The 111859-nt window shown below is 70.9% G+C and carries 117 protein-coding genes, 2 tRNA genes, 1 rRNA gene, 4 pseudogenes and 1 riboswitch (2 of these 125 only partly in view); of the genes and pseudogenes, 71 read left to right on the top strand and 53 right to left on the bottom strand.

Annotation, left to right across the window (positions count from 1 at the left end; all coding sequences use genetic code 11):
- The 5 genes in view from OG344_RS00630 to OG344_RS00610 are tightly spaced (at most 4 nt apart) and all read right to left on the bottom strand, a layout consistent with a single transcriptional unit that may run on beyond the window.
- Positions 1–398: the 5' portion of an HAD family hydrolase gene (locus tag OG344_RS00630; protein WP_405086491.1), read on the bottom strand. 262 nt of this gene lie to the left of the window's left edge; the window shows 398 of its 660 coding nt (coding positions 1–398); it begins with the start codon at positions 396–398; its stop codon lies off the left edge, out of view.
- On the bottom strand, positions 385–1464 hold the full coding sequence (locus OG344_RS00625) for an ABC transporter ATP-binding protein (RefSeq protein ID WP_405086490.1): 1080 nt from the start codon (positions 1462–1464) through the stop codon (positions 385–387). The genes OG344_RS00630 and OG344_RS00625 overlap by 14 nt, the downstream gene beginning before the upstream one ends.
- Positions 1461–2336 (bottom strand): ABC transporter permease, encoded by an 876-nt coding sequence (locus OG344_RS00620; protein ID WP_405086489.1) that lies wholly within the window; start codon positions 2334–2336, stop codon positions 1461–1463. The genes OG344_RS00625 and OG344_RS00620 overlap by 4 nt, the downstream gene beginning before the upstream one ends.
- A complete protein-coding gene (locus OG344_RS00615) occupies positions 2324–3160 on the bottom strand; it encodes an ABC transporter permease (RefSeq protein ID WP_405086488.1) in 837 nt (278 codons plus the stop codon). The genes OG344_RS00620 and OG344_RS00615 overlap by 13 nt, the downstream gene beginning before the upstream one ends.
- A gap of 4 nt (positions 3161–3164) precedes the next feature.
- Entirely contained in the window at positions 3165–4319 is a 1155-nt protein-coding gene (locus tag OG344_RS00610; RefSeq protein WP_405086487.1) for an ABC transporter substrate-binding protein, read from the bottom strand.
- A gap of 111 nt (positions 4320–4430) precedes the next feature.
- Between OG344_RS00610 and OG344_RS00605 the strand changes: the two genes are divergently transcribed.
- Positions 4431–5168 (top strand): GntR family transcriptional regulator, encoded by a 738-nt coding sequence (locus OG344_RS00605; protein ID WP_405086486.1) that lies wholly within the window; start codon positions 4431–4433, stop codon positions 5166–5168.
- Positions 5169–5198: 30 nt separating this feature from the next.
- On the opposite strand, the gene OG344_RS00600 is transcribed toward OG344_RS00605, so the two are convergent.
- Both OG344_RS00600 and OG344_RS00595 read right to left on the bottom strand, forming a co-directional pair.
- Entirely contained in the window at positions 5199–6974 is a 1776-nt protein-coding gene (locus tag OG344_RS00600; protein ID WP_405086485.1) for a hypothetical protein, read from the bottom strand.
- A gap of 118 nt (positions 6975–7092) precedes the next feature.
- The gene (locus tag OG344_RS00595; RefSeq protein WP_405086484.1) at positions 7093–8343 is read right to left on the bottom strand and encodes an MFS transporter; all 1251 of its coding nucleotides are present in this window, start codon (positions 8341–8343) and stop codon (positions 7093–7095) included.
- An 86-nt stretch (positions 8344–8429) separates the two neighbouring features.
- Here OG344_RS00595 and OG344_RS00590 point away from each other — a divergent pair, with 86 nt between their 5' ends.
- The gene (locus OG344_RS00590; protein ID WP_405086483.1) at positions 8430–8771 is read left to right on the top strand and encodes an ArsR/SmtB family transcription factor; all 342 of its coding nucleotides are present in this window, start codon (positions 8430–8432) and stop codon (positions 8769–8771) included.
- A gap of 49 nt (positions 8772–8820) precedes the next feature.
- On the opposite strand, the gene OG344_RS00585 is transcribed toward OG344_RS00590, so the two are convergent.
- The 4 genes from OG344_RS00585 to OG344_RS00570 are packed head-to-tail and all read right to left on the bottom strand — an operon-like array spanning position 8821 to position 11335.
- Positions 8821–9252 (bottom strand): hypothetical protein, encoded by a 432-nt coding sequence (locus OG344_RS00585; protein WP_405086482.1) that lies wholly within the window; start codon positions 9250–9252, stop codon positions 8821–8823.
- 6 nt (positions 9253–9258) lie between these two features.
- The gene (locus tag OG344_RS00580; protein ID WP_150935162.1) at positions 9259–9528 is read right to left on the bottom strand and encodes a hypothetical protein; all 270 of its coding nucleotides are present in this window, start codon (positions 9526–9528) and stop codon (positions 9259–9261) included.
- A gap of 14 nt (positions 9529–9542) precedes the next feature.
- On the bottom strand, positions 9543–10421 hold the full coding sequence (locus OG344_RS00575; protein WP_405086481.1) for an alpha/beta hydrolase family esterase: 879 nt from the start codon (positions 10419–10421) through the stop codon (positions 9543–9545).
- A gap of 20 nt (positions 10422–10441) precedes the next feature.
- The gene (locus OG344_RS00570; protein WP_405086480.1) at positions 10442–11335 is read right to left on the bottom strand and encodes an alpha/beta fold hydrolase; all 894 of its coding nucleotides are present in this window, start codon (positions 11333–11335) and stop codon (positions 10442–10444) included.
- 95 nt (positions 11336–11430) lie between these two features.
- Here OG344_RS00570 and OG344_RS00565 point away from each other — a divergent pair, with 95 nt between their 5' ends.
- Entirely contained in the window at positions 11431–12006 is a 576-nt protein-coding gene (locus OG344_RS00565; protein ID WP_405086479.1) for a TetR/AcrR family transcriptional regulator, read from the top strand.
- A 57-nt stretch (positions 12007–12063) separates the two neighbouring features.
- On the top strand, positions 12064–12210 hold the full coding sequence (locus OG344_RS00560) for a hypothetical protein (protein ID WP_405086478.1): 147 nt from the start codon (positions 12064–12066) through the stop codon (positions 12208–12210).
- Between the two features lie 138 nt (positions 12211–12348).
- On the opposite strand, the gene OG344_RS00555 is transcribed toward OG344_RS00560, so the two are convergent.
- The 4 genes from OG344_RS00555 to OG344_RS00540 are packed head-to-tail and all read right to left on the bottom strand — an operon-like array spanning position 12349 to position 14525.
- Complete coding sequence (locus tag OG344_RS00555) at positions 12349–12891, bottom strand: hypothetical protein (protein WP_405086477.1); 543 nt, start codon at positions 12889–12891, stop codon at positions 12349–12351.
- 42 nt (positions 12892–12933) lie between these two features.
- Positions 12934–13596 (bottom strand): TetR/AcrR family transcriptional regulator, encoded by a 663-nt coding sequence (locus tag OG344_RS00550; RefSeq protein ID WP_405086476.1) that lies wholly within the window; start codon positions 13594–13596, stop codon positions 12934–12936.
- Positions 13597–13605: 9 nt separating this feature from the next.
- Positions 13606–13965, bottom strand: coding sequence for an alpha/beta fold hydrolase (locus OG344_RS00545; protein ID WP_405086475.1), 360 nt, complete (start codon positions 13963–13965; stop codon positions 13606–13608).
- Entirely contained in the window at positions 13911–14525 is a 615-nt protein-coding gene (locus OG344_RS00540) for an alpha/beta fold hydrolase (protein WP_405086474.1), read from the bottom strand. The genes OG344_RS00545 and OG344_RS00540 overlap by 55 nt, the downstream gene beginning before the upstream one ends.
- 109 nt (positions 14526–14634) lie before the next feature.
- Between OG344_RS00540 and OG344_RS00535 the strand changes: the two genes are divergently transcribed.
- The 3 genes from OG344_RS00535 to OG344_RS00525 all read left to right on the top strand — a co-directional run bounded on the left by OG344_RS00535 (position 14635) and on the right by OG344_RS00525 (position 19829).
- Positions 14635–15843: a hypothetical protein gene (locus OG344_RS00535; RefSeq protein WP_405086473.1), complete on the top strand. Its 1209-nt coding sequence runs from the start codon at positions 14635–14637 to the stop codon at positions 15841–15843.
- A 189-nt stretch (positions 15844–16032) separates the two neighbouring features.
- Positions 16033–16299 carry a DUF6504 family protein gene (locus OG344_RS00530; protein ID WP_138462006.1) on the top strand — a complete coding sequence of 89 codons (267 nt, stop codon included), beginning with the start codon at positions 16033–16035 and terminating at the stop codon, positions 16297–16299.
- A gap of 29 nt (positions 16300–16328) precedes the next feature.
- A complete protein-coding gene (locus OG344_RS00525) occupies positions 16329–19829 on the top strand; it encodes a DNA polymerase III subunit alpha (RefSeq protein ID WP_405086472.1) in 3501 nt (1166 codons plus the stop codon).
- A 1025-nt stretch (positions 19830–20854) separates the two neighbouring features.
- Here the strand turns inward: OG344_RS00525 and OG344_RS00520 are convergent.
- Positions 20855–21190 (bottom strand): hypothetical protein, encoded by a 336-nt coding sequence (locus OG344_RS00520; protein ID WP_405086471.1) that lies wholly within the window; start codon positions 21188–21190, stop codon positions 20855–20857.
- Between the two features lie 407 nt (positions 21191–21597).
- Positions 21598–22368 carry a hypothetical protein gene (locus tag OG344_RS00515; RefSeq protein WP_405086470.1) on the bottom strand — a complete coding sequence of 257 codons (771 nt, stop codon included), beginning with the start codon at positions 22366–22368 and terminating at the stop codon, positions 21598–21600.
- Between the two features lie 394 nt (positions 22369–22762).
- Between OG344_RS00515 and OG344_RS00510 the strand changes: the two genes are divergently transcribed.
- Genes OG344_RS00510 through OG344_RS00500 form a run of 3 tightly spaced genes read left to right on the top strand, consistent with a single transcriptional unit; the run spans position 22763 to position 25649 of the window.
- Positions 22763–23524, top strand: a complete 762-nt coding sequence (locus OG344_RS00510) for a (Fe-S)-binding protein (protein WP_405086469.1) — start codon at positions 22763–22765, stop codon at positions 23522–23524.
- A 35-nt stretch (positions 23525–23559) separates the two neighbouring features.
- Complete coding sequence (locus tag OG344_RS00505; protein WP_405089026.1) at positions 23560–24954, top strand: lactate utilization protein B; 1395 nt, start codon at positions 23560–23562, stop codon at positions 24952–24954.
- Positions 24951–25649, top strand: a complete 699-nt coding sequence (locus OG344_RS00500) for a lactate utilization protein C (RefSeq protein ID WP_405086468.1) — start codon at positions 24951–24953, stop codon at positions 25647–25649. The genes OG344_RS00505 and OG344_RS00500 overlap by 4 nt, the downstream gene beginning before the upstream one ends.
- 8 nt (positions 25650–25657) lie before the next feature.
- On the opposite strand, the gene OG344_RS00495 is transcribed toward OG344_RS00500, so the two are convergent.
- Together OG344_RS00495 and OG344_RS00490 are read right to left on the bottom strand one after the other, a co-directional pair.
- Positions 25658–26731 (bottom strand): Vms1/Ankzf1 family peptidyl-tRNA hydrolase, encoded by a 1074-nt coding sequence (locus OG344_RS00495; RefSeq protein ID WP_405086467.1) that lies wholly within the window; start codon positions 26729–26731, stop codon positions 25658–25660.
- Between the two features lie 9 nt (positions 26732–26740).
- Entirely contained in the window at positions 26741–27160 is a 420-nt protein-coding gene (locus tag OG344_RS00490) for a DUF2795 domain-containing protein (RefSeq protein ID WP_327047177.1), read from the bottom strand.
- Between the two features lie 134 nt (positions 27161–27294).
- Here OG344_RS00490 and OG344_RS00485 point away from each other — a divergent pair, with 134 nt between their 5' ends.
- From OG344_RS00485 to OG344_RS00440, 10 genes are all read left to right on the top strand, one after another.
- On the top strand, positions 27295–28383 hold the full coding sequence (locus OG344_RS00485; protein WP_327047176.1) for a GNAT family N-acetyltransferase: 1089 nt from the start codon (positions 27295–27297) through the stop codon (positions 28381–28383).
- 348 nt (positions 28384–28731) lie between these two features.
- Entirely contained in the window at positions 28732–29979 is a 1248-nt protein-coding gene (locus OG344_RS00480; protein WP_405086466.1) for a sirohydrochlorin chelatase, read from the top strand.
- Positions 29980–30080: 101 nt separating this feature from the next.
- A complete protein-coding gene (cobT, locus tag OG344_RS00475) occupies positions 30081–31166 on the top strand; it encodes a nicotinate-nucleotide--dimethylbenzimidazole phosphoribosyltransferase (RefSeq protein ID WP_405086465.1) in 1086 nt (361 codons plus the stop codon).
- 126 nt (positions 31167–31292) lie between these two features.
- The gene (gene cobA, locus OG344_RS00470; protein ID WP_327047173.1) at positions 31293–32525 is read left to right on the top strand and encodes a uroporphyrinogen-III C-methyltransferase; all 1233 of its coding nucleotides are present in this window, start codon (positions 31293–31295) and stop codon (positions 32523–32525) included.
- A complete protein-coding gene (locus OG344_RS00465) occupies positions 32522–34603 on the top strand; it encodes an AAA family ATPase (RefSeq protein WP_405086464.1) in 2082 nt (693 codons plus the stop codon). The genes cobA and OG344_RS00465 overlap by 4 nt, the downstream gene beginning before the upstream one ends.
- Positions 34604–34652: 49 nt before the next feature.
- Positions 34653–36284 carry a GTPase gene (locus tag OG344_RS00460; RefSeq protein ID WP_405086463.1) on the top strand — a complete coding sequence of 544 codons (1632 nt, stop codon included), beginning with the start codon at positions 34653–34655 and terminating at the stop codon, positions 36282–36284.
- Between the two features lie 139 nt (positions 36285–36423).
- Entirely contained in the window at positions 36424–37053 is a 630-nt protein-coding gene (locus OG344_RS00455; RefSeq protein WP_405086462.1) for a single-stranded DNA-binding protein, read from the top strand.
- Between the two features lie 219 nt (positions 37054–37272).
- Positions 37273–38574 carry a GGDEF domain-containing protein gene (locus tag OG344_RS00450; protein WP_405086461.1) on the top strand — a complete coding sequence of 434 codons (1302 nt, stop codon included), beginning with the start codon at positions 37273–37275 and terminating at the stop codon, positions 38572–38574.
- Positions 38575–38584: 10 nt separating this feature from the next.
- Positions 38585–40249, top strand: coding sequence for an energy-dependent translational throttle protein EttA (gene ettA / locus OG344_RS00445; protein ID WP_327047168.1), 1665 nt, complete (start codon positions 38585–38587; stop codon positions 40247–40249).
- Positions 40250–40252: 3 nt separating this feature from the next.
- Positions 40253–40684 carry an acyl-CoA thioesterase gene (locus OG344_RS00440; RefSeq protein WP_405086460.1) on the top strand — a complete coding sequence of 144 codons (432 nt, stop codon included), beginning with the start codon at positions 40253–40255 and terminating at the stop codon, positions 40682–40684.
- A 101-nt stretch (positions 40685–40785) separates the two neighbouring features.
- Here the strand turns inward: OG344_RS00440 and OG344_RS00435 are convergent, their stop codons facing one another.
- From OG344_RS00435 to OG344_RS00420, 4 genes are all read right to left on the bottom strand, one after another.
- Complete coding sequence (locus OG344_RS00435) at positions 40786–42336, bottom strand: glycoside hydrolase family 13 protein (protein WP_327047166.1); 1551 nt, start codon at positions 42334–42336, stop codon at positions 40786–40788.
- A 30-nt stretch (positions 42337–42366) separates the two neighbouring features.
- Positions 42367–42750: a globin gene (locus tag OG344_RS00430; RefSeq protein ID WP_405086458.1), complete on the bottom strand. Its 384-nt coding sequence runs from the start codon at positions 42748–42750 to the stop codon at positions 42367–42369.
- Positions 42751–42784: 34 nt separating this feature from the next.
- Positions 42785–43801 (bottom strand): mechanosensitive ion channel family protein, encoded by a 1017-nt coding sequence (locus OG344_RS00425; protein WP_405086457.1) that lies wholly within the window; start codon positions 43799–43801, stop codon positions 42785–42787.
- 247 nt (positions 43802–44048) lie between these two features.
- The gene (locus OG344_RS00420) at positions 44049–44309 is read right to left on the bottom strand and encodes a hypothetical protein (protein WP_327047163.1); all 261 of its coding nucleotides are present in this window, start codon (positions 44307–44309) and stop codon (positions 44049–44051) included.
- A 332-nt stretch (positions 44310–44641) separates the two neighbouring features.
- Between OG344_RS00420 and OG344_RS00415 the strand changes: the two genes are divergently transcribed.
- From OG344_RS00415 to OG344_RS00405, 3 genes are all read left to right on the top strand, one after another.
- The gene (locus tag OG344_RS00415; RefSeq protein WP_405086456.1) at positions 44642–46234 is read left to right on the top strand and encodes an XRE family transcriptional regulator; all 1593 of its coding nucleotides are present in this window, start codon (positions 44642–44644) and stop codon (positions 46232–46234) included.
- Positions 46235–46240: 6 nt separating this feature from the next.
- Complete coding sequence (locus OG344_RS00410; protein WP_405086455.1) at positions 46241–46807, top strand: GNAT family N-acetyltransferase; 567 nt, start codon at positions 46241–46243, stop codon at positions 46805–46807.
- Positions 46808–46958: 151 nt separating this feature from the next.
- Positions 46959–48962 (top strand): tetratricopeptide repeat protein, encoded by a 2004-nt coding sequence (locus OG344_RS00405; RefSeq protein WP_405086454.1) that lies wholly within the window; start codon positions 46959–46961, stop codon positions 48960–48962.
- A 16-nt stretch (positions 48963–48978) separates the two neighbouring features.
- Here the strand turns inward: OG344_RS00405 and OG344_RS00400 are convergent, their stop codons facing one another.
- On the bottom strand, positions 48979–49440 hold the full coding sequence (locus tag OG344_RS00400; protein WP_405086453.1) for an NUDIX hydrolase: 462 nt from the start codon (positions 49438–49440) through the stop codon (positions 48979–48981).
- A 74-nt stretch (positions 49441–49514) separates the two neighbouring features.
- Here OG344_RS00400 and purU point away from each other — a divergent pair, with 74 nt between their 5' ends.
- A complete protein-coding gene (gene purU / locus OG344_RS00395) occupies positions 49515–50363 on the top strand; it encodes a formyltetrahydrofolate deformylase (RefSeq protein WP_327047158.1) in 849 nt (282 codons plus the stop codon).
- Here the strand turns inward: purU and OG344_RS00390 are convergent.
- Positions 50360–52423 carry a prolyl oligopeptidase family protein gene (locus OG344_RS00390; protein ID WP_405086452.1) on the bottom strand — a complete coding sequence of 688 codons (2064 nt, stop codon included), beginning with the start codon at positions 52421–52423 and terminating at the stop codon, positions 50360–50362. The two genes, purU and OG344_RS00390, sit on opposite strands and share 4 nt — an antisense overlap.
- A 301-nt stretch (positions 52424–52724) precedes the next feature.
- Here OG344_RS00390 and OG344_RS00385 point away from each other — a divergent pair, with 301 nt between their 5' ends.
- The 4 genes from OG344_RS00385 to OG344_RS00370 all read left to right on the top strand — a co-directional run bounded on the left by OG344_RS00385 (position 52725) and on the right by OG344_RS00370 (position 56411).
- Entirely contained in the window at positions 52725–53234 is a 510-nt protein-coding gene (locus OG344_RS00385; RefSeq protein WP_327047156.1) for an HNH endonuclease, read from the top strand.
- A gap of 7 nt (positions 53235–53241) precedes the next feature.
- The gene (locus tag OG344_RS00380) at positions 53242–54060 is read left to right on the top strand and encodes a GNAT family N-acetyltransferase (protein WP_405086451.1); all 819 of its coding nucleotides are present in this window, start codon (positions 53242–53244) and stop codon (positions 54058–54060) included.
- A 37-nt stretch (positions 54061–54097) separates the two neighbouring features.
- Positions 54098–54313, top strand: a complete 216-nt coding sequence (locus tag OG344_RS00375; protein WP_405086450.1) for a zinc ribbon domain-containing protein — start codon at positions 54098–54100, stop codon at positions 54311–54313.
- 298 nt (positions 54314–54611) lie between these two features.
- Entirely contained in the window at positions 54612–56411 is a 1800-nt protein-coding gene (locus OG344_RS00370; protein WP_405086449.1) for an alpha/beta hydrolase domain-containing protein, read from the top strand.
- A gap of 85 nt (positions 56412–56496) precedes the next feature.
- Here OG344_RS00370 and OG344_RS00365 read toward each other — a convergent pair whose 3' ends face one another.
- Positions 56497–56991, bottom strand: coding sequence for a WYL domain-containing protein (locus tag OG344_RS00365; RefSeq protein ID WP_327047152.1), 495 nt, complete (start codon positions 56989–56991; stop codon positions 56497–56499).
- 154 nt (positions 56992–57145) lie between these two features.
- Between OG344_RS00365 and OG344_RS00360 the strand changes: the two genes are divergently transcribed.
- On the top strand, positions 57146–57277 hold the full coding sequence (locus OG344_RS00360; protein WP_405086448.1) for a hypothetical protein: 132 nt from the start codon (positions 57146–57148) through the stop codon (positions 57275–57277).
- A gap of 26 nt (positions 57278–57303) precedes the next feature.
- Here the strand turns inward: OG344_RS00360 and tnpA (OG344_RS00355) are convergent.
- Positions 57304–57730, bottom strand: a pseudogene (gene tnpA / locus OG344_RS00355) (IS200/IS605 family transposase).
- Between the two features lie 114 nt (positions 57731–57844).
- Between tnpA (OG344_RS00355) and OG344_RS00350 the strand changes: the two are divergent.
- Together OG344_RS00350 and pip are read left to right on the top strand one after the other, a co-directional pair.
- Positions 57845–58198 (top strand): annotated as a pseudogene (locus OG344_RS00350) (hypothetical protein); the annotation flags it as partial.
- 89 nt (positions 58199–58287) lie between these two features.
- Entirely contained in the window at positions 58288–59202 is a 915-nt protein-coding gene (pip, locus tag OG344_RS00345; RefSeq protein ID WP_405086447.1) for a prolyl aminopeptidase, read from the top strand.
- Between the two features lie 78 nt (positions 59203–59280).
- Here pip and ilvD read toward each other — a convergent pair whose 3' ends face one another.
- Both ilvD and OG344_RS00335 read right to left on the bottom strand, forming a co-directional pair.
- Positions 59281–61119: a dihydroxy-acid dehydratase gene (gene ilvD, locus OG344_RS00340; protein ID WP_405086446.1), complete on the bottom strand. Its 1839-nt coding sequence runs from the start codon at positions 61117–61119 to the stop codon at positions 59281–59283.
- 98 nt (positions 61120–61217) lie between these two features.
- A complete protein-coding gene (locus OG344_RS00335; RefSeq protein ID WP_327047149.1) occupies positions 61218–61919 on the bottom strand; it encodes a nuclease-related domain-containing protein in 702 nt (233 codons plus the stop codon).
- A 273-nt stretch (positions 61920–62192) separates the two neighbouring features.
- Here OG344_RS00335 and OG344_RS00330 point away from each other — a divergent pair, with 273 nt between their 5' ends.
- Positions 62193–63620 (top strand): amidase, encoded by a 1428-nt coding sequence (locus OG344_RS00330; RefSeq protein ID WP_405086445.1) that lies wholly within the window; start codon positions 62193–62195, stop codon positions 63618–63620.
- A 4-nt stretch (positions 63621–63624) separates the two neighbouring features.
- On the opposite strand, the gene OG344_RS00325 is transcribed toward OG344_RS00330, so the two are convergent.
- The 4 genes from OG344_RS00325 to pepN form a co-directional block, all read right to left on the bottom strand.
- A complete protein-coding gene (locus OG344_RS00325; RefSeq protein WP_405086444.1) occupies positions 63625–64593 on the bottom strand; it encodes a hypothetical protein in 969 nt (322 codons plus the stop codon).
- A 9-nt stretch (positions 64594–64602) separates the two neighbouring features.
- Complete coding sequence (locus OG344_RS00320) at positions 64603–66069, bottom strand: DUF2207 family protein (protein ID WP_405086443.1); 1467 nt, start codon at positions 66067–66069, stop codon at positions 64603–64605.
- Between the two features lie 2 nt (positions 66070–66071).
- Complete coding sequence (locus tag OG344_RS00315; RefSeq protein ID WP_405086442.1) at positions 66072–66623, bottom strand: LemA family protein; 552 nt, start codon at positions 66621–66623, stop codon at positions 66072–66074.
- A 268-nt stretch (positions 66624–66891) separates the two neighbouring features.
- Positions 66892–69456, bottom strand: coding sequence for an aminopeptidase N (gene pepN / locus OG344_RS00310; protein ID WP_405086441.1), 2565 nt, complete (start codon positions 69454–69456; stop codon positions 66892–66894).
- Positions 69457–69658: 202 nt separating this feature from the next.
- Between pepN and OG344_RS00305 the strand changes: the two genes are divergently transcribed.
- Positions 69659–71065, top strand: coding sequence for an aldehyde dehydrogenase family protein (locus OG344_RS00305; protein ID WP_405086440.1), 1407 nt, complete (start codon positions 69659–69661; stop codon positions 71063–71065).
- A gap of 8 nt (positions 71066–71073) precedes the next feature.
- On the opposite strand, the gene def is transcribed toward OG344_RS00305, so the two are convergent.
- Complete coding sequence (gene def / locus OG344_RS00300; RefSeq protein WP_405086439.1) at positions 71074–71562, bottom strand: peptide deformylase; 489 nt, start codon at positions 71560–71562, stop codon at positions 71074–71076.
- A 111-nt stretch (positions 71563–71673) separates the two neighbouring features.
- Here def and OG344_RS00295 point away from each other — a divergent pair, with 111 nt between their 5' ends.
- Positions 71674–72144, top strand: a complete 471-nt coding sequence (locus tag OG344_RS00295) for a ribose-5-phosphate isomerase (protein WP_327047142.1) — start codon at positions 71674–71676, stop codon at positions 72142–72144.
- 82 nt (positions 72145–72226) lie between these two features.
- On the opposite strand, the gene OG344_RS00290 is transcribed toward OG344_RS00295, so the two are convergent.
- Positions 72227–72391, bottom strand: a complete 165-nt coding sequence (locus OG344_RS00290; RefSeq protein WP_327047141.1) for a hypothetical protein — start codon at positions 72389–72391, stop codon at positions 72227–72229.
- Between the two features lie 219 nt (positions 72392–72610).
- Here OG344_RS00290 and OG344_RS00285 point away from each other — a divergent pair, with 219 nt between their 5' ends.
- On the top strand, positions 72611–73723 hold the full coding sequence (locus OG344_RS00285; protein WP_327047140.1) for a PP2C family protein-serine/threonine phosphatase: 1113 nt from the start codon (positions 72611–72613) through the stop codon (positions 73721–73723).
- A 19-nt stretch (positions 73724–73742) separates the two neighbouring features.
- Here OG344_RS00285 and OG344_RS00280 read toward each other — a convergent pair whose 3' ends face one another.
- Complete coding sequence (locus tag OG344_RS00280; protein WP_405086438.1) at positions 73743–74348, bottom strand: LuxR C-terminal-related transcriptional regulator; 606 nt, start codon at positions 74346–74348, stop codon at positions 73743–73745.
- A gap of 191 nt (positions 74349–74539) precedes the next feature.
- On the opposite strand from OG344_RS00280, the gene OG344_RS00275 reads away from it, so the two are divergent.
- Entirely contained in the window at positions 74540–75844 is a 1305-nt protein-coding gene (locus OG344_RS00275; RefSeq protein ID WP_327047138.1) for a site-2 protease family protein, read from the top strand.
- A gap of 55 nt (positions 75845–75899) precedes the next feature.
- Here OG344_RS00275 and OG344_RS00270 read toward each other — a convergent pair whose 3' ends face one another.
- Positions 75900–76409 carry a DinB family protein gene (locus OG344_RS00270; RefSeq protein WP_327047137.1) on the bottom strand — a complete coding sequence of 170 codons (510 nt, stop codon included), beginning with the start codon at positions 76407–76409 and terminating at the stop codon, positions 75900–75902.
- A gap of 217 nt (positions 76410–76626) precedes the next feature.
- Between OG344_RS00270 and OG344_RS00265 the strand changes: the two genes are divergently transcribed.
- Together OG344_RS00265 and OG344_RS00260 are read left to right on the top strand one after the other, a co-directional pair.
- Positions 76627–76860: a hypothetical protein gene (locus OG344_RS00265; RefSeq protein WP_405086437.1), complete on the top strand. Its 234-nt coding sequence runs from the start codon at positions 76627–76629 to the stop codon at positions 76858–76860.
- Positions 76861–76882: 22 nt separating this feature from the next.
- Positions 76883–77086: a hypothetical protein gene (locus OG344_RS00260; RefSeq protein ID WP_405086436.1), complete on the top strand. Its 204-nt coding sequence runs from the start codon at positions 76883–76885 to the stop codon at positions 77084–77086.
- 26 nt (positions 77087–77112) lie between these two features.
- Here OG344_RS00260 and tnpA (OG344_RS00255) read toward each other — a convergent pair.
- Positions 77113–77538 (bottom strand): annotated as a pseudogene (tnpA, locus tag OG344_RS00255) (IS200/IS605 family transposase).
- A gap of 48 nt (positions 77539–77586) precedes the next feature.
- Between tnpA (OG344_RS00255) and OG344_RS00250 the strand changes: the two are divergent.
- Together OG344_RS00250 and OG344_RS00245 are read left to right on the top strand one after the other, a co-directional pair.
- Entirely contained in the window at positions 77587–78150 is a 564-nt protein-coding gene (locus OG344_RS00250; protein WP_405089228.1) for a hypothetical protein, read from the top strand.
- Positions 78144–78380 carry a zinc ribbon domain-containing protein gene (locus OG344_RS00245; RefSeq protein WP_405086435.1) on the top strand — a complete coding sequence of 79 codons (237 nt, stop codon included), beginning with the start codon at positions 78144–78146 and terminating at the stop codon, positions 78378–78380. Before OG344_RS00250 ends, OG344_RS00245 begins: the two co-directional genes overlap by 7 nt.
- 131 nt (positions 78381–78511) lie before the next feature.
- Here OG344_RS00245 and OG344_RS00240 read toward each other — a convergent pair whose 3' ends face one another.
- From OG344_RS00240 to OG344_RS00215, 6 genes are all read right to left on the bottom strand, one after another.
- Positions 78512–79423: a hypothetical protein gene (locus tag OG344_RS00240; RefSeq protein WP_405086433.1), complete on the bottom strand. Its 912-nt coding sequence runs from the start codon at positions 79421–79423 to the stop codon at positions 78512–78514.
- Between the two features lie 34 nt (positions 79424–79457).
- Positions 79458–79594, bottom strand: a riboswitch (cyclic di-AMP (ydaO/yuaA leader).
- Positions 79595–79667: 73 nt separating this feature from the next.
- Positions 79668–80726, bottom strand: coding sequence for a galactose-1-phosphate uridylyltransferase (galT, locus tag OG344_RS00235; RefSeq protein ID WP_405086432.1), 1059 nt, complete (start codon positions 80724–80726; stop codon positions 79668–79670).
- 93 nt (positions 80727–80819) lie between these two features.
- Positions 80820–81626 (bottom strand): DeoR/GlpR family DNA-binding transcription regulator, encoded by an 807-nt coding sequence (locus OG344_RS00230; protein ID WP_405086431.1) that lies wholly within the window; start codon positions 81624–81626, stop codon positions 80820–80822.
- A gap of 247 nt (positions 81627–81873) precedes the next feature.
- A complete protein-coding gene (locus OG344_RS00225) occupies positions 81874–82440 on the bottom strand; it encodes a TIGR03086 family metal-binding protein (protein WP_327047132.1) in 567 nt (188 codons plus the stop codon).
- Positions 82441–82525: 85 nt separating this feature from the next.
- The gene (locus OG344_RS00220; RefSeq protein WP_405086430.1) at positions 82526–84259 is read right to left on the bottom strand and encodes a SpoIIE family protein phosphatase; all 1734 of its coding nucleotides are present in this window, start codon (positions 84257–84259) and stop codon (positions 82526–82528) included.
- Between the two features lie 176 nt (positions 84260–84435).
- The gene (locus tag OG344_RS00215; protein WP_327047130.1) at positions 84436–84558 is read right to left on the bottom strand and encodes a hypothetical protein; all 123 of its coding nucleotides are present in this window, start codon (positions 84556–84558) and stop codon (positions 84436–84438) included.
- Positions 84559–84578: 20 nt separating this feature from the next.
- Between OG344_RS00215 and OG344_RS00210 the strand changes: the two genes are divergently transcribed.
- Positions 84579–85001, top strand: coding sequence for a VOC family protein (locus OG344_RS00210; RefSeq protein ID WP_405086429.1), 423 nt, complete (start codon positions 84579–84581; stop codon positions 84999–85001).
- Positions 85002–85006: 5 nt separating this feature from the next.
- Here the strand turns inward: OG344_RS00210 and OG344_RS00205 are convergent, their stop codons facing one another.
- The 3 genes from OG344_RS00205 to OG344_RS00195 all read right to left on the bottom strand — a co-directional run bounded on the left by OG344_RS00205 (position 85007) and on the right by OG344_RS00195 (position 87577).
- Positions 85007–85420 (bottom strand): SRPBCC family protein, encoded by a 414-nt coding sequence (locus tag OG344_RS00205; protein WP_405086428.1) that lies wholly within the window; start codon positions 85418–85420, stop codon positions 85007–85009.
- Between the two features lie 332 nt (positions 85421–85752).
- Positions 85753–86727: a three-Cys-motif partner protein TcmP gene (gene tcmP, locus OG344_RS00200; protein WP_405086427.1), complete on the bottom strand. Its 975-nt coding sequence runs from the start codon at positions 86725–86727 to the stop codon at positions 85753–85755.
- Positions 86728–86821: 94 nt separating this feature from the next.
- Positions 86822–87577, bottom strand: a complete 756-nt coding sequence (locus tag OG344_RS00195) for a phage Gp37/Gp68 family protein (protein WP_327047126.1) — start codon at positions 87575–87577, stop codon at positions 86822–86824.
- Positions 87578–87681: 104 nt separating this feature from the next.
- On the opposite strand from OG344_RS00195, the gene OG344_RS00190 reads away from it, so the two are divergent.
- Entirely contained in the window at positions 87682–87975 is a 294-nt protein-coding gene (locus OG344_RS00190) for a helix-turn-helix transcriptional regulator (protein WP_327047125.1), read from the top strand.
- 658 nt (positions 87976–88633) lie between these two features.
- On the opposite strand, the gene OG344_RS00185 is transcribed toward OG344_RS00190, so the two are convergent.
- Entirely contained in the window at positions 88634–89059 is a 426-nt protein-coding gene (locus OG344_RS00185; protein ID WP_327047124.1) for an NUDIX domain-containing protein, read from the bottom strand.
- Positions 89060–89069: 10 nt separating this feature from the next.
- Positions 89070–89819 (bottom strand): GntR family transcriptional regulator, encoded by a 750-nt coding sequence (locus OG344_RS00180; RefSeq protein ID WP_405086426.1) that lies wholly within the window; start codon positions 89817–89819, stop codon positions 89070–89072.
- 151 nt (positions 89820–89970) lie between these two features.
- On the opposite strand from OG344_RS00180, the gene OG344_RS00175 reads away from it, so the two are divergent.
- The 20 genes from OG344_RS00175 (at position 89971) to OG344_RS00080 (ending at position 99086) form a co-directional block, all read left to right on the top strand.
- Positions 89971–90333 (top strand): hypothetical protein, encoded by a 363-nt coding sequence (locus OG344_RS00175; protein ID WP_182881649.1) that lies wholly within the window; start codon positions 89971–89973, stop codon positions 90331–90333.
- A 98-nt stretch (positions 90334–90431) separates the two neighbouring features.
- Entirely contained in the window at positions 90432–90659 is a 228-nt protein-coding gene (locus OG344_RS00170) for a hypothetical protein (RefSeq protein ID WP_327047122.1), read from the top strand.
- Between the two features lie 155 nt (positions 90660–90814).
- Positions 90815–91987: an FtsK/SpoIIIE domain-containing protein gene (locus OG344_RS00165; RefSeq protein ID WP_327047121.1), complete on the top strand. Its 1173-nt coding sequence runs from the start codon at positions 90815–90817 to the stop codon at positions 91985–91987.
- A 79-nt stretch (positions 91988–92066) separates the two neighbouring features.
- On the top strand, positions 92067–92840 hold the full coding sequence (locus OG344_RS00160; protein ID WP_405086425.1) for a DUF2637 domain-containing protein: 774 nt from the start codon (positions 92067–92069) through the stop codon (positions 92838–92840).
- Between the two features lie 14 nt (positions 92841–92854).
- Positions 92855–93172 (top strand): hypothetical protein, encoded by a 318-nt coding sequence (locus tag OG344_RS00155; RefSeq protein ID WP_327047119.1) that lies wholly within the window; start codon positions 92855–92857, stop codon positions 93170–93172.
- Positions 93173–93190: 18 nt separating this feature from the next.
- Positions 93191–93346, top strand: a complete 156-nt coding sequence (locus tag OG344_RS00150) for a hypothetical protein (RefSeq protein WP_327047118.1) — start codon at positions 93191–93193, stop codon at positions 93344–93346.
- A gap of 35 nt (positions 93347–93381) precedes the next feature.
- On the top strand, positions 93382–93561 hold the full coding sequence (locus OG344_RS00145) for a hypothetical protein (protein WP_327047117.1): 180 nt from the start codon (positions 93382–93384) through the stop codon (positions 93559–93561).
- A gap of 2 nt (positions 93562–93563) precedes the next feature.
- On the top strand, positions 93564–94250 hold the full coding sequence (locus tag OG344_RS00140; RefSeq protein WP_327047116.1) for an NUDIX domain-containing protein: 687 nt from the start codon (positions 93564–93566) through the stop codon (positions 94248–94250).
- A 40-nt stretch (positions 94251–94290) separates the two neighbouring features.
- Entirely contained in the window at positions 94291–94452 is a 162-nt protein-coding gene (locus OG344_RS00135) for a hypothetical protein (RefSeq protein WP_182881657.1), read from the top strand.
- Positions 94449–94844 carry a hypothetical protein gene (locus OG344_RS00130; RefSeq protein ID WP_405086424.1) on the top strand — a complete coding sequence of 132 codons (396 nt, stop codon included), beginning with the start codon at positions 94449–94451 and terminating at the stop codon, positions 94842–94844. Before OG344_RS00135 ends, OG344_RS00130 begins: the two co-directional genes overlap by 4 nt.
- Positions 94845–94898: 54 nt before the next feature.
- Positions 94899–95042, top strand: coding sequence for a hypothetical protein (locus tag OG344_RS00125; RefSeq protein ID WP_327047109.1), 144 nt, complete (start codon positions 94899–94901; stop codon positions 95040–95042).
- Positions 95039–95227: a hypothetical protein gene (locus OG344_RS00120; protein WP_327047108.1), complete on the top strand. Its 189-nt coding sequence runs from the start codon at positions 95039–95041 to the stop codon at positions 95225–95227. The genes OG344_RS00125 and OG344_RS00120 overlap by 4 nt, the downstream gene beginning before the upstream one ends.
- Positions 95224–95349, top strand: coding sequence for a hypothetical protein (locus tag OG344_RS00115; RefSeq protein WP_327047107.1), 126 nt, complete (start codon positions 95224–95226; stop codon positions 95347–95349). Before OG344_RS00120 ends, OG344_RS00115 begins: the two co-directional genes overlap by 4 nt.
- An 81-nt stretch (positions 95350–95430) precedes the next feature.
- Positions 95431–95586, top strand: coding sequence for a hypothetical protein (locus OG344_RS00110; protein WP_327047106.1), 156 nt, complete (start codon positions 95431–95433; stop codon positions 95584–95586).
- The gene (locus tag OG344_RS00105; RefSeq protein ID WP_327047105.1) at positions 95583–95726 is read left to right on the top strand and encodes a hypothetical protein; all 144 of its coding nucleotides are present in this window, start codon (positions 95583–95585) and stop codon (positions 95724–95726) included. Before OG344_RS00110 ends, OG344_RS00105 begins: the two co-directional genes overlap by 4 nt.
- 172 nt (positions 95727–95898) lie before the next feature.
- Positions 95899–96096, top strand: coding sequence for a hypothetical protein (locus OG344_RS00100; protein ID WP_405086423.1), 198 nt, complete (start codon positions 95899–95901; stop codon positions 96094–96096).
- Positions 96093–96329, top strand: a complete 237-nt coding sequence (locus OG344_RS00095) for a hypothetical protein (protein WP_327047103.1) — start codon at positions 96093–96095, stop codon at positions 96327–96329. Before OG344_RS00100 ends, OG344_RS00095 begins: the two co-directional genes overlap by 4 nt.
- Entirely contained in the window at positions 96326–97732 is a 1407-nt protein-coding gene (locus OG344_RS00090) for a replication initiator (RefSeq protein WP_327047102.1), read from the top strand. Before OG344_RS00095 ends, OG344_RS00090 begins: the two co-directional genes overlap by 4 nt.
- On the top strand, positions 97729–97932 hold the full coding sequence (locus tag OG344_RS00085; protein ID WP_327047101.1) for a helix-turn-helix domain-containing protein: 204 nt from the start codon (positions 97729–97731) through the stop codon (positions 97930–97932). The genes OG344_RS00090 and OG344_RS00085 overlap by 4 nt, the downstream gene beginning before the upstream one ends.
- On the top strand, positions 97932–99086 hold the full coding sequence (locus OG344_RS00080) for a site-specific integrase (protein ID WP_327047100.1): 1155 nt from the start codon (positions 97932–97934) through the stop codon (positions 99084–99086). Before OG344_RS00085 ends, OG344_RS00080 begins: the two co-directional genes overlap by 1 nt.
- A gap of 75 nt (positions 99087–99161) precedes the next feature.
- Here OG344_RS00080 and OG344_RS00075 read toward each other — a convergent pair.
- Positions 99162–99238: transfer RNA gene (locus tag OG344_RS00075), tRNA-Pro, on the bottom strand.
- Between the two features lie 90 nt (positions 99239–99328).
- On the opposite strand from OG344_RS00075, the gene OG344_RS00070 reads away from it, so the two are divergent.
- Both OG344_RS00070 and OG344_RS00065 read left to right on the top strand, forming a co-directional pair.
- Positions 99329–99399: transfer RNA gene (locus OG344_RS00070), tRNA-Gly, on the top strand.
- 123 nt (positions 99400–99522) lie between these two features.
- Positions 99523–99768 (top strand): annotated as a pseudogene (locus tag OG344_RS00065) (2-phosphosulfolactate phosphatase); the annotation flags it as partial.
- Between the two features lie 98 nt (positions 99769–99866).
- Here OG344_RS00065 and OG344_RS00060 read toward each other — a convergent pair.
- The 3 genes from OG344_RS00060 to OG344_RS00050 all read right to left on the bottom strand — a co-directional run bounded on the left by OG344_RS00060 (position 99867) and on the right by OG344_RS00050 (position 102425).
- Entirely contained in the window at positions 99867–101333 is a 1467-nt protein-coding gene (locus OG344_RS00060; RefSeq protein ID WP_405086422.1) for a serine hydrolase domain-containing protein, read from the bottom strand.
- A gap of 202 nt (positions 101334–101535) precedes the next feature.
- A complete protein-coding gene (locus OG344_RS00055; protein WP_405086421.1) occupies positions 101536–101916 on the bottom strand; it encodes a hypothetical protein in 381 nt (126 codons plus the stop codon).
- Between the two features lie 29 nt (positions 101917–101945).
- Positions 101946–102425 (bottom strand): ATP-binding protein, encoded by a 480-nt coding sequence (locus OG344_RS00050; protein ID WP_405086420.1) that lies wholly within the window; start codon positions 102423–102425, stop codon positions 101946–101948.
- Between the two features lie 275 nt (positions 102426–102700).
- On the opposite strand from OG344_RS00050, the gene OG344_RS00045 reads away from it, so the two are divergent.
- The 7 genes from OG344_RS00045 to OG344_RS00015 all read left to right on the top strand — a co-directional run.
- Complete coding sequence (locus tag OG344_RS00045) at positions 102701–103567, top strand: helix-turn-helix domain-containing protein (RefSeq protein ID WP_405086419.1); 867 nt, start codon at positions 102701–102703, stop codon at positions 103565–103567.
- Positions 103568–103770: 203 nt separating this feature from the next.
- The gene (gene tig, locus OG344_RS00040) at positions 103771–105174 is read left to right on the top strand and encodes a trigger factor (protein WP_405086418.1); all 1404 of its coding nucleotides are present in this window, start codon (positions 103771–103773) and stop codon (positions 105172–105174) included.
- A 399-nt stretch (positions 105175–105573) separates the two neighbouring features.
- Positions 105574–106218, top strand: coding sequence for a ClpP family protease (locus tag OG344_RS00035; RefSeq protein WP_405086417.1), 645 nt, complete (start codon positions 105574–105576; stop codon positions 106216–106218).
- Positions 106219–106232: 14 nt separating this feature from the next.
- A complete protein-coding gene (locus OG344_RS00030) occupies positions 106233–106880 on the top strand; it encodes an ATP-dependent Clp protease proteolytic subunit (protein ID WP_117410256.1) in 648 nt (215 codons plus the stop codon).
- Between the two features lie 194 nt (positions 106881–107074).
- Positions 107075–108358, top strand: a complete 1284-nt coding sequence (gene clpX, locus OG344_RS00025) for an ATP-dependent Clp protease ATP-binding subunit ClpX (RefSeq protein ID WP_327047092.1) — start codon at positions 107075–107077, stop codon at positions 108356–108358.
- 74 nt (positions 108359–108432) lie between these two features.
- Positions 108433–111021 (top strand): valine--tRNA ligase, encoded by a 2589-nt coding sequence (locus OG344_RS00020; RefSeq protein ID WP_405086416.1) that lies wholly within the window; start codon positions 108433–108435, stop codon positions 111019–111021.
- Between the two features lie 544 nt (positions 111022–111565).
- Positions 111566–111859 (top strand): 16S ribosomal RNA (locus OG344_RS00015); it runs 1227 nt beyond the window's last position.

Below are 111859 nucleotides of genomic sequence, written 5' to 3'. Positions count from 1 at the left end.
CGGAAGAGGTGCCCGCCGACGCTCTCCAGCACGATGTCCACCACGGTCCGGGGAGACGCGCTCACCAGTACGGCCGGGACTCCCGCCGCGCGCAGGGATTCCAGCAACGCGACCGCGCCCGGCAGCGGGGTGACTCCGCTCTCGATCCGCCGGACGAAGGCGCGGGTCAGCATGGCCTCGACGGAACTCCGCCCCGGGCCGTCGTTCACCCGGCCGAGGATGTGCGCCGCGGCGTCCTCGACCGGCAGGCCGAAGAGCGCCTCCCGGTCACCCGGCCCCAGCGGGGCGCCGAGGCCGCGCCCGACCTCGGCGCAGGCGTCCCACCACAGGTCCTCGGTGTCCACGAGCGTGCCGTCCATGTCGAACAGCACCGCCGCCGGGTGATCAGGCGACGGCATCGGGTTCGGGGACCGCCGCGACTCCAGGCGTACGGGCCGACACGAGCACGGGCCGCTCGACCAGGCGGACCCGTACGGCGGTGCCGGGCGAAAGGCGCGCGGAGTCGTGGCCGGGCACGTCGGCGAGCACCTCGGCGCCGTCGCCCAGCCGCACCCGCAGGCGGGCGGTGGAGCCGCGGAAGGATGACACCACGACCACTCCGTCCCCTTCGCCGTCCGGGGCGACCAGCACGGCCTCGGGCCGGACGAGCACGTCGGCCGCGGGCCCGGCGGGCCGTGGACCCTCCACCGGCAGCGTCTGCCCGAGCACCGTCACCTCGTCGCCCGACAGCAGGCCGGGCAGGTGGTTCATCGCGCCGACGAACTCGGCGACGAACGGGGTCGCCGGCCGGTCGTACAGGGTGGCGGGATCGGCGACCTGCTCCAGGCGGCCGTCGCGCAGCACGGCGACCCGGTCGGCCATCGAGAGCGCCTCCTCCTGGTCGTGCGTCACGAAGATCGTCGTGATGCCGAGGGAGAGCTGGAGGCGGCGGATCTCCTCGCGGAGCGTGACGCGCACCTTGGCGTCGAGCGCCGACAGCGGCTCGTCCAGCAGCAGCACCCGGGGTTCGAGCGCGAGCGCGCGGGCCAGCGCCACCCGCTGCTGCTGGCCGCCGGACAGCTGGTGGGGATACCGGCCGCCCACGTCGGGCAGGCCGACCAGCTCCAGCAGCTCCTGCGCGCGGGCGTGCCGCCGGGCGGCCGGCGCCTTGCGCACCCGCATGCCGAAGCCGACGTTGTCGCGGGCGTTGAGGTTGGGGAAGAGCGAGTAGGACTGGAAGACCATCCCGGCGTCGCGGCGGTTGGCCGGCACCCGCGTGATGTCGGCGCCGTCCACCAGCACCTCGCCCTCGTCGGGCTGCTCGAAGCCGGCGAGGCAGCGCAGCGCGGTGGTCTTGCCGCACCCGGACGGGCCGAGCAGCGCGATCAGCTCGCCGGGCTCCACGGTCAGGTCGAGCCCGTCCAGCGCCACCGTGTTCCCGAACCTCCGGCGCAGCCCGCGGAACTCCACCCGGGCGCCGTTCATGATCCGCTCCTTTGCCGTGCGCCGGCGGACGACAGGGCGAGCAGCAGCAGCCAGGTGATCAGCAGGCTGAACACCGAGACGGCCACCGACACCTGGGCGTGCGCGCCGGAGATCGTGTAGATCCAGACGGGGAAGGTCTGGAAGGAGAGCAGCCGGGCGATGGTGAACTCCCCGAGCACCAGCGCCAGCGTGAGGAAGGACGCGCCGGCCATGGCCGACCGCATGTTGGGAACGATCACCCGCAGCAGCACGTGGGGCCACGACGCGCCGAGGTTCCTGGCCGCCTCCGACAGCGTGCGCACGTCGATCGCCCCGAGGCCCGCGTCGAGCGAGCGGTAGGCGAACGGCAGAGCCAGCACGACGTAGGCGAGCACCAGGACGACCGGGAAGCCGGGGTCCTGCACCGCGATGATCGTCTGGTAGAAGGGCGTGCTCGCGAGGTAGTCGGGCCCCCACCGCAGCACCGTGCTGATCCCGGCCACGAACGTGATCGGGGGCACGACCAGCGGCAGCGTGCAGACCACCTCCAGCACCGGCCGCCACCGCGGCGCGCCGAGCCGTACGGCGACGACCGCGGGCAGCGTCAGCAGCAGCACGATCACGATCGTGGCGGCCCCGAGCCCGAGCGACAGCAGCAGGCTCCCGGCGAAGCCCTCGGCCGAGAAGATCTCGCCGTACGCGTCGAGCGAGAGGCCCTGGTCCGGCGCCTTCACCGTGAAGACGAACGACGCGATCAGCGGGACGAGGAAGTACACGGCGGCGAGGAGGAGGACCACGCCGCGCCAGACCCGGGGACGGCGCGGCCGTCCTGACCGGACGGGCGCCGTCCCGGGGACGGCCGGCGTGGTGACCTGGGGGGTCAGCGAAGCCATCGGGCGCTCCTTCGCCGCAGCGGGAGATAGACGGCCATCACCAGGCCCGCGACCACGATCATGTCGAGGCTGAGGGCCAGCGCGACGTTCTCGTGCCCGATGAGGACGTTGCCGGTCAGCGCGTCGGCGATCTTGAGGGTGACCAGCGGGACGCTGGACCCCACCATCGCCTGCGCCGTCGCGTAGGCCGCGAACGCGCCGCCGAACAGCAGGATCACCCCGCCGAGCAGCGCCGGGGTCAGCACCGGGACGCCGACGTACCGCCAGAACTGCCAGGTGCTCGCCCCGTTGTTCTGCGCGGCCTCGCGCCACTGCGGGCGCAGCCCGTCGAGGGCGGGCACGACCGTGAGCACCATGAGCGGGATGGAGAAGTAGAGGTAGACCAGGGTGAGGCCCCAGAAGTTGTACAGGCTCCACCCGTGGTCGCCGAGACCCAGGGTCGTGGTGACGACGCCCGAGTTGCCGAGCGTGGCGATCCAGGCGAACGCCAGCGGCACGCCGCCGAAGTTGGCCAGCACGCCGGAGGCGGTCAGCACCCCCTCCCGCAGGGCCCGGAACCGGGAGGTCACCACGGCCTGGGCGAGGAACGTGCCGAGCACCCCGCCCAGCACCGCCACCAGCGCCGAGATCTCCACGCTCCCGATCAGGGACGTGAGGTACGCCCCCTGGAGCGACTCGGTGAGGTTGGCGGCGCTGGGCGTGCCCTCCCTGGTGAACGTGCCGCCGAGGAGGACCAGCATCGGCACGCCGAAGACGATGGCGGCGAAGACCAGCAGCGGCACGGCCGCCCACCGGCTCCTCGATCCCGTACGGCTGTCGCCCACGACGTCAGCCGGAGACCGCCGCGCCCCACCCGCTCGCCAGGACCTCCTTGGCCTTGGTGACCTGGTCCGGCGTGGGGAAGGCAGGGGTGCCCTCGACCTTGGGGAGCTGGGCGACCAGGGTCGCGTCGGCGCTGCCGTCCTGCTGCATGGAGGGCAGCAGCACCGGCCGGGCGTAGCCCTTCAGCCACAGGTTCTGGCCCTCCGCGCTGTAGAGGAACTCCTGCCACAGGCGGGCGGCGGCGGGGTGCGGCGCCCACTTGTTGATCGCCTGGGAGTAGAAGTTCGCGTACTGGCCGTCGGAGGGGATGGCGATCTTCCAGTCCACGCCCTTGGACGAGAACTCCTTGGCGTAGCTCGCCTGCAGGTAGTCCCAGTCGATGGTGATCGGGGTCTCGCCCTTCTCGACCGTGGCGGGGGTGGCCTCGACGGGATTGAAGTTGCCGTTCTGCTTGAGCTTCTTGAAGAAGTCGATGCCGGGCTGGATGTCGTCGAAGGAGCCCTGGTTGGCGAGCGAGGCGGCGTACACGCCGGCGAAGGCCGCGCCGGCCTTGGTCGGGTCGCCGTTCAGCGCGACCTTGCCCTTGTACTCCGGCTTGAGCAGGTCGGCGAACGTCTCCGGGCAGGTCGTGACCCGCTTGGCGTCGCAGCCGATGGAGACGTAGCCGCCGTAGTCGTAGTACCAGGCGCCGCCGGGCTCCTTCTGCCCGTCGGGGATCTTGTCCCAGCTCTGCACCTTGTACGGCGCGAACAGGCCCTCCTGCGCGCCGCTCAGCGCGAAGGCGCTGCCGAGGTCGAGCACGTCGGGGGCGCGGCCCTGGCCCTTCAGCGTCTTGACCGCGTTGATCTCGTCCTGGCTGGAGCCGTCCGGGTTGTCGTTGACGACCTTGATGCCGTACTTCGCCTCGAAGGCCTTGATGATCTCGCCGTAGTTGGCCCAGTCGGGCGGCAGCGCGATGGTGTTGAGCTGCCCCTCCTTCTTGGCGGCGTCGACGAGCGTGTCCAGGCCGCCGAGGTCCTGGGCCGAGGTCGCGGAGGCGGCCTTGGAGTCACCGGACTCCGAACCGCCGCCGGCGGTGGTCGTGGGGGCGGCCCCGCAGGCCGCGATCACCGACGTGGTTATTGCGAGCGCGGCCACAAGACCGGCGGTGCGTGCGGACAAGAGTCCCTCCCATAGGGTTCGTGCAACGAACGTAGGCGAACTTGTACAAACAAGCCAGACTAAGTACGTCGCACATCGATGTCGGTCACGTGAACGGAAGGGCTCAGCACGATGGCCCGTTATGAACACATCGCCGGTGACCTGCGGGACGCCATCGTGCGGGGAGACTATCCGATCGGCGGCAGGCTTCCCTCGGAGGCCGACCTGGCCCTGCGTTACTCCGCCTCGCGGGGAACCGTACGCCAGGCGGCCGCCCTGCTGGCCGCCGAGGGGCTGGTCGGGTCCCGGCAGGGCGCGCGGCGCATCGTGCTGGGCAGCGAGCGCAGCCAGAGCTTCACCGAACTGCACAGCTTCGCCCAGTGGGCACGGTCCATGGGCTACCGCGCCAGCGGGAGCGTGCTGGTCTCCCGCCGCCGCCCCTGTGCGCCCTCCGAGGCCGTACGGCTGTCGGTGGAGCCGGGGGAGGAGGTGCTCTACGTGCGGCGGCTGCGCCGCCTCGACGGCGAGCCCGTGCTGGTCGAGCACACCGTCTACGCCGGCTGGATCGCCCCCGCCGTGGAGCGGCTCGACCCGGAGTGCGAGTCGGTGACCCAGGAGCTGTACGAGTCGGTCGGGCTGGTCTTCGCGTACGGCGAGCACCTGATCGACGCGGTGGCCGCCGGGGCCCGGGACGCCCGGCTGCTCGGCGTCCGCCGCGGCAGCCCCCTGCTGCGCCAGCGCCGCACCACCACCAGCCAGGAGGGCCGGCCCGTCGAATGCTCCGACGACCGCTACCGCGCCGGCAGCGTCACCTTCAGCATCCGCAACTCCACCGCCGCCAACCCCCTCGTCCGCCGCGCCGGCGACTGACCCGCTTCGCGGGTCGTGGGGCACGTCCGCTCACCGCTTCAGCCTGAGCCGCTTGCTCGACGCACCCGGGAACACGACGACCAGGTGCTCCTCGCCCGCGTCGCCGAACCGCACGTAGACGCGGAGCCGGTAGCGGCCCTTCCCCGCGATCGCCAGGTTCGGCATCGGGGCGCCCGCGCCCACCTCTCCGCCCTCGCCCATCTCCGGCACGGTGAGCGTGCCGCCGCGGCTGACGATCGGCACCTCGGTGACCTGGTCCCACCCGGCCGTCCGCCGCGGCGGCGCGGTGCGGAAGGCCTTCACGGTGAGGCACAGATCAGAGACGTCGTCGAGGTGCCCGACGAGCACCGCGCTGCCGGCCACCCCGAGGAGGGCGCTGTCGTGGTAGGCCTTGTCCGTCGCCCGCTCCGCCGCCTCGTGGGCCGCCTCGTCGTCGGGGTCGTGGACCAGATAGCCGGGATCCCCGTCGACGAACAGGAAGTAGGTGGCCGTGGCCTGGACGACACCCTTCGTCCGGGGCCACGGGTCGCGGCACTTCGCGTTCTGCTCGGCGACGTAGGAGGCTTCCGCCGCCTCCGTCTCCGCGGTCGACCGCAGCAGCTCGGGCTGGGTCACGCCGATGATCTCCGGGCAGACGTAGACGAGGTCCCACGGGTCCGGGCCCCAGGCGGACCGTGCGCTCCCGGCCCGGGTCAGAATCGCCTTCCGCTCGTCGCCGTCCCGCGTACGGCACAGCGCCCGCCCGTACGCGAGGATCTGCTGGTCCGACAGGCTGTCGGGGAACATGGGCGGGGCTCCGCCCGGTGTGCTCCGCGCCAGGCACAGGAAGGTGGCGTCGCGTTCGGCGGGTTTCAGGTCGCCGAAGCCGGGCCGGTCGTAGCAGTCGGTCGACCCGCCGGTGTAGGTGAGGTGCGGGGTCTGCTCCGGGTGGATCAGTGCGATGATCGGCAGCGTGACCACGGCCGCCACGGCGACGCGGATCGCGCGCCGCCGCGCGGGCGAAAGGTCCGCCGGGCGGCCGTCGGCGGGCATCTCACGGGCGGTCGCCGCCATCCACACGATGCTGACGAGCCCCACCGCGTCCATCATCACCGGCATCGCCGAAGTGCCGCCGGAGATCCCTCCGGAGACGAAGTTCAACGGGATCACCAGGGCGCAGACGCCCGCCGACAGCCATCCGGCGGCCTGCGTGCCGCGGCTCCACCGGCCGTCGCGCCGCTGCCCGGCGACCGTGACGACGGCCGCCGCCACGCCGCCCAGCATCAGGACCAGTCCGGCGACACCGCCCGGCCCGAGCCCTGGGAGGCCGAGTTCGCCGAGCAGGTCGTCGGCCATCCCGGCCAGCTCGACCGCGAAGACCGCTCCGGCCGCCGCCCGCAGCACGCGGGACCGCCAGCGGATGACCAGCAGGTAGAGGACGTCGATCGCGGCCCACAGCGCGAGCTGGAACGCCATGCCGGCCGCGCCGGGGAGCATCTCGATCGGATTCCACAGCACGAGGTCGTACGCCACCGCCAGATACAGCAGCCGGCGCAGCGCCTTCTCCCCGCGGTCCAGTGCTCCCGGCACGGGGGTGCGCAGGATCAACCACAGGAGCGCGGCCTTCACCAGGGCGGCCATGAGCAGGCCCGCGGTCGCCGCGGCGTCGAACCCGCCGATCGAGTAGAACCTCGCGTAGGCCGGCGGCGACCATTCGACGGCCACCCAGAGCCAGGACTCGCCGGCCACCAGGCCCGCGCCCACCGCCGCGACGAACAGACCTACTGTTCCGATCCTGATGATCCGCCACAGAATGTCCGAGGGCACGGAAGGTGATCTTAGTGCGCCGCCTGCGTACAGGCGGACGCGGCGGAACGAGCGGTCCCGCCCCGCCGTTCAGGCACTGATCTTCGACTGGGGCGGGACCGCTCCGGCGGGACGGCCGTCACACGGTGGCCGGGCGGCGCCGGCTTCGCGCCTCGTAGACGAGGGTGCCGGCGACCACGAGGGCGACCACGACGCCGTAGACCAGCGACGTCCCCCGCAGGCCCTGCGTGGTGATGGCCACCCCGGCGACCAGCGCCGGGACGCTGAAGGCCAGGTAGCTGACCACGTATATCGCCGAGATCAGCGCGGCCCGCTCGTGCGGCGCGGCGAGCTGGCTGACCATCCGGAAGGCGCCCAGGTAGGCAGGCCCCCATCCGACGCCGGCGACGACCGCCGCCGCGACGAAGACGCTCAACGAGGACGACGCCACGGCGGCGACCAGCAGGATCGTGCCGAGGAGGAGCAGCAGCGTGCCCTCCCGCTGCATGCGCTCCGGGGTGTGCCGCCTGAGCAGCACGGACGCGAGCGCCGAGGACGCGGCGAGCGCGCCGAGCACGAGGCCGGTCACCGCGTGGTCGCGCTCGCCGAACACCGTGGCGAGCAGCGAGCCCCCGACCGAGAGGATCAGCCCGCCGAGCATCCAGGTGGAGATCAGGACGGGCGCCACGCGCAGGAACGCGCTCCTGGCCTGTGCGGGGACGGACGCCTTCGGGCGCAGCGCGGCCACCGCGCCGGGCGTCCGCGTGACCGTCTCCGGCAGCACCGCCGTCGCGGCGGCGAGGACGGCGAACGCCGCGGTGAGGATCACGAAGATCAGCCGGGTCGGGTGCGGGGCGTACTGGATCAGGACGCCGCTCCCGATCGTGCCGAGGCCGAGACCTCCGGTGGCCGCCGCGCCGTTGACGAGCGAGCCCAGCCGCGAGCCGTCGTCCGGTTGCAGGTCGAGCAGGTACGCGCCGACCACCCCCACCGCGGCGCCGGTCGCCAGGCCCTGGACGACCCGGGCGGCGAAGAGGGCGGCGACGCCGTGCGCGCCGAGGAAGACGGCCATCGCGGCCGCTTCGACGACCAGCGAGGCGGCGAGGACCGGGCGGCGGCCGAGAAAGTCGGAGAGCCGTCCCACGGTCAGCAGGCTGACCAGCAACGCCAGCACGTAGACGGAGAAGATCGCCGTCAGTGTGAGGGCGTTGAAGCCGAACTCGGCCTGGTACACGGGGTAGAGGGGGCTCGGCGCGCTGGAGGCGGCCAGCAGGATCGCGGTGATGCCCGCGACCAGCCAGAAGGCCGCCGCGCGCGGCAGCACCGGAAGGCGGCGGCCTTCCGGCGCCGGGGTGCCGAGGGATGGTGATCCGTGCAGCAGACTTGTCATCGTGGGCTCCAACCTGCCTACTGTTCGATTTGTATCGAACCGTTGGAACCACACCGTCACGCCGATAGTTCCAAGAAGGTCGAACTGTGAGCAACGCCACAACGCGCCGGCTCCCGCATCCCGAGCTGACGGACGTCGAGCTTCCCGCCGTCCTGTTCGCGCTCAGCGACCCCGCCCGGCTCGACCTCGTACGGCAGCTCGCGGCGCAGGGGCCGCTGACGGTGGCGCAGTGCCAGGCGACGGAGCCCGGCGTACCCAAGTCGACCTTCTCCCATCACCTGAAGACGCTGCGCGAAGCCGGGCTGATCCGCAACGATCCGGCCGGTCGGCAGCGGATCGTCACCCTGCGCAAGGCGGAGGTCGACGAGCGCTTCCCCGCCCTGCTGGACGCCGTCCTCTCCTCGGCCCCCGCACACCGCCCCGCGTAGGACGGCCGCGTGTCAGGCCGGCCGATCACGCCCTCAGCAGGGTCCGGCACTACTCCTCGGGGTCGGCGATCTCGATCACATGCAGGGGGTTGTCCAGGGCGCGGGACGGCTGGTGCCATTTGTCGCCGTGCAGGGTGAGGATGGGGCAGACCGACACGTCGGCGATGGCGGCGGCGTGCGCGTCGTAGACGTCGAGCCCGGTGGCGGCGATCATGTCGACGAGCTTGGCGGATTGGGCGACGCCCTCCAGCGGAGCGACGAGGGCGTGCTCGAACGCGGCCAGGCCGGTGAGCAGCGCCGGGGCATCCGGCGATCCGCGGCCGTCGAGGAGCGCCCCGGCGGCGGCCAGAGCGGGGACGACGAGAGGCCGGCCCGCCCGGTCGAAGTCCTGCAGGAGGCCGATCAGGTCGGCGTCTCCGCGGACGACGGTGGAAAGGACACTTGTGTCGAGGATGTACGGCGTGGGGGCGAAGTCACTCACCCGAAGTCACTCACCCGGTGCCGCCGGGAATCCGTGCTCGGCGAGCTGGCGGTTCACGTGCCGCATCATGCGGGCCACCCGCGCCGGGTCGGCCTGCCGGGCGCGTTCGCGCAGCAGGGCGAGAGCACGCTGGTCGGCGATGCGCTTTTCCGCGATCACGTCGTTGAAGACGGCGGCCACGCTGGTGGCCTTGCCGGTGGCGACGAGGTGCTCGGCGTACTCCAGCACGTCGGGGTCCACGGTGATGGTGATCCGCGCTTTCCTGTCTCCGCTCATACCCGGGATCATACTCATCTCTTCGCAGGTCGGATCGGTATCTCGAAGAACTCCGCGACCAAATCGGCGGTGTTCACGTCCTGGTTCGTCCTGCCGACGATGGCGGGCGCCCTGCGGGGGCCGGGGATGGTGTGCCCGCCGCCGTGCACCGTGAGCAGCGTCACCGGCGGCCGGCCCTGCTGCCGGTAGTCGGTGCGCTCGGCGGACGTCCCGCCGGCCGAGCCCGCCCGCTTCGGCAGCGTCCTGCTGACCGGCCTGCCGGTGATGCCGTTGCGGGCCGCGAAGTAGGCCGCGGTCTCCGGCGCTGACAGGCTCCGCCCGCCGATCTTGAACAGCTTCCGCACCCACCAGCTCGGCTCGCCGCCCGCGTAGCCGACGATGGGGTCCTTCGTACCGTGGACCAGCAGCACCGGCATCGGCACGGACGGCGCGTCGGCCACCAGGAAGTTCTCCGGCGCCGGCATGGTCGCCGCGAGCACCGCTGCCCCCGCGATCAGTTCCGGCGCCTCGTGGGCCAGGCGCATCGCCATCTGCCCGCCGTTGGAGTAGCCGATCGCGAACACCCGTCCGGGGTCGATCCGGTGGCTCGCCACCAGCTTCCTGATCACCGCGCGGGTGAAGCCGACGTCGTCGACGTTCTCCCTGCGGGCCGGAAACCGGCTCGCCCGGCGCGCGTCGTTCCAGTTTCCCTTGTGGCCGTCCAGGTAGACGACCACCGCCGCGCCGCCGTCCGCCAGCGCGTCGAACGCCTTCCCGGTGAACCTCCGGTGCTTCGCTCCGGTCTGCCGCGACCCGTGGAAGACGAGAACCAGATCCCGCGAAGGCTTGCCGTCCGTCGGCCCCACCACGGTGTACGTACGCGGCCTGCCGCCCACCTCGACGCTGTCCCGCATCACTGTCCGTCCCTTTCCGTTCAGCCGAAGAAGTCGATGAGGGTGCGGGCGGTCCACTCCGGGGCCTCCTCCGGCAGGAAGTGGCCCGCCCCCGGCGCCACCACCCCGGTCACGTCGACGGCGACCTTCCGCATGACCTGCTCGACCGCCTCGCCCGAGGCCCGCTCGCCGCCGGCGGCCAGCACCGGGATGGTCAGCGGCCCCGCCGCCGCCAGGGCGGCGATCTGGGCCACTCCCTCTCCGGCCCGGTAGAACTCGAAGCTCGCGTGCAGCGCCGCCGGATCGCGCAGCGCCGCGACGTAGACCTCCACCGCGTGCGGCGGAATCGCGTCCGGGGCGGCCGCCTTCGAGGCGAACTGGTGCCCGAAATAGATCTCCTCCCGCCCGGCCACCATCCGCTCGTTGACGTCCCGCAGACGATTGAATGCGAAGTGCCAGAGGTACTCGTTCAGGGCCGGTTCCATCAGCAGCGGCGGCATCGGGGAGAGCCCCGGCAGGATCGCTTCCGCGACGGCGAGCCGGGTGACCCGGTCGCGATGGCCGGCGGCGAGCGCGTACCCGACGATCATGCCGAGGTCGTGGCCGGCGACGGCGAAGCGCTCGTGGCCGAGGCCGGTCATCAGGGCGGCCATGTCCCCCGCGAGGGTGGCCGTGTCGTAGCCGGTGGCGGGCTTGTCACTGGCTCCGACCCCGCGTACGTCGGCGGCGACGACCGTGAAGTGCTCGGCGAGGGCGGGCATCACCAGACGCCAGCCGTACCAGAACTGCGGCCACGCGGGGAGCAGCAGCAGTGCCGGGCCGTTCCCGCCGGTCACGGCGTGCAGGGTCAGCCCGTCAACGTCGACGGTGCGGCTGGTGAAGGTGTCGGTGAAGCCGTCCGGCAGGTGCGGAACGCCGGTCACGGTGAAAGGCACAGAGATCTCCCGGGGAGAATGGTCCATCAAAACGGATGACTCATCCGTTTCACTCTAGCACGAATCGGATGGGCTATCCGGTTATGCTTGGGAGCATGCCCACCGCCCCGCTCCGCAAGGACGCCGCCCGCAACTGGCAACGCATCGTCGAGGTGGGCCGCCGGCTCGTGGACGAGGGAACGCCGATCCAGCTCAACGACGTGGCGCGGGCCGCCTCGGTCGGGGTGGCCACGGTCTACCGGCACTTCCCCACGCCGGAGGCGCTGCTCGAAACCGTCGCCACCCCCGGGCTCGAAGCCCTCGTCGCGCACGCCGAGCGGGCGCTGTCCGGCGGCGATCCCTGGACGACGCTGCGCGACTTCCTGTTCGCGGCCGCCGACGCCCAGATCACCGACGCGTCGATCTCCCCGGTGTTCGCCGCCCCGGTGAACGCCCTTCCGCACGTCGGCGAGTTGAAGGAACGGCTCGCCGTGCTGTTCGGGAAGCTTCTCGACCAGGCTCGCGCGGCCGGTGTGATCGACCCGGGCGTGACCCAGGCCGACATGGTGCCGCTGATGTGCGGGGTGGCCTTCGCAGCGACCGTCCACCCGGCCGCGGACACCGAGAACCGCGCGGCGACCGCCCGCCGCTACCTCACCTTCCTCCTCGAAGGTCTCCGCACCCGCGCCTGATCTGCCCCGCCCCGAGCGACGGCGGGCACGAAGCACCGGGCTGGGGGACGCTCCCAGGTGGAGTTGTGGGTCGTCTGCGGCAACGACTCCGCTGAAAGGTTGTACCGGCGGCTCGGCTTCGAGCGCATGGGCGCGTACGAAGTCCACCCGTACGACCCGGGCCTGGGTAAGTACGTCATGACCAGAGGAAGCGGGAAAGAGTAACGCCTGATCCGACCCGTGGCACGCAGGGGGTAGTGACGCGGCCGATCTCTGCTCGGCAACAAGGAGCGGCGACAGCCGAGGCGATCATCATGAGCAAGCGGACCGCCGCAGTTGTCGAAGAGGCGTCACGAGGAACCGTCAGAAGAAGTCGTACAAGTGATCCGTCGAGCCGGTAAGGCTGGGTCGGGCGTACTGATTCCTGGAAAGGCCGACTCCGGTGGCTCGTGAAGCCAGGGCGAGGGCGCTGGGGACGAGGTCGCCGCTTGCATCGAGGAGATCGAGTTCGCGCACGTCGTCAATGAACCGGTCGGGGTCATCGCCCTCCCGGAAGCGGTAACTGAAAAGACTGAAAGTGGTGATCAGCCTGTTGTTCACCTCGAATGTGAACTCCGCGTCCTTGATGTCCACCTGCACGGTGGCCGCCTTCGTACGCGCCCACAGAGGGTCGTACTGCCTGCTGTTTCCGGTTGCCCACCCGGTTTCGGTGAGGACGGTGCCTCCCGTGGCCTCGTACGCCGCGATGGTGAACTCGCCAGATGCGCCAGGGGTCACATCGAACCGTCGCAGGGCCTCATCCGGAGAGAGGCCGGCGACGAAGTTGACACAGAGAACGGTGGTGCCGACTCCGTCGGTCCATCGGTCACGCAGCCAGGCGTAGTCGGCTGCGGTCGCACCGCCCATCTTCTCTCCCTTGATCCCACCGGTCGTCGTACTCTAACGGGATCATGCGCGGTGCGGCTGAGGAGCCGGGCTCCGGGCGGTTCGGTCCGGTGGCCGCAGGGTGGCTGCCGGTCCGAAGAGGCGGTCGAGGTGGTAGCCGACGATCGCGGCGGCGTCCTCGTGGCTGCGTTGTCGGCTGAGGACGCTGGAGGTCAGGCCGTTGGCGAGGGCCAGAAGGGCGGCGACCTCCGTGCGCGGGTCGCGGTCAGGGGTGATGTCCCCGGCCTGCTGCGCGGTGGTGAGCCGGGTGGTGAGGAAGTCTTCCAGCGCGTTGGGCAGCGTGAGCCCGGTCGCGGCGAGGGCCGGGTCGGTGAGGGCGGCGGTGTAGTAGGCGGTCCAGGCCAGGGAGTCCAGCCGGCTCTGCTCGTCGGAGGGAAGGATCGCGCCGAGCACGGCGGCGAAGAGATCTCGCGTGGACGGCCCGCCCGTGGTGGCCGCGGCCCGCTGCCGGACCCGGCGGTCCATGCGGGCGCCCAGCTCGGCGAGGCCGGAGTCGAGCAGGGCCTGCTTGTTCGTGAAGTAGTACTGGACGACGCGCAGCGAGACACCGGCCTCGGCGGCGATCTCACGCATCGACACGGCCCGCAGGCCGCGGGTGCCGGCGATGCGCAGCAGGGCCTCGGTCAACCGCCGCCGCCGCTCGTCGTGGTCCACCTGTTTCGGCATGCCGTTTTCCTAGCCCCCGTCCGTGCCGTGCTTCGGCGTCGCGTTCTCGGCCCGGACATGGCCGGGGAAGGCGAGGATCCGCTCGACGACCAGGTCCGGCGCCTCGACGGGCAGCGCGTGCCCGGTGCCGGGCACGATCTCCACCCGCCAGGACGGCGCGACGCCCGCCAGCCGCGCGGCCACCGCCTCCGCGTCGAGCAGCGCGCTGCGGGCGCCCAGAAGCACCTGCACGGGTACGGGCACCTCGCGTATCTGCTCGTCGGTGTAGGCGGGCGGGACGGGCATGCGACGGCGGAAGGACCAGCCGGCCCGCATCAGCTCCACCAGCCCATCCTCGCGCAGCACCCCGTTGTCCGCCACGCCGGCCATGCGGTGACGCAACGTGCGAGGAAGGACGGAGGCGACGCCCCGGCGAGGGCCCACCGGATGAACCGCCCGGGTAGCGGCGCGAAGCCGCCCGGGTCCACCAGTGTCAGCGCCGCGATCCGGCCGCCCCCGCCGCGCTGCTGTTCCACCGCGGTCCAGGCGCCGTACGAGGAGCCCACCACATGCGCGCGCTCGGCTCCGGCCGCGGCCAGGACGTCGGTGACCCAGCCGCCGACCTCGGCGCCGGTCGCGAGCGGCCGCGTCTGGACCGAGCGGCCGGGTTCGCCGAGCGGGTCGACGGCGAGGATCGGGCGCGTGCGCGCCAGCGGCTCGATGTAGCGGTACCAGGCCAGTGCGTTCCCGCCGGCGCCGGCCAGGAGGACCACGGGATCCCCCGTCGCGGGCCCGGCCCGGAGGATCCGCACACGGCCGGCGCGGGTCTCGATGTCGACGGCGTCCACCGGCACCGGCCACAGCTCGCCGAGCACCCGGTCATAGACGGCGTGGTACCTGTCACGCGCGGAGTCGCCGGTGAAGGCCGACGGCCGGTCGGGTGTACGCATCGTGCACCTCGTCCCCTCTGAATGGATACAGTCGTATCCTAACGCGGCTTTGGCAGAACCGGATGCCGGATGGGGGCGTCCTACGGGTGTGCGGACGTGGATTCGGGGCGTGACGGCGGCGCTGGCCGCGATGACGCTGGCGGCGTGCGGGTCGACTCTGCCCCGCGATCTCGAGACCTGGAACGAGGCCGACGCCATGGGTGGCGAACCCGCCGCGGAGGAGCGCCCGTCGCCCTCCTGCCTGGCGGGTTCGCCGACACCTCGGCCGGGCGGCGCGGAAGGCGGAGAGTGGCGGGGCGTGTACTACGACTACCGCGACCGTCTCACGGGCCTGGCCGTCACCCGAGAGAAGACCGTGTGGGCGGCCGGCACCCGGGTGCCCCACGCCTGCGGGCCCGAGGCGAGTGCGCCGCTGCTGCTGCGCGGGGACGGCGGGCGGTGGCGGGTGGTCGCGGCTCCACCGGTGACCGAGCCGCGTGCCGTGGCCGCCGCCTCCGACCGCGACGTGTGGCTGTTCGGGGACCGGACCGCCGCGCGCTGGAACGGGCGGAGGTGGACCACGGCACCCGGTCCGGGTGGGAAACCGGAGCGGGTGCACGCGGCGGCCCCCGGCGACGTCTGGGCAATCCTGAACGCCAACTTCCTGGACGGGGCCGGGGGAGCCGAGGAGCCCTGGAGCTCCCGGGCCGATCTGCGGCACTGGGACGGCGCCGCCTGGCGTACGGCACGGCCGCCGCTGGTCGCCAAGGACGTGGACGGCCTGCCCGGCGGCGAGGTCTGGGTGGCCGGTTCCAGCCGCGGCCGGGCGGCCGTCGCCCGGTGGAACGGCTGGTCCTGGAGCACGGTCCCGCTCCCCGCGGTTCCCGCGCTACACCGGAACCAGCTCTCCGAGCTCGTCGACCTCGCGGTGGACGAGTCGGGCCGGGTGGCGGCCGTCGGCTGGGTCGCGTGGGTCTGCGGCACCCAGGAAGAGGACGTGACTTTCTGCGGCCGCACGCTGCTTCTTCGGCGGGAGAACGGACGGTGGAGCTACACCCTGGCCCCCGAGCCCGAGCTCGACCCCCGCCTGCGGCTGGAGGCCGACGGCCGGGGCGGGTTCTGGCTGTTCTACGCGAAGAACGAGTGGAACACGGCGGTCGGTCACCTGTCGGGCGGCGAGTGGACACACAGGACGTTTCCGGCGGGCCCGCTCGGGCACACCCGGGTGGCGTCCGTCGTCAGGGAGCCGGGGACGGCGCGCGTCTGGGCGGTGGCGGCGGACGGTACCGAGCGTGAGGAGCCGCCCTACCGGGGGAGCGGGATCTGGATGGCCGGATGACCGGCCGGTGACCGCTGCTCGGGCGTGGAGCCTGGGTGTGGCGAACGCCTCCCGGAACGGACAGCCGAAGGCGTCGCGCCGACTTGCGTTCGGCCTCCTGTGAACGTATGTTCGAAGTAGCGGCGATTCTGCCCGAATCATCCGCCCGTCTTCCCCCGGGTGGCCACGAAGCCACAGGGAGAAGGAGTCTTGAGCAGACTTTACGGCGATCCGATCGAGGTGTGGGTGCGGGACGGGCAGCCTGTGCAGTTCGTCTGGCGTGACCGGCTCTACACCGTCCGCGAAATCCAGGATCACTGGGTGGTCGCCCGGGAATGGTGGAAGACCTCGGACGCCGATCCCGGGGAGCGGCGCTTCTGGCGGGTGGGGGCGGCGGCCGGCAGGGAGGTGGGGACCTATGAGCTGCGCTTTGACACCGCGAGCGACGGCTGGCTCCTCCTGAGGGCCTGGGATTGATGGGCCTGGGATCGATGAGCCAGGGGCCGATGGGAACGCTCCAGGGGCCGCCCTTCGCTCACCTGCACGTGGCGTCGGCCTTCTCGCTGCGGTACGGCACCGCGTTCCCCGGCGCCCTCGTCCGGCGGGCCGCCGAGCAGGGCGCGGACACGCTGGCGCTGACCGACCGCGACGGCCTCTACGGCGCGATCAAGCACGTCAGGGCGTGCCACGAGCGAGGCGTCCGCCCGATCGCCGGCGTGGACCTCGCTCTCGGCGCGGGCCCGCCGGCGCCGGGCCGGCGTGCCGTACGGAGGACGCCGGGCGAGCCGGCGCGGGTCGTCGTGCTCGCGCGCGCCGACGGCTGGGCCGCGCTGTGCCGTCTCGTCACCGCCGCGCACGCGGCGGGGGAGCGCGGCGAGCCGTACGTCACGCCCGGGATGATCGCCGAGCACGCGACCGGCCCGGACGGCGGGCCGTGCCTGACCGTGCTGCTCGGGCCCCGCTCCGGCTTCGGCCGCGCGGTGGCCGAGCGGCGCGACGACCAGGCCCGCGCCCTGCTGGCCGCCTGGCGCGCGGTGCTCCCCGATCTGGTCGTCGAGGTCTCCGACCTGTACGGCTACCGCGACGCGAACGTCGCCGCCCGCATGATCGGGCTGGCCGACTCGATGGGCGTGCCGGTCGTGCTGACCAACGCGGTCCGCTACCTGGACGCCGCCGACCACCAGGTGGGCAACGTGCTCGACGCGGCGCGCAAGCTCGTGCCCCTCGACGGGCGGCACCTCGACGACCCCACGGCCCACGCGTACCTGAAGGACGGCGCGGAGATGGCGCGGGTGGCCGCGCGGATCTGCGGCGGCGACCCCGGCCGGGCCGGGCGGCTGCTGTCCGAGACCCGCCGGGTGGCCGAGCGGTGCGTGCTCGACCCCGTCGAGATCGTGCCCATGCTCGAACCCGAACGGCCCCGGCTGCACCTGCCGGAGGTCGGCGAGGACCCGGTCCCCCTGCTGCGCCACCGGTGCGAGGAGGGGCTGGCCCGGCGGGGCCTGGACCGCTCGGCGGAGGCCCGCGACCGCCTGGCGGCCGAGCTTGGGATCATCGAGCGGAAGCGGCTGTCGGGATATTTCACCGCTGTCGTCGGCATCACCGACATGATCCGGGCGATGGGCGTGCGGTGCGCGATCCGCGGATCGGGAGCCGGCAGCCTGGTCAACTACCTGATCGGCGTCGGCGAGGTGAACCCGCTCGAACACGGCCTGCTGATGGAGCGCTTCCTGTCCGAGGGCCGTCCGGGCCTGCCCGACATCGACCTCGACGTGGAGTCCGCCCGCCGCCTCGACTGCTATCGCGCGATCCTCGGCCGGTACGGCGAAGACCGGGTGGCCTGCGTGTCGATGATGGAGACCTACCGCGCCCGCAGCGCGATCAGGGACGTCGGGGCCGCCATGGGCCTGCCGCCGCACGAGATCGACGTCATCGCCAAGGCGTTCCCGCAGGTGCGGGCGAGGCAGATCAGGGCCGCGCTGTCCGACCTGCCCGAGTTGCGGGACAGCGGGCTGAACGACCGGTCGCTCCAGGCGGTGTTCCGGCTGGCCGAGCGGCTCGACGGGCTGCCCCGGCACATCGCGCTGCACCCCTGCGGCGTGCTGATCGGCAACTCCACGCTGCGCGACCGCACCCCGGTCGAGCGCAGCCTGCTGGAGTTCCCGATGTCGCAGTTCGACAAGGACGACGTCGAGGACGCGGGCCTGCTCAAGCTCGACGTGCTCGGCGTGCGCATGCAGTCGGCCCTCGCCTACGCCCTCCAGGAGGTGGAGCGGGTCGAGGGCCGGCGGATCGACCTGGAGGCCGTGCCCCGCGACGACCGCGACACCTACGACATGATCCGCCTCAGCCGTACGATCGGCTGCTTCCAGATCGAGTCGCCGGGGCAGCGCGAGCTGGTCGCCAAGCTGGAGCCGCGCACGATGCACGACCTGATCGTGGACATCTCGCTGTTCCGCCCGGGACCGGTCAACTCCGACATGGTCACGCCGTACCTGGAGACCCGGCACGGCTTCAGGGAGGCGCGTTATCCGCACGAGTCGCTGCGCGAGGCGCTCCGCGAGACCAACGGAGTGGTCGTCTTCCACGAGCAGGTCATGAAGGTCGTCGACGTCATGACCGGGGCGGGGCTGGCGGAGGCGGACCGGGCCCGCCGCGCCCTCGGGACGCCGGAGGGCCGCGAGGCCGTGCGGGCGTGGTTCGTGCCGCTCGCCCGGGAGAAGGGGTATGCCCCCGACGTCGTCGAGCAGGCGTGGCGGGTGCTCGACGCGTTCGGCGGGTTCGGGTTCTGCAAGGCGCACGCGGCGGCGTTCGCGCTGCCCACCTACCAGTCGGCCTGGCTCAAGCGGCACCACACCGCCGCGTTCCTCGCGGGGGTGCTCACCCACGACCCCGGCATGTACCCGAGCCGGGTGATCCTCGACGAGGCCCGCCGGTGCGGCGTGGACGTCCTTCCCCTCGACGTCAACCATTCCGGGAAGACCTGGCTGGTCGAGCGTACGGAACCGGTGCGAGGCGGCGCCGGGGGGTTCGGCAGCGGGTTCGGCCTGCGGGTGCCGTTCTCGGCCGTGCGGGGGGTGAGCGAGGCCGAGGTGGACCGCATGGTCGCCGGCCGGCCGTACACCTCGCTCGCGGACTTCTGGGAGCGGGCCCGGCCCTCCCGTCCGGTCGCCGAGCGGATCGTGGAGGTCGGCGGGTTCGACGCGCTGCACGGCCTGCGCCCGGGGGAGCCGCGCTGGCGGCCCGGACGGCTGACCAGGCGCGACCTGATCGCCCAGGTCGGCGCGCTCGACCGCGGCGCCACCGGCGCGGCGGGGCAGCTGCCGATGGGGTTCACCGAGCGGGTCGCGCCCGGCGAGCTGCCGGAGATGACCGAGGCCGAGGCCGTCGAGGCGGAGCTGTCGATCCTCGGCATGGACGTCAGCCACCACGTCATGGACTTCTACCACGACCTGCTCGACGCGCTCGGCGTGACGAGGGCGGCCGACCTGCTGCGACAGCGCAACGGCGCGGAGATCCTGGTCGCGGGGGTAAAGGTCGCCACCCAGACGCCCGCCGTGCGCTCGGGCCAGCGGGTCATCTTCACCACCCTGGACGACTCCACCGGCCCGATCGACCTGACCTTCTTCGAGTCGGTGCAGGCGCACACGGCCGCGACGGTTTTCGGGTCGTGGCTGCTGGCCGCCAGGGGAGTGGTGCGGCGCACCGGGATCAGGGCCGTCTCGCTGCGTGCCGTGCACTGCTGGAACCTCGCCGACCTCGACCACGTGTGGCGCACCCGGGGGCTCGACGCCGTACGCGCCGTGCTCGGCGAGGTGCCCGTGCCGGGCGCCGGAGTGGGTGGGCGGCCCGTCGAGTACGGCAACGGCTTCCGGGTGTCGCCCTACTCCGACAACGGGGCCCCGCCCGCCGCGCGGGAGGGACGGCTCCCCGGCCCTCCGGGGGAGCCCCAGCGGCGGCTCTGGCACGCCAGTTCCGGCAGTTCGGGCCCCCCGCCCGGCCGCTGACGGGCCGCGCCGTCACCTCTGGCGCGCCGCGCGCCGGCGCCCTCCGCCGCGCTGTCCATCAGGCTGCCCATCAGGCCGGGCACCGGGCGGTCCGCCGTGGCGATCGTTCCGCCGGGGGCTCCGGTCTGCGTGAGGCGGACCGGGGAGCGGGTGGCGCCCTGCCTGTCGCGCCCGCGGTCGGCGACGCCCGCGTGCCGGTCGGTGACCTCGCGGACGGCGGCGGCGCAGAGGATCGCCGCGACGGTCACCGCGGCGACCTGCGGCAGGCCGAGGCCGGTCAGCCCGTCCCGCGCCGGGCCCGCGAACACCAGGCCGAGCGCGGCCAGCCAGCTGAGCCACCAGCAGGCGAGCGTCGCCCGCCACCGGAGACGGTCGTCCGGCCCGTCGCCGGTCAGCCCAGACACCCTGGTCGCCCCGGTCAGCCCAGACACCCCGGTGGTCCCGGCCACCCCCGTCGCGCCGGGCTGTGAGGCCGCGCGGCGCCCGTACGCGGGGTGGTCGTCGTCCCCGGTCGCGCGCCGCGCGCGTCCCGGACCCCCGCGCCCGGGCGCCGGTGTCTCACGCCACGCCAGGTCGGCGAGAATCGGCGGCATCACCAGGTTGATCCCGGGCACGAGACAGGCCGCCGCGAGCACCGCGGGCGGTGTGCCCGGCCGTACGAGCCGCAGCCAGGACAGGTAGGCGAACGCGGCCGCCACGGTGGCGGTCAGCAGCACCAGGACCAGCACAGCGAACGCCGTCGCCGCGCCGCTGACGGCCCGCGCGGCCGGAGATGCGGGGTCGCCGCCGAACGCCGCGATCTGGGCGGCCAGCCGCCTGCCCCTGGCCTGTTCGAACACCGCCAGCGCGGTCAGCGAGACGACCTGGGCGGCGAGGCACGCGTACACGCCGGCGGCCGCCCGGCTCACCGGTGACGACGTGGACCGCATCTGGTTCTCCCCTCGGCGCCGCTGTGACCTGCCTCACTCTTATCCCGTCCGCGGCGCCGTTAATCAGGCCCCGGCTCGTACGCCGATAGGAGAGGGTTATGTCGTTTGCGGCTCCGGGGGCGGAACATCCCGGGCCGGGGCCGGCGGGAGCGTTCTGAGGCGGAGGCCGTAGGCCTTCTCCAGCGACGAGTGCCGCCGGACCCGCCACACGAAGTCCTCGAAAACACTGGCATAGCGGTCGCTCGACTCCCGGATTTCCCGTTCCCTCCTGATGAACGGCTCCAGCGCGTCCCACGCCCGGCTCGCCCGATAACCGAGAAGCGGGACGACCAGCCCCTCGTCCGCCATCTTCCGCGCCATGAAGGCGCCGCATCCGCTGTAGAAGCCGACGACCTTGGTGACGGCGAGAAACGCCTCCTCGGGCAGCAGCATGCAGCCCGTTCCCGGATCGTGCTCGTCCCGCAGCCGCTGGACGACGTAACCGCTCGGCCAGCTGGAATTCCGACGACCGGAATTCTTGGAACAGCTCGACCAGAACGGGGAGCTGATTCGAGTTCCGCATCATCTTCGTCTGCCGCAGGGCGGTGATCACGGACACGACGAGCGCGAGCCCTGAGCCTGGATCCACCGCGTGATTTCTTTGATCGATTCTCGGTCCAATTCCTCTACGAGGGCCGTTTCCGCTGGTGAAGTGTTGTTTCCGGGCATGTGAGGGCGGCTGCGCGCGGGTCGCGGCTTGTCCACATGTCCGAGGGCTTGGGAGCGGGGTTCATGCGCCGATGGCGCGGGTGACCGTCGTGGTCGTGGTGGAGCCGGCGGTGACCGAGGGCTTCGGCGGGTCAGGCCACCAGCGTGGGCGGCGGGTCGTGGACGGCGTCGAAGACGTTCATCCACGCGCTCTGCCAGCGCCAATGCCGCGGCAGGTGCAGGGTGATGTGACCGCGTCCGTGGCGGGCGATCCGGGCGGGCACGCAGATCAGGTGACGGCGCAGGGTAGCGCCGCGGGCGGAGTTCGCCTTCCCGCCGCGTAGCCGGGTGCCGGTGATGACCGGGGCGGCCAGCGGCGTCGACAGCACCGAGGCCAGCACGTTCAACCCGCGCACCAGCACACTCTTGCCCTGGATTTTGGTGTGGCCGAACCCGGTGCCCTGCTTGGCGTATCCGTAGGTCCGTTTCTGTGTCGAGTCCACATCCAGGAACGCGACGGTGCCGGCTCCGGGAAGCAGCGGCGTATGCGCGGCGAGCCGGGCCGGCAGCATCCGGGAGACCTTGCCGAGCTGGCGGACGTTTCCCCAGTTCATGCAGCGCAGAAACGAGCCGAGGGTGGACGGGGCGCGGATACCGTCGAACAGCGTGCCCATGCCGCCGTGCCGCAGCGTGTCCAGATCGTCGATGGAGTCGGCTCCGGCGAGCATCCCGGCGACGATGGACCCGATTTTCAGCGGCGCGTTCACGCCGAGCCGGTCGGCGATCGCCACGTGCTCGCCCACCAGTGCGGCCAGGCCGCACCGCTCGGCCAGTCGCATCGCCGGCACCAGCCCCGCGTACGCGACCAGGTGCTCCTCATCGAAGCTCGCATGAGTGTTGGCCGGGGCGTGAGAAACTAGCACTTGAGAGGTGTCCTCTTGATCTGGTTGACGGAAGCCTGAAGAACTCCCATCATCCCAGGTCGGAGGGCACCTCCTCCTCATTTCAAGGCATTTTCCTCAGATTCGGCTCGGTGGATCCAGGCCTGAGACCGCCAATGTGGCGGCGTCGGACTGGTTCATCGATCTCCTCGGTGATATCTAAGGTCCTTTCACCGATGCCAACGCCGACTTTCGTCGGATAGTTCACGAATGGATTCCGCTCTTCGGCGAACCCGAGGATCCGCGACGGCCGGAGCGTGCTCCATCGGAGGACACCCCTCGGAGACGCTCTCGTCGAGCCCGGAAGGGGGCCAGGAGGTAGGGTCTGACCATATTCGGTCCCTATTCGGGCCGGCCGTACACGCCGGGAGGGCACGTGCGGGTCGCCCTGTTCGTCACCTGCGTCAACGACACGCTCTTCCCGGCCACCGGGCGGGCGGTCGTGACGCTGCTGCGCCGGCTCGGCGTCGACGTCGAGTTCCCGCGCGGCCAGACCTGCTGCGGCCAGATGCACGCCAACACCGGCTACCGGGACGAGGCCGTACGGCTGGCCCGGCGCAGCGTGGCGGTCCTGCGCGGCTACGACGCGGTGGTCGTGCCCTCCGGTTCGTGCGCGGCGATGATCCGCGAGCAGTACCCGAGGCTGGCCGGGGCGTCCGGGCCCTTCGCCGACGCGGTGGCGCGGGTCGTGCCGAGGACGTACGAGCTCACCGAGTTCGTCGTCGACGTGCTGGGCGTGACCGACGTCGGGGCGAGCTTCCCGCACCGGGTCACCTACCACCCGACCTGCCATTCGCTGCGCGGCGTCCACCTCGGCGACCGGCCGCTGGCCCTGTTGCGCCAGGTGAAGGGGATCGACCTGGTGCCGCTGCCGGGCGCGGAGGAGTGCTGCGGCTTCGGCGGCACCTTCGCGCTGAAGAACGCCGACGTGTCGGCGGCGATGTGCGCCGACAAGGTGCGCGCGGTCCTCGACACCGGCGCCGAGGTGCTGTGCGCGGCCGACAACTCCTGCCTCATGCACATCGGCGGAATGCTCGCCCGGCAGAAGTCGGGCGTACGGGTGATGCATCTGGCCGAGATCCTCGGCGCGGCCGAAACCGACGAGATCGTGGCCGGGCGCCCGGTGAGCGCCCGGTGAGCGCACAGCGTCCGGTGAGCGTCACCTTCCTCGGGATGCCGGCGACGCGGCCCTTCCCCCGGAACGCCGCGACGGCCGTACGGGACTCGCAGTTGCGGTTCAACCTCCGCAAGGCGACCCGGACGATCAGGGCCAGGCGGGCGAGCGTGGTCGCGGAGGTGCCCGACTGGGCCGCGCTGCGCGAGGCCGGGCGGGCGATCAAGGACCACACCCTCCGCAACCTCGACCGGTACCTGCTCCGGCTGGAGGAGGCCGTCACGGCGGCCGGGGGTCACGTGCACTGGGCCGCCGACGCGGCCGAGGCCAACGAGATCGTCGCCGGCCTGGTGAAGGCCACGGGCGAGACCGAGGTCGTGAAGGTCAAGTCGATGGCCACCCAGGAGATCGGCCTCAACGAGGCGCTGCTCGACCACGGCATCACGACATACGAGACCGACCTGGCCGAGCTCATCGTGCAACTGGGCGACGATCGGCCCTCGCACATCCTCGTCCCCGCGATCCACCGCAACCGCGCGGAGATCCGGGAGATCTTCGCCGGGCGCATGGCGAGCTGGGGCCGTCCCGCCCCGGAGGACCTGACCGACGACCCCGCGGCCCTGGCCGAGGCGGCCCGGCTGCACCTGCGCGAGCGCTTCCTGAAGACGAAGGTCGCGATCTCGGGGGCCAACTTCGCGATCGCGGAGACCGGCACCCTGGTCGTGCTGGAGTCGGAGGGCAACGGGCGGATGTGCCTCACGCTGCCGACCACCCTGATCAGCGTGGTCGGCATAGAGAAGGTGCTGCCGTCCTGGCGCGACCTGGAGGTCTTCCTGCAGCTCCTGCCCCGCAGCTCGACGGGCGAGCGGATGAACCCCTACACCTCGATGTGGACGGGCGCGACGGAGGGCCAGGAGTTCCATCTCGTGCTGCTCGACAACGGCCGCACCCGCGTCCTCGCCGACGAGGTGGGCCGCCAGGCGCTGCGCTGCATCCGCTGCTCGGCCTGCCTCAACGTCTGCCCGGTGTACGAGCGGACGGGCGGCCACGCCTACGGGTCGGTCTACCCGGGGCCGATCGGGGCGATCCTGACGCCGCAGCTACGCGGCATGAGCTCCGAGCTGGACCGCTCGCTGCCGTACGCCTCCTCGCTGTGCGGCGCCTGTTACGACGTCTGCCCGGTGGCCATCGACATCCCGTCGGTGCTGGTCGACCTGCGCGCCCGCGCACCGCATCCCTGGCCGGAACGCGCCGGGATGGCCGCCGCGGGCTGGGTGCTGCGGCGGTCGGGACGGCTGGCGCGGATGCAGCGGATCGGGGGACGGCTGCGGAGACTCGCGCCCCGGCGCCTGCCCGGGCCACTGGCGGCCTGGACGGACACCCGGGACCTGCCCGAGGTGCCCCGGGAGTCCTTCCGTGACTGGTGGGACCGCACGGACGGAGGCCGCCGATGAGCCGCTCCCGCGACCTGATCCTCGCCCGGGTCCGCCGGGCCGTCGCCGGCGTGCCCGACGTCGAGATCCCGCGTGCCTACCGCGGCCCATCCGGGACGCCGTCCGAGCCCCTGGGCGCGGCCTCGTCGGAAACCCCGCCCGAGAGCCCGCCCGAGAGCCCGCCTGAGACCCGCGGCGGGAGGCCGGACGAGATCAGGCTGTTCGAGGAACGGCTCCGGGACTATCGCGCGGTCGTCCACGTCGTGGACGAGGCGGGCGTGCCGGAGCGCGTCGCGCGGTCCCTCGCCGAGCGCGGGGCGCGGCGGGTCGCCGTGCCCGGAGGATTCCCCGCGGCGTGGACGGCCGCCGTCCGCGCCGAGCGGGTCGCCGACGAGCCGCCGCGGACCGCCGCCGATCTCGACGCCCTGGACGGCGTGCTCACCACCTGCGCCGTGGCCGTCGCGGAGACCGGGACGATCGTCCTCGACGCCGGGCCAGGTCAGGGGCGGCGGGCGCTGACGCTGGTGCCCGACTATCACCTGTGCGTGGTGCGGGCGGGCCAGATCGTCGCCGGCGTCCCGGACGCGGTCGCCCGGCTGGACCCCCTCCGGCCCCTGACCTGGATCAGCGGTCCCTCCGCCACCAGCGACATCGAGCTGAACCGGGTGGAGGGCGTGCACGGCCCCCGCACGCTCGAAGTGCTGATCGTCGCCTGACGCGGGCGTCAGAAGCGGAGCAGGGCGCCGATGCCGTCCGGCGAGTCGATGTGATCGACGAACCACAGCTCGGCGTCCGTCGCGGCCACCGCCCGCGCGATGGCCGCGTCGGCCCGTTCCCGCACCGGCTCCCCGACTCCCCACGCGGTCAGTTCGGCCGGATCGGTGGACAACTGGGTGGGCTCGGGCCCGATCCACATCGTCGCGGTGGAGGACGGGTCGTCGTGCATCAGCACCGCGCCCACCCGCCGGTCGCGCAGCGCGCGTGCCGTCTCCGCCAGGCCCGTCACGGCGTTGCCCGCCGCGTACGTGTTCAGCAGCTCCTCGCAGCGCCGCTCGGTCCAGGCCCGGCAGGCCCCTGCGACCTCCCGCCGAAAGTGGTCCAGGTCGGCGCCTGGGGCGCGGCTGCCGTGCTCCGCCACCGTCAGCCGCCGTAAGACGTCCTTGGCGAGGTAGTCGGTCACGAGCGCGCGGGCCTTGGGATCGCCCGCCAGCACCACGACCTCCGCGCCGATGCCGTGCGCCTCCTTTTCCACCACCTCGGCGAGGGCCACGGCGTTGCGGCGCCAGCCCTCCTCGACCTCCCGGTCGAAGTTGGCCTGCGACCAGCCGCCGTGGCCGGTCTTCTGGAGTGACCGGTCCGGGTCCGCCACCTCCACCGTCATCTCACGCCGCCGCCCGTCGGCCACGACGGCGACGTCGCCTCCGGCCCGGTCGGCCAGTACCTCGACGTGCGGGACGTGCTCGCCGCGCTGCGCGAGCAGCGGCACCACGTGGGGGAGCGGCGACCATCGTGCGGTCTGGCGGCGCGGCCGGGTGGCGAGCGGCTCGGTCAGGGCGATCTCGCCCTCCCTCGCGAAGACCGCGCGACCGGGCACCGCCCAGACGGGATCGAGCATCAGCTCCCCGATGGGATCGAGGGCCTCCGGCGGCGCTCCCTCCGCGGCGAGGAGCTCACGCAGGTGGGCCCACCGCCGCCGGACGACGTCGGCCGCTCCCTCGGACGACCGGTCGGTGTCCAGGTAGACCGAGGCGTACGGCCCGCCCGGCTCGTACAGTCCGCGAATGAAGTCGAGTCTCACCGGGTCTCCCTACCAGCGCTGGCGTTCCACTCCGAGCCCGAGGGCCTCCGCCACCTCCCCGATGTTGTGGAACCTCATCTCGGGCAGCCGCCGTACGGCGTCGATCACGGCGTCGGGGGCGTTTCTGCGCTCGGCGTGGTCGAGCAGCTTGGCGGGGTCGGCGGGGAAGCCCGCGTCACTGAGCCAGGTGGCGAGGTGGCTGCGGCGCTCCACGTCGGCGGGGGTGATGCCGAGCGGCGTCCCCGGCTCGCGGCCGGGCGGCTGACGGCGCGGTGGCGACATGTCCTGTTCGGGCTGCTGCGTCGGCTCGGTCTCGCGCCATTCCTCGGCCCGGCTGGTCCCGGAGCCCTGCACGAGGCCCTGCGTCTCGTGCTTCTGCTGTTCGTCAAGGCGGCGGCCGTGCTTGTCGCTGCCGCGTTGGATACTCATGACCTCACCTCCCGATTAGGGTCACTGTCGTGCCTCGTACCCGAACCGCCTGCCCCAAACATCGAAAGCGGTGAGGACGTGCCCTACTTAACCGTCGGCGGGCGAAAAATCCCCGTATGTGATGGAGCGATGCGTTGTTCGACGAACGGCTGACGATCAACACCGAGCGGCTGATCCTGCGGCCGTTCGGCCCGGGGGACGCGGGCCAGGTTCGGGCGATCATCGAGGACGGCGCCCACACCACCGCGCTGCCGCCCGGCGCGCCGGGGCACGCCACCGGGATCGGCCAGTGGCTGGCGCACGGCGTGCACGAGCTGTGGCGCTCGGGACAGGGCATCCACCTGGCGATCCACGCCAGGGACGGGGTGGTCGGATCGATCAGCATGTTCAAGGCCCAGTGGGGCGCGGGCATCGCCGAGGTGGGGTACGGCGTGCACCCCGCGTACCGCCGCCGGGGGTACGCGACCGAGGCGGTGCGGGGGCTCGCCGGCCGCCTGCTGGGAACCGCGGTGCTGCGCCGCGTCGAACTGCGGGCCAACGCCGGCAACCTGGCGTCGATCCGGGTCGCGGAGAAGGCCGGCTTCGTCCGCGAGGGCCTGCTGCGCGGCGCCGGGTTCGAGGACGACGGCCCGCACGACCTCGTGGTCTTCGGCAGGCTCCGCGGCGACGAGCGGCAGGCGCCGCGCCGCCGGATCGAGAGCGAGCGGCTGGTCCTGCGGCCGTTCGCCCGGCAGGACGCCTTCGACATGGTCGACGCGGTCAGGGGCGACGCGGAGATCGCCCGGTGGATGCCGTGGGCCGAGGGCTACACGCTGGAGCGCGCGCTGGAGTGGTGCACCCGCCTCGCGCACGCGCCGGGCCCCGGCTATGGTGGCAACTTCGCGATACAGCCGCGGGACGGGGGACGGCTCGCGGGCGCCGTCGGCGTGCAGCGGGAGGACCACGAGCGCGGCGACGCGGAGCTGGGGTACTGGATCGCGCCGTGGGCGAGGCGCCAGGGGTACGCCGTGGAGGCGGCCCGCATGGCCACCGCGCACCTGTTCGATCTCGGGTTCCACCGGGTCCACCTGCTGGTGGCGACGGGCAACCGGGCCAGCCAGGCGGTCGCGAGGAAGGCCGGGTTCATCGAGGAGGGCATCATGCGGCAGGCGCTGCCCGTGCCGGGAGGCTGGGCCGACGCCGTGATCTTCAGCATCCTCACCGGGGAAATTTCATGGCATTAGGTAAAGAATCGCCCTAGACCCTGGGCCCTCCGGTCAAGAGACCTCCATGATTGGGGCCGAAAGGTTATTCTCGCCTGCCAGAGCGTCCCGCCGGCCGGCGGGGGCGACGGCCCGGCCGGGCCGCCGGACGCCCGGAGCGGACCGGCAGTGAGCGGACCGGCACTGAGCGGAGGCGAGAACGAGCGACTCCATACGACGAGGAAGCGCCCGCCGTCACGCGTGCCCGGCACCCCGCCCACGGCACGCCCGGCGCGACCGGTGAGCGCGGGCGCCGTGGTGGGGGCGGGGAATCGGGGAGAGCGGGGGATCGTGAACGACACGCAGGTCAACGCAGGGGAGATCGATTAGATGAAACCGCCGCTGCTGCTCATCGGCCATGGCACCCACGATGAGACCGGCGTGGCCGAGTTCGGCAGGTTCGTCCACCGCCTCCGCTGCCGCCTCGACGGGCTTCCCGCCGAGGTGAGCGGCGGCTTCATCACGAACGCCCGCCCCCCGCTCGGCCAGTCCATCGCCTCCCTGGTGGCCCGGGGCCACCACCACCTGGTGGCCCTGCCGCTCAGCCTGACCGGCGACCGGCGCGCGCTCGGGGACATCCCCGGCACCATGGCCCTCGAACAGGAACGGCATCCGACGCTGGAGTACGACCTCGGCCGTCCGCTCGGGCCCGATCCCCGCGTGCTCAGGCTGCTCGCGGAGCGACTCGCCGACGCCCGCGCCGAGATGCCCCGGTTCGTCTCCGACGAGCCGCCCGCCGAGATCACGCCGGGCGAGACCGCGGTCGTCCTCGTCGGGCACGGCTCCGCCGATCCCGCCGTGAACGCCGAGGTCCACCGGGTCTCGCGGCTGTTCTGGGAGACCCACGCCGCCGACCTGCTGACCGTGGAGACCGCCTACGTCTCGCACACCCGCCCCGGCGTGCCCGGGGGCCTGGAGCGCTGCCGCAGGCTCGGCGCGAAGCGCGTGATCGTCCTTCCGTACGTCCTGTTCGCGGGCGCCGTCCTCGAACGCATCTGGGCGCAGGCGCTCGCCTACGGCGCCAACCACGAGGGGCTCGACATCCGCTGCGCCGAGGTGATCGGCGACTGCGAGGGCCTCGCCGACGTGGTCATCGACCGGTACGAGGAGGCGCTCGCGGGCGCCGGGCACTCCCCGGCGCCGGTCACGGTCCCCGCCGTGACGCGGGCACCCGCGGCCCCGGGCCGTCCGTCCGTCGTGGTGCCGGTCGCCGTGCCCGCGATCGGGACGGCGAGGCCGGACGTGGCCGTGATCGAGACGCTCGACGCCGACGCTCTCGACGTGGAGACGTTCGACGCGGAGTCGTTCGACGCGGAGTCGTTCGATGCGGAGGTGCTCTCCCCGGAGGCGTTCGGCGCGGAGGTCTTCGGCACGGAGTCGTTCGGCACGGAGTCGTTCGACGCCGAGGCGTTCGATGCCGAGTCTTTTGACGCCGAGCCGTTCGACGGGAGGACGGAGGCCGCCCCCGAGACCGATACCATGATCGGCGCGACCGGCCACGCCAAGGCCGTCACGGAGATCCGCGGCGGTTCACCGGACGGACCGCTCACCCAGCCCGGAGTGGCCAGCGCGGTGTAGCCCGGCCTTGCCCGGCGCGGTGGTCCCGCGCGGTGGTCCCGCGCGGTAGCCCGCGTGGTGGTCGGTCGCGGCGGTGCCGCGACGAAGCGAGGAGAGAGAGCATGACGTCCCTCGGCGAGACGCTCGGCGCCGTCCGGCCGGTGGAGCCCGGCCCGATGGCGGAGGCCCGGGCGCACCAGGACCGGCTCACCAAGCCGAGCGGCTCTCTGGGCGTCCTGGAGGACGTCGCGGTCCGGCTGGCCGGCATCGCGGGCGCCTGCCCGCCGCCGCTCCCCGCCCCGGCCGCCCTGGCGATCTTCGCGGCGGACCACGGCGTGCACGCGCAGGGGGTGACCCCCTGGCCGCAGGAGGTCACCGCGCAGATGGTGGCCAACTTCGCCGCCGGGGGAGCGGTCGCCAACGCCTTCGCCGCGCAGGTGGGCGCGTCGGTGACCGTGGTGGACGTGGGCGTCGCGGCCGACCTGACTCCCGCCGACGGACTGCTCGTCCGCAAGGTCGCGTACGGCACGGCCGACCTGTCCCAGGGCCCGGCGATGACGCGGGAACAGGCGACCGCGGCCCTGACAGCCGGCGCCGAGGTCGCCCGCGATCTCGTCGCCGCGGGTGCGCGGTGCCTGGTGACCGGCGACATGGGCATCGCGAACACCACCGCCTCGGCCGCCCTGATCTGCGCCTTCACGGGCAGGGAGGCCGCCGGGGTCACCGGGCGGGGCACCGGCGTGGACGACGCCACCTACCAGCACAAGATCGAGATCGTCCGGCGTGGCCTGCGGGTCAACGGGATCGCCGAGGCGGAGGCCGTACCCGGCGGCCCGGACGCCGCGCTGCGCGTGCTCGCGGCGGTCGGCGGGCTGGAGCACGCGGCGATCGCGGGTTTCGTGATCGGCGCCGCCGCGGCCCGGGTGCCGGTGATCCTCGACGGGGTGATCGCCGGAGCCGCGGCCCTGGCCGCGAGCGCGCTCGCCCCGGACACCGTCGGATACTGCCTGGCCGGGCACCGGTCGGCGGAGCCGGGGCACGCGGTGGCGCTGACGCACCTGGGCCTGGAGCCGCTGGTCGATCTGCGGCTCCGCCTCGGGGAGGGCACCGGCGGCCTGCTCGCCCACCCTCTTGTCAGCGCGGCGGCGCGGGTGATGCACGAGGTCGCGACCTTCGACTCCGCCGGCGTGGCGGACAAGGGCGATTGAGGGCGATTGAGGGGTGGACGGCCCGCCCGCGGCCCCGCCGGTCTCGTCCGGTGAATGCGGCCGGAGCCCAGCGGGTAGGTTTGCCTCCTAACCATGCACCCTTGACGCAACAGGGAGACTGAGGTCATGGCGCCCTACCTGCTCGGCCTCCGCCTCGACGGGCGGCGTGTGCTCGTGGTCGGCGGCGGACGCGTCGCCCAGAGGCGGATCCCCGCGCTGCTCGACGCGGGAGCCTCCGTCACCCTGATCTCGCCCGGTGTGACCCCCGCGCTGGACGATCTCATCGCCGCCGGGCGGGTGACCTGGGAACGGCGTCCGTACCAGGTCGGCGACTGCGACGGCGCGTGGCTCGTGCACGTCTGCACCGACCACCGCGAGGTCAACACCGCGGTCGCCGCCGAGGCCGAGGCCAAGCGCATCTGGTGCGTCCGGGCGGACGACAAGGACGCCTCCGCCGCCTGGACCCCCGCGCACGGCCGGGTGGACGAGATCGGCGTGGCGGTCACCGCGGGCGGCGACCCCCGGCGTGCGGCGGGAATCCGCGACGCCATCGTCGGCGCGCTCAGGGACGGCACCGTCGACGCCCGGCGGCACCGCACCAGGCCGGTCGGGGTGGCCCTGGTCGGCGGCGGCCCCGGCGACCCCGGCCTGATCACGGTGCGCGGCCGCCAGCTTCTGGCCCAGGCCGACGTTGTGGTGGCCGACCGCCTGGCGCCGCGGGCCCTCCTGGACGAGCTTTCCCCCGACGTCGAGCTGATCGACGCCGCCAAGGTCCCGTACGGCCGGTCGCTGTCCCAGGAGAAGATCAACGAACTGCTCGTCGAGCACGCCCGGATGGGCAGGTTCGTCGTACGGCTCAAGGGCGGCGATCCGTTCGTCTTCGGCCGGGGCGGCGAGGAGATGATCGCCTGCGCCCGTGCGGGGATTCCGGTGACCGTGGTGCCCGGGATCACCAGCGCGGTCGCGGTCCCCGGCGCGGCGGGGGTGCCGGTCACCCATCGCGGTGTGAGCCAGGAGTTCCGCGTCGTCTCGGTGCACGTCGCGCCCGGTGACCCGAGGTCCACCGTCGACTGGCCCGGCCTGGCGCGATCCGAGGGAACCCTGATACTTCTGATGGCGGTCGAAAGGATCAAGGAGATCGCCGAGGCGCTGCTTCGAGACGGACGTTCGCCGGAAACTCCCGTGATGGTGGTACAGGACGGTACTCTTCCGACCCAGCGAGCCGTTACCGCCACCTTGTCGACGGTGGCGGAACGGGTGACCGCGGCCGGAGTGCGGCCTCCGGCGATCGTGATCGTCGGTGAGGTCGTCAAGGTCGGCCAGGAGATCGAAATGGTGCGAGCGGAGCGGGTCCCGTGAGATCGGCAGCCAGGAAGACGCCCGACCACGGGACCGGTGCGGGTCCGGGCGAGACCGTGACCGACGAGCCGGGCGCCGGGGATCCGCCACCCGAGTCGCCCGGGGAGCGGACGGTCGCGTTTCCCCAGCTCCGCGATGACGGTCCCGTCCTGCGGCCCGGCGACCCGGAGCCCACGACCCACGACGCCCCGTCCGAGATCCCCGGCCCCGACGCCGAGGACGACACGGAGAACGGCGCCGCGGACGACACGGACCCGGCGGACGCGGTCGAAGAGACGGCAGCGACAGACGCCGCCGGCGCGGAGGAAGACGCCCGCGAGACCGGCGCGAAGGACCCGGCAGACGGCGAGAATCCGGAGGACGGGGAGGGCGCGCCGGGCGAGGACCGGGTCCGCGAGATCCCGATGCCGGAGCCGGTCTCCGCCGCGCTGACGGATGCGCTCAACCAGCTTCGCACGGCTGTCAAGGACCTGCACTTCGGCCTCGACGTGCCGGGGTCGGAGGACGCGCGCCAGGCGCAGGCGGCCGTGCTGGCCCAGCTCGACGACTATGTCATCCCGCGCGTCCACCTGAGCACCGCGCCCGCCCTGATCGTCGTGGCGGGGTCCACGGGGGCGGGCAAGTCCACCATCGTCAACTCGCTCGCGGGACGCCGGGTCACGGCCACGGGAGTGCGCCGCCCGACCACGGGCACGCCCGTGCTCGCCGCCCATCCCGGCGACCTCGAGTGGTACGCGCGGGGTGATCTCCTCGGCGGCCTGGAGAGGCTCGACGAGCCCCCGGCGGAGGCCGCGCCCGGCGGCGTCGTCCTGGTGCCGAGCCCGTCGATGCCCGCGGGGGTGGCCCTGCTCGACACGCCCGACATCGACTCGGTCGTGGAGGAGCACCACGAGATCGCGCACCGCATGCTGGACGCCGCCGACCTGTGGGTGTTCGTCACCACGGCGTCCCGCTACGCCGACGCGCCGTCGTGGGGCCTGCTGCGGCGGGCCAAGGAGCGCCGGGCGCGCCTGGTCATCGTGCTGTCCCGGGTGCCGGCCCGGTCCCGCGACGTCATCATGAAGCACTTCGGCCGGATGCTGAAGGAGTACGGCCTCGGCGACGTCGAGCGGTTCGTCATCAACGAGACGTCCGTCCAGGAAGGGCGGCTGCCCGAGATCGAGATCGCCGAGCTGCGGATGTGGCTGACCGGGCTGTCCGTCGACGACGACCGGCGGGAGGAGGCCGTACGGACGACGCTGAACGGCGTGCTCAACAGCTTCCGCACCCGCCTGCCCGCGCTCGCCCGGCACCTGGAGACCCAGGTCGCACTGCGCGCCGACCTGCGCTCCGACGTGGACGCGGCGTACATGGGGGCGCTCACGGAGATCGACGAGGCGACCCGGGACGGCTCGCTGCTGCGGGGGGAGGTGCTCGCGCGGTGGCAGGACTTCGCCGGTTCCGGCGACCTCATGCGCACGCTGCAGCTGCGCCGCGGCGCCAAGGGCCAGCAGCATCAGGGTCCCGAGCGGGTCCGCGGGCTGAAGGCCGCGATCCGCACCGGCCTCGAAGCCCTGGTCACCTCGGCCGTCGAGCGGGCCGCCGAGGAGGTCGTGACCCGGTGGCGGCAGCGCGCGGGCGCGGGCGACCGGCTCGCCGCCACTCCGGGGCTCGGCCGTCCGCCGGAGGACATCGCCCGCAGGACCGCGAGGACGGTCGCCGCCTGGCAGGAGCACGTCACCGAGCTGATCCGCACCGAGGGCGTGACCAAGCGCTCGGTGGCCAAGCTGGTCTCGTTCGACGTGGAGTCGCTCTCGCTGATCTTCATGATCAGCCTGCTCGGCTACGGCGCCACGGACCCGCAGGCCGCCACCGCCGCCGGGGCGCTGCCCCAGCGGCTGCTGCGCGGCCTGCTCGGGGCCGAGTCGCTGCGCAGCATCAGCGCCAAGGCCCGCAGCGACCTGCGGGCCAGAATCGGCCTGCTCTTCGACGAGGAGACCCTCAGGTACGTCGACGCCCTCGACAGCGCGGGCATACCGGACGAGGCCGCGGCGACGCGGCTCTACCAGGCGACGTACACCCTTGAGGTCGCACGATGACGGAGCCCATCCGGCCCGGGACGCCCCAGGCACCGACGGTGAGGGATCGATGACGACTGTCAGCACCGCCGAAACGCAGCACGGGCTTGGGTCCAGGCTCGCCGCCCTGGCCAAGATCGTCGAGTTGGGTCAGGGGCGGGTCGACCCGGCGCTGATCACCGAGGTGGCCCAGCTCCTGCTGCGCGCGGGTGACCGGCTCAAGCTGTCGTCCGACCACACCGTCGTCGCGCTCGCGGGGGGTACCGGGAGCGGCAAGTCCTCCCTGTTCAACGCCATCTCCGGGCTGGAGCTCTCCCCCACCGGGGCGCGCCGGCCGACCACGGCCCGCACCCACGCCTGCGTGTGGGGCATCGACGGCGCGGGCCCGCTGCTCGACTGGCTGCAGATCCAGTGGCGGCACCGGTTCGCCCGCGCCAGCGCCCTCGACAGGGGCGAGAGCCAGCTGCACGGGCTGATCCTGCTGGACCTGCCCGACCACGACTCGATCCGCGCGCTCACCGATCCCGAGGCCCATCGGCTCATCCAGCTCGCCGATCTCGTCGTGTGGGTGCTCGACCCGCAGAAGTACGCCGACGCCTCCGTCCACCGGCGGTACGTCGCCGAGTTGGCCGGGCACGACGCGGTGACGGTCTTCGTGCTGAACCAGGCCGACCGGCTCACTTCCGAGGAGCGGGGCGAGTGCGCGGGCGATCTGGAGGACCTCCTCCGGCGCGAGGGCGTCGCCCGCCCCCGCGTGGTCACCACCTCCGCCACCACCGGCGAGGGCGTCGAGGGCCTGAAGGCCGTCCTGGCCGAGTCCGTCACCGCCCGGCGCGCGGCCTACCAGCGGCTCGAAGCCGACCTCGACCGGCTGGTGGCGCGGCTGGTGAAGGACCTCCCCGAGATGCTGCGGGTCGAGCCGGCGGTGGACGGCGCGCGCCGTGCCGCGCTCGTCGACGCCCTCTGCGACGCGATCGGCGTCTCCGCGCTCGGCGAGGCGATGGAGAACGTCTACAGCGTCCGCTCGGTCTCCTGGGTCGGGTGGCCGTACGCGCGGTGGGCCTCCCGGGTGCGGCCCGATCCGCTCAAGAGCCTGCGCCTCGGGGCCGTGAAGGACGACATCCGCGGCCTGGTCGGCAGCTCGGTCACGGCCCAGCCCGCCGAGGTGGACAACGCCGTGACGGCGCTCTCCGACGGGCTCACCGCCGGCATGCCGGAACAGTGGTGCGACGGTGTGCGCCAGGCCGCCCGGTCCCGGTCCGGCGAGCTGCCCGGGGCGTTGAGCGCCGAACTGTCGGAGTTGGCCCCGCCGCTCGACCGGGTGCCCGGCTGGTGGTGGCTGCTGAAGATCTGGCAGTACCTCCTGGTGGTCATGTTCGCCGCGGGACTGGCCTGGGCCGGCGCGATCCTGGCGTACGGCGTGTTCGAGGCGGGCCGGCCGCCGGCCGAGGTCCTCGGTGACGTGGCCCTGCTGCCCTGGGTGGGGCTGATGATGATCAGCGTCCTCGGGCTCGGGCTCTTCTCCGCCATGGCGGGCCGGAACTTCGTGGTCCTGGGCGCGGGCAGGGAACGCGACCGCCTGGAACGCGACATGAGACGCCGCGTGGACCACCTCGCGCAGGACATGGTCGTCCAGCCGGTCGAACGCGAACTGAACCGCTACAACGACTTCTTCGGCGCGATGGCGGCCACCCGCCGCTGACCCCGCCGGCTGACCCGCGGCCGGTCGTCCACAGGCGCCCGCCCGTCCACAGAACGCGTTTCCGGCCCGTACGGGAACGGCCGTCCCGGCGAGGGTGTGATCCGAGCCCGGCGGGTGTCCGGGCCGGAGAGGCACTTCCATGAGCGACATCTACGTCACGCTGAGCGGGAACGTCACCGACGACCCTCGGCAGTACCGGTTCCGTGACGGCTCGCGCGTCACGTCGATGCGGATGGCCGTCAACCGGCGCGTGCTCGACCAGCAGACGAACACCTGGCAGACCAGGGACACCACCTACTACGTGGTCCGCTGCTACCGGGGCCTGGCCGACAACGTCCAGCAGTCGATCCGCAAGGGCCATCCGGTCGTGGTGTACGGCAAGCTGCGCATCAAGCAGTTCGAGCGGGAGGGCGAGCAGCGGTTCTGGGCCGAGATCGAGGCGAGTTCCGTGGGCCACGACCTGAGGTGGGGCATCACCACCTACGAGAAGCCGGTCCGCGCCTACTCGGCCGGAGCGGTCAGCGACGACGACCGCCAGGCGATGGAGGACGGCACGAGGGAGTGGGAGCTGACCGGCCGCACCGCCGACGGCGCCCGTTCCGCCGATGGCGGCGAGGCCGACGAGGCCTTCGACGCACTCGTCGGCGGCCGGAGCACGACCCCGGCGGCGCGGCGTGCCCTCGGCGCCGCCGATGGGGAGCACGCCGACGACACGGACGACACAGAAGACACGGACGACTCCCTGCTCCCACGCGTTCTGGCGGCCTGAACGCGCTGGTCACGGACGTTTCCGGCGGCGTGGGGCGAGGCGTCGGGCGCGGGAGGCCGCCGGCCTGGAGTCCCCGGGCAAACCGCCACAGACGCCCTCGCAGCCCATCGGATGCAGATGGCCCCGCGCCAAGGGAGCGGTTCCCGTCGCGCGTCGCACACTCCGCAACTATTGTGTTACACATCGTGAGATGCTGATTTGGCGTCGTTGGGGGGCGGGATGACGGCAACCGGTCAGACCTCGTCGAGGCCGCGCGGCGCGATCTGCTCCCGGAGCCGCTGGCCGTTGCTGACCCAGCCGCCCGCCCTCGTGTCCTATGTCTGCGCGATCCTGGCGTTCTACACCGTCCTGGTCGCGGTGCTGGCCAGGGCGACCGTCTTCCATGCCTGCGACCTCGCCATGTTCGGGGCGCTCACGCTGTGCGGCGCCGTCTGCATCGAGGCCACCCGCCGTCTCGGCATGCCCGCCGGCGTGTCCCGCGACCTGCTGTCGGCCTGGTGGCTCCCGGCGGCGTTCCTGCTTCCGCCGGTCTACGCCCTGCTGGCGCCCGTTCCGATGCAGATCCTGCTCCAGCTCAGGGTGCGGGCGACCGTGCTCTACCGGCGGGTGTTCAGCGCGGCGGCGATCGGGCTGGCGGCGGGCGCCGCGTCGACCGCCTTCCATCACTGGGTGGCCGTGCCGGCGCGGCTGTCCTCGGGGCAGGGCAGGCCGATCCTGGCCGCCGCGGCCTGCGCGGTGCTGTTCACCGTGCTCAACACGGCGCTGATCGCGGTCGCGGCGCACGCGTCCGATCCCGAGGGCCGCTGGGGCGAGGTCCTGTGGGACCGCGAGCGTGTCCTGCTCGACGCCGTCGAGCTGTGCCTCGGCGTGCTCGTCGCCGTCGTCTGCGGGATCAACCTCGCGCTGCTGCTGCTCGTGCTGCCGCCCGTCGTGCTGCTCCAGCGCAGCCTGTTGCACGCGCAGCTCCAGGCGGCGGCCCGGACGGACGCGAAGACCGGCCTGCTGAACGCGGCCGCCTGGCAGCGGGAGGCGGACACCGAGATCGTCAGGGCGCAGCGGACCGGGAACCCGCTCGCGCTGGTGCTGGTCGACATCGACCATTTCAAGAAGGTCAACGACACGTACGGCCACCTGGTCGGAGACCAGGTGCTCGCCGAGGTGGCCGCCACCCTCCGCACACAGCTGCGGGAGTACGACGTGGTGGGCCGGTTCGGCGGCGAGGAGTTCGTCGTGCTGCTCCCGGGCGCCGACGTGCACGAGGCGCGGCGGGTGGCCGAGCGTCTGCGCGTCCGGGTGAGCCGTATGGCGGTGCCCACCGAGCAGGCGGCGGTCACGGTCACGGTCTCCGCCGGGCTCGCCATCCTGAACATCCACGGCGAGGACCTGCTGGAGCTGCTCGCGGCGGCGGACCTCGCCCTCTACCGCGCCAAGGAGCTCGGCAGGGACAGGATCTGCCTCCCCGCCGCCCCACTCGCCCCTCCTTCCCGCAGCGCGGACGGCGCTGCCGGTGCGATCCCCTAGGCTTGAAGGCATGCCGGAGTACATCTATACGTTGCAGCGCGTGCGCAAGGCGCACGGCGACAAAGTGGTCCTCGACGACGTCACGCTGTCGTTCCTGCCAGGGGCCAAGATCGGCGTCCTGGGCCCGAACGGCACGGGCAAGTCCACGCTGCTCAAGATGATGGCGGGGCTGGAGCAGCCGTCCAACGGCGACGCCCGGCTGATGCCCGGCTTCACGGTCGGCATCCTCCAGCAGGAGCCGCCGCTCAACGACGCCAAGACGGTGCTCGGCAACGTCGAGGAGGGCGTGGCCGAGACCAAGGCGATGCTCGACCGGTTCAACGAGATCGCCGAGCAGATGGCCACCGACTACAGCGACGCGCTGCTGGAGGAGATGGGCCGCCTGCAGGACGCCCTCGACCACCGGAACGCATGGGACCTCGAAAGCCAGCTCGAACAGGCCATGGACGCGCTGCGCTGCCCGCCGCCCGACGCCGACGTCACCCAGCTCAGCGGTGGCGAGCGCCGCCGGGTCGCGCTGTGCAAGCTGCTGCTCGAACAGCCCGACCTGCTGCTGCTCGACGAGCCCACCAACCACCTCGACGCCGAGAGCGTGCAGTGGCTGGAGCAGCACCTGGAGAAGTACCCCGGCACCGTCCTGGCCGTCACCCACGACCGCTACTTCCTGGACAACGTCGCGAACTGGATCCTGGAGCTGGACCGCGGCCGCTGCTTCCCCTACGAGGGCAACTACTCCACCTACCTGGAGGCCAAGGCCGCGCGTCTGAAGGTCGAGGGGCAGAAGGACGTCAAGCGCAGGAGGCGCCTGGAGGAAGAACTGCAGTGGGTGCGGTCGAACGCCCGCGCCCGGCAGACCAAGAGCCGCGCCCGTCTCCAGCGCTACGAGGAGATGGCCGCCGAGGCCGACAAGTACCGCAAGCTCGACTTCGAGGAGATCCAGATCCCGCCGGGCCCGCGCCTCGGCACGACGGTCATCCGGTCCGAGAAGCTGAGCAAGGGCTTCGCCGACCGGCTGCTCATGGACGAGCTCTCCTTCGACCTGCCCCGCAACGGCATCGTCGGCATCATCGGCCCCAACGGCGTCGGCAAGACCACGCTGTTCCGGATGATCACCGGCGCCGAGACCCCCGACAGCGGGTCGATCACCATCGGCGACACCGTCAAGATCTCGTACGTGGACCAGAGCAGGGGCGGCATCGACCCCGCGAAGAACGTCTGGCAGGTCGTCTCCGACGGGCTCGACCACATCAAGGTCGGCAACGTCGAGATGCCCTCCCGGGCGTATGTCGCGGCGTTCGGGTTCAAGGGCCCCGACCAGCAGAAGCTCGCCGGCATCCTGTCCGGCGGCGAGCGCAACCGGCTCAACCTCGCGCTCACGCTCAAGCAGGGCGGCAACGTGCTGCTGCTGGACGAGCCCACCAACGACCTCGACACCGAGACCCTCTCCAGCCTGGAGAACGCGCTGCTCGACTTCCCCGGCTGCGCCGTGATCACCTCGCACGACCGGTGGTTCCTCGACCGGATCGCGACCCACATCCTCGCGTGGGAGGAGGGCTCGAACTGGTTCTGGTTCGAGGGCAACTACGCCGACTACGAGAAGAACAAGATCGAGCGCCTGGGCGCGGAGGCGGCCCGTCCGCACGCTGTCACCTACCGCAAGCTCACCCGCGACTGAGCGGTGACCGAGCCGATCCCTGCCGAGCATGCCCACCGTTACGTCTTCGAGCGCAAGGTGCGCTTCGCCGACATCGACAGCTACGGCCACGTCAACAACGTCCGGTTCTTCGACTACCTCGAAGACGCGCGGGTGTCCATGCTGTGGGAGCGCCCGCGTGACGGCGAGGGCAACCGGCTCGACCTGGTGGTCGCCCGTCAGGAGATCGACTACCGGCGGCCGCTGAACTTCCGTCCCGACCCGGTGCACGTCGAGGTGTGGGTGACCGAGATCTCCAGGTCGCGGTTCACCCTGGCGTACGAGATCCGCGACGACGCGACCCTCTACGCCGAGGCCCGCACGATCCTGGTCGCCTACGACTCCGCCGCGGCGTGGCCGCGCAGGCTGGGCGAGGACGAGGTCGCCTTCCTCCGCCGGTTCTCCGTCCCCGCCTGAGCTGTTTCCAAGCCCCCGCCCGGGACCGGCCGCGGCGGGAAACCGTCGGCCGGTCGCGACAGGCGGGGTAGCGGGGAATCGGAGAGCGGGGAGCGCTCAGGTCAGGTGGTGAGCAGCCAGGCCGCGGTGTCGGGCGGAAGGTCGGTGCCGGCGAGCGGGCTGCTGGTGATCAGCACCTGGTCGTGCCGCGGCAGCGGGACCGCGCCCTCGCCGCAGTTGACCACGCAGAGCAGCCGTCCCCGCTGGAAGAACAGCGTCTCCTCGGGCGAGTCCAGCCACGTGATCGGGTCCGGCAGCGTGCCGCGCAGTTCACGCCGCGTCCGCAGCGCCTGCCGGTAGAACCACAGCGTCGACGCCGGGTCGGCGGCCTGCCGTTCGGCCGTGAGGCCGGCCCAGTCCGCGGGCTGCGGCAGCCACGACCCGCCCGGCCCGAAGCCGTACGGCGGCTCGACACCCGACCACGGAATCGGCACCCGGCAGCCGTCCCGGCCCGGCACCTCGCCGTTCGAGCGCGCGAAGATCGGGTCCTGCCGCGACTCGGGCGGCAGGTCGGTCACCTCGGGAAGCCCGAGTTCCTCGCCCTGGTACAGGTATGCCGAGCCGGGAAGGGCGAGCATGGACAGCAGCGCCGCACGGCCCCGCGCGAGGCCGGCCCCGGGGTCGAGCGACCCCTGCCCATAGCGGGTGACGTGCCGTACGACGTCGTGGTTGGACAGCACCCAGGTCGGCGAGGCGACGGCGACGAGGGTGTCGTCGATGACCTTGCGGAACGCCGTGGCCGACCAGGGGGCCTCCAGCCAGGCGAAGTTGAAGCTCTGGTGCAGTTCGTCCGGCCGCACGTACAGCGCGAGGTCCTCGGCCGAGTCGGTCCAGACCTCGCCGACGGCGACGCGGGTGCCGGGGTAGGAGTCGAGCACCCGCCGCCAGTCGCGGTAGACGTCGTGCACCTCCGGCCGGCTCCAGATGGGCGACTTGGCGGTGAACCCCGGATCGGTGTCGGGCAGTCCCTCCGCCTTGATGAGCCCCATCGCCACGTCGATGCGGAAGCCGTCCACGCCGCGGTCCAGCCAGAACCGCAGGACGTCGAGGAACTCCTCGCGCACCTCGGGGTTGCGCCAGTTGAAGTCGGGCTGCTCCGGCGCGAAGAGGTGGAGGTACCACTGCCCGTCGGGCACCTGTGTCCAGGCCGGGCCGCCGAAGGTGGACATCCAGTTGTTGGGCTCGCCGTGGCCGCCGCCGGTGCCCTCGGGGCCGCCCTCCCGGAACATGTACCGCTCGCGCTCCTGCGAGCCTCTGGGGGCCGCCAGCGCCTTCTGGAACCACGGGTGGGCCGAGGAGCTGTGGTTGGGCACGATGTCCACCATCAGCCGCAGGCCGTGCGCGTGCGCGTCGGCGACCAGGTCGTCGAAGTCGGCCAGCGTCCCGAACAACGCGTCCACGTCGCGGTAGTCGGCCACGTCGTAGCCGCCGTCGGCCATGGGGGAGGGATAGAAGGGGGTCAGCCAGATCGCGTCGACGCCGAGTTCGGCGAGGTACGGCAGGCGGTCCCGGATTCCCGCCAGGTCGCCCGTACCGTCGCCGGAGGCGTCGGCGAAGCTGCGGACGTAGATCTCGTAGACGACGGCATCACGCCACCAGGGGGTTTTTTCCATGGAACATGGGCTGCCCGCTGCTCGCGTCACTTATGCGTTGACCAGGCTGTGGGCGGCGTAGACGAGGTAGTCCCACAGCTGCTTGTCCCGCTCCGGCGGCAGTTCGAGGGAGCGCACGGCGTCGCCCATGTGGCGCAGCCAGGCGTCCCGCTCGGCCTCGCCGATCACGAACGGCACGTGCCGCATCCGCAGCCGGGGATGGCCGCGCTGCTCGCTGTAGGTCTTCGGACCTCCCCAGTACTGGATGAGGAACAGGCGCAGCCGCTCCTCGGCCCCGGTGAGGTCCTCCTCGGGGTAGAGCGGACGCAGCAGGGGGTCCTCGGCCACGCCTTCGTAGAACCGGTGCACGAGCCGCCGGAAGGCGTCCTCGCCGCCGACCACCTCGTAGAAGGACAGGGTCTGCTCGCTGGTCACGGTTTCAGCCTAAGCCAGTTACCGATCGGTAGGTTCAGGCGGCGAAGGCGATGCCCTTCTCGTCGAAGGCCTTCTTCACCCGCAGCCGCAGCTCACGGGCGACCTCCAGGTGCCGGGCCGGCACGGTCTTCACGCTGACCCGGAAGATGACGGACGTGCCGGACACCGACTCCAGCCCGAAGACCTGCGGTTCCTCGACGATCACCAGGTCGCGGTACTCCGGGTCGTCCCACATGTCGTCGGCGAGGTTCTTGAGCAGGTCGCGCACCGTCGCGATGTCGGCCGCGTACGGAACGGGCACGTCCACCAGGGCTCTCGACCAGCCCTGCGACTCGTTGCCGATCCGGGTGATCGTGCCGTTGCGGACGTACCAGACCTTGCCGTCGGAGTCGCGCAGCCGGGTGATGCGGAGCGTGACGGCCTCCACGGTGCCGGTGGCCACTCCGGTGTCGATCACGTCGCCCACGCCGTACTGGTCCTCCAGGAGCATGAACATGCCGGCGATGAAGTCCTTGACCAGCTCCTGCGCGCCGAAGCCGAGCGCCACACCGATGATCCCGACGCTGGTGAGCAGTGGCGTGATCGGTATCCCGAGCTTCGAGAAGATCATCAGCGCCCCGGTGCCCAGGATCACGACGGACGCGAGGCTCCGCAGCACCGAGCCCATGGTCTCGGCGCGCGCCCTGCGACGCTCGGTCATGATCGCCGTCGCGGCGTCCACGCTCGTCAGCACCGCCTTGCCGCGCAGCCGCTCCGGCAGCACGCCGACGCTCGCCCGCACGGTGAGCCGGGTGATCAGCCGGAGCGCCACGTTCCGGACGATCAGCGTCCCGGCCAGGATCAGGACGATCATCAGGAGCACGTCCACGATGCCCGCCACGAGCTGCACCCAGGCGGGGAAGTCCCGGTCCGGGAAGACACTGTTGAGCACCGTGCAGAAGGCGCCCTCGCTCTTCTCGCACGCCGCCGACACGCTGGCCGCGATCGCGTCCGGGTCGGGCAGGCTCGGGCTCGGCTCTGGGCTGGGTGTCGCGGGCGACAACGGCAACACGAGGTGGATCCCCCACGGATCGGATCGACGGCAGCGGTTGAACGAAGTCAATACTGCCGACAGATCCGGCCTCCGTCACATCGCCGGGGGACGGGAACGCGTCCGGCGCCGCGCGGGGCGGGCCGGCACGCTCCGGTGACGGCATGGCAGGGCGCGGGCGCGCACCCGGCGCCGTTCTCCGGAGGGGATCCCCTCGATGACCGTGCGGGCCCGCCTGCGCGGCGGGACCGGACGGTGGTCGGTACGGCTACTCGCTCACAGCGGCGAGCACGCGGGCGACCTTCGACGCCGCTCCGGCGGGGTCGTCCGCGTGGTGCATCCGCTCGCCCCAGGACCACCAGTAGTCCGCCGCCCGGCAGACGACGTTCTCCGTGAGGCTCGTCGCGGCGGGGTTGATGACCCGCACGTAGGCGCGGCCCGAAGGGGTGTGCACGACTCGCGCGAGCAGGCCCCGCGCGTCGAGTTCGGCCACCAGACGCTCCAGGCGCCGGAAATCCTCGTTCCCCACCGCCAGTCCTCCTTCATTTCCGTTCCCGGCGGATTGTGTACTTTGCGTTTTCACTCGGTCACTCTGGTGCGCCCAACATGGCCCACTGACTCGCCCAGGTCAACGCCGGGTCAAGAAGAGCGGTGCAGGAAAACCCCAGTCGGGGGAAAGAAACCCCCCACCGGGAGGCGATCCTTAGGCAATCTGTTCAAGTTGGGGGCTTGGCCTCGCAAAGGGTGTTCCATCATTATGGTGTGGGCGGAGTGCGACGGCTGAGTCACCCTCCGTGACCGATTCGGGATCGGTCGAACAGGCGGCTGCGAGTGCGGCCGGGCCACGAGAGAGGGGCCGGGATGGCCGGCAGGCAGCACAGGGAGACGGAGATCGCGCGGAAGGTCCGGGCGCGAGGTCTGGCGTCCGGGTACACCCTGGCCCAGATCGCCGGGCAGGTCTACGACGCCTGCGGGCAGCGGTTCGGCACGACGCGGATCAAGGCCCACCGCCTGTCGCACGGCGTGGCGCTGGCCGACGTCATCGAGCAGGTGCGCGCACTCTTCGAGAAGGACGGCAAGTCGGTGCCCGGCATCGGCGAGACACTACTGTCCGCGTACGAGTCGGGCATGAAGCGGCCCGGCCCGGAATACCTCCACTACCTGTGCTCGGTCTACCGCGTCGAACCACTCGCTCTGGGCTACGACGGCCCGTGCATCTGCTGCCACGGACACGAGGTCATCGACGACGCCTGCGAAGACAACAGACCACGCATTTCACCCGCTCCGAGGACAGGGCCGGCGTCGCCGGCCTCGCCGGACAACTGCACCCCTTCGTTGGACGGGGGCGAGGAGGACGAGAACGTGCTGAGGAGGACGCTGTTGAGGCTCCTGGCCGGTGGCACCGTGAGCGCGGCCGGCCTGAACGAGCTCAACGATGAGGTGCTCGGCGCCGTGGAGAACCTCCGGCGCCGGATGGACGAGACGATGGTGGCGGCCACCGTCTCCCCGGCGATGCTCGACCAGTGGGAGCAGGCCACCTCGGGGTTCGGCCGGCAGTACATGAACACGCCGCCGGTACGGCTGCTCTGCGACGTGATGCTGGAGTTCGCCGCCGTGCGCAAGGCGCTGAACCACCGCCAGCCCGTCGAGATGCAGGAGCGGCTGTGCCGGATGTCCGCCCAGCTCGCCGGGCTGTCCGGAATGCTCATGATCGATCTCGGCGACCAGCGGCTGGCCCGCTCGTTCTTCCGTACCGGCCGGCTGGCGGCCGACGAGACCGGCGACCGCGCCCTGCGCGCCTGGGTGACCGCCCGGGAGTCACTGGTCCCGCTCTACTACGGCGACCCCCGTGAGGCGCTGACACTCGCCAAGAAGAGCCGGGACCTGGCCGGCACGACGCCGTGCGCGGCGCGGACCATGGCGCCGGTGGTCGAGGCGAGGGCGCTGGCGAAGATCGCCGGTCTCGGCGGGTCGCGGCACGACGTGGTGGAGGAGGCCAAGCGGGCACTGCACCGGGCCAGGACGGCCTTCTCGCAGATGAACGCCAGCGACCGGGAGGACCCGGCCTTCGGCTACACCGAGCGGCAGCTCTACTTCTACCAGGGTGACGTCCTGGTGAGGCTGGGGCAGACGGTGGAGGCCGACGTGATCCTGGAGAAGGCACTCTCGAAGTATTCGGACGAGGACCTGCTCGACCAGACCCTGATCCGGTTCGACCGGGCGCTGTGCCGGCTGATCGAAGGCGACGTCGCGGCCGCGCTCGATCTGGGCCGGGCCGCGATCGAGTTGGTCGACAAGGACCACCGGACCGACCTCCTGCTCAAGCCCGGATACGACCTGGAGAAGGCGGTGCGGGCCAAGCACGGCGACTCGCCCGAGCTCAAGCAGTTCCGGGAGATGCTCGCGGAGAGCCGGGTGGGGATCCCCAAGGACCTGATCAAGGACGTCGGGTGAGGATGAGTGGCAGAAGAAGCGCCGGGGGGTGGCCTGGAGCGGGACGCCCCCCGGGGAGCCGGTGAGAGTGAGACCGCCCCGCTGCGGATCCGGCGGTATCGGTGGCCGGACCTCGACGCCGTGTGGTCCCTCCACCAGATCGGCCTGGCCCAGGTGGGCGTCGTGCCGGGTGACGGCGTCTACTACGACGACGACTTCCCCCGGATCACCGAGGTCTACCTGGCATCCGGGGGTGACTTCCTGGTCGGGGAGGCGGCCCGGGCGGGGATCGTCGCCATGGGGGGCCTGCGGCGCATCGACGACCACACGGCCGAGATGTGCCGGCTCCGGGTCCACCCCGACCACCAGCGGCGTGGTTACGGTGCTCGGATGACGGAGGCGCTTGAGGAGTGCGCCCGCCGTCTCGGCTACTCCACGCTGCGCGGCGACACCACGGTGCGGCAGGTCGCCGCGCTGGCGCTCTACCGCAAATCCGGATGGCGGGAGTTGCGGCGCGAAGCCCGAGGCGACAATGTCGTGATTTATATAGAGAAGCAGCTGAGCGCCATCGTTTCCCCGCTTTTCCCGCGATAGATAATGCTTACATCTCTTGGCGGATAGCTGATCGCTGCGAATACTTGTGCCTTGTCCGCAAGCGTGGGGAAAGAGGCATGATGAAGAAGATCATTATCCGCAAACCGGGAACGACGAAGCTCAGCGGCACGTCGAGCGTCATTCACAAGGGGTGAGGCGCCTCCCGAACCACATCTGGGTCCGGGGGGACCTCGCCCGGGACCGCGTGGCGGCGCTCCGCGCACTGGAGACGCCTCCCCCTCTGGCGCCCGTCGTCAACGGGCACCGCCGGCTACGCGGTCCGTACACGATCGGCGGCGCGCTCCTGCGCGCCATCGTTCCTGCCGCCTTGGAGCGTTCTCCGGACCTGGTGGCGGACCACGACATCGAGATCCGCGCGGTCGCGTCCAGCCTGCACCCGATGGTGCCGGCCCGCCGCCAGACGATCGAGGCCCGCCTGCCCGAGGACGAACGGATCCTCGTGCCCGCGCCGCGCCGTACGCTCAGAATCGCCAACGGGATCGCGGAGTTCGTCCGCGACCATCTCGCGGGGCCGCGAACGCTGCTGGTGGACAACCTGCACGAGGCCGACCCGGCGGACCGCGAACTGCTGGGTGTCCTGGCCCGCCGGGTGCCCGATCTCACGCTCGCCCTGGGCTCCGCCGAGCCGGCGTGGGAGAGAATGCGGCCCGTGGAGGCGCGGCCCCTGGACGGGCCACCGGACGACTACCTGGCCTCGGACTGCACCTCCGACGACCCCCGCGCCTACCGGGCGTACCTGTCGCTGACGCCGGAGGAGCGGGCGCGACGGCACGACCTGAGGGCGGCCGAGCTCGGCGCCGGCGCCGAGTCGGCGGAGAGCGCCCTCGGCGCGGTGCCGTACCACCTGGAGCACGGCGGTGACCCGGACGCCGCCACGCGGGCGCTGTGGGCGGCGGTGGACCACTGCGTCGCCGAGGGCTTCCTGCACGCGGTCGTGGAGCTGGGCTCGCGCGGGCTGCGGCTCTGCGAGCCGGGGTCCGAACCGTGGTGGCGCTTCGCCCATCGCACCGCGACGGCGCTCGCCGGGCTGGGACGGCCCGAGCAGGCGCGGGAGCTGTACGACCAGGCGCGGAGGGCCAGCGTCGATCCGGTCGTCCACGCCGCCGCGGCGTACGGCACGGCGATGCTGGACGCCCGGGACCGCGACCCGGCGCGACGCGACCTGCCGAGGGCCAGGGCGTGGATCAACGAGGCGATCGCGATCTCGACGCTGCTGCCCGACCGGCGGGAGCGGGCGTTCAAGCTCGGCTTCGACCAGAACGGCCGGGCGCTCGTCGAGCTTCGCGAGGGGCGGCTCCCTGAGGCGCTCGGCCTGGTCGAGTCGGCCCTCGACCTGGCCCGGCGCGACCTCCCGCCGGACGCCCACCCCCAGCACCGGATGGTGCTGCACGCCAACCGCGCGCAGCTCCTCGCGCGCCTGGGCCGCCGGCGGGAGGCGCTGGCCGGCTTCGACGCGGCCATCGGGATCGACCCGGTCTTCCCCGACCACTACCTGGACCGGGGAAACCTGCTGCTGGAGATGGGGCGGACCGAGGCGGCGCTGGCCGACTACGAGACCGCGATGCGGGTCAGCCCGCCGCTGCCCGAGGCGTACTACAACCGGGCGGAGCTGCGCCTCGCCGCTGGGGACCTGGACGGCGCGCGGGCCGACCTCGGCCACGTGCTCGACCTCGACCCCGGCTGGCTCGACGCGTACGTCAACCGGGCCGGGATCCTGGAGATGCTCGGCGAGCACGAGGACGCCAGGCGCGACGTGGAGGCGGGGCTGGCCCTGGACCCCGGCAACGCGCACCTGCACGGCGTGCTGGGGCAGCTGGAGACGGCGGCCGGACGGTACGCCGAGGCGGGGCTCGCGTTCGAGGCGGCGCTGGCCGCCGACGCCCGCCTGGCCTCGGCCTGGGCCAACCGGGCGACCCTGCGCTTCGAGACCGGCGACGCCCCGGGAGCGGTCGAGGACCTGACCCGGGCGATCGAGCTGGGGGAGGACGCCGCCCTCTACTTCAACCGCGCGACCGCCCTGGACGCGCTCGGCCGCCGCGGCGAGGCGCTGCTCGACCTCCGCCGCGCGCTGGTCCTCGCCCCCGGCGACCCCGACGTACGCGCGGCACTGGAGGGCCACGAGAAGGAGAGCTGACCCCGGCCCGGGCGGGTCAGGGCGCGATCGCGAGCAGGCGGTCGATGATCCCGGGCAGCTCCAGCGGATCGAGCGGCTCGGGCAGGGCGGAGAGGGCGGAGATCTCGTGCCAGGCCAGGCCCAGGAGGGCGCCGCTCTCCTCCTCGGTCAGGTCGGCCGAGGCCACCGGCGGAGCCACGCCGAACCGGGCGAGGTAGAAGCGCTCGGTCTTCACGTAGTGCCGGCCGAGCCAGTGGAAGTCCCGGTGCACCGGCACCCACCGGTCCCGCACGGCGTCGCCGGGCAGGCCGGTCTCCTCCCACCGCTCCCGGCGGGCCGCCTGGAGCGGTGACTCGCCGGGCTCGATGCCGCCGCCCGGGGGCTCCCAGAACGTCCGGCCGGCGAGCGGGTCGTGCCAGCGCAGCAGCAGCACCCGCGCCCGGTCGTCCACGCACACCACCCGCGCGGCCGGCCGGTCGTCCGTCGTCGCCGTCTCCACGTTCCCTCACCTTCCGGGCGACTGCCCCTACCCTGGAACCCGGTACCGACTTCCCTCTGAGGATCTGACTGAGCATGAGCGCTGATTACGTGCTGACCCTGTCCTGCCCGGACCGGCCCGGAGTGGTCGCGGCCGTGTCGGGGCTGCTGGCCCGCCGGGGCTGCAACATCATCGAGAGCCAGCAGTTCGGCGACCCCGTCGCGGAGCGGTTCTTCATGCGGGTGCAGTTCGCCGGTGAGCCCGCGATCGACGAGCTGCGGGCGGAGTTCGCCGCGCTCGCCCCCGAGTTCGCCATGGACTTCCAGCTCTTCGACCTCGCGGCGCGCACGCGGGCGCTGGTGCTGGTCAGCCGGTTCGATCACTGCCTCAACGACCTGCTCTACCGGGTGCGCTCGGGCCTGCTGCCGATCGAGATCGTCGGAGTCGCGTCGAACCATCCCGACCTGCGCCCGCTCACCCAGTCGTACGGAGTGGACTACCACCACCTGCCGGTCACGCCGGAGACCAAGTCGCGGCAGGAGGCGGAGATCCGCACCCTCGTCGACCACTACCAGGCCGACGTGGTCGTGCTGGCGCGGTACATGCAGGTGATCTCCGAGGAGATGTGCGCCAAGCTGGCCGGCCGGATGATCAATATCCACCACTCGTTCCTGCCGTCCTTCAAGGGCGCCAAGCCGTACCACCAGGCGTACGCGCGCGGGGTGAAGCTGATCGGCGCCACGGCGCACTACGTGACGCCCGTCCTGGACGAGGGGCCGATCATCGAGCAGGAGGTCGCCCGGGTGAACCACACGCACTCTCCGGAGGATCTCGCCGCGATCGGCCGCGACCTCGAATGCCAGGCGCTGGCCCGGGCCGTCCGCTGGCACGCGGAGCACCGCGTGCTGCTGGACGGCCACAAGACCGTCATCTTCCCCCGTTAGGACAGCTTCAGGCCAGTGTGCCGGGCCAGGAACGCGAGCTGGTCGGCCACGAGCTCGACCGACCTGCTCACGGCCCTGGCGCCGTGCCCGACCTCGGTCTCGTTGCGCAGCAGGATCGGGGGGTCGCCCGCCTGGGCGTGCTGCAGGGCCGCGGCCATCTTCCAGGCGTGCAGGGGATGGACCCGGGTGTCGGAGCCGAACACCGCGAACAGGGTGGCCGGATACGACACCCCCTCCCGCACATGGTGGTACGGCGAGTAGCTCCACAGCCAGGCGAACTCCTCCGGCACGTCGGCCGAGCCGTACTCGACGTTCCAGGTCGCCCCGAGCCCGAACCTCTCGTAGCGGATCATGTCGAGCAGCGGCGCCGAGCAGACGACGGCCGCGTAGAGGTCGGGGCGCTGGGTGAGCGCCGCGCCGACGAGCAGGCCGCCGTTGGAGCCGCCGGAGATGGCGAGCCGGTCCTGGCTGGTCACCCCGGTGGCGATGAGGTGCTCGGCGGCGGCGTGCAGGTCGTCGAAGACGTTCTGCTTCTTGCCCAGCATCCCGTCCCGGTGCCACTGCTCGCCCTCCTCGCCGCCGCCGCGCAGCTGGGCGACGGCGTAGACGCCGCCCGCCTCGACCCAGGCGAGGGTGGTGGCCGAGAAGCCGGGGTTCATCGGCACGCCGAAGCCGCCGTAGCCGTAAAGGATCGTGGGACGCGGCCCGGAGCCGGGCCGCGAGGTGACCAGCATGCGCACCTCGGTGCCGTCCTTGGACCGGTAGACGACCTGCTCGGTCGTCGCCTCGGGCACTTCCACCGAGCCCGGGGGCGCCTCCCAGAGCGTCGTCTCGCCGGTGAGCGCGTCGTACCGGAAGATCGCGGTGGGGGTGATGTCGTCGGTGTAGCTGAACCAGGCCTCGTGCCCGCCCTCGGGACGTTCCAGGATCCCGCCGACGGACCCGAGCCCCGGCAGGGGGACGTCGCCGATCCGCTCGCCGCTCTCCAGGGCGTGGAGGGAGATCTCGCCGATCGCGTGGCGCGTCCAGCCGACGAGCAGGACGGGCTCCGGCATGCCGTCGAGGATCGCGAAGTCGGACAGCACCGCCTCGGGATCCTCGGGGACGAGGTCGCGCCAGTGCTCCGGGCCGGGTCTGTCCGGGGAGGTGACGCAGACGCGCCCGCGCGGCGCGCCGAGGTCGGTGAAGACGTAGAGCCGGCCGTCGCGGCCGAAGTGGAGCCCGGTCTGGGCGTCGACGTCCTGCTGTACGGCGACCAGTTCCGGCGCCTCCGGCGAGGACGCGGCGAGGTCGGCCACCCACAGGTCGTTGCGCGGCGCCGTGCCGCGCGAGGCGGAGATCGACAGCCGGCGGCCGTCGAGGGAGACCGACACCCCGTAGTAGTTGGTCTTCTCCAGGCCCTCGCCGAAGATCATCACATCGTCGTCGGGGGACGCGCCGACGCGGTGCAGGTAGATCCGCCGGTGGAACTGCTCCTCACCGGCCGGGACCTCCGACGGCGCGAGCCTGCGCACGTAGTAGTACGCCTCGCCGCCGGGGATCCAGGCGACGGGGGAGTAGCGGCAGCGGTCGATCGGCCCCTCGACCCGCTCTCCGGTCGCCACGTCGACGACGTACAGGCGCGACTCCTCGTCGCCGCCCACGGAGATCTGGTACGCGAGCCGGTCGCCCTCCTTGCTTGGCTGGAAGGAGTCGAGGGTGGTCAGCCCCGAGGGGTCGAGGACCGTGGGGTCGAGCAGAACGCGCTCGCCGGCCTCGTCCGCGACGTACAGGACCGGGTGCTCCTGCTCGGGGGAGCGGCGGGAGAAGAAGCGGCGCCCGCCGCGCCAGGACGGCGTGCCGACCGATCCCGACCGCAGCAGTTCCGCCACCCGGTCGCGGAAGTGGTCGCGCCCCTCCAGCTCGGCGGACCGGAACAGGGTCTCCTGCGCGTCCAGCCACTCCTTGACCTCCGGGTCGTCCGGATCCTCCAGCCAACGGTAGGGATCGGGAACCGGCGTTCCGTGGAGGTCGTCGACGATGTCGTCACGGTGGGCGGACGGGTACTGCGGTCGGCTCATGCTGGCACTTTAAATCAGGTGGAGGACTGGGGCGGTACATCGGCCGTACCCGGCCAAGACTGGAGTAAAGGGATGATCGGCTGGGCATAGAAGCTGCAGGCGTTCCCGCCGTTCACCTCACGGACCCCGGTTATGGGGTGGCGGAGGGGCCGCCGAGAAGGCCACACTTTGGTGAAGGGCGGTGCCGTGGTGACGATCCGCTGGGCCGTCCGGCGGAGGTCCCTGTGACGGAAGCATCCGGGTCCCAACCAGCGGGGCCACAACCCAGGCGCACAGCCGAGGCTGCTGCGGAGGTCGGCTGATGCGCCAAGTCCTGCTTTTGAACGCCACGTACGAGCCGCTGACCACGCTCTCCCTGCACCGGGCCGTCATCCTGGTGCTGAGAGAGAAGGCGGACGTCGTCCACCGGGACGGCCGGGGAGCGGTGCTCCGATCGGCCACCCGCACGCTCGACGTCCCCTCGGTGATCCGGCTGCGGCGCTACGTCCGCATCCCGTACCGGACGCGCATCCCGCTCACCCGGGCCGCGCTCATGCGACGGGACAACTTCCGCTGCGCCTACTGCGGACAGCGGGCCGAGACGATCGACCACGTGATCCCGCGCTCCAAGGGAGGCCCCCACACCTGGGAGAACTGCGTCGCCTCGTGCATGCCGTGCAACCACCGCAAGGCCGACCGGTTCCTGGAGGAGCTGGGATGGGCGCTGCGCGTGGCCCCGGCGGTGCCGCACGGCGCGCACTGGCGGCTCATCGGCGCGCAACTCGACGGCGATCCGCAGTGGGCGCCCTACCTGGTGGAGACGGCGGCGTAACCGCGTCATGACGTGGACGATCACCTCCGGAGTGGAGGAGTACGCCGCGGCGGCCGAGCCCTGGCTGTTGCGCGATCCCGTCCGCAACACGGTCGTGCTGACCGTGCTGCGCGGGATCCGCGGCGGCCAGTTCGCCGAGGAGCCCCTCATGGGCTGGCTGACCGAGGAGGAGGGCTCGACCGCCGGCGCGTTCAGCCACACGCCGCCGTATCCGTTGCTGCTCGGGGACGTGCCGCCCGGCGCGCTGCCCGCTCTGGCGACCACGCTGATCGAGCTGGACCACGTGGTCCCCGGCGTGTCCGGGCCGGTCCGGGCGGCGGAGGCGTTCGCCGCGGCGTGGTGGCGCCCGGCGACCGGCCGCACGGCGCAGCGCCTCTACCGGCTCGGCGCCCTGCGGCCCCCTTCCACGAAGGGAAAGCCGAGGATCGCCGGGCCCCACGACCTGTCTCTCGCCGTACGGTTCTTCCGCGAGTTCCAGGAGGAGGCGCACGTCGAGCGCACCGCCGATCCCACTCCGGTCGTCGCCGCCCGCCTCAACCGGGACGAACTGCTGTGGTGGGAGGACGACGGCGGGCCGGTGTCGATCGCCGGCGTCTCCGCCCCGATCGCCGGCATGTCCCGGATCGGGCCCGTCTACACCCCGCCCGAGCTACGCGGCCGCGGGTACGGCAGCGCCGTCACGCACGCGGCCACCAGGAAGGCGCTCGACGAGGGAGCCACCGAGGTGCTGTTGTTCACCGACCTGGGCAACCCGAAGTCGAACTCCATCTACCAGCGGCTCGGCTACCGGCCCATCGCGGACTACGTCACCATCCACTTCGAGTGAGGCGCCCGCCTCCCCGGATCGGCCGTACTCTGGACGCATGCCTCGCTATGACTACCGTTGCCGCGCGTGCGGATCGACGTTCGAGCTCAACCGCCCCATGGCCGAGGCCGGCGACCCGGCGGCCTGCCCCTCCGGCCACGACGACACCGTGAAGCTGCTGTCCACCGTCGCGGTCACCGGCAAGGCGTCCGGGGCCACGGCCGCCCGCCCCACGGGCGGCGGCTGCTGTGGTGGAGGGTGCTGCGGAGGATAACCCGAGTCGGCCGAGCCCCAGACCGGGTCACGGAACGGGTCACGGTGGTCCGGACGGCCCGCAGGCGTGTGTACGGCACGCCTGCGGGCCGTCGGCGTTCAACGGGCCGAACGGTGCGCGGGGGCTCTGTCGTCGTCCGGCCTTTGTCCATGTCAGGACAGGCTTTCAACTATCAAACGTAAAGTCTGCGTTAATTAAGACTATCTTTCGACTTTCTCGGAAGTTAGTCTCTGCCTCAGAGACACCCCCGGCGCGGGCGCTTCGCCCGCGCAGCCTCTCTCTCAGCGAGGTGACGTTCTTGCCTGCCCTCCTTCCTCCTCTCCGGAACGTCCGCGGAAGCCTGCTCGCGCTTGGCCTCGCCGGCGCGCTGGCCATCCCCCTCTGCGCTCCGGCGAGCGCGACAGGCCCCGGCGGTCCACCCGGTGGGCCGCCCGGCGGTCCGCCCGGCGGTTCACACGGCGGTCCTCCCGCGGGCGGCCCCGCGGCGCCCCGTCCGTCCACGGCGACCGGCGAGAACGTCGCGAACCCGCTGCTCACGGGACCGATCGCGAACACCTCGCCGGTCGGGAGCCCCAAGCACGGGTATCCGTTCCTCGCCACCGACGTCGACCTCAGGTCGGCGGGCTACGTCGAGCAGGAGTTCTTCGTCTCCGGCACGGCGACGAGCTACGCGACGCGCGGCACCGACACCGCGACCGTGGTCAGCACCGGCAACCCGTACCGGACCCGCCTCGTCGTGCGCCGCCCGGCCGACGCCCGCGCGTTCAACGGCGTCGTGATCGCCGAGTGGTACAACGTCAGCAACCAGTGGGACCAGGAGGTCGACTGGTTCCAGTCCCACGAGCACCTGATCCGGGAGGGGTACGCCTGGGTCGGTGTCTCCGCGCAGCGCGCCGGAGTGCACTCCGCGACCGGGCTCAAGGCGTGGAGCCCGGCCCGTTACGGAACGCTGGATGTGACCGCGGGCGGGACGGTCGACGACGACAGCCTGTCCTACGACATCTTCAGCCAGGCCGTGAAGGCCGTCCGCGGCTCCACCGGCAAGACGGGACCGCTCGGCGGGCTTCCCCGGCCGCGCTACGTGATCGCTACCGGCCACTCGCAGTCGGCCGGCCGTCTGGCGAACTACTACAACGCGGTCCAGCCGCTCGCGAACGTGCTCGACGCGGTCGTGCTGCACGGCGGCGGGGGCGTGCTCCGCACCGACCTGCCGACGCCGGTGTTCCGCGTCAACTCCGAGGGCGACGTGAGCGGTGGCATCCTGCCGGCCGCCGCCCGTGCCCAGGCCGACTCGGCGATCCTGCGCAGCTGGGAGGTGGCCGGGGCGTCCCACGGCGACTGGAAGCTCATCCGGGACTACGGCCCGCTGCGCAAGCGGGATGTCGGCAGCTACCCCGGTGGTTATCCGGGCGAGCCGCAGACATGCGCGCTGCCCTCGCTGTCCCGCATCCCCCAGCACATGGTGCAGAACGCGGCGTACGACCACACGCTCGCCTGGATCGCCCACGGTGTGCTGCCTCCGGCGGCACCCAAGATCCAGATGACGGACGCGGCCCCGCCCGCGATCGCCCGCGACTCCCTCGGTCTCGCGCTCGGCGGCATCCGCCTCGCGCAGCAGGAGGCGCCGCTGCGGATCAACACCGGCACCAACACCGGCCCGGGCTTCTGCTTCCTCGACGGCAGCTCCCTGCCGCTGACCGGCGCGCAACTCGCCCAGCTCTACCCGGCCACGCGGTCGTACGCCGACAAGGTGGTGGCGACGACGCTCGCCGACGTCGGAGCCGGGTACATCTCGCGGTCGTTCACCCGCGATCCCGCCTGGTACTCCGACATCCGCGATCTCATCGGCGAGTACGTCGCCTCCGGCGCCGTCACCGAGGCCGTCGGGGCGACCCTGCAGGACCGTCTCCGGCACGCCGAACGGGCCGGCCTCGCCGGCGACGAGCCGCCCGCGATCGCCCACCTGCGGCAGCTCGCCGAGCGGGCGGGCAAGCAGATCAAGGACGCCACGGCGCGAGACGGCGTGCTGCGGGTGACCCAGGCGCTTGCCGACCTCCTCACCGAGGCCCGGAAGCTGGACCAGCACAAGGGCCACTAGACATGTCCCTGATCCTCCGGGCCCTGAGCCGGTAGTCAGGGCCGGAGGATCAGGGGACACGGTTCCAGGCGAGCAGCCGGACGGGTCAGGCGGCCGACGGGCGCCTCACCCGGGACCGGCGCTGGAACGGCAGGTAACGCTGCGGCAGGTGCGCGCGGGCCGGCAGGTCGGTCGGCTCGACCGCCAGGATCCGGTCGAAGCGGAACGCCCTGATCGACCGCCTGAGACGGCACCAGCCGACCAGGTACCAGAACTCGCCGTGGACCATGCAGGTCACCGGCTCGACGTCGCGGACCGACAAGCGGCCCCCGGCGTCGTGATATTGGATGCGGATCACCAGGCGGGCGGTGATCGCGCCCGCCACCGCCCGTACCCGCCGGGCGACGTCGGTGGGGAGCGGGGTCGTCAGCGTGGTGAGGGTCGTGGCGATGACGTCGTCGTCCAGGTCGAGGTGCTGGAACGCGTGGCGCAGGCCGCGCCGGGCGGTGACCGACTGGGGGCCGGCTCCGAGATGAGCGAGGGACAGGGCGAGGGCGGCGAGTTCCTCGGCGGTCAGCGTGTGCCGAATGACGTTGGCCATAGTTCGACAATAATCATCAGGACTGACATTTTCCCGAACGGGTGCTCGGAAGCATGGACAGGTTCACGTGACCTCGTGGCCACCTTCTGCTGACCCCGCCGCAGGCCGCGGAAATAGCTTCCCGGTCCGGGCCGCCGACGGTAGTTTCTCCGTCGTGCGTCCTCCGATCGAGCCCTACGACCACGGGCACCTGGACATCGGCGACGGCCACCTCGTCTACCGGAATGCGGGCCAGTGCTCCGGCCTTCAGGCCGGGGGTGAAGGCCCGCGCGGGAGTGCCCGCTAGGGCGCGAACGTGCTTTCACCCGCAGGTCACGGTGGGCGTTGCCGCTGCTCGATGTGCTGCTTTGAGTACCGTGAGCGGTGCACCGCCGACTGAGCCGGCGAAGTAGGACTTCGGACCAGAAGTGTCCACCCCTCAGGTACTTGCGGACATGCGCGCTGTGTTCCTTGCGGAGTTTCCGCGCCGAGACGCCCTTCAGTGGGTTGACGAGCGTGGACAGGGCGACCTTCGGCGGGTGGTGGATCAGTGGGTGGACGTGGTCGTGTTCGCCGTTGAACTCCCGACGTTCGACCTCGAAGTCGGCGCCGATCTCGCGCATGAGTTCCTCGCATCGGGTCGGCATCGGGTCGGCATCGGGCCGGTGAGGGCCCCACGCCGGTACTTCGTCACGCACACCACGTGGGCGTGGAGGGTGTGGACACCATGGCGTTCGATGCGTACATCGGGGTCACTCAGGGTGTGGATTCCATCACGATGACATAAACCCGGGGGTACGATCCGGGTGTGGAGGTGGCCAGGCAGGCGCGTGCGCATGTGGCGCGTCTCGACCTGAGCACGGCCCAGGTGGCGATGCTGGACGGTCAGGCGCATACGGCCCGCGCGCTGTGGAATCTGCTGCACGAGCTCGACCGGGGGATCACCGTCGCGCTGGCGTTGTCGGACGGCACCATGCGCGAGCATGGGGACTGGCTCAGCGGCGGTGAGCGTGAACGCCTGCGTCGGCTGGAGAAGACGTCCGCCCGCCGGCGCCGCACTCGCGTTCCCGGCCGGCCTGCGTCCAGACGGCTGGCCCGCACCTATGACCGGATCGCCCGGCTCCGCGCGACAGCCAAGCGCCGAGCCGTCGACTGGCAGCACCAGACCACCACCGAACTCGCGCGCACCTTCGGCGTGGTCGTGGTGGAAGACCTGACGATCACGAACATGGTCCGCTCCGCGACCGGCACGATCGAACACCCCGGCCGGAACGTGCGGCAGAAGGCCGGGCTGAACCGCGCCATCGCCGGGCAGGCGTGGGGCCGGACGGTCACCCTGCTGGAGTACAAGACCACCCCGAGGGCAAGCCCGCGCTCGTCGTCCACGGCGGTCCCGGCTCGGGCTGCACGCCCCGTCAGCGCCGGGCCTTCGATCCCGGCCGCTACCGCATCATTCTCTTCGACCAGCGCAACTGCGGCCGGAGCCTGCCCCACGCGAGCGACCCGGCGACCGACCTCACGACCAACACCACCCACCACCTCGTCGCCGACATGGAGCGGCTGCGCGAGCACCTCGGAGTCGACAGGTGGCTGCTCTACGGCGGGTCCTGGGGCTCCACGCTCATCCTCGCCTACGCCGAGGCTCACCCGGAGCGGGTGTCGGAGATCGTCCTCGCCGGTGTCACCATGACCCGCCGCTCCGAGATCGACTGGCTCTATCGGGGCGTCGCCCGCTTCCTCCCCGAGCAGTGGCGGCGCTTCCGGTCCGGGGTTCCCGAGGACGAGCGCGACGGCGACCTGCTCGCCGCGTACGCGCGGCTGATGTCCGACCCCGACCCGGACGTACGGGCCAGGGCGGCGCACGCCTGGACGGCGTGGGAGGACGCGGTGATCGCGCACGAGGTCAACGGCGCACCGAACGCCTACAGCGACCGGCCCTCCCCGGCCCTGCAGGCCTTCGTCAGGATCTGCGCCCACTACTTCTCGAACGCCGCCTGGCTGGAGGAGGACGTCCTGCTCCGCGACGCGCACCGGCTGGCGGGCATCCCCGGAGTGCTCGTCCACGGCCGCCTCGACCTCGGCGCGCCGCTGGAGACCGCCTGGCGACTGGCCAGGGCCTGGCCGGACGCGCGTCTCGTCGTGGTGGACGACTCGGGCCACACCGGCAGCGACGCGATGCGCGGGGAGATCCGGGCGGCGCTGGACCGCTTCGGGGCCGTGCCGCCCGGCTGACGACCGCCGGCCAGAACGCGGCCGGGCCCGCGACCCCGCCGGGAAGCGGGGCACGCGGGCCCGGTGACGGTGTCGCGGTTACCGCGACAGCTGGGTCAGGTCGCGGGAGGCACCGGTGGAGGCGGAGGTGGTCAGCGCGGCGTACGCCTGCAGGGCGGCCGAGACCGGCCGCTGCCGGTCGCGCGGCCGGTAGCCGCCGAGGTCGGCCAGCAGCCGCTCGCGGCGGGCGGCCAGCACGTCCTCGGTCACCTTGAGCGTGATCGAGCGGCCCGGGATGTCGATCTCGATGACGTCGCCGTCCTCGACCAGGGCCATCGTGCCGCCCTCGGCCGCCTCGGGGGAGGCGTGGCCGATGGACAGGCCGGACGTGCCGCCGGAGAAGCGGCCGTCGGTGACCAGGGCACACGCCTTGCCCAGGCCGCGGCCCTTGAGGAAGCTCGTCGGGTAGAGCATCTCCTGCATGCCGGGGCCGCCCTTGGGGCCCTCGTAGCGGATGACCACCACGTCACCGGGCTTCACCCGGTTGCCGAGGATGCCCTCGACGGCGTCCTCCTGCGACTCGAACACCACGGCGGGGCCGGAGAAGCGCCAGATCGACTCGTCCACCCCGGCCGTCTTGACGACGCAGCCGTCCTGGGCGAGGTTCCCGTACAGCACGGCGAGGCCGCCGTCCCGGGTGTAGGCGTGGTCGAGGTCGCGGATGCAGCCCTCGGCGCGGTCGAGGTCGAGGGAGTCCCAGCGGGCGGCCTGGGAGTACGCCTTGACGGTCCGCACGTTGCCGGGCGCCGCGTGCCACAGCTCCAGGGCCTCCTCGGTGACCTCCGGGGACTTCGGGTCCCACTTGGCGATGTACTCGGCCATGGAGGGGGAGGACACGGTCGGCAGGTCGCGGTGGAGCAGGCCGGCCCGGTCCAGCTCGCCGAGGATGCCGGGGATGCCGCCCGCCCGGTGCACGTCCTCGACGTGGTACTTGGCCGTCGCGGGGGCGACCTTGCACAGGCACGGCACCCGCAGCGACACCTCGTTGATCTCCTTGAGCCCGAAGTCGACGCCCCCCTCACGCGCGGCGGCCAGGATGTGGAGGATCGTGTTGGTCGATCCGCCCATGGCGACGTCGAGCGCCATGGCGTTCTCGAACGCCTCGCGGGTGGCGATGCTCCGGGGCAGGACCGACTCGTCGTCCTCCTCGTAGTAACGCCGGGCGAGGTCGACGATCCCCCGGCCGGCGTTCTCGAACAGGGTCTTGCGGGCCGTGTGGGTCGCGAGTGTGGTGCCGTTGCCAGGCAGCGCCAGGCCGATCGCCTCGGCGAGGCAGTTCATCGAGTTGGCGGTGAACATGCCGCTGCAGGACCCGCAGGTCGGGCAGGCGTTCTCCTCCATCTCCAGCAGGTCGGCGTCCGACACGCTCTCGTCGGCGGCCGCGATCATCGGGTCGATCAGGTCGAGCTTGCGGCCCGGGACCTTGCCGGCCTCCATCGGGCCGCCCGACACGAAGATCGTGGGGATGTTGAGCCGGAGGGCGGCGAGCAGCATCCCGGGGGTGATCTTGTCGCAGTTGGAGACGCAGACCAGCGCGTCGGCGCAGTGGGCGTTGACCATGTACTCCACCGCGTCGGCGATGAGCTCGCGGGACGGCAGCGAGTAGAGCATGCCGCCGTGACCCATCGCGATGCCGTCGTCCACGGCGATCGTGTTGAACTCGCGCGGGATCGCGCCCGCCTCGCGGACCGCGCCCGCCACCACCTCGGCGACCTCGCGCAGGTGTACGTGGCCGGGCACGAACTGGGTGAAGCTGTTGGCGACGGCGACGATCGGCTTGCCGAGGTCGCTGCCCGCCACGCCCGTGGCCCTGAGCAGCGCGCGGGCGCCGGCCATGTTCCTGCCGTGGGTGACAGTACGGGACCTGAGAGCGGGCATCGATGGACCCCCATCCGGAGACGTCTGAGTCTTCAAATGGTACGGCCAGTGCCCGGCCGCCGAGACCCGGTGTCCACGTCCCGGGACGGCGCGCCGTCCTACTCGGGGTAGCGCGCAGGCAGCACGCGCTCGGCGGCGCGGTAGATCGCGTCGATCTCGGCGGTGGTGAGCGACCTCTCCCGCTTGGTGATCCACTTGCGGACCAGGCCGCCGGAGAAGACGTCGACGTCCCGGATGTTGAGGATCCGCCAGGGGATCGCCGGCCCGTAGATGGCCAGGGACGGCACCACGGTGATCTCCCGGCCGAGCGCCTTGCTGATCAGGTCGCTGGCCTGCGCCGCCTCCCACCGGGCCTCGTCGAGACGGGGCTTGCGGTTGAACGGGCCGTGGAAGAGCTTGCGGTGCGTCTGGACCCGCACGGGCAGCCGCTTGTCCCACTTCTCCGAGTCCACCGCGTACACGCCGGTGGGCCCGACCACGAGGTGGTCGATCTGCGCCTCGCTGCCGGGGATGGCCCGGGCGTGCAGCGTCAGGTAGCCGTTCCGCTCCAGCTTCTTGAGCTGGGCCTCGGTGCGGCGCTCCGCCGCGGAGGCCCGCCGCCACGCGGGAACCGTGGACATGGTGCGCGCGCGGTAGACGGAGTCGGCGGCCCACGCGAGGATGGCCGCGGTGAGCCCGATCCGCCAGCCGCCCAGCAGCACGCCGAACACCAGTCCGGCGGCGACCGCCACGAGGGCGCGCCGGCGCAGGTGCCCGTATCTCGGGTCCTGCAGCAGGCCGCGGAGCGACGCCCGCTCCACCGGAGCGTACTCGGGGGGCGCGGCCGCCTCGGGTGGGGCCGAAGGGCGTTCCGCCTGCTCCGACGATTGGTCACCGACCCAGATGGGTGACGTGTCGTGACCGTCTTCTGGCCTTAGACCGGTATCCACATCACTCACGGTAGTTGAGCCGTCTCCAGCTTGCCTAGTGTTGAATGGTTCATACTTTTGTTGCCTGCATGAGCTGATTTGAAGCTCGAAAGGCCGGGTATCCTCTCTAGATATCCCCGGCCGGGCGGCCTACGGTTTCGAAGCGTGGCGCACATTCACGACCTTACCGCCCTTGAGCAGGCGGCAGCCGTACGAACGGGTGAACTGTCCCCCGTAGAGATCGTCGAGCACTACCTGGAGCGGATCGAGCGACTCGACGCCGGCGTGGGGGCGTTCGTCACGGTGACCGCCCAGCGGGCCCTCGACCAGGCCCGCGAGCAGGAGGCCCGGATCGCCGCGGGCGACGCCGGCGAGCACCCTCCGCTGCTGGGCGTGCCCGTACCGATCAAGGACCTCAACTTCGTCAAGGACGTGCCGCTCTACTTCGGCTCGGCCACGTACGAGGGGTTCGTCTCCCCGGTGGACGACAGCGTGGTCGAGCGGTTGCGGGAGGCCGGCACGGTCATGCTGGGCAAGACCAGCACCCCGGAGTTCGGCCTGCCCTGCTACACCGAGACCTACGTGAGCGAGCCGGCCCGCACCCCGTGGGACACCGGGCGCTCCGCGGGCGGGTCGAGCGGAGGCGCCGCGGCCGCCGTCGCGGCCGGTCTGGCGCCGGTCGCCCACGGCAGCGACGGCGCGGGATCGATCCGCATCCCCGCCTCCGTCTGCGGCCTGTACGGCATCAAGCCCAGCCGGGGCCGGATCTCCTTCGCCCCGATCGTCCCCGATCTGGCGGGGCTGTCCACCAACGGGCCGCTGGCCCGGAACGTCGCCGACGCCGCGGCGCTGCTCGACGCGATGGCCCACCACAACCCCGGCGACCTCTACCATGCGCCGCCGCCCGCGCTCGGGTCGTTCTCGGCCTACGTGGGGCGCGACCCGGGCCGGCTGCGGATCGCCAGGTTCGCCGAGCCCGCAGTGCCCGGCGCGGAGGTCCACCCCGACGTGCTCGCCGCGTACGAGAGCGCCTCGGCGGCGCTGGAGGCGCTCGGTCACGAGGTGGAGGAGATCGCGCCGCCGTTCGGCCCGGACATCGTGCCCGAGTTCGTCAAGCTCTGGTTCGGCTTCTCGTGCATCCACCCGGTCTCGAAGGAGCTCGAACCGAAGCTGCGCCCGCTCACCGCCTGGCTGCGCGAGCGGGGCCACGCGCTCACGGCGCCCGAGTTCCTGCACGCGCAGTCGGCGCTCCAGCTCGCCACCCGTTTCGCGATGCTCGTCACCGACACCTACGACGCGGTGCTGTCGCCGACCGTCACCCAGCCGCCCGTGCCGGTGGGCTGGTTCGAGGACGTCGACTCCCCGGAGGAGACGTTCGAGCGGATGAAGCGGTTCGCGCCGTTCGCCGCCATCTACAACGTGAGCGGTCAGCCCGCCGTCAACCTCCCGCTGCACTGGACGCCCGGCGGCCTGCCCGTCGGCGTCATGCTGGCCGGCCGGTACGGCGACGAGGGCACCCTCATCTCGCTGTCGTCGCAGGTGGAGGCGTCCGTCGGCGGATTCTGGGGCGACCGCAGGCCGCCCGTGTGGTGACGACCTAACGTAGGAGCTCCACGACGTGCGCGGAGACGTCGGCGAGCAGCGTGGCGGGACGCACCGGCGCCGCCGCCACGGCGGAGATCAGGGCGGGCAGCCCCGGCAGCGGGAAGCCGTCGTCCGTGATGACCGCGCGGGCCGCGTCGTGCTTGGCCAGCGCGGCCCGGCTGCGGTCCCACGCCTCCAGGGTCTCCTCCGGCGACGGCACGCCGAACCCGTGACCGACCGGGGCGGCGTGGCGCAGCCGTACGAGCGGGGTCTCGGCGAAGGCCAGTGCGACGCGGCAGCGCACCGCCAGGTCGCCGGGGTCCGGCACCCAGTCGAGGGCCGGGCAGGGGGTGCGGCACCGGCCCGCGCAGGTGCCGAGGGCCCCGGCCACCTGGCTGTGCTGCCGGTCGAAGTAGGCCCGCCAGCCCGTGGGCGGCTCCACCGCCACCCGCAGCGTGCGCTCGGCCGCCGACCGCTCGGCCCGCGTGTGGTCGCACTCGCGGTCGGCCATGGCCCCGAACCTGCTGCCGGGGGCGCGCAACCCCTCCGGCCACCGGGCGGGGTCGCCCGCGTGCCCGAGCGCGGGCTCGAAGGCCAGCAGCGGGAGATACTCGCCGCAGATGTGCACGGCCGCGATCATCGAGCTCAGCTCGCGCCGCCGCCAGCGGGCCTCGATCACCTCCAGGAGCAGCGCGTACGCCGGGCGCAGCGAGTCGAGCGCGCCCCGCGGCTGCTCCCTCGGCGTCTGCGGCATGTGACACGCGCGTGCGCGCCGGCGCAGGCCGGCGGGCACCGTCTGGGCGTCGATCTCGGCCGCGAAGTCCTCGGCGTCGAGCGTGAGCAGCCGCTGGCCGAACTCGCAGACCGACGCCACGCGGGCCGCCCGCGCGTCCTCCCCGAGCACGGCCGGCGCGAGCGCGCCGACGTCGCCGAACGAGTACCTCCGGGCCAGGGCGATCAACAGGTCTCGGGCTGAGTGCACCCGACGACCCTACTCACGACGCCGGTGGCGGTATGGGCGGGTTTGATCAATTGGCCGGTGGGCGGCGGGATCGGGCAGGATCCGCACCTCGCCCAGGTTCTCCGGCGCGTCCACCTGGTGCTCGCCGGTGTCGTCGTAGGAGGCGGCGTTCCGGAGGCGCGAGCCCTCGATCACCTCGATCCGCCTGATCCAGCCGGTCCTGCGGCCCGCCACGGCCCGCACCCGGTCGCCCTCGCGCAGGGGCGCCCACATGTCCCCGCTCAGGCACATCGCCCTGACCTCGCGGGCACGTCCCTCGTCGATCGCGCACCAGTAGGTCCACTTGGCGTTGTCGCCGCCCTTGTTGCCGTCCTGGAAACACCGCAGCCGCACGATCTGGCCCTCCACGGTGACCGGGCCGGTCAGGTCGGTGAGCGCGAACAGGATCGGCGTGCCGGCGATCGTCAGGCCCACGGCGAGGGCGGCGGGCACGACGAGTCCGCGCGGCCATATCTCGAAGGCGGAGGCGACCACGAGGAGCATCCAGGAGAAGAAGCCGGTGAACCAGCCGGCCGCGAGGCCCCGCACGGTTATCGACCCCGGCGGCCGGCCCCACAGGAGGCGGGACGGATAGCGGACGTTGACGACGTGCCACATGCCGCCGTAGTCGGACCACGCCCGGCTGTCGTCGGCGGGGGTGCTGACCGGCAGGCTCGTGACGGCCCGCGGCGCCAGGCCGAGGGCGGCGGCGTACGCGAGGTGGCGGCCCCAGATCGTGACGGAGGCGGCGGGCTGTTCGGCGAACCGCCCGGTCGCCCCCAGGTGCGCGCGGACGCCGAGCCAGTGGGCGGCGGCCCTGGCCCCCTCGGCCGTGCCGCGCTCGCCGTTGAGCCGCCCCATGAGCGCCAGCAGACCGGCGAAGGAGACGACCGCCGCGCCGATCCCGGCCTCGTGGTCCTTGTCGGAGATGTTCGCCGCGACGCCGATCACCGCAGCCGGCAGCGCCGCCGCGGCGGTGAGGAGCGTCGCGTGCGCCCTGCTCCAGCGCGGCCGGGACAGGCCCTGCTCCCGGGCCTCGGCGATCACTTTGCGGCGGAAGCTCTTCCACCAGCGGCCGAGGTCGCGCGAGCCCTCGGCCAGCGCGCCCGTGGCCACCACCCCGTCGACGGCCAGCGCGCGGACGTGGTCGTAGACGAGCCGTTCGTACGGGCGCAGGCCGCCCGGCTCGCCCCGCATCCGGACGAGCGACAGCTCCGGCCCGATCTCCTCGACGCCGACGACGCCTCTCGCGGCGAGGTCCAGCAGGGTCGCCGAGGCGGCCTCGTCGCACAGCCGCCAGCCGCCGGTGATCAGGTCGACCACCGCGGGGGACTGGGGGGCGAGGTTCGCGGTGGCCGGCCCTGCCTCGACGTCCGGGTTCCTCGTCAAGGCGGCGAGCGCGAGCAGGAGCAGCAGCCACAGGCCGGTCACCGCCGCGGCGGCCATCCAGGCGGCCATGGTCAGAACCCGACCTGTACGGGACCGCGCTCCTCGCCGGGAGCCCGGAAGTACTCGCGGGGCGTGAAGCCGGTCATCCCCGCCACGATGTTGGCGGGCACCGTCTGGATCGCGTTGTTGTAGGTCAGCACGGCGTCGTTGTAGTACTGCCGCGAGTAGGCGATCCGGTTCTCGGTGGTGGCCAGCTCCCGTTGCAGTTCCGCGAAGTTGCCGCTCGCCTTGAGATCGGGGTAGGCCTCCGCCACGGCGAACAGGCTCTTCAGCGCGCCGGACAGCATGTTCTCGGCCGCCGCCTGCTCCGCGGTGCCCTGGGCGCCGATCGCCCGGGAGCGGGCCGCGACGACGGCCTCCAGCGTTGCCCGCTCGTGGGCGGCGTAGCCCTTGACGGTCTCCACGAGGTTGGGGATGAGGTCGTGGCGGCGCTTGAGCTGCACGTCGATCTGCGCCCAGGCGTTGTCGACGGCGCCCCGGCCACGCACCAGGCGGTTGTAGACGGAGACGAGCGTGGCGACGAGAACGGCCACGACGGCGAGGGTGACGATCATGGGGATCATGGGGGCCTCCTGCACGGACGATGATCCGTAGCCGTCCACCCTGTCAACGCCCGCCGCCGTCCGTCCCGCGCGCCGGTGGGGGCACGCCGTACGGCCGGGGGTGGCGGGCGGCGGGGCGCGGCGGAGAGGACCCGCCGCGCCCCGCCGGGTGAACGGCCCGGCCCCCTCATGTCACCCCGGCGCTCTTGCACCGGGCTTGCGCCCCGCTTTCACCCCGCCACGCCCGCCGGTCGCTCAGATCACGCAGGTGATCGGGCCGGCCGCCCGGTTACGTAGAGGCGTCGCACGCCTGGGCGCGCAGCGCCCGGCTGACGCCGTCGGCGCCCTCCAGGAGCAGGCGCCGCAGCGCGTGCGGCGGCTGCTGGGCGCTGATGAGGTCCTGCGTCCTCGCCACGGTCTCCGGGCGGATCAGCAGGGCCGGGTAGCACCCGATCGCGAAGTTCTGCGCCATGTCGGAGGTCCACTCGCTCCAGATCCGCCCGACCTCCTCGAAGTACCGGTCGCCGTACGGCTCCAGCAGCTCGGGGTGATGCGGGTCCACGAAGCCGAGGATCGTGGAGCGCAGCAGGGCGCCGCTCAGCTCGCCTCCCACGATGGACGCCCAGGACCGGGCCTTGGCCTCGGGGTCCGGGATCGCCGCCCGGGCGTTGGCCGCCGAGCGCTCGCCGGTCGCGGTGGCGTCGCGGGCCAGCTCGGCGTCGATGTCGGCGGCGCCGAGGACCCCGCGGGACACCAGCCCGTGGACGAGCGTCCAGCGCAGGTCGGTGTCGACGGCCAGGCCCTCGGGCACCTCGGCGCCGTCCAGCACGCCCTTGAGGAACGCCAGGTCCTCCTCGGAGGTCGCGGTCGCGGCCAGGGCGTTGACGTAGGCGAGCTGGTGGTCCGAGCCCGGCTCCGCCGAGGCGACGAGACGGCGCAGCGCGGTGGCGAGCTCGCCCAGGCCGGTCGCCCGCCACGCGGGATCGGCGTACTGCTGCACGGCCTGGCGGGCCTGGCGCAGCACCGTCTGGACCACGGTGATGTCACGCACCGAGTCGATGCCGGACACGACCAGCCGGACGTAGTCGCGGGTGGCCATCTCGGCGTCCCGGGTCATGTCCCAGGCGGCCGACCAGCACAGGGCGCGCGGCAGCGACTCGGTGAAGGCGGTGATCCCGCCGTTCACGAGCGTCTGCAGCGACCGCTCGTCGAGCCGGATCTTCGCGTACGTGAGGTCGTCGTCGTTGATCAGCACGAGGTCGGGCCGCGTCTCGCCGACCAGCTCGGGCACGGCGGTGCGCGCCCCGACGATGTCGAGCTCGACCCGCCTGGTCCTGGTGAGCACGCCCTCCCGCAGGGAGTACAGGCCGACGGCGACGCGGTGCGAGCGTAGCGTCGGGTGCTCCGGCGTGGCCTCCTGCAGGACCTCGAAGCCGAGGAACCGGCCCTCGTCGTCGGTGGTGAAGGACGGCCGCAGGGTGTTGACGCCGGAGGTCTCCAGCCACTCCTTCGACCAGGACGACAGGTCGCGGCCCGAGGTGCGCTCCAGCGCCGACAGGAGGTCCTGCAGGGTGGTGTTCTTCCAGGCGTGCTCGTTGAAGTAGTCGCGCACGCCGGCCAGGAAGTTGTCCAGCCCGACGTAGGCGACGAGCTGCTTGAGCACCGAGGCGCCCTTGGCGTACGTGATGCCGTCGAAGTTGACCTCGACGGCCTGCATGTCGGGGATGTCGGCCGCGATGGGGTGGGTGGAGGGGAGCTGGTCCTGCCGGTAGGCCCAGGACTTCTCCACGTTGGCGAACGTCGTCCACGCGCCCTGGCCCCAGCGGGTGGCCTCGGCCTGGCACAGCACCGACATGTAGGTGGCGAACGACTCGTTCAGCCACAGGTCGTCCCACCACCGCATGGTGACGAGGTCGCCGAACCACATGTGGGCCATCTCGTGCAGGATCGTCTCGGCCCGGCGCTCGATGATCGCGTCGGTGACCCGCGAGCGGAAGACGTAGTCCTCCAGGAACGTCACCGCGCCGGCGTTCTCCATCGCGCCCGCGTTGAACTCCGGCACGAAGAGCTGGTCGTACTTGCCGAACGGGTAGCGCAGGCCGAAGACGCGGTGGAAGAAGTCGAAGCCCTGCTTGGTGACTTCGAAGATGTTCTCCGGGTCGAGGTGCTCGGCCAGCGAGCGCCGCACGTAGACGCCGAGCGGGATGCCGTCGTGCTCGTCCCGCACGACCGCGTACGGCCCGGCGATGAGAGCCGTGATGTACGTCGACATCGGAGGGGTCGGCGGGAAGTGCCAGCGCCTGGCGGCCTGCAGCGTGCCGTGCCGCCCGTGGTGCTCCTCCAGCTCCTCGACCGAGTCGGGGGCGCCGTTCGACACGACCTCCCACCCGGCGGGCGCGAGGACGGCGAGCTCGAAGGTCGCCTTCAGATCGGGCTGGTCGAAGCACGCGTACATCCGGTGCGCGTCCGCCGTCTCGAACTGGCTGTGCAGGTAGATCTGCTGGTCGACCGGGTCGACGAAGCGGTGCAGCCCCTCGCCCGTGCGCATGTACGAGCAGTCGGCGTCGACGCGCAGTTCGTTGCGCTCGGCCAGGTCCGGCAGCGGGAAGCGGCCCTTGTCGGCGTCGTACGTCCGCACGTCGAGATCCCGGCCGTTCAGCACCACCTTCCGCACGTGGGCGCCGTGCAGGTCGATGAAGGTGCCCGCCCCCGGCCGGTCGGACGTGAAATGGACCGTCGTGATGCTCTCGTACCGCTCCTCGCCCTCCGTCAGGTCGAGTTCGACCTGGTAGGACTGGACCGTGAGCAGCCGAGCACGCTCGCGAGCCTCGTCACGTGTCAGATTCCCTGCCACACCCACTCCTCATCGCATGATCAATCCCCCGGTTCCCCGTCGCCCCTTCGCGTACAGGGATGGATGAATCCTGCCACGTCACGGTCACAGGACGGATTCGACATCGCCCCTACCTGGAATAGGAAGTTAGTCGACGGCCCTCTTGACAGGGGCTTCCGGCCGGGGCTCGCGTTCTGACAGCGCAGGCGCGAGGATGAGGAACATGCGTCAGATCTACGTGAACGGGGACTGGGCGCCGTCCTCCTCGCGCGAGGCGGTCGAGGTCCTCAACCCGGCGACGGAGGAGGTCGTGGACCGGGTGCCCGCGGGGTCGGCCGCCGACGTGGAGTCCGCGGTCGCCGCCGCCCGTGCCGCCTTCCCGTCCTGGGCGGCGGCGGAGCCCGCCGAGCGCGCCGCGCTCCTCGGGACGGCCGCCGCGCTGCTCAGGGACCGCGCCCGGGAGATCGCGGCGACGATCGCCACCGACATGGGCGCGCCGCTGCCGCTCGCGCTGAAGGTGCAGACGCTGATGCCCGCCGAGGTGCTCGCCTCCTACGCCGACCTCGCCAAGCGGTACGACTTCGACGGCGGGCGGGTGGGCAACTCGCTGATCGTCCGCGAGCCGGTCGGGGTGGTCGGCGCGATCACGCCGTGGAACTACCCGCTCCACCAGGTCGTCTGCAAGGTGGCCCCGGCGCTGGCGGCCGGCTGCACGGTGGTGCTCAAGCCGAGCGAGGTCGCGCCGCTCGCGGCGTACGCGTTCGCGGACATCCTGCACGAGGCCGGCCTGCCGCCCGGCGTGTTCAACATGGTGAGCGGGTACGGCCCGGTGGTCGGCGAGGCCCTCGCCGCGCACCCCGGCGTGGACATGGTCTCCTTCACCGGCTCCACCAGGGCCGGGCGCAGGGTCGCCGCGCTCGCGGCCGGGACGGTCAAGCGGGTGGCCCTGGAGCTGGGCGGCAAGTCGGCGAACGTCATCCTCCCCGGCGCCGACCTGGAGAAGGCGGTGAAGAACGGGGTGGCCGGGGCCTACCTCAACTCCGGCCAGACCTGCTCGGCGCTGACCCGGATGCTCGTCCACCTGGACCAGTACGACGAGGCGGTCCGGCTGGCCGTGGAGGCGGCGGCGAAATACGTCCCGGGCGACCCGTTCGCCGAGGGCACCCGGCTCGGCCCGCTGGTGTCTGCGGCCCAGCGCGACCGGGTGGTCGGATATCTCAACCGGGGCCAGGAGGAGGGGGCCCGCCTCATGCTCGGCGGGACCGGCAACCCGGTGGGCCGCGGTTACTACGTCGAGCCCGCGGTCTTCGCCGGGGTGTCGCCGGGCATGGCCGTCGAGCAGGAGGAGATCTTCGGCCCGGTGCTGTCGATCATCCCCTTCGCCACCGCGGACGAGGCCGTCGAGATCGCCAACGGCACGCCGTACGGGCTGTCGGGAGCGGTCTGGGCGGGCACCGAGGAGGAGGCGCTCGCGGTCGCCCGCCGGCTGCGCACGGGCCAGGTGGCGGTCAACGGCGGCCGGTTCAACCCGATGGCGCCCTTCGGCGGCTACAAGCAGTCGGGCGTCGGGCGTGAGCTCGGCGAGTTCGGCCTGGAGGAGTTCCTGGAGACCAAGGCGGTCCAGCTGTAGGGGTGGCTTCAGGGCGCCTGGAGGAGGATCCTGCGGCGCTCGTCCTTGCCCAGCCGGTCGACGTACAGCGTGCCCTCGAGGTGGTCGAACTCGTGCTGGAAGCACCGGGCGAGCATGCCGCGGGCCTTGACCGCCACGGGCCGGCCGAGCTTGTCGACCCCGCGCAGCGTGACCCCGGCGGCGCGGACGGTGGGGGCGTACAACGGCTTTCCGGTCTCCTTGCCCGGCACCGACAGGCAGCCCTCCTCCTCGACGACCTCTCCGGGGTCGTCGATCGTCAGCTCCGGGTTGACCACGTGGCCCTTGCGGTTGCTGATGTCGTAGACGAACAGCCGGCGGCCCACCCCGATCTGCGGCCCGGCCAGTCCCACGCCGTCGGCCTGGTACATCACCGCGAACATCTCGTCGATCAGGCGGCGCAGGTCCCTGTCGAAGTCCGTCACGGGCTCCGCGGGGGTACGCAGGACGGGGTCGCCGACGTAGCGGATCTCGCGCATGACACTCCTGCTCCGGCATGAGGTGGTGTAAGAGCCACTGGCGGTGTTCGGCTATTACCTTAGTGGAGGCCGGGGTCACGCCCGCCAGCAGTCGTCTGGGAAACTTGTCCCGTGCGTGTCTACATCGGTGCCGACCATGCCGGCTACGAGCTCAAGAACCACCTGGTCTCCTGGCTGAAGGAGCAGGGCCACGACGTGGAGGACTGCGGCCCCCACGTCTACGACGCGGAGGACGACTACCCGCCGTTCGTGCTGCGCGCCGCGCAGGGCGTGGTCGCCGCCGAGGGCAGCCTCGGGGTGGTGATCGGCGGCTCGGGGAACGGCGAGCAGATCGCCGCCAACAAGGTGCGCGGGGTGCGCGCCGCGCTCGCCTGGAGCGAGGACACGGCCCGGCTCGCCCGCGAGCACAACGACGCCAACGTCATCGGCATCGGCGCGCGGATGCACACACCGGAGGAGGCGGCCCGGTTCGTCGAGGTTTTCCTCGGCACGGCGTTCTCGGGCGCCGAGCGGCACGCCCGGCGGATCCGCCAGCTCGCCGAGTACGAGACGACCGGCGAACTGCCGCCGCTGCCCGCCTGAGCGGCTCGGCCTGGGCACCTCGGCCTCAGCCGCCCGGCCCGGGACACCGGCCGGGCGGCCGGTGAGCGCCCGGCGGGTGGCGTCAGCGGTCGTCCCGGTCACGACCCCGGCGGGAGTCCCGCCGGGTCGCCGTCTCGTCGCGCAGCGGCCGCCGCTCGGCGGTCTCCTGCTGCTCGCGGCTCGGCCGGGACACGTCGCGGGCCCGCATGGCCGTGGTCGCGGTGATCTGCAAACTCTGCAGCGCCATACCCCGAGCGTACGCCCCGGGTCGTGAACGTGCGATCGGATGCCCGGACATCCGTACCGGACATCCGCATCGGACATCCACACCGGGCGGCCGGAACCGCGATCGGGGTGTGGCCCGTGATCTTCCGCCGGAGTAGGCTGGGAAGATCACGGGACACGACCCGGGCGTCGGTCAAGCGGATGCCGCCACCTGGGATGTCCGGATACAGTCGAGGCCATCATGACTTCCCGTCCGGCGCCGCTGATCTCTCCACGGCTGCGCGCCATCCTGGCGCGCGTGCCGCTCCTGGTGCCGTTGGTCCGTTTTGTCAGGAAAGTGTGGTCGAAGGACCGATACCTCCTGATCGCCCTCGTCGCGGTCACCGCGATCATCGGTGTGCTCGACGCGGAGGTCTCCGCGTACTGGTTCTCGCCGTCGCTGCTGATCCTCGTCACGCTGATCGGCGGCCTCCAGCTCCGCCTGCGCAGCCTGGCCGTCCTGCTGTGCGTGGTCGCGGCGTCCCTGGCCTACATGGGATCGACCAGGGGAGTGCTCGCCGTCGGGCCGGGCCTGCTGATCACGATGGGCTTCACCGCCGCGCTCGCGTGGACGATGGCGCGGACGCGGGGCAAGCTCGGCGTGCAGGGCCTGCGCGGCGACGCGATGCTGCTGGAGCTGCGCGACCGGCTCAAGCGGCAGAGCGAGCTGCCGCCGCTGCCCAAGGACTGGGGCGGCAAGGTCGTGCTCAAACAGGCCGGAGGCTCGTCCTTCGGCGGCGACTTCGTCGTCTCCATGCGCGAGGGCGACCGGGTCCAGCTCGCCGTCGTCGACGTGTCGGGCAAGGGCGTCGACGCCGGCACCCGCGCGCTCATGCTCTCGGGCACGTTCGGCGGGCTGCTCGGCTCGGTGGACGACTTCCTGGCCTCCTGCAACTCCTACCTCCACCGCCAGATCGGCGACGAGGGGTTCGTCACGGCCGTCCACCTGACGCTCGACCTGTCGACGGGGGAGTACACGATCACCTCCGCCGGGCACCCACCGGTGGTCCGGTTCGACTCCGGGTCGGGCACCTGGCGGGTGTCCACGGCCAAGGGGGTCGTGCTCGGAGTCGTGCCCGACCTGGCCTGCGAGACCGACAGCGGCGTGCTGCGCAAGGGTGACGCGCTCATGCTGTACACCGACGGGCTGATCGAGCAGCCCGGCCGGGACATCGACGCCGGGCTCGACCGGCTGCTGGGGGAGGCCGAGCGGCTGCTGCCCTCGGGCTTCCGGGACAAGGCGCGGCAGCTCGTGCAGGCCATGTCGTCCGGTCACAACGACGACTGCGCGCTCGTCCTCATCTGGCGCCCCTGAGACCCGCTGGGGCGGGTCCCTACAACCAGCCGTATTCGGTGGCGATGCGGACGGCGTCCACCCGGTTGCGCGCCCCGGTCTTCACCAGCACGCGAGACAGGTGGTTGCGCACCGTGCCGGCGGACAGGCCCAGCTCGGCGGCGATCTCCTTCGAGCGCGCGCCGCCCGCGGCGAGACGCAGCACCTCGTGCTCGCGGGGCGTGAGGGGGCATTCGGCGGCCTCCAGGGCCGCGACCGCGAGCTCGGAGTCGACGACCCGGCGCCCGGCGGTGATCCGCCGTATGCCGTCGGCGAGCTGCTCGGGGCCCACCTCGATGCTCAGGTAGCCGAGGGCCCCGGCCGCGAAGGCCCGCTTGAGGTGGCCGGGATTCGGCTGGGCCGACAGCAGCATCACCCGGCATCTGGGCGCCTTCTCGACGAGCCGTGCGGCCAGTCCCGGCCCGTCCGCGCCCGGCAGGTCCGCGTCGATGACGGCGGCGTCGGGCCGTACGTCGAGGGCGGCGGGCACGATGTCCTCACCGGACGCGACGTCCGCGACCACCGTCAGGTCGCTCTCCCCTTCGAGGGAGGCGACCAGGCCTCGCCGCACCAACGGAAGGTGTTCGGCCACCAGGATCCGGATCAAGACGCTCCCCTCTGGACGGTCTCTCAAAGGGTGATCGACCAATTGCGTACTGTCAACGGAGTGTCCAGGTTCGGCCATGTATGAGCTACGCGCCGGTTCGCCGGAGAAGGTCTCGCCCTTGTTCCGGTGGGCTAGTCTCGGAGGGTGCGACGACTGCCACGGCATCTTCTCCGACTCGGAGGTACGCGCTGATGAGCTGGCTCATCGTGGCCGGTTTCCTGATCGTCTTCGTCGGCCTGCTGGTCTCCATCGCGCTGCACGAGATCGGCCACCTCGTCCCGGCCAAGCTGTTCGGCGTCCGCGTGACGCAGTACATGGTCGGGTTCGGGCCGACGCTGTGGTCGCGCCGGCGCGGCGAGACCGAGTACGGCGTGAAGTGGATCCCGCTGGGCGGCTACATCCGCATGGTCGGCATGCTCCCGCCGCGCCCCTCAGACGACCCCGGCAAGCTGCGCAGCGTCTCGACGGGCCCCTGGCAGGGCCTCATCGAGAACGCCCGGGCGGTCGCCTCGGAGGAGATCCGGCCGGGCGACGAGAACCGCGTCTTCTTCCGCAAGCCCTGGTGGCAGAAGGTCATCATCATGACCGGCGGCCCCGCGATGAACTTCGTGCTGGCGTTCGTGCTGTTCGCGGTCGTGATGATGGGCTTCGGCGTGCGGACGACGAAGCCGGTCGTCTCCTCGGTGTCCAAGTGCGCGATCCCGGCGGCCGAGGCCGCGCACCGGGACTGCAGGCCCGGAGACCCGCTGACGCCCGCCGCGGAGGCGGGACTGCGGCCGGGGGACCGGATCGTCGCCGTCGGCGGCACGCCGGTCGCCAGCTGGGAGGCGGCGACCCGGCGGATCCGGTCGCACGGCGCCGGGGCGACGACGCTCGGCATCGAGCGCGACGGCCGGAGCACGACGCTGGACGTCGACCTGATCGCGCAGGACATGCCCTCGCAGACCGACCCCGGCAAGGTGGACAGGAACGTCGGCTTCCTCGGCGTCAGTCCGACGATCGTCGTGGAGAAGCAGGGCCCCGGCTACGTCATCGGTCAGATGTGGGACCTGACCGAGCGGACCGCCGCCGCGATGGTCAACATCCCCAAGAAGATGGTCGGCGTGTGGAACGCCGCGTTCTCGGGGGAGAAGCGCGACCCGAACGGGCCGATCGGCATCGTCGGCGCCGGCCGCATCGGCGGTGAGATCGCCGCGTCGGACATCCCCATCGACGACAAGATCGAGGTGTTCATCAGCCTGCTGGCCGCGCTGAACCTCGCGGTCGGCATGTTCAACCTCGTCCCGCTGCTGCCGCTGGACGGCGGCCACATCGCCGGCGGCCTGTGGGAGGGCGTCAAGCGGGCCTTCGCCCGGGTGCGCCGCCGGCCCATGCCGGGCCACGTGGACGTCGCCAAGGCGCTCCCGCTGACGTACGTCATGGCGGCCCTGCTGGTCGTCATGGGCGGCCTTCTCATCTACGCCGACCTGGTGAACCCCGTCCGCATCTCGGGCTGAACGGGGCTGAACTGACCGGGCCGGGCCGGGCGGACCCGGCCCGGCGTGCGGGTCCCTACTCGCCCGTCGCCCCGTCGATGCGCTCGCGCATCAGGTCCGCGTGGCCGTTGTGCCGCGCGTACTCCTCGATCATGTGGACCATGATCCAGCGGAGCGAGTAGTGGTCGCCCTGGCGGGCCGTCTTCGTCATCGCATCCAGATCCGCGCAGGCCGCCTCGGCCGCCCGCGCGTGCTCGATCTCCGCACGCCAGGTGGCGAAGGCCTCCTCGGCGGACGCCGTGTCCACGTTGTCGAAGTCGCCGTCCGGATCGTCGTCGCTGTAGTAGATGCTCCCGAGGTCCTCGCCGGCGAGCCGCCGCCGGAACCAGCTCCGCTCGACGTCGGCCATGTGCCGTACGAGGCCGAGCAGCGACATGGACGACGGCGGGGTGGAGCGCAGCCGTAGCCGCTCCTCGGTCAGGCCCTCGCATTTCAGGGCCAGCGTCTGGCGGTGATAGTCGAGGAAGGCGCGCAGCGTCTCGCGCTCGCCCGCGGCGGTCGGAGGATCGGTACGTGTGTCGGTCATCCCGACATCCTGCCCCGCTCCCCGGCGGGCAGCCACCGAGTTTGCCGCCCTGGCCGAGCACGTGGGCCGGGTTCTTCGATGAATGGCGGAAAGTGAGCGCCTGACTCGAAAGTAGACACATTTTTGCCCGAACTTGTCCGGATATGGCAACCGGGTGAGAATCGGTTCAGCCTTCAACTACTTGGGTCGGAGATGCACCGCACGGATGAGGAGAGGCATGAAACGCACCATCTCCGTTCTCGCCGTCACCACCGGCGTCCTCGGCGCCACGCTCACCGGCGCCGGTCCCGCGGCCGCCTCCACAGTCGACTGCTCCACGGGCGGGTACACCTACGTCATGACCAGCTACATCCCCACCAACTTCGAGCGGGGGTCGGTGGACGGTCGTAACTACAACTTCCCCAGTCCGTCGGCGTACATCCACGAGGTGCCTCGACATCCCGGACACTGAGACGTTCACGATCGAGGTCCAGATGCACTCCCCCGACGGGTCCACGAACGTGTTCGTGGACAACCGGCCCGGCGACAAGGTCTTCCGCTTCTCGCCCGGCGTCAACACCTGGTGGCAGGTCCGCGGCTCTATTACCGGGCCCGGCAGCACCTACATCTACCGGAATGCGGGCCAGTGCTCCGGCCTTCAGGCCGGGGGTGAAGGCCCGCGCGGGAGTGCCCGCTAGGGCGCGAACATGCTTTCACCCGCAGGTCACGGTGGGCGTTGCCGCTGCTCGATGTGCTGCTTGAGTACCGTGAGCGGTGCACCGCCGACTGAGCCGGCGAAGTAGGACTTCGGACCAGAAGTGTCCACCCCTCAGGTACTTGCGGACATGCGCGCTGTGTTCCTTGCGGAGTATCCGCGCCGAGACGCCCTTCAGTGGGTTGACGAGCGTGGACAGGGCGACCTTCGGCGGGTGGTGGATCAGTGGGTGGACGTGGTCGAGTTCGCCGTTGAACTCCCGACGTTCGACCTCGAAGTCGGCGCCGATCTCGCGCATGAGTTCCTCGCATCGGGTCGGCATCGGGTCGGCATCGGGCCGGTGAGGGCCCCACGCCGGTACTTCGTCACGCACACCACGTGGGCGTGGAGGGTGTGGACACCATGGCGTTCGATGCGTACATCGGGGTCACTCAGGGTGTGGATTCCATCACGATGACATAAACCCGGGGGTACGATCCGGGTGTGGAGGTGGCCAGGCAGGCGCGTGCGCATGTGGCGCGACTCGACCTGAGCACGGCCCAGGTGGCGGTGCTGGACGGTCAGGCGCACACCGCCCGCGCGCTGTGGAATCTGCTGCACGAGCTCGACCGGGGGGTCACCGTCGCCCTGGCGTTGTCGGACGGCACCATGCGCGAGCACGGGCCCTGGTTGCGCGGCGGTGAGAAGGAACGCCTGCGCCGGCTGGAGAAGACGTCCGCCCGGCAGCGCCGCACTCGCGTTCCCGGCCGGCCCACGTCCAGACGGCTGGCCCGCACCTACGACCGGATCGCCCGGCTCCGCGCGACAGCCAAGCGCCGAGCCGTCGACTGGCAGCACCAGACCACCACCGAACTCGCCCGCGCCTTCGGCGTGGTCGTGGTGGAAGACCTGACGATCACGAACATGGTCCGCACTGCCACGGGCACGATCAAACGCCCCGGCCGGAACGTGCGGCAGAAGGCGGGAGCGCCATCGCCGGGCAGGCGTGGGGCCGGACGGTCACCCTGCTGGAGTACAAGACCCGTGATCGCGGCGGGCTGGTGGTGAAGGTCCCCGCCCCGGGAACGTCGCAGACCTGCCACCAATGCGGCCACCGCGACCCGGCGGCCCGGGACGGCACCCGGTTCTCGTGCGTGAATCTCGCGTGCGGGTGGGCCGGGCACGCCGACACCAACGCCGCGATCAACATACGCAACGCCGCAGGAACCGCGGTGTCAGGACGTGGAGACCTCGGGGCTGCCCGGTCCGCGAAGCGTCAACCCCCGCGCGCCGCTTGACCGCGACGCGACGGGAGAATCTCCGGCCTTCAGGCCGGGGAGGAGTTCAATACACCTGGAACGAGAAGCAGATCCCGGCCTGACGCGGAACGGGCCGGCCGCCTCCCTCGGCGAGGCGGCCGGCCCTGCCCTCAGTACATCGAGATGTGGACGTGGTCGTAGTGGTTGGCGGTGACGCCGCCGCGGTCGGACATCGGGCGCCAGCCCGGATGACCGAGGTTGTAGATGCGCTGCTGCCAGATCACGTACATCACGCCGAGCTTCGGGCCGTTCTTGATGGCCCAGGCGGCCAGGCTGTCGCCGAGCGCCTTCATCTGCGCCGAGGGCATGGAGCCGCCCGAGCTCATCATGAAGTCGCAGGCGCGGCCGAGGGGGTGCTCGCCGCTGTTCTCGGCCCGGTAACAGCCGACCGGGAAGCCCAGGTCGAAGTGGCTCTCCACCTCGGACCGCATGAGTCGCATCCGGGGCGTGATGTTGTCGGCTCCGGCCGGCAGCTCGGGCGTCCACGAGCCGCCCGCCCTCCGGCCTGGGGCGATCGGGACCAGGCGGTCGATCTTGTCCTTGATGTCGTCGATGAGCTTCTCGGCCTCCCGGCGCCGGTCGGCGACGTCCGCGGCCTGCGACTTCAGCGACGCGGTGAGCGCCTTCGCCGCCGCGGCGGCCTTCTGCCGCTCGGCGCGGACCTCGTCGACGCGCGCGAGTCTCGCGGCCTGTTCCTCCTTGAGCTGGTAGGCCACCGCGGAGACGGTCAGGTTGGGCAGGACGCGCACGCTGTCGGTCTGGTAGCGCAGCCCGACGAACTCCCGGACCTCGTCGAGGGTCGCCGTGTAGTCGGCCTCCGCCCTGCTCACGCGGGCGCGTGCCGCCGCCTCGTCGTCCCGCGCCTTGGCGAGCGCGACCCGCTTGGCGTTGTAGTCGGCGATGAGCCGGTCGACCTTCTTCTGCAGGCCGGCGAGCTGCTTCTTGAGCTGCTTCTCCGTCGGTTTGGGGGCGGCGGCGCCCGCGGCGGCCGTGCCGAGGACGAGGGCCGCGGCGGTGAGCACGCCGGCGGCCAGGGGGAACGCGCGGGGCAGAGCCCACTCCTCTCCATCTGCCGGCCGGGTTAGCTGACGGGTGCGGGCTGGAGGAGCCCGGGCAGCGACGTGCCTTTACCCCAGAGGCGTGATGGGTCCCCGGCTCCCGGGCGAGGCGCCCGGGATTAGGCGGCACCGGCTGTGACCGGTGGTGCCAGGGATACTAGTGGTAAAGAAATGGTGACTGCCACCCCAAGTCGCAACCGTACAGAGATCATTCCGTTATAGCTTCGCGCAACATGCGAGCGGCCTCCTCCGGGAGCACGTCGTTGACGAAGGCCCCCATCGCCGACTCCGATCCGGCGAGATACTTCAGCTTGTCTGCCGCCCGCCGGATCGTGAAGAGCTGGAGGTGGAGGTGGGCCAGATCCCGCCGGTAGGTGACCGGCGCCTGGTGCCAGGCCGCGACGTACGGCATGACGACGCCGAACAGCCCGTCGAGGCGGCGCAGCACGTCGATGTACAGCGGCGCGAAGGCGGCCCGCTCCTCCTGCGACAGCGCCGGGATGTCCGGGACCCGGCGGTGCGGATAGAGGTGCACCTCGAACGGATACCGGGCGGCGGCCGGGACGAAGGCCGTCCAGTGCTCGTTGGCGGCGACCACGCGGGGGCCGCTCCGCTCGGCCGCGAGGACGTCCGCGAACAGGTTGCCGCCCCGGTGCCGGGCGGCGGTGTCCAGCATCTGCCGGGTCCGCGGCGTGACGTACGGATAGGCGTAGATCTGCCCGTGCGGGTGCGGCAGCGTGATGCCGATCTCGGCGCCGCGGTTCTCGAAGCAGAAGACCTGCTCCACGCCGGGCAGCGCGGACAGTTCGGCCGTGCGGTCGGCCCACGCCTCGACGACCAGCGCGGCCTGCTCGTCGCCGAGCGAGCTGAAGGAGGCGTCGTGGTCGGAGGTGAAGCAGACGACCTCGCAGCGCCCGATCCCCGGCCGCACCTCGCTCAGCCCGCCCACCTGCTCGTACGCGCCGGTGTTGAAGCTGAACGAGGGGAAGCGGTTCTCAAACACCGCCACCTCGTACGGCGAGGGGATCTCCGAGCCGGGATGCCCGGGGCAGAGCGGGCACTCCCGGGCGGACGGCAGGTGGGTGCGGGTCTGGCGGTGCCGGGCGACGGCCACCCACTCGTCCATGAGCGGGTCGTGACGCAACTCGGACGCGAGAGGGCGCGCGGGCAGATCCCGGGGGTCGGCGGCGCCGTGGTCGGCGTCGTCGCGGCGGTCGAAATAGATCAGCTCCCGGCCGTCGGCCAGATGGGCGATGGTGCGCTTCACGGTGCGATCTCCAGCTTCACGGTGCTCTTTCGCGGGGTCACGGCGGCGTCACGGCGGTGTCCGGCGGTGTCGTCGGGAGTGTCGTCGGGAGCGTCACAGGGAGGCGGTCTCCAGGGGCGCCTCGCCGGAGGGATCGGCGAGGAGAAGCTCGCCGGCCTGCTCCGACAGCACGGCGCGGGCCTCCTCGGGCAGGCCCGCGTCGCTCACGACCACGTCGGCCTCGCCGAGGGCCGCGATCGTGCTGATGCCGATCGTCCCCCACTTGGTGTGGTCGGCCAGGACGACGAGCCGCTGGGAGGCCGCGATCAGGGCACGGTCGGTCTCCGCCTCCAGCAGGTTGGGAGTGGTGAAACCGGCCCGGACGCTCATGCCGTGCACGCCGAGCATGAGGGTGTCGACGTTCAGGGAGCGGACGGCCGCGACCGCGACCGGGCCGACCAGCGCGTCGGACGGCGTCCGCACGCCACCCACGAGCACCACGGTCTGGTCGGGGCGTCCCGCCCGGTGGAAGACGTCGGCCACCTGGACGGAGTTGGTGATCACGGTCAGCTCGGGTACGTCCACCAGGTGGTGGGCCAGCGTCCAGGTCGTCGTGCCGGCCGAGAGCGCGACGGAGCTTCCCGGCGGCACGAGCGGGGCCGCGCGGCGGGCGACGGCCTCCTTCTCGGCCTGCTGCCGCATCGACTTGGCCGCGAAGCCCGGCTCCTCGGTGGAGCCGGCGCCGGTGGCGGTGGCCCCGCCGTGCACCTTGACGATCAGGCCGCGCTCCGCCAGGACCTCCAGGTCGCGGCGGATCGTCATGTCCGACACCCCGAGCTCACGCACGAGTTGCGCCACCCGCACCCCGCCTGACCTGCGCACCCTCTCCAGGATCGCCTGCTGCCGCTGCTGGGCCAGCATCCACCACTCCCGTCAACAGATTCCACCAAATCATGCCAGGCACACGTTCAGGAGTGTTGAGTTGGGGTGCGGGTACTTGCCGCCGCCCGGCCGTGGGAGGACAGTGGGCGAAAGCCGTACTCCAGGGAAGGCGGCCGCGATGGGCAGACGCGCACGCAAGTCGAAGGCCCGCAGGAAGAAGAAGGCCAACCACGGCAAGCGCCCCACGGGCCGGTAGCCCGGTTCCGGGGCCGTCCCAGCGTTCGCCTTACGGGTTTCTGCCCCACGCGGCGAGCAGCCGGGCCTGCTCGTCGGCCCCGGCCGGGAGATCCCGCTCGTCCCCGATCACCCCCGCCTCGCGGTAGCCGTCCCACGCCTTGGCGAACCATTCGGCGCAGGACGCGATCAGGTCGGGATCGAGCCGTTCCGGCCCGCCGACCGCGCGCGCGAGGTCCCAGGTGTGGATCAGCGCGTCCGCGAACAGTTCGGTGATGTACTCCTCGCCCGGCACGTCGCCGAAGGACAGATGAGCCACGCTCGTGAGGGCGCCCTCGGCGTACACCGCCTGGACGGCGCCCTGCGCGGACGCCTCGAACGCCTTCACCGGGTCGTCGCCGAGCACGTCGCCCTCGAACGCGTCGCCCACCTCGGCGACCGTACGGCCCGACAGCAGCTCGGGAGCCCACAGGTTCTCGGCCACCAGGTGGTTCACCAGCCCCCGGACGTCCCAGTCGACGCAGGGCGTCGGCAGGTCCCACTGTCCGGGGCGGACGAGATGGAGGCGGTCGCCGAAGCCGTCGAGCGCCCTTCGGTACGCGTCCCGGATGTCGATCATGTCCCCTCCTCGCCGCGAGCTCCCGATTCGACCGTAACTCCTCCCGGCGATCAGTCGCACCCGCTCGCCCGCGAGGGGCGACCGGTCACGGAAGATGCTGCTCGACCCAGACGATCTTGCCGTACGGGGTGGGCCGGGTGCCCCAGCGATAGGCGAAGCGCTTGATCAGCTGGAGGCCGCGGCCGGTGTCCTCGTCGGGGGCGGCCGTACGCGGGGCGGGGGCGGAGGGGGAGCCGTCGGCGACCTCGACCACCAGCGTGCGGCAGCGCAGCAGCCGCAGCTCGATCGGCGGCCAGCCGTGCTTGAGCGCGTTGGTGACCAGCTCGCTGACGATGAGCTGGGTGCTGTCCACCAGGCTGGTCAGCCCCCAGGCGGCGAGGGTGCCCCGGACGAACCGGCGGGCCTGGGAGACGAACCTGGGGTCGGCGGGCAGGGGGAAGGTCGCCACCTCGTCCGGGTCGAGCTCACGCACCCGGGCCACCAGCAGGGCGATGTCGTCGCGCTCGTGGCTCGCCCGCTGGCTGCTGATGATGTCGTCGCACATGTCGTCGAGGTCCTCGACGGGCCCGGCGAGCAGGCGGCGCAACCCCATGATCCCGGCGTCCAGGTCCCGCTCGCGGCTCTCCACGAGGCCGTCGGTGTAGAAGGCGAGCACGCTCCCGGCCGGCAGGACCAGCTCGCGCATCTCCAGCGGGTCGCTGCCGATGCCGAGGGGCAGGCCCGACGGCAGCTCGATGATCTCGGTCGACCGGTCGGGATGCAGCAGGATCGGCGGCACGTGCCCGGCGCGGGCGAGCGCGCAGCCGCGCGTCACCGGATCGTAGACGGCGTAGATGCAGGTGGCGATCTGGGTCGGATCGAGGTCCTGGCTCATCAGGTTGAGCCGGAACAGCACCTCGTCGGGCGGCAGGTCGAGGCTCGCCAGCGTGCGCGCCGCGGTGCGGAGCTGGCCCATCGTCGCCGCGGCCCTGGTCCCGTGGCCCATGACGTCGCCCACCACCAGGGCCGTACGGCACCCGGGAAGGGTGATCACGTCGTACCAGTCCCCGCCGACGCCCATCAGGTCGCTCGCCGGAAGGTAGCGCGAGGCGATGTCCATGCCGAGCGGCTGCGGCAGCTCGGCGGGCAGCAGACTGCTCTGCAGGGTCAGCGCGGTCCGGCGCTCGGTGGTGTAGAGCCGCGCGTTGTCGACGCACACGGCGGTGCGGGCGGCGAGGTCCTCGGCCACCACGACGTCCTGCTCCTCGAACGGCGGCGCGCCCGCCCGCCTGGTGAAGACCACGCACCCGAGCACCCGTCCGCGGGCCCGCAGGGGCACGGTGAGGAACGAGCCGTCGGTCAGCAGGGCGGCGACCGCGTCCTCCCGGCCGAAGGTCGCGCCGATGAGCCGGGCGCTCTCCTTGTCCAGGGCCGGATACATCAGCGGCTTGCCGCTCGCCATGCACTGCGCCTGCGGCAGGATCGCCGGGTAGACCGCCACCTCGTCGACGGGGAAGGCGTCCACCCAGGCGTCCGCGTCGTCGCCCGCCACGCCCATCGCCATCCGGCGTACGAGGGTCGTCCCGTCCACCGGGCGGGACGACAGTTCGCCCTCGGAGATGAGGCGGTCCTGGAGCATCACGGCCGCCGTGTCGGCGAACCTCGGGACGGCCACGTCCACGAGCTCCCGGCTGGTCTCCTCGAGGTCGAGGGTGCTGCCGATCCGGCGGCTCGCCTCGTTCAGGAACGCCAGCCGTTCGTGGGCGGACGTGGCGCTGCTCCGCCGCCACTGCCCCCGGTCCACCGGGGCGGGGCCCTTGATCACGCAGTTCCGGTTCAAAACGAATACTCCGGCGAGAGCGGATGGTGTCCCAGAATCGTATGGAGCTGATACCGCGCATTTCAGCCGTTTGGCATGAGTGCTTCGGCCGATACGAGAGCGCGCTGGCGCAGCCGTACCCCGCGGTAAATGGACGAAACGGATAGCAGTGAGCACGCGTCACACCAGACAGCGGGTTACCAGATCGGGGGCAGGTGCGTGAGAGCCGCGTCGATCCGCTCCCGCGGGAGCGTGAAGTCCTCCGGCCGCGCCCGCCACCCGTCCCCGTCCCGTACGGCGAGACCGCGCTTGTCGATCATCCGTCCACGGTATGGGACCGATGAGTACCTTCGGAAACATGGAGGGCGCCGTGCCCGCTCGACTCGATCACACGATCGTGCACAGCACCGATCGCTTCGCCTCCGCCCGCTTCCTCACCGGCCTGCTCGGCGAGCCGGGGCCCGGCTCGTTCGGGCCGTTCGCCACGGTCAGAGTCGCCAACGGCGTGACGATCGACTTCGCCGACTCGATCGTCGGCCGGGACCGGATCGTCCTTCAGCACCTGGCCTTCCTCGTCTCGGAGGACGAGTTCGACGAGATCTTCGCCCGGATCGGCGACCGGGGCCTGCCGTACTGGGGCGGCCCGCACCACCAGGAGCCCCAGCGGATCAACCACCGGCACCACGGCCGCGGGGTGTACGTGGACGATCCCGACGGCCACGCCATCGAGTTCCTCACCCATCCGTACGTCGAGGAGGAGTGAACGGGTCAGCCGTGCGCGGCGGCCTCGATCGCCCGCTTCATCTCCGCCGCGCCGCGGTCCATGCGGATCCGGATCTCGGCCGCGCGCGCGTGCGGCAGGACGTCGGTGATCCAGACCAGCCGGCCCGACCCGTCGCCCTCCGGCCGGACCTCGAATGTGGCGTGGTGGAACTCCACCGGCGGGCGCGCGCCCTCGACGACGCAGTAGGCGAGGCGGCGGGCCTCGTCGTCGATCCCGACGACGAGCTCACGGACCACGTGCCCGTCGGGAAAGGTCAGGAACCGCTGGTCGCCCTCGATCCGGGTGCTGGTGACGCGGCCCGGCAGCAGGCGCTCGTGCACGGCGCCGACATCGCGCAGCACGTCCCAGATGTGCTCGGGCGGCGCGTCGATCACGATCTCATGACGAACGGAGGCCATGCGGCGGGGGTCCTTTCCGGCGACTCGTCCTGATCGAAGCAGCCACGACACCGGCTCCGAAGCCGGAGAAGGCCGCTTCCGATGATCGGAGGCGGCCTTCGCGTCGGGTGGTGCCGGTCGGGGCGACAGGATTTGAACCTGCGACTTCTTGCTCCCAAAGCCAACTAGATCAGGCTAACAGGTGGCCGTACTCCGTGGCCCATCAGTGCTTGGCGTCCGTTGGCGGTCGCGTAAGGTCGTGGAAGTTCGTGGTGGTTGTCACTCACCTAGTCACTCGTCCGGGCGGGCTCCATCGCCAAGTCGCCAATGTCGGCCGTACCCTCTTCCTTCCCTCAATGCCGTCTGTAGGGCGGTCGAGCTGGTAGGTCGGCAACGCTGACAGTGAAGCCTTCGGCTTGGTTGGGCATGACCTCGTCTACATCGAACAGGCCGACGTGGCCGGCTTTCTCCTCGCGGCTCTGCTTACGATGCTGCCGGGCTCTCTCGCGTAAGGCGCCTTGCCGACTGGCGGCCTTGGAGTACACCGCTCTCATGATCTTGTCACCGACCCAGTGATCTGTAGCGAAGATCATGTCGAAGATCTCGCTACCTCGGGTGTTCGTGACCTTGAAGACGCGAGTGGCTTTGTATCCAAGGTCCCGCTCTAATCGCCACCGCATGAGGTTGGTGAGTTCGTCGCGGAACTCGGCGCCGGTAAGATCCCCCTCACGTGTCGCGGCCAAAGCCTCGCGCCACTGTTCGGTGCCGAACATCAAGCTCATCTGATTTGCCACGTTGTCATCAATCTCGGACCGCCGTAACCTCAAGCCCCGAGGTAAGAGCCCGCTTGCGCAGAGTAACCACAGCTCCACCTTTGGCTTGTTGGCTCTCTTATGGTTCGCCAGCCGCTCTAGGGTGTCCCACTTTACTTCGGTGGACTGTTGATCCAGGAAGGCGAATGTGGGTGCCCAGTTGACGGGGCGGAGCTCATGTAAGACCTGGTCGATGGTCTGATTACAGTCGCCCGGAACCACCCGAAAGTCGCGGTTGGGGTACTCGCTGCGGAGGGCGTGGTCCAAGTCAGATGCGTTCGGAGTCAGCTCAAAGAACCTGAGGACCGAGAACGGAGGGCTTGTATCGAGCGCTCGCCGAGCCGAGCCTCTGATCACGTGACCAGTGCGCTCGCGGCTGATGTTCTCCGACTGGCCTGCGAAGAGGTCCAGGTAGACAGTGGTTCCGGCTCTAGTTGAGGCCTTTGTGAATGCGGCTAGGTAGTCCGACAGGATGTCAAGCTTCTGCTCCGTCCACCATCCCCAGTCTCGCGGCATGCCATCTCCTTGAGGTCCCTCGCCTACGAGACATGGAATACCTTAGGAACGGTCCAGTGTCTATAGACCGCCGGAATGAGTAAGCGTCGGCGCTTTATGCGCGGGCGACTTGGGGAAGCTTCGGCATCTCATCCCAGTGCCGTCCTTCCAGGTGGCGCCCACCTTGCTTAGGGGTGCGGCCTCCCCACTGCTTAAAGAAGAAAGGCACCTCGTTCCGTACGCACTCGTCCCTGATCTCGACAACCCAGCTCGGATCCAAGGGGCGATGTCCCGGCCCCGATTCGCCGCCCGCGATGACCCATCCGATCCCGCTCAGATCGAGACTGGTTAGAGGGCCGAGGAGGGGTTCGCATGACAGGAACCGGACGTGAGCCGGTACTACCCGGAGGTCGTCAACGCGATATAGCGCCTTCTGGTCCTCTACGGAGACACCCATCCAGAGGTTCGATGGCCAGTCAAGCTTGTCTGCCAGCTTGCGGAGCCGAGTCGATCGCTTGGTCAGCACTTGGTACGTATGTTGCGGAGTGTCGGCAATTACGGCAAAGACGTCACGGATGAACTGCAACGGCACCTTTGCGTGGAACAGGTCGCTCATCGAGTTGACGAACACAACCCGAGGCGTTCGCCACGTGTAGGGCTGGCGCAATGATGGCTGATGAAGCGTGAGGCCGAAGCCCTCACCAGAGGTTCTGTCGTCACCATCGTTTTGGTACTTCGCAGCACCCATCGCCTTCAGTCGCTTCGCGAGAGTAAGCGCATAACAGTTGTCACACCCTGCTGATATGCGATCACAGCCCGTGGTGGGATTCCAGGTAACCTCGGTCCACTCAATGGCTGTCCTTGTTGCCATGTTCTCGACCTCCTCGGGCAGGCTAGCCCGCTCACTGTAGGTTGATCAATACTGTCCATGCTAGATTTTTACCGGGATTAATTTATCACCAGGGTGGATCGGCCGTGGCTGTAGGGCGAAAGAGGCGAGAGGCAAGCCAGTATGCGGAGCAGGCCGTTCGCTTGTCGCGGCATCTGAGAGCGCTTCGGACGGATGCTGGCTATACCCAGGAGCAGTTGGCGGCGAGAGCTAGAGTCACTCTGGCAACGCTTCGCAAGATCGAGACTGGACGTACTGTCGAGCCGGGATATTTCACCGTCCTAGCTCTGCTCCGAGCCTTGGGCATCCAGCCCACAGACTTCCACGCTGCCGTTTGGGGACTTGGCCGTGAGGGCGAGTCGATTTACTCGGCAGATTAGTCATCGAATGCGCGCTTTGTCCTGATCTTCCCGTCTGCCTTCGACCCCGCCCCGAAGGGGCAGCGGGTCGGCGACGGAGGGTCAAGCTCGGCTTCGCGTGTACATGTTCCCGGTGAACTTCCTCGCGCGCTGGTTGTCCTGCTGGCACAGCCGGGCTTGACCTGGAGGAGTCGAGCTGCTGGGCTTGCCCGGGTCGATGGCGGGCGGGACGATCAGGGCGCCCACCTCAGCCCCGTACGTCCCGGTTTTACGCTTCGCGATCACCCCGGAGCCTGAGCGCCCCCGGGGTTTGGGGCAGCGCCCCAAGGTCTTCCCCTGCATCTTTGGGAAAGATCTTCATCAGTGCCAACGTTTGCCGCCAGCTCGCCGACGTTGCGCCGCTTGCCGGCAGGGGCGCGCGACCGCCGAGGCGGGACCGGCCGGAGAGCCGCAGCCCGCCGACGGCGGGGCGCGCGGCCCATGGCCGGCTGATGCTCGTGCTCGCGTGGTCTCCGGTGCGGGCCGTCGTGATTCCGGCCTCCGGTGCGCCTTCTGTTCTCTCCCTTCCTCTGCTCTTGGGTCGGGCTTCTCCATGCCCCCCGCGGTGCTCCCCGCCGAAGGCGGCTTGATGGCGTAGGGAAACCTGTAACAGGGGACCAGGCGGGAACCGCCGACCTGTTCAGAGAAGGCGTGTCCCATCGTGGACTCGAACGAAGGGGCCGTCCTCTCGAAGCGCGTCCATGATGCGAATGCCCCGCGCTTCGGGCATCCGGCTCTCTACCTCTTCGAGGGTCAGCCAGGTGGACTCCAGCGCTTCATCACTGGGCCTGGGCTCGCCTGCGACCGGATGGCATCGGAAGGTGAGCGAGACCACGCCGAGGATCATGTTCTTGTACACGCCTGTCAGGATTTCGGGCTTGATCTGGACGCCGGTCTCTTCGAGGACTTCCCGGATGACTGCCTGTTCCGGGCTCTCGTCCAGCTCGACCACGCCGCCTGGTGGGACCCAGCGCCCGTCATCTTCGCGGCGGATGGCTAGGACCCGTCCATCGTCGCGAAAGACGGCTGCGGTGACGCTGACGGAGTGCCGTGGTAGCTCAGACATGAGTGTTCTCCTACCCTGCCGTCCACTCGTATGACAGTCGCCATTGCTGACTAGGGAAGATGTTGAACACGGACTCGGCCGCGACGTCCTCGGTGGTGTAGGCGATCCGTGTGACTTCCAAGACTTGTTGAGCCTCCGTCAGCTTGAGGAACTCGGCTTCCTCTTCGGAGGGATGCCGCGCCTCGATCTCCTCGACGAAGCGCGCGATGCGGTAGCCCCGTTCGCTCAGGCGGCGGTAAAGGCCACTTGGCCCTGTGTCGGGAAGGGCTATCTCCTCCCCACCGGCGATGGTGAGCGGGATGTACGAGGTGGCTAGTTGAACCGGTCGATCGCCTACGAACATGTGGCGCTTGCGCATCACAACGGGATCGTTCTCTGAGATGCCGAGGCGTTCGGCTGCTACTGCCGGCGCCGGAACGGTGGCGAGTTCGACCAGCGGGGCACGAGGTTCGAGGCCGGCCTTGCGCATCTCCTCGGCGAAGCTGCTTCCGGAGCCGTCACCGCGGGGGATACGGCGTACCCGTTTGACGGTGGGGATCTCCTGTACGAAGGCTCCGCGGCCGTGCTCAACTCGGACGAGCCCTTCGGCCCGTAGCAGGGCAATCGCTCTGTTGATCGAGGTCTGGTTCAGTCCGTAGGCGCGAGCTAGCTCGGGCTGGCTGGGGAGAGCGGAGCCGGGGGCGTACTTGCCCCGCTTGATGTCGTTCCGAATCTCATCCGCGACCTGGCGGTAGCGGGCTCGTGGCGTCTCCACGTTCATATCACGGCCTTGGCCTCGACTTATGACTTCTGTCACAGCTTACCCTGCCCGGTTGACCAGCGGATCTCGAAAAGCCCCTTGCTACTTATGACATATGTGTTAGGCTACGAGAGTACGCAAGGTTATGACAGATGTCAGAAGAGGAGCAGAGATGCGGAACATCCCGGTGGACATCTCGGGTCTGGCGTTCACGGTTGCGGGTGAGCCGGAGCCGAAGATCGCGGATCGGGCGACGGGGGAGGTGAAGAAGGACGCGGAGGGGCGGGACCTGTACACGATCCCGCTGCTGCCCAAGCCGAACGACGACCGGCGGAACCCGGTCATCACCGTGACGTTCCCCTCGCTGGACTACCCGCGCATCCCGGAGGGGGTGCAGGTGCGGCCGGTGGGGCTGGCTGCCTTCTACTGGCAGATGAACGGCCGTTCGGGGATGGGGTTTCGCTGCGAGGCGATCCGCCCGGCGAACGACCCCGCCGCCCCCGCCTCGGCGCCGGCATCGGTGCCGGGGGTCTGATCGGTCAGTAGGTAGGTCCCGGGACGGCTGTGCTTGGCGGCTTGGGCCGTCCCGGGGTCTCCCCACCACTCATCAACAGAGGAAAGGAGACCTCCAGTATGACCGACTTGCTGATCCGCGCGGCCGTGGTCGCGGCGGTCTTGGTCGCGGTGCTGCTGGTCTGGCGTCGGCTGCACCGGCCCTCGTTCTGGCTGGTCGTGGGCTTCCCGGTCAAGGCGCTGATGGTGTACAGCACATGGCGGGCGGTGGCCTCGGGGTGCGGTCTTGCGCGGCGTCGCCGGCGTCTGCGCTGGACTCTGCCCGGCTTCCCGTACATGGGGGGCTGAGCAATGGCGGGACAGTCGTGGTCGTGGGATCAGATCAACCAGGCGCTTGCCGCGCTGTCGCCGGCCGAGGCTGAGTGCGCGCTGGCGTGGCTGGCCGATCAGAGCCCTGACGACGTGCGTACGGCGATCGCTTATGCAAAGGACCGGTGCCGCTGATGCGCATCATGCAGGTGAAGCAGCGCCGGACGATCCGCCGGGTGGAGGTCGAGCGGGCGCCGCGGCTCGGGGTGATCCGCCCGACCGCGCTGGGCTTCCGCATCACGGTCCGGCTGCACGACGGGCAGACGCCGGAGGACTACACGCGGGTGCTGGACAAGCTCGCGCACGCCTGGAAGGTCCACTCGGTGCGGCTGGCGGGGTGGAAGCCCGGAAAGGTCACTCTCGTCGCGACGCTGATCGATCCCCTCGACCGGGTGACGATCCCGGTCCTGTCGGACGACTTGTTGCGGGTCCGGGTGGGGCTGCTGGAGACCGGTGACCCGTTCGTCATCGACTTCCGTACGGTGCCGCACTGGCTGAACGTCGGCGCAACCCAGTCCGGCAAGTCCAACCTCGCCAATGACCTCGTCGTCGGGCTGGCGCCGCAGCCGGTCGCCCTCGTCGGGTTCGACCTCAAGGGCGGGGTGGAGTTCACCCCGTATGAGGCGCGCATGTCCGCCCTGGCGACAGAGCGGGCCGAGTGCGCCGACCTGCTCGCCGATTTGGTCGGGGTCATCAAGGACCGGATGGCCTTGTGCCGGCGGCACCGGGTGAAGAACATTTGGCACCCGCGGCTGCCGGAGGCTGAGCGGCCGATCCCGATTGTCGTGCTGGTGGACGAGGTCGCCGAACTGTTCTTGATGGCCGACAAGAAGAAAGAGCAAGACGAGGTGTCGGCGGTCGCGACCAGGTTGCTGCGGGTGGCCCAGCTCGGCCGCGCGTTCGGGATCTACCTGGTGGTGTGCGGGCAGCGGGTCGGTTCCGACCTCGGCTCGGGCGTGACGGCGCTGCGTGCTCAGCTCACCGGGCGGATCTGCCACATGGTCAACGACGACGAAACCGCCAAGATGGCGCTCGGCGACATGGACCCCTCCGCGCTGGCCGCTGCTCGGCAGATCTCTCCGAACCGGCCGGGAACCGCCGTGGTGGTCGGCTCGGAGGGCCGCTGGCACCGCATGCGCAGCGTGCACGTGACCGAGGAACAGGCCGAAGCCGCCGCCGCTACATACGCCCACCTGGCCCCCGCCTGGGCGCATCTCACCCGGGGCGTCACGGCTGCGGCCGGTGACCTGGACCCGGCAGAGGTGAAGGAGTTCACCGAACCGGACCTGGAAGACCTCCCGGTCTGACCCCGCACCTTCCCACGGGCTCGGCGTGAGCCCTCAATCACGCCGCGTCCCTACCTGATCCATGCCGAAAACCCGGCTGATGCGTGAAGAGGTGTTCGTGATGTTGCGTGGCCTGCGCTCGATGCTGGCCGATTCCGGGCCGGTGGTCGTGCTCGCGGTGATCGCGGCCGTGGGCTCCTTCGACCACATCAGCACCCTGGCCGCCAAGCACGGCCAAAAGGACTGGCGCTCCTGGGCGGTTGCGGTGTGCATCGACTTGATGTGCGTCATGGCCGCCCGGGAGATTCAGCGGGACAAGCGCACCGGACGCCCCCGCCGGGGCCGGTTGTCGTGGCCGTCGCTGGTACTGACCGGCGGCATCACGCTGACCTTGGCGGCGAACCTGGCCGAGGCCGACCCCACGGCGTGGGGATGGATCCTCGCCGCGACCCCTGCGGGGGCGTTCCTGATCGCCATGTCGATGCTGGAGCGCCGCGCCGGCCACACCCCGCCCCCTGCGGTGGTCGACGCCGAACTTCTCACCGACCAACCCCACGATGCCGCCGAGGCGAGCGCGTGCGAGGACCGGCCGCAAGTGGCGACCTCGAACGAGTCGCCGGCCGAACTCGACCCCGCCCCCTCGACGGCAACCCCCTCGACCCCTTCGGCGCCCGTCCGCTCGGCGACGGCTCCCGCCCCGGTGGTGAGTCCGGCGGTGCTCGATGACGCCCGGTACTTCGCCGCCGAATACCAGCGCCTGCATGGCGAGGTGATCCCCGCCGGGGAGCTCCAGCGCCGCATGCGGGTCAGCCCCGACGTGGCTTCCGAACTTCTGCACCACCTCACGACAGCCGACCACACCGTCACCCGTTGAAAGGACCGAAGGTCATGACGAACAACCCTGAGGCTCGGGCCGAGTTCATCACCGGTCTGCGCCGCCTGGCCGCGTTCCTGGCCGACAACCCCAAGGTTCCGGTGCCCGACTATGGCGCGGAGATCTCCATCTTCGTGCACGGCACCGACGCCCAGCAGCGGGCCACCGTGGACCGCATCGCCGACCTGATCGACGCCCCCGCCTCCGAGGGCTTGCACTACGTCACCGCGCGGGACTTCGGGCCGATCAACTACCGGGCCGTCGCGGTGCCCACGAACGACATGCGCGAGTGGGACGCGCTCATGAGCTACCACGGCGCCGTCTCGGTCTGAACGGCCAGGTGACCCGTGATGCTGCGCAAGCTCCTCGTCCGCTGCCTGCTGCTGTTCGCCGTGTTCTACCTGGTCACCAACCCCCTCTCGGCGGCCGAGGTGGTCAAGCACGCCGTACACGTGCTGAACGCCGCGGCCGACAACCTCACCGGCTTCCTCACCCGCCTGAACTGACCATCACCTACTCGCAACCCGAACGGATGCGCGTCATGACCAAGAACCCCAGCGACGGACACAAGCAGCAGATCCGGCAGAAGGTCGCCGACGACCTCGCCGGCGACAACGTCCACCCCGACGAGGTCGACGTCCGCGACGACGGTGAGATCGTCCTGGACCGCCGCAAGACGATCCCGTGGGCCAAGCCCGTCGCGATCGGCCGGTGGAAGTGACCATGCGCACCTACACACATCCCGACGTGCTGACTAAGGGCGTGCGCGAGGGGTGGGCCGACCCGGAAACCGACCCGGCCCGCATCGACTGGACGCCTCGTCAGGCCCGCGCCGCGATCCCGTTCCAGGTGGTCGACGGCCGCCCGGTCAACCCGTGTGAGCGCACGAGCATCCGCTACGGCCGCAACCGATTGGGGCACTGGGGCGAAGCCCTCGCCGCTGACGCCCTGGTCACCGCCACCGACCCGGACGGGCACCGCTGGATGGTCATGGTCGAGCGGCGCGACGGGTACGGGTGGGCGCTGCCCGGCGGCCACGTCGACCCCGGGGAAACCCCCACGCAGGCCGCAATCCGCGAACTGGCCGAGGAAACCGGCCTGTGTGGCATCGCTTCCGGCTGGGAGGCCATGGCGCCGCGGTATGTGCCCGACCCCCGGGCCAGTGACGAGGCGTGGATGGTGACGGTCCCGGTCCGCACCCACCTGGGCACCTGCCGCCGGGAGGACCTGCCCGCGGTGACCGGTGCCGACGACGCCGCCCGCGCCGCCTGGGTCCTGGCCGACGACTACCCCCAGCTCCTCGGCTACCTGGCGACCACCTACGGCGGCGACGTCTTCGCCGCCCACCGCCGCATGCTCGCCGACACCCTGACCGACCCCTCCCGGCCTCTCTCAGCGGAGAACCGCTGATCACCCCTTGACCGACCGCCACCGGAAGGAGGCCCCTGCCATGGGCCTGTTCAGGAAGAAGAACGGCGACACGCCGAAGCTCGCCCGGGAGGTCTGGCACACCTGCCGCCCGTGCAACGGCGTCGGCCGCCGCACCGTCCACGGCGTCCCGGACCGGCACTGCCCGGACTGCAACGGCGTCGGGCGGGTGCTGGCCTCATGAACCGCGTCAACATCGTGTCCTTCGGCTACGGCCACGCCCCCGCCCCGCAGGCCGACATCACGATCGACACCCGCCGCCACCTGCGCAACCCGCACCACAACCCGGCCATGCGCCAGCTCACCGGCCTTGACCCCGCGGTGCGCCGGCACGTGCTGGACACCACGGGCGCGCGCTGCCTGATCCGCCACACGGCCGTCTGCGCGACCGACCTGCTGAACGGCCTGCCCCGGTCGCCGGTTCTGGTCGTCACCATCGCGATCGGCTGCGTGGGAGGACGGCACCGCAGCGTCGCCCTCGCCGAAGAGCTCGCCGTCATATTGCGCGAGCACGGGATCGGCGTGCAGCTTGCCCACCGCGACGTCACCAAACCGATCATTCAGCGCACCGGCTGACCCCCGGCTCCGCGCACTGCCCCGGCCATACCAGCGAACCGAAGGAGTGCCCCTGTGAAGTCCCAGCGCCGTACCTGCGGCACCTGCCGCGGCTACCGCACCGTCGGCGTCCTCAAGTCCACCCGCGCCAACCGCAAGACCGTCCTCATCGAGGTCCGCCAGACCTGCCCGACCTGCAACGGCCGAGGCGAACTGTGACCCCCGCCCGCCGGACCCGCGCCACGGTCGAACCGGCCGCGTGCGGCGACTGCGACGGCCAGGGCCAGGCCCTTACCGCGATGGTCATCGGCCGCGGTCTTCGCCGCCGCACGGTCGAGCAGTACGCCGTCTGCCTCACCTGCGACGGGACCGGCTTGGCGCCGAACGGCGGTGCCACCGCATGACGTTCGCCGAGGACCTGCCGGTCTACGCCTACCGCTGCTGCACCTGCAACGGAACCGGCATCGACGCCGACAACGCCCGGTGCCGCGACTGCGACGGCACCGGCATCGACAACCGCACCTAGCCCCATCGCCTTTAGCCCGGGACGCGCCCAATCGACCAAGACAACGCGCGCCCCGGGTCCTCACAGAGAGGAACTTCCACAATGCCACCCCAGACCAGGATCAACCACCCCCCGCCCTCCAACGTGGGCGAGCCGCAGAGCGTGAGGGACGCCTACCAGCAGGAATGGGACCGGCGGAAGAACCTGCCCGTCCTCCGCACCGGGCCGGAGGGGACCCGGAAGGGCGGCACGCAGTGAGCCGGCAAGACCTCCAGGACTACGCCCTGAACCTCGCCGCCTACGCCGACACGCGCACGACCAAGCAGGACCAGAAGACCGCGAAGTCGTCGGGTGCCACGGTCACGGACCTGTCCACCCGCCGCGAGCCCAAGGGCTGATCGCGGCAACTCTCGACGCCACCACGGGGCGGCCAAAGCCTGCCAGCCCGCCGCCTCGTGGGGCGTCTCCCTCGCCTGTCAGCAAAGGAGACACCAGTATGCGCCACCTTCGCCCCGTCACGCCCGTACTCCGCTCCGGCCGGGCCTGGTTGCCGCCCGGCACCGCCTCCACTTGGGTATGCCGCTGCGGCGGGATCAACCCCCGAACCTCGACCACCTGCGGGCGGTGCGGCAAATGAGCGTCGGCCGTTACCGCACCTGCCCCACCTGCAACGGGTTCTGCTACCTCGGCCGCGACCCCAACCGGTGCCCCATCCCGTGCCGCACATGCAGCGCCACCGGCCGCATCTACGTCAAGGCCCGCAAATGAGCCGCTACCAGGTCCAGGTCACCGACACCTACGCCCGCGGTGCGCAACGGCCCTGGTCCACCGTCCGCCGAGTGCTGGCCGAGGAGTCCGGGCCGTGCCTGACCCCGGTCCTCCTCCGGTTCGGGCGGCTGCGCCGGTGGATCGCCTGCGGGCGCCGTCTCCCGCACGACCGGCAGTGCCGCAACTGCTGCCCCCGCATCGTCGTCACCGAGGTAAGGAGGATCACCGCTTGAGCGCCCCTGCGCCGCTCTCTGAGCTGGTCGGGCCGGTCATCCGTGACCTGGCCCGCCGCTCGGGCAAAGACCTCACCCGCTGGTTTGACCAGGTCACCCGCCTGCGCGGCTGCACAGAACCCGTCCGCCTGTCCGGCGAGACGGTCACGGTCGACGCCGGCACGGGTGAGGTCCTGCACACCTACACCACCAACTCCGAACCGCACGGGCAACTGCTCATCCGCTGCGGCAACCGCCGTGCCTCACGCTGCCCCTCCTGCGCCGAGCTCTACCGCGCCGACACCTTCCACCTGATCCGCGCCGGCCTCCTCGGCGGAACCAAAGGCGTCCCCGAAACCGTCCGCACTCACCCCCGGGTGTTCGCCACGCTCACCGCACCGTCCTTCGGACCCGTCCACCGCGGACCCGGCAAGAACGGAGTCTCGCAGGTGTGCCACCCCCGCCGCACGGGACCGGCATGCTTCGACCGCCACACCGCAGACGACCCCCGAATCGGGCAACCCCTCGATCCCGAAAGCTACGACTACGTCGGGCACGTGCTGTGGAACGCCCACGCCGGGGACCTGTGGCGCCGCTTCACCATCTACCTGCGCCGCCACCTCGCCGGAGCGGTCGGCATGAGCCAGGCGGCGTTCAACCGGCAGGTCAAGGTGTCCTTCGCCAAGGTCGCCGAATACCAAGCCCGCGGCGTCGTCCACTTCCACGCAATCATCCGCCTCGACGGCCGCCCCGACGACCCCGACGACACCACCCCGATCCCGCCGCCGGACTGGGCCACCGTGCACCTCCTCGACGGCGCGATCCGCTCGGCCGCCGCCACTGTCCACATCGACGCACCCGACCTCGGCCAACCCACCCTGACCCTGCGCTGGGGCGACCAGGTCGACGTCAAGGTCATCAATCCGGCCGACCTCGACCCCGCCGGGGAAGGTGACCAGCTCACCGAACAGAAGGTCGCCGGGTACGTGGCCAAGTATGCGACCAAAGCCGCCGAGTCCGCCGGCACCCTGGACCGGCGCATCCGCTCCCACGACCTGATCCACCTGCGCGACAAGGGCGCCAGCGAACACGCCGCCCGGCTGATCCGAACTGCCTGGACCCTCGGCGACCCCATCACGCATCCGGAACTGCTGGACCTCAAGCTGCGCAAGTGGGCGCACATGCTCGGCTTCCGCGGCCACTTCTCCACCCGATCCCGCGCCTACGCAACCACCCTCGGCAAGATCCGGCAGGAACGGGCCGACTACCGCCACGCCCAACTCCGCGAAACCGGCTGGGCCTTCGACCCCGACACCACCCTCGTACTCGCGCACTGGAGCTTCGCCGGCCAGGGCTACACCCCCGGCGAATCCCTGCTGGCAGGACACCTCAGCGATCAGCCCCCGAAGGAGGAACCACAATGACGCGGACCGTCAGCGAGCCCGCGATGTACCGCGTTCCCGACGCCGCCCGCGTGCTTGGCCTCGGCAAGACCAAGATCTATGAGCTGATCCGGGGCAAGCGTCTCCGCTCGGTCACTGAGGGCCGTACGCGACTCATCCCCGCCGACGCGATCACCGACTATCTCGCCCTGCTGACCAAGGAAGCCGAGGAAGCCGCCTGATGACCAAGCGCCGTAGCCGCGGAGATGGCGGCCTTCACTGGGATGAGGCGCGTCAACGCTGGATCGCCTCGGTGACCGTGGGCTATACCCCGCAGGGCAAGCGGATCGTGAAGAAGGCCAGCGGCAAGACCAAGACCGAGGCCAAGACCAAACTCAAGGAGGTGTTGCGCGACTACGAAGACGGCCTTGCGATCGCTCCTGCTGACTACACGGTCGAGCGGGCGGTACGTGACTGGCTGGCCTACGGCCTCAACGGGCGCGATAAGGCGACCGTCGACTCCTACACGGCGCTCTGCCGTGCGCACGTCATCCCGGCCTTGGGCGCCCGGAAGCTTCGCGATCTCAGTGCAGAAGACGTAGACCGCTGGCTCGCGGAGAAGGCCAAGACGCTGAGCACTCGCACTCTCCAGATCATCCGCTCATGCCTGAACCGCTCGATCAAGCGGGCGATGGCGCGAGACAAGGTCAAGCGGAACGTCGTCGAACTGTGCTCGGTGCCGGTCGGTAAGCAGGGCCGCCCGTCAAAGGCGCTGACGTTCGCCCAGGCGGAAGCCGTGCTCAAGGCGGCCGAGGGAACCAAGATGCACGCCTACATCGTGCTCTCCCTGCTCACAGGCGCCCGTACGGAGGAGCTGCGCGCACTGACGTGGGATCACGTAGACCTGAAAGGCGACGCGGACGCGACTCCTCCCGTGCCTCCTCACGTCGCTGTGTGGCGCTCTGTACGGTCGGGGGGCGACACCAAGACCCGGAAGTCTCGGCGTACCCTCGCGCTCCCCACACTGTGTGTGGACGCTCTACGGCGGCACCGAGAGGAGCAGCACCGAACGCAAGGCGATCAGTGGGCCGAAACCGGCCTCGTGTTCGCCTCGGCCGCCGGCACGCCGTTTGATGCGGCGAACGTCCGTCGTGCCTTCCGTGCTGTGATCAAGAACGCCGGGGGAGTGGATGCGTCCGAGTGGACGCCGCGGGAGCTGCGGCACAGCTTCGTCTCGCTGCTCTCGGATTCGGGGGTTGCTCTGGAGGAGATCTCTCGACTCGTGGGGCACAGCAGTACGGCCGTCACGGAGATCGTGTACCGAAAGCAGATCCGTCCCGTGTTGCAGACCGGGGCCGTGGCGATGGACCGCCTCTTCGGCGGATCGGACCCGTAGTCACTCAGTTAGTCACCCCGGGGACAGACAAGGCCGCTTCCGGTGATCGGAGGCGGCCTTTGACGTCGGTGGTGCTGGTCGGGGCGACAGGATTTGAACCTGCGACTTCTTGCTCCCAAAGCAAGCGCGCTACCAAGCTGCGCCACGCCCCGTCTCGCCATTTGCGCGAGCGCTCCGAGACTCCGGTACGCTTACGCCCTGACGACCGGATGAAGTCTAGACCAGATCAACGCCGGGCGCGCGCGGACGTAGCTCAATGGTAGAGCCCCAGTCTTCCAAACTGGCTACGCGGGTTCGATTCCCGTCGTCCGCTCTCACTCCGAAAGGCCAGGTCACCCCGCATGGGGTGCCTGGCCTTCGTGATCTCAGAAGATCTTCGGCGAAACCGGAACGGTTCACCGGGTGCTTCGGGCCGGGATTGGGCGATCATGACCGGATGGACACCCGTTTCCTCGCCATCGCCGAGCTGGAAGAAGCCCAGTCCGCGGCGGTGGTGGTCGACGTCATGCGTGCCTTCACCGTGGCTGCCTGGGCCTTCGCCCAGGGAGCGGAAAAGATCGTCCTCGCTGGGTCGCTGGACGAAGCCCTGGCGCTCAAGGCTCGCCACCCGGACTGGGTGGCGCTCAAAGACGGTCCGCCGGCGGCCGGGTTCGACGCCGTCAACTCGCCGGGCCTGCTGCGGTCTGTCGACCTCTCTGACCGCGAGAGGCCAGGTCACCTCCATGGGTGCCTGGCCTTCGCGTCTTGTGCGCTGTTTCGCATCAGGTGTCGCCCTTGGCGTCACCAGGGGCTGTCGAGGGCCAGCGTGGCGAGGTGGCGGGCGATGCCTGCGGTGTCGGTGTCCTGGACGTTGCTGAGCACGACCACTTCGATGTCGTCGTCGGGCAGGTACATGTTGCTCGCCGTGTAGCCCTGGAAGAGACCCGGATGGTACCGGAGCCGGTGCCCCTGGAGCCGGTCGACGAGCCAGCCGAAGGCGTACGCGCTCGACGGCAGGTTGAGGCAGCCGGTGGGGGGGCACGGCGCCTGTGGCGTGAACGCCTGCTTGACGGTGGCGGGTGGCGCGACCCGGTACGAGCCGAACGCCCGGTCCCAGCAGGCGATGTCGTCGATGGTGGAGTAGATGCCGGTCGCAGCGAACAGTTCGGAGCCGTTGAGGAGCGGGGCGGGTGATCCGAGCGTGTAGTAACCCTTCGCGTACCCGTCGGGCGGATATCCCCTGCTGTAACCGGTGTGCCGGAGGTTAAGGGGGCCGGTGATCAGCTTGTGCAGTACGACGCCGTAGGGCTCGTGCGTCACCGCCTGGATGATCGCGCCGGCCAGGACGTAACCGGAGTTGCTGTACTTCCAGCTGGTGCCGGGCTTGAAGTCCAGCGGGAGGTCCACGATCTGCTGGATGAGTCGCCGGGTCGTGGTCGGTCGCGTGATGTTGGCAAGGTAGCTGGGCAGCTTCTCGATGTTGGGGATGCCCGTGGTGTGGTTGAGCGCCTCGCGGATCGTGATGGGCCGCCACGCTGTCGGGCAGGCCTCGATGTATGCCGGGACGAGATACGGGCAGACCCGGTCGTCCAGCCTGAGCAGCCCGCGGTCGCGCAGCTTCAGCACGAGCATCGAGGTGAACTGCTTGGTGATCGACATGACCCGGTAGACCGTGTCCGGCCGGTTGGGGATGTGCCGTTTCTCGTCGGCCTCGCCGGCGGCGAAACGCGCCAGCACCTCGCCGCGCCTTACCACCAGCGCCGAGCCGGTGAACTGCTTTCTCGCGGCCAGGTCCCGCAGATACGCCAGCATCGCCGCGCTGGTGGCGTCATCTCGCGGCGCGGGCGAGGTGGCCAGGGGGTCCGACTTCTGAATCGGTTGGTCCGTGGGCTCGCTGACCGGTACGCCCGAATTCTGATCCGGCTGGTTCACGGCGTCCGACAAGCCGTACTGATCGCTGAAGGAATTCGAGATAGCGTCCGAGTTCTGCCAGTTGTACGGCATGGCCCGCGAATCCGTCCCGCCCTTCTGTGCCGGTGTGACGGCGAGCGTGATGTCGCGGAGCAACTGCTGGCGCTGGCGCTGGCGTTCGTGCTCCCACTGGCGTTGCCTGTCGTGCTGCCGGACGTGATTGCGCTCGTGTGCTCCGCCATGGTCGCGTACGCCGGGGTGCGGGCCGGTCCCGACGGCGCCCGCGGCGATGGCGGGAGTGCCCAGGGGCGCGGCCCCGGCGGTCAGCGCGGAGAGGATCGCAAGGAATCCGACCACATTAGGACACTTAAGCATTTTCTCCCCCAGAAAAGGTGTCAATGTCCCGGAATTCCGACATGTCGCTGAATAGAGCGATTCTCGTCGAGAATGCCTGACGGGCCATTTCCCTGGGGGCTTGTTCTCCTTCCGGCGGCGTCACAAACGGCGGCCGGCGCGGTTTTCCCTCCACATATGAATTTGTTTTGCCGGAGTTGTTTTGTCAGAGCCGCCCGGCGCCGCCGGGATTTCGGTGCAGCCAGCGCAGCGCCGCGTCGAGGCAGTCCTCGGGGCTGGTGTTGAAGGCGATGGCGGCGTCGGGCAGATGTCGCCGCACCAGATTGATCAGTTTCTCGAAGAACTCGAGTAGCGGCTCGTGCCCGCGGATGCCGCCCCCGATCACCACGACGGCGTAGTCGTCGCGGCGCAGCGCCTCCACGATCACCGCTTCGGTGTCGTCGTCGATTGCCACCAGGCACCAGTCGGCCTCGATGCCGCTGTCGGCGAAACGGGCCCGGCCACGCGCCAGTGCGGTCTGGATCGGTTCCGGGTCCCAGCCCTCGAGCTTCGCGGGATCGAGACCGATCACCAGTACCCGTGCCACTGTCACGCCTCCTCGCAGAGGATGAACGGTCAGTCGCCGGCCCGGAAGAGGGCCCAGACGGCCTTGCCGCCGTCGTCGAGGGCGTCCCAGCCCCAGGCCTGGCTGTAGGTCTCCACAATGTAGAGGCCGCGGCCGTGCTCGGAGACGAAGTCGGGCTGCACGGGAGCGGGAGCCTTGTCACTCGGGTCGGAGACCGCGAGCAGGACGTGGGGCGCGAGGAGGAGGAGCGTCAGCGTTATCGGGTGGCCGGTGGTCCGCCGCGCCGGATACAGCGCGTAACGAACGGCGTTCGTGACCAGTTCGCTCACGACCAGCGCCGCGTCGTCGCCCAGCTCCGGCAGCCCCCACCGCTGCAGGGTCGTCCTCGTGACGTCGCGCGCGGTCTTGACCGAATCGGCTTGCGGGGCAAGGGGGCACATCGCCGTATCGGACGCGCACACCGCCCTCCGGAACCAGCCGAATCCCACGTCGCGGGTCAGCTGGCCGACGGATTTGGGCTCGTCCGACATGGTTGCCCGTACCTCCCGCTGGCCTGGATCGAAGGCTGGTGCATATTTGGCCCAATATGCACCTAGACATGATGGAACACCCCGTCCCACTGCTGCAAGACCCAAATGCACGTGCAGTCGCCACGTGCAAACGCACACGCCAAACGTTCCCACCGTGAGAGACACGTAGATCAGACCTTGTCATCGAGGCCCGAAGTGGTGACACTGTGTGGGCTGGGGGTGTCGTGCGGGTCGTCCCTTGGCGGCACACAGAGCCGAGGTGAGAGGGAGGCGCCGTGATACAGATCCAGGCTGGATCGGGTCCGACGGCACTCCGCATCCTGCTCGGCTCCCAGCTCCGCAAGCTTCGCGAGAGCAAGGGAATCACCCGTGACCAGGCCGGCCGCTGCATCCGGGCGTCCGAGTCGAAGATCAGCCGGATGGAGCTGGGCCGGGTCGGTTTCAAGGAGCGTGACGTCACCGACCTTCTCGTCCTGTACGGCGTGGAGGACGACGAGACGCGCGGCGTCGTCATGAACCTGGTGGACCAGGCAAACGAGCCCGGCTGGTGGCACCGCTTCAACGACCTGCTGCCGACCTGGTTCCAGGCGTACGTGGGCCTGGAGGAGGCGGCCGAGCGCATCCGCACCTACGAGGTGCAGTTCGTCCCAGGGCTGCTGCAGACCAAGGAATACGCGCGTGCCGTGATCACGGCGGGCGCGGTCGGGGCGGCGCCGGAGGAGATCGCCCGGCGGGTGGACCTGCGCCTGGAGCGTCAGTGCATCCTCGACGGCGGCAACGCGCCGACGTTCTGGGCGGTGATCGACGAGGCCGCGCTGCGCCGCCCGATCGGCGGCTCCGAGGTCATGCGCGGCCAGGTCCAGCACCTCATCGACCTGATGAACCAGCCCAACATCACGATCCAGGTGATTCCGTTCAGCTTCGGCGGACACGCCGCGGAGGGCGGCGCTTTCAGCATCCTGCGGTTCTCCGATCAGGACCTGCCCGACATCGTGTACGTCGAGCAGCTCGCGAGCGCTCTCTACCTGGACAAACGGGAAGAAGTCGACCGTTATACCGGGGTCATGGAGCGCCTCTGCGCGGTCAGCACGACCCCCGCCGAGACGGTGGACCTGCTGCGGCAGATCATGACCGAGCTCTGAGCAGTCGCTCCAGCCCCTCATCTGCTCTAGACTGCCCTTGGCGTTGGACACCCGCCACAGTCGAGCATGCCCGGACAGGTCGCGTGCAGGCGGAGAGGGAGGTCCCTGCGCCCCTCACGTGGGCGCGGCGCGCGTTACTGTGCCGCGGTTGCCGTGCACGACGTGCCCGCGATCACCAGCTGCTGGACCAAGGAGATCACCCCGTGAAGACCGCTGTCGAGGAGCTCAGCCCTACTCGGGTCAAGCTCACCGTCGAGGTGCCGTTCAAGGAGCTCGAGCCGAGCCTGCAGGCCGCCTACAAGAAGGTCGCGCAGCAGGTGCGCGTGCCCGGCTTCCGTCCTGGCAAGGTGCCGGCCCGGATCATCGAGCAGCGCTTCGGCCGCGCGGTGGTTCTTGAGGAGACCCTGAACGACGCGCTGCCCAAGCTGTACGGCCAGGCCGTCGACGAGACCGAGGTCTTTCCGGTGAGCCAGCCGGAGATCGAGGTCACCAAGATCGAGGATGGTGAGCAGGTCGAGTTCACCGCCGAGGTGGACGTCCGTCCCGCCTTCGACATCCCCGGCTACGAGGGCGCCGAGATCGTGGTCGACCCGGCCGAGGTGAGCGACGAGGACGTCGACGCCCAGCTGGACGGCCTGCGCCAGCGCTTCGCCACCCTGACCGGGGTGGACCGCCCGGCCCAGAACGGCGACTACGTCGTGATGGACCTGCGTGCAGAGATCGACGGCCGCAACCTGGAGGAGCAGCAGGCCGCCGACGTGTCGTACGAGGTCGGCGCCGGCTCGGTCCTCCAGGGCCTGGACGACGCGCTTCAGGGCATGGCGGCCGGCGAGGACAAGACCTTCCGCACCACGCTGGTCGGTGGTGAGAACGCCGGCGAGGAGGCCGACGTGATCATCACGGTCAAGTCGGTGAAGGAGAAGGTGCTGCCCGAGCCGGACGACGAGTTCGCGCAGCTCGCCAGCGAGTTCGACACGCTCGACGAGCTGAAGGACAGCATCCGCGAGCAGGCCCGCCGCAACAAGCTCGTCGACCAGGTCGTGCAGAGCCGCGAGAAGGCCCTCGACGCGCTGCTCGACAGGATCGGGATCCCGCTGCCGGAGAGCGCGCTCACCGCCGAGATCGACGCGCGCAAGCACAACCTGGAGCACCAGATCTCCGAGAGTGGGCTGAGCCGCGAGGCGTACCTCCGTCTCCAGCAGACCACCGAGGAGGAGCTGTTCGCCGAGTACGAGGCGAACGCCGCCAAGGCCCTCAAGTCCGGCTTCGTGCTCGACAAGATCGTCAAGGCTGAGGACATCGGCGTCAGCGAGCAGGAGCTCACCGACTTCGTGGTCCGCCGCGCCATGCAGATGGGTGTCGCGCCGAACACGCTGGCTCAGCACCTCGCCGACAACAACCAGCTTCCGCTGGCGATGATGGAGATCGTGCGGGAGAAGGCCAAGACCCTCATCGGCGACGCGGCCAAGGTGACCGACACTGCCGGCAACGGGGTGGACCTCAAGGCCATCTACGCCGAGCTCAACCCCGAGCAGGAGGCCGTGGGCGTGGACGAGGCGCAGGAGCCCGCCGACGCTCCGGCCGCCGGCGAGGCCGGGGAGAGCTGAGTTCCTCCGGCCACACCGTTCCGTCGGCCGCACCGGCCGGGACATTCCTCCGGCCTCACGGCCGGGACAACGCCGAAACCCTCGTCGTGCCCGCGGGTGCGACGAGGGTTTCCGGCTATATTCGCGGCAAATCCCTTTAGATATTTCCGGGTCGGCGTGCCGTCGAGCGGCCGTACGAGACCGGGCGCCCCGGCGGTCCGGCGCGCCCGTCGTCGCGCTGTCAGGCGCGTCGAGCGCGGAGAACGCGGGCGGGGGCCGATCGGGGCTCGATCACTCGCCGACCGAGAGCGGGGCATGCGCCGTCAGCGAACAGTACGGCGCGAGGGCATGACCTGTCTGCGCCGCGCGTTAAGGTCACAAGCAAAGCCAATCGTTTACGACGCATCGGAAGGTGACGCTGTGACCAGCCCGCCGACCTTCTTCCCGACCGGTGGTTCCGGCTTCGAGGCCCGGAGCCCGGAGGGTGGCCCCTCCCGCCTCGAGGACCAGCTCTACCAGCGCCTGCTGCGCGAGCGCATCGTGGTGCTCGGCACCCAGGTGAACGACGAGGTGGCCAACCGGCTGTGCGCTGAGCTCCTGCTCCTCGCCGCCGATGACCCCGACCGCGACATCTGGATGTACATCAACTCCCCCGGCGGTTCCGTGACCGCGGGCATGGCGATTTACGACATGATGGAGTATGTGCCGAACAACGTGTGCACCGTCGCCATGGGCCTGGCCGCCTCGATGGGGCAGTTCCTGCTCTGCGCGGGTGCCCGCGGCAAGCGGTACGCGCTCCCACACGCCCGCATCATGATGCACCAGCCCTCGGGCGGCATCGGGGGAACCGCGGCCGACATCGCTATCCAGGCCGAGCAGATGCTCTATGTGAAGAAGACGCTCGCGGAGCGGATCGCCTCTCACACCGGGCAGCCGCTCGACCAGATCGAGCGCGACTCCGACCGGGACCGCTGGTTCACGGCCGAGGAGGCCAAGGACTACGGCTTCATCGACCACGTGGTGCGCAGCGCCCGCCAGGTGCCCTCCGAGGGCGCCGTCTCGTGACTGGAGCTTCCGAGATGAGTGAGCTGATCCGGCCGGGTGACATCAACGGCCGCTACGTTCTTCCCTCCTTCGTCGAGCGCACGTCGTACGGCGTCAAGGAGATGAACCCCTACAACAAGCTGTTCGAGGACCGCATCATCTTCCTCGGAGTCCAGATCGACGACGCCTCGGCGAACGACGTGATGGCGCAGCTGCTCACGCTGGAGTCGCTGGACCCGGACCGCGACATCAGCATGTACATCAACTCGCCCGGTGGCTCGTTCACCGCGATGACGGCGATCTACGACACCATGCAGTTCGTCCGGCCCGAGATCCAGACGGTCTGCCTGGGGCAGGCGGCCTCGGCCGCCGCGATCCTGCTGGCCGGCGGCACGCCGGGCAAGCGGTTCGCGCTGCCGAACGCCCGGGTCCTGATCCACCAGCCCTACACCGAGGGCGGCGGTCAGGGCAGCGACATCGAGATCCAGGCTCGCGAGATCCTGCGTATGAGGTCGCTGCTCGAGGATCTCGTGGCCAAGCACTCGGGCAAGTCGCCCGACGAGGTCCGCAGGGACATCGAGCGCGACAAGATCCTCAGCGCCGAGGAGGCGAAGGCGTACGGTCTGGTGGACGACATCATTCCGTCGCGGAAGAAGCGTGCGGCGGCGGTCGCCGCTTCCTGAGGGAGTTGCCGCACCGGAACAGTGCCCAATTGGGCACGTTCCGGTGCGACTCACCGCTAGGGGGCTCACTGAGGGCCCGAGAGACGGTAACGTCGAAACCTGAGCGGGATGACGTTTTCGCACCGGATCACCATCGGTTGCGGACGGAAGCGACCGCGGCGGCAGGGGCGGTCCCACGCAAAGGAGTATCTGGGGTGGCACGCATCGGCGACGGGGGAGACCTGCTGAAGTGCTCGTTCTGCGGCAAGAGCCAGAAGCAGGTCAAGAAGCTCATCGCCGGACCAGGCGTCTACATCTGCGATGAGTGCATCGATCTCTGCAACGAGATCATCGAGGAGGAGCTCTCGGAGTCCTCCGAGCTCAAGTGGGACAACCTCCCCAAGCCACGTGAGATCTACGAGTTCCTCGACGCGTACGTCATCGGCCAGGACAAGGCCAAGAAGGCGCTGTCGGTCGCGGTCTACAACCACTACAAGCGCGTCCAGTCCGGGGAGCGGGGCCGCGACGACGGCCTGGAGCTGGCCAAGTCGAACATCCTGCTGCTCGGTCCCACCGGGTCGGGCAAGACCCTGCTGGCGCAGACCCTCGCCAAGATGCTCAACGTGCCGTTCGCGATCGCGGACGCCACCGCGCTGACCGAGGCGGGTTACGTCGGTGAGGACGTGGAGAACATCCTCCTCAAGCTCATCCAGGCCGCCGACTACGACGTCAAGAAGGCCGAGACCGGGATCATCTACATCGACGAGGTCGACAAGATAGCCCGCAAGAGCGAGAACCCGTCGATCACCCGGGACGTGTCGGGCGAGGGCGTGCAGCAGGCCCTGCTGAAGATCCTGGAAGGAACCACCGCCAGCGTGCCGCCGCAGGGCGGCCGCAAGCATCCCCACCAGGAGTTCATCCAGATCGACACCACGAACGTGCTGTTCATCTGTGGCGGCGCGTTCGCCGGGCTGGAGAAGATCATCGAGTCGCGGGTCGGCCGGAAGGGCATCGGCTTCAACGCGATCATCCACTCCAAGGAGGAGATGGACTCGTCGGACATCTTCTCCGACGTCATGCCGGAGGACCTGCTGAAGTTCGGCATGATCCCCGAGTTCGTCGGCCGGCTGCCCGTGATCACGTCGGTGCACAACCTCGACCGGACCGCGCTGATCCAGATCCTCACCGAGCCGCGGAACGCGCTCGTCAAGCAGTACCGGCGCCTGCTGGAGCTGGACAACGTCGAGCTCGAGTTCACCGACGACGCGCTGGAGGCGATCGCCGACCAGGCCATCCTGCGCGGCACCGGCGCCCGCGGCCTGCGCGCCATCCTGGAGGAGGTCCTCCAGTCGGTGATGTACGAGGTCCCCTCGCGGCAGGACGTGGCCCGCGTCGTCATCACCCGCGAGGCAGTGCTGGAGCACGTGAACCCGACCCTCGTGCCGCGCGACCAGCTGCAGGCCAAGCAGCAGCGCACGCCGCGGGAGAAGTCGGCCTGACCCCCGGCCGCCGCCGGCCATCGTCCACAGGGGTGTGCGGCGACGGCGCGGGAGGCGTCCGGACGTCCCTAGAATTGGGCAGCGTGACTACGTCTGAGCTGCCCACCCAGTACGCCCCCGCCGAAGTCGAGACCCGGAGCTACGAGCGCTGGGTATCGGCGGGCTACTTCACGGCCGACCCTGGCAGTGGGCGTGAGCCGTACACCATCGTGCTTCCCCCGCCGAACGTCACCGGGTCGCTGCACGTGGGTCACGCGCTCGACCACTCGGTCCAGGACGCGCTGACCCGGCGGGCACGCATGCTGGGCATGGAGACGCTGTGGCTCCCCGGCATGGACCACGCCGGAATCGCTACGCAGAACGTCGTGGAGCGAGAGATCGCCAAGGAGGGCCTGTCCCGCCACGACTTCGGCCGCGAGGCGTTCGTCGAGCGCGTCTGGCAGTGGAAGGAGGAGTCCGGCGGGCGGATCCTCGGCCAGATGACGAAACTCGGCGACGGCGTCGACTGGTCCCGCGAGCGGTTCACGATGGACGAGGGGCTCTCCCGCGCCGTCCAGACGATCTTCAAGAAGCTGTTCGACGACGGGCTCATCTATCGCGCCGAGCGGATCATCAACTGGTGCCCGCGCTGCCTCACCGCGCTGTCGGACATCGAGGTCGAGCACAGCGACGACGACGGCGAGCTCGTCTCCATCCGGTACGGCTCCGGTGACGAGGAGATCGTCGTCGCCACCACCCGGGCGGAGACCATGCTCGGCGACACCGCGGTGGCCGTTCACCCCGCCGACGAGCGATACGCGCATCTCATCGGCAAGCACGTCGAGGTCCCGCTGACCGGCCGGCGCATCCCGATCGTCGCCGACGAGCACGTGGACCCCGCCTTCGGCACCGGTGCGGTCAAGGTCACCCCGGCCCACGACCCGAACGACTTCGAGATCGGCCGCCGCCACTCGCTGGAGTCGCTCGTCGTCATGGACGAGCGCGGCGTCATCACCGCCCACGGGCCGTTCCAGGGCCTCGACCGGTTCGAGGCGCGGCCCGCCGTGGTCGCCGCGCTGCGTGAGCAGGGCCGGATCGTGGCCGAGAAGCGGCCGTACGTCCACTCGGTGGGCCACTGCTCCCGCTGCAAGACCGTGGTCGAGCCGCGGTTGTCGCTGCAGTGGTTCGTCAACGTCACGCCGCTTGCCAAGGCCGCCGGCGACGCGGTGCGCGACGGCCGCACCCGCATCCACCCGCCGGAGCTGGCCAAGCGCTACTTCGACTGGGTCGACGACATGCACGACTGGTGCATCTCGCGGCAGCTGTGGTGGGGTCACCGCATCCCGGTCTGGTACGGCCCGGACGGCGACATGGTCTGCGTGGGGCCCGACGAGGAGCCGCCTGCCGGTTACGAGCAGGACCAGGACGTCCTGGACACGTGGTTCTCCTCCGGCCTGTGGCCATTCTCCACGCTCGGCTGGCCCGACGAGACGCCGGAGCTGGCCCGCTTCTACCCGACGACCGTGCTCGTCACCGGCTACGACATCCTCTTCTTCTGGGTCGCCCGGATGATGATGTTCGGGCTGTACGCGATGGACGGCCGGCCGCCGTTCCGCACGGTGGCGCTGCACGGCATGGTGCGCGACCAGTTCGGCAAGAAGATGTCGAAGTCGTTTGGCAACGTGGTCGACCCGCTCGACTGGATCGAGCGCTACGGCGCGGACGCCACGCGGTTCACCCTGCTGCGCGGCGCGAACCCCGGCTCCGATGTGGCGATCAGCGAGGACTGGGCGGGCGGCTCGCGCAACTTCTGCAACAAGATCTGGAACGCCACCCGCTTCGCCCTGATGAACGGCGCCGTCTCCGAGGGCCTGCCCGGCGACCTCACCCCGGCGGACCGCTGGATCCTGTCACGGTTGCAGCAGGTCGTCACGACCATCGACGCGGCCTTCGAGGACTTCGAGTTCGCCAAGGTCTCCGACGCCCTCTACCACTTCGCCTGGGACGAGGTCTTCGACTGGTACGTCGAACTGGCCAAGGTCCAGTTCGCCGAGGGCGGGGTGGTCGCCGAGAACACCAAGCGGGTGCTCGGCCATGTCCTCGACGCGCTGCTCCGGCTGCTCCACCCGCTGGTGCCCTTCGTGACGGAGGAGCTGTGGCGGGCGCTGACCGGGGGGGAGTCCATCGTGGTCGCCCCCTGGCCCGCCGTCTCGCCCGAGTCGCTCGACCCCGCCGCCGAGCGAGAGATCGTCGCGTTGCAGAACCTGGTGACCGAGGTGCGCCGGTTCCGCTCCGACCAGGGCCTGAAGCCCGGCCAGCGGGTGGCCGCACGGCTCTCCCTGCCGGGCACGGCTCTCGCCGCCCACGAGGGCGCGATCCGTGTCCTGCTGCGCCTGGACGAACCGTCGGAGACGTTCACCCCCACGGCCCGTCTCACCGTCGGCACGGTCCTCGTGGAGATCGATACGGCCGGCGCCATCGACGTCGCCGCGGAGCGTAAGCGCCTTGAGAAGGACCTCGCCGCGGCACGGAAGGAGCAGGCTCAGGTCACCGGGAAGCTGGGCAACGAGCAGTTCATGGCGAAGGCGCCCGAGGACGTGGTGGCCAAGGTGCGCCGGCGTGCGGAGCAGGCCGCGGAGGACATCTCCCGCCTGGAGGCCCAGCTCGCCGCGCTGCAGGGATAGTTGCGCCAGCTGAGGTTTGGGAGCGCCAGAGACAGGGCAAGACTATGAAGTTGCGCAAGTTGTGCTCGGCATACCCTGACGGGTGCTAGTCTTTGTGCACGCGCAGGGAGTCGGCGAGTCGGAATACCCGAAAGGGGTCCGGCTGTCAGGCTCTCTGCACTCCCTTCCTCTCACCCGATCTCGGGTCACCTCGTCGCGATTCGACGGGATGTCGCGGATCAGGTAAGTTCGAGGGGTTGCCCCGGAGACGGGGTGGCCGGAATTCTCGGCCGGAAATCGAAATTCAATGCAAATCGCCTCGATTTGACACGAATAACGAGACCGGACAGAATAAAGGCACAACGGAAAACGCCCCGGAGTTCGGGACCTGGTTCAAGGGTCTTGGGTGATGGTGGTCGCGTCCGTTTCTTGAGAACTCAACAGTGTGCTAAAAGCCAGTGCATGAATCATGCATGACCCCGTCACCGTTGTTGGTGGCGGATTCCTTTGACGGTGCCCTTTCCTTAGCCGGGGGGTGCCGGCCATGGGTTCTCTTTTCAGACATTGTTTGGAGAGTTTGATCCTGGCTCAGGACGAACGCTGGCGGCGTGCTTAACACATGCAAGTCGAGCGGAAAGGCCCTTCGGGGTACTCGAGCGGCGAACGGGTGAGTAACACGTGAGTAACCTGCCCCTGACTCTGGGATAAGCCTGGGAAACTGGGTCTAATACCGGATACGACCATTTCTCGCATGTGATGGTGGTGGAAAGTTTTTTCGGTTGGGGATGGGCTCGCGGCCTATCAGCTTGTTGGTGGGGTGATGGCCTACCAAGGCGACGACGGGTAGCCGGCCTGAGAG

Source organism: Microbispora sp. NBC_01389 (genome assembly GCF_045040095.1).
Lineage (GTDB): Bacteria > Actinomycetota > Actinomycetes > Streptosporangiales > Streptosporangiaceae > Microbispora.
This window is presented reverse-complemented; position numbering and strand designations above follow the sequence as displayed.

Coding starts and splice junctions, on each gene's coding strand:
- OG344_RS00625 (WP_405086490.1), bottom strand. CDS start 1,464: ATGAACGGCGCCCGGGTGGAGTTCCGCGGGCTGCGCCGGAGGTTCGGG.
- OG344_RS00620 (WP_405086489.1), bottom strand. CDS start 2,336: ATGGCTTCGCTGACCCCCCAGGTCACCACGCCGGCCGTCCCCGGGACG.
- OG344_RS00605 (WP_405086486.1), top strand. CDS start 4,431: ATGGCCCGTTATGAACACATCGCCGGTGACCTGCGGGACGCCATCGTG.
- OG344_RS00595 (WP_405086484.1), bottom strand. CDS start 8,343: ATGACAAGTCTGCTGCACGGATCACCATCCCTCGGCACCCCGGCGCCG.
- OG344_RS00580 (WP_150935162.1), bottom strand. CDS start 9,528: ATGAGCGGAGACAGGAAAGCGCGGATCACCATCACCGTGGACCCCGAC.
- OG344_RS00575 (WP_405086481.1), bottom strand. CDS start 10,421: ATGCGGGACAGCGTCGAGGTGGGCGGCAGGCCGCGTACGTACACCGTG.
- OG344_RS00565 (WP_405086479.1), top strand. CDS start 11,431: ATGCCCACCGCCCCGCTCCGCAAGGACGCCGCCCGCAACTGGCAACGC.
- OG344_RS00555 (WP_405086477.1), bottom strand. CDS start 12,891: ATGGGCGGTGCGACCGCAGCCGACTACGCCTGGCTGCGTGACCGATGG.
- OG344_RS00550 (WP_405086476.1), bottom strand. CDS start 13,596: ATGCCGAAACAGGTGGACCACGACGAGCGGCGGCGGCGGTTGACCGAG.
- OG344_RS00545 (WP_405086475.1), bottom strand. CDS start 13,965: ATGGCCGGCGTGGCGGACAACGGGGTGCTGCGCGAGGATGGGCTGGTG.
- OG344_RS00540 (WP_405086474.1), bottom strand. CDS start 14,525: ATGCGTACACCCGACCGGCCGTCGGCCTTCACCGGCGACTCCGCGCGT.
- OG344_RS00525 (WP_405086472.1), top strand. CDS start 16,329: ATGGGAACGCTCCAGGGGCCGCCCTTCGCTCACCTGCACGTGGCGTCG.
- OG344_RS00520 (WP_405086471.1), bottom strand. CDS start 21,190: ATGCTGCTGCCCGAGGAGGCGTTTCTCGCCGTCACCAAGGTCGTCGGC.
- OG344_RS00505 (WP_405089026.1), top strand. CDS start 23,560: ATGCCGGCGACGCGGCCCTTCCCCCGGAACGCCGCGACGGCCGTACGG.
- OG344_RS00500 (WP_405086468.1), top strand. CDS start 24,951: ATGAGCCGCTCCCGCGACCTGATCCTCGCCCGGGTCCGCCGGGCCGTC.
- OG344_RS00490 (WP_327047177.1), bottom strand. CDS start 27,160: ATGAGTATCCAACGCGGCAGCGACAAGCACGGCCGCCGCCTTGACGAA.
- OG344_RS00480 (WP_405086466.1), top strand. CDS start 28,732: ATGAAACCGCCGCTGCTGCTCATCGGCCATGGCACCCACGATGAGACC.
- cobT (WP_405086465.1), top strand. CDS start 30,081: ATGACGTCCCTCGGCGAGACGCTCGGCGCCGTCCGGCCGGTGGAGCCC.
- cobA (WP_327047173.1), top strand. CDS start 31,293: ATGGCGCCCTACCTGCTCGGCCTCCGCCTCGACGGGCGGCGTGTGCTC.
- OG344_RS00460 (WP_405086463.1), top strand. CDS start 34,653: ATGACGACTGTCAGCACCGCCGAAACGCAGCACGGGCTTGGGTCCAGG.
- OG344_RS00455 (WP_405086462.1), top strand. CDS start 36,424: ATGAGCGACATCTACGTCACGCTGAGCGGGAACGTCACCGACGACCCT.
- OG344_RS00450 (WP_405086461.1), top strand. CDS start 37,273: ATGACGGCAACCGGTCAGACCTCGTCGAGGCCGCGCGGCGCGATCTGC.
- ettA (WP_327047168.1), top strand. CDS start 38,585: ATGCCGGAGTACATCTATACGTTGCAGCGCGTGCGCAAGGCGCACGGC.
- OG344_RS00435 (WP_327047166.1), bottom strand. CDS start 42,336: ATGGAAAAAACCCCCTGGTGGCGTGATGCCGTCGTCTACGAGATCTAC.
- OG344_RS00415 (WP_405086456.1), top strand. CDS start 44,642: ATGGCCGGCAGGCAGCACAGGGAGACGGAGATCGCGCGGAAGGTCCGG.
- purU (WP_327047158.1), top strand. CDS start 49,515: ATGAGCGCTGATTACGTGCTGACCCTGTCCTGCCCGGACCGGCCCGGA.
- OG344_RS00390 (WP_405086452.1), bottom strand. CDS start 52,423: ATGAGCCGACCGCAGTACCCGTCCGCCCACCGTGACGACATCGTCGAC.
- OG344_RS00385 (WP_327047156.1), top strand. CDS start 52,725: ATGCGCCAAGTCCTGCTTTTGAACGCCACGTACGAGCCGCTGACCACG.
- OG344_RS00380 (WP_405086451.1), top strand. CDS start 53,242: ATGACGTGGACGATCACCTCCGGAGTGGAGGAGTACGCCGCGGCGGCC.
- OG344_RS00375 (WP_405086450.1), top strand. CDS start 54,098: ATGCCTCGCTATGACTACCGTTGCCGCGCGTGCGGATCGACGTTCGAG.
- OG344_RS00365 (WP_327047152.1), bottom strand. CDS start 56,991: ATGGCCAACGTCATTCGGCACACGCTGACCGCCGAGGAACTCGCCGCC.
- ilvD (WP_405086446.1), bottom strand. CDS start 61,119: ATGCCCGCTCTCAGGTCCCGTACTGTCACCCACGGCAGGAACATGGCC.
- OG344_RS00320 (WP_405086443.1), bottom strand. CDS start 66,069: ATGGCCGCCTGGATGGCCGCCGCGGCGGTGACCGGCCTGTGGCTGCTG.
- OG344_RS00315 (WP_405086442.1), bottom strand. CDS start 66,623: ATGATCCCCATGATCGTCACCCTCGCCGTCGTGGCCGTTCTCGTCGCC.
- OG344_RS00305 (WP_405086440.1), top strand. CDS start 69,659: ATGCGTCAGATCTACGTGAACGGGGACTGGGCGCCGTCCTCCTCGCGC.
- def (WP_405086439.1), bottom strand. CDS start 71,562: ATGCGCGAGATCCGCTACGTCGGCGACCCCGTCCTGCGTACCCCCGCG.
- OG344_RS00290 (WP_327047141.1), bottom strand. CDS start 72,391: ATGGCGCTGCAGAGTTTGCAGATCACCGCGACCACGGCCATGCGGGCC.
- OG344_RS00285 (WP_327047140.1), top strand. CDS start 72,611: ATGACTTCCCGTCCGGCGCCGCTGATCTCTCCACGGCTGCGCGCCATC.
- OG344_RS00275 (WP_327047138.1), top strand. CDS start 74,540: ATGAGCTGGCTCATCGTGGCCGGTTTCCTGATCGTCTTCGTCGGCCTG.
- OG344_RS00270 (WP_327047137.1), bottom strand. CDS start 76,409: ATGACCGACACACGTACCGATCCTCCGACCGCCGCGGGCGAGCGCGAG.
- OG344_RS00265 (WP_405086437.1), top strand. CDS start 76,627: ATGAAACGCACCATCTCCGTTCTCGCCGTCACCACCGGCGTCCTCGGC.
- OG344_RS00260 (WP_405086436.1), top strand. CDS start 76,883: ATGCACTCCCCCGACGGGTCCACGAACGTGTTCGTGGACAACCGGCCC.
- OG344_RS00230 (WP_405086431.1), bottom strand. CDS start 81,626: ATGCTGGCCCAGCAGCGGCAGCAGGCGATCCTGGAGAGGGTGCGCAGG.
- OG344_RS00225 (WP_327047132.1), bottom strand. CDS start 82,440: ATGATCGACATCCGGGACGCGTACCGAAGGGCGCTCGACGGCTTCGGC.
- OG344_RS00215 (WP_327047130.1), bottom strand. CDS start 84,558: ATGATCGACAAGCGCGGTCTCGCCGTACGGGACGGGGACGGGTGGCGG.
- OG344_RS00210 (WP_405086429.1), top strand. CDS start 84,579: ATGAGTACCTTCGGAAACATGGAGGGCGCCGTGCCCGCTCGACTCGAT.
- OG344_RS00205 (WP_405086428.1), bottom strand. CDS start 85,420: ATGGCCTCCGTTCGTCATGAGATCGTGATCGACGCGCCGCCCGAGCAC.
- tcmP (WP_405086427.1), bottom strand. CDS start 86,727: ATGCCGCGAGACTGGGGATGGTGGACGGAGCAGAAGCTTGACATCCTG.
- OG344_RS00195 (WP_327047126.1), bottom strand. CDS start 87,577: ATGGCAACAAGGACAGCCATTGAGTGGACCGAGGTTACCTGGAATCCC.
- OG344_RS00185 (WP_327047124.1), bottom strand. CDS start 89,059: ATGTCTGAGCTACCACGGCACTCCGTCAGCGTCACCGCAGCCGTCTTT.
- OG344_RS00180 (WP_405086426.1), bottom strand. CDS start 89,819: ATGAACGTGGAGACGCCACGAGCCCGCTACCGCCAGGTCGCGGATGAG.
- OG344_RS00175 (WP_182881649.1), top strand. CDS start 89,971: ATGCGGAACATCCCGGTGGACATCTCGGGTCTGGCGTTCACGGTTGCG.
- OG344_RS00170 (WP_327047122.1), top strand. CDS start 90,432: ATGACCGACTTGCTGATCCGCGCGGCCGTGGTCGCGGCGGTCTTGGTC.
- OG344_RS00165 (WP_327047121.1), top strand. CDS start 90,815: ATGCGCATCATGCAGGTGAAGCAGCGCCGGACGATCCGCCGGGTGGAG.
- OG344_RS00160 (WP_405086425.1), top strand. CDS start 92,067: ATGCGTGAAGAGGTGTTCGTGATGTTGCGTGGCCTGCGCTCGATGCTG.
- OG344_RS00155 (WP_327047119.1), top strand. CDS start 92,855: ATGACGAACAACCCTGAGGCTCGGGCCGAGTTCATCACCGGTCTGCGC.
- OG344_RS00150 (WP_327047118.1), top strand. CDS start 93,191: ATGCTGCGCAAGCTCCTCGTCCGCTGCCTGCTGCTGTTCGCCGTGTTC.
- OG344_RS00145 (WP_327047117.1), top strand. CDS start 93,382: ATGACCAAGAACCCCAGCGACGGACACAAGCAGCAGATCCGGCAGAAG.
- OG344_RS00140 (WP_327047116.1), top strand. CDS start 93,564: ATGCGCACCTACACACATCCCGACGTGCTGACTAAGGGCGTGCGCGAG.
- OG344_RS00135 (WP_182881657.1), top strand. CDS start 94,291: ATGGGCCTGTTCAGGAAGAAGAACGGCGACACGCCGAAGCTCGCCCGG.
- OG344_RS00130 (WP_405086424.1), top strand. CDS start 94,449: ATGAACCGCGTCAACATCGTGTCCTTCGGCTACGGCCACGCCCCCGCC.
- OG344_RS00115 (WP_327047107.1), top strand. CDS start 95,224: ATGACGTTCGCCGAGGACCTGCCGGTCTACGCCTACCGCTGCTGCACC.
- OG344_RS00110 (WP_327047106.1), top strand. CDS start 95,431: ATGCCACCCCAGACCAGGATCAACCACCCCCCGCCCTCCAACGTGGGC.
- OG344_RS00095 (WP_327047103.1), top strand. CDS start 96,093: ATGAGCCGCTACCAGGTCCAGGTCACCGACACCTACGCCCGCGGTGCG.
- OG344_RS00085 (WP_327047101.1), top strand. CDS start 97,729: ATGACGCGGACCGTCAGCGAGCCCGCGATGTACCGCGTTCCCGACGCC.
- OG344_RS00080 (WP_327047100.1), top strand. CDS start 97,932: ATGACCAAGCGCCGTAGCCGCGGAGATGGCGGCCTTCACTGGGATGAG.
- OG344_RS00050 (WP_405086420.1), bottom strand. CDS start 102,425: ATGTCGGACGAGCCCAAATCCGTCGGCCAGCTGACCCGCGACGTGGGA.
- OG344_RS00030 (WP_117410256.1), top strand. CDS start 106,233: ATGAGTGAGCTGATCCGGCCGGGTGACATCAACGGCCGCTACGTTCTT.